This window comes from Streptomyces sp. NPDC101191, assembly GCF_044767915.1.
Lineage (GTDB): Bacteria > Actinomycetota > Actinomycetes > Streptomycetales > Streptomycetaceae > Streptomyces.
The window spans coordinates 474,128-583,253 of sequence record NZ_JBIWOU010000001.1 but is presented as its reverse complement, the minus strand read 5'-3'; the positions used below and the strand labels follow the sequence as shown (position 1 = coordinate 583,253).

The 109,126-nt window shown below is 73.8% G+C and carries 107 protein-coding genes and 1 pseudogene; 53 read left to right on the top strand and 55 right to left on the bottom strand.

Features of this window, described 5'->3' with window-relative positions; translation table 11 throughout:
- The first annotated feature begins 189 nt into the window (after window positions 1–189).
- From ACIRQF_RS02690 to ACIRQF_RS02680, 3 genes are all read left to right on the top strand, one after another.
- Complete coding sequence (locus ACIRQF_RS02690; protein ID WP_376628069.1) at window positions 190–996, top strand: polysaccharide deacetylase family protein; 807 nt, start codon at window positions 190–192, stop codon at window positions 994–996.
- Window positions 997–1,410: 414 nt separating this feature from the next.
- Window positions 1,411–2,124: a hypothetical protein gene (locus ACIRQF_RS02685; RefSeq protein ID WP_404088216.1), complete on the top strand. Its 714-nt coding sequence runs from the start codon at window positions 1,411–1,413 to the stop codon at window positions 2,122–2,124.
- On the top strand, window positions 2,121–2,492 hold the full coding sequence (locus ACIRQF_RS02680; RefSeq protein WP_404088215.1) for a peptidase inhibitor family I36 protein: 372 nt from the start codon (window positions 2,121–2,123) through the stop codon (window positions 2,490–2,492). Before ACIRQF_RS02685 ends, ACIRQF_RS02680 begins: the two co-directional genes overlap by 4 nt.
- Before the next feature lie 242 nt (window positions 2,493–2,734).
- On the opposite strand, the gene ACIRQF_RS02675 is transcribed toward ACIRQF_RS02680, so the two are convergent.
- The 8 genes from ACIRQF_RS02675 to ACIRQF_RS02640 all read right to left on the bottom strand — a co-directional run bounded on the left by ACIRQF_RS02675 (window position 2,735) and on the right by ACIRQF_RS02640 (window position 9,737).
- Window positions 2,735–3,490, bottom strand: coding sequence for a rod shape-determining protein MreC (locus ACIRQF_RS02675; protein WP_404088213.1), 756 nt, complete (start codon window positions 3,488–3,490; stop codon window positions 2,735–2,737).
- A 219-nt stretch (window positions 3,491–3,709) separates the two neighbouring features.
- Window positions 3,710–4,897 (bottom strand): globin domain-containing protein, encoded by a 1,188-nt coding sequence (locus ACIRQF_RS02670; RefSeq protein ID WP_404088211.1) that lies wholly within the window; start codon window positions 4,895–4,897, stop codon window positions 3,710–3,712.
- 95 nt (window positions 4,898–4,992) lie between these two features.
- Complete coding sequence (locus ACIRQF_RS02665) at window positions 4,993–5,439, bottom strand: RrF2 family transcriptional regulator (protein WP_404088209.1); 447 nt, start codon at window positions 5,437–5,439, stop codon at window positions 4,993–4,995.
- A gap of 240 nt (window positions 5,440–5,679) precedes the next feature.
- The gene (locus ACIRQF_RS02660) at window positions 5,680–6,081 is read right to left on the bottom strand and encodes an SHOCT domain-containing protein (protein WP_382479597.1); all 402 of its coding nucleotides are present in this window, start codon (window positions 6,079–6,081) and stop codon (window positions 5,680–5,682) included.
- A 335-nt stretch (window positions 6,082–6,416) separates the two neighbouring features.
- Complete coding sequence (locus tag ACIRQF_RS02655; protein WP_404088207.1) at window positions 6,417–6,872, bottom strand: peroxiredoxin; 456 nt, start codon at window positions 6,870–6,872, stop codon at window positions 6,417–6,419.
- Between the two features lie 45 nt (window positions 6,873–6,917).
- Window positions 6,918–7,910 carry a LysR family transcriptional regulator gene (locus ACIRQF_RS02650; protein WP_404088205.1) on the bottom strand — a complete coding sequence of 331 codons (993 nt, stop codon included), beginning with the start codon at window positions 7,908–7,910 and terminating at the stop codon, window positions 6,918–6,920.
- A gap of 32 nt (window positions 7,911–7,942) precedes the next feature.
- Window positions 7,943–8,518 (bottom strand): PadR family transcriptional regulator, encoded by a 576-nt coding sequence (locus tag ACIRQF_RS02645; RefSeq protein ID WP_404088203.1) that lies wholly within the window; start codon window positions 8,516–8,518, stop codon window positions 7,943–7,945.
- Between the two features lie 40 nt (window positions 8,519–8,558).
- Entirely contained in the window at window positions 8,559–9,737 is a 1,179-nt protein-coding gene (locus ACIRQF_RS02640; RefSeq protein ID WP_404088201.1) for an FAD-dependent monooxygenase, read from the bottom strand.
- A 158-nt stretch (window positions 9,738–9,895) separates the two neighbouring features.
- On the opposite strand from ACIRQF_RS02640, the gene ACIRQF_RS02635 reads away from it, so the two are divergent.
- The 5 genes from ACIRQF_RS02635 (at window position 9,896) to ACIRQF_RS02615 (ending at window position 13,881) form a co-directional block, all read left to right on the top strand.
- The gene (locus tag ACIRQF_RS02635) at window positions 9,896–10,402 is read left to right on the top strand and encodes a TetR/AcrR family transcriptional regulator (protein WP_404089492.1); all 507 of its coding nucleotides are present in this window, start codon (window positions 9,896–9,898) and stop codon (window positions 10,400–10,402) included.
- A gap of 55 nt (window positions 10,403–10,457) precedes the next feature.
- Entirely contained in the window at window positions 10,458–10,961 is a 504-nt protein-coding gene (locus ACIRQF_RS02630; RefSeq protein WP_376628050.1) for an SRPBCC family protein, read from the top strand.
- Between the two features lie 127 nt (window positions 10,962–11,088).
- Window positions 11,089–11,652, top strand: coding sequence for an MBL fold metallo-hydrolase (locus ACIRQF_RS02625; protein WP_404088199.1), 564 nt, complete (start codon window positions 11,089–11,091; stop codon window positions 11,650–11,652).
- Between the two features lie 262 nt (window positions 11,653–11,914).
- Window positions 11,915–13,237 (top strand): Ig-like domain-containing protein, encoded by a 1,323-nt coding sequence (locus ACIRQF_RS02620; RefSeq protein ID WP_404088197.1) that lies wholly within the window; start codon window positions 11,915–11,917, stop codon window positions 13,235–13,237.
- A gap of 320 nt (window positions 13,238–13,557) precedes the next feature.
- Complete coding sequence (locus ACIRQF_RS02615) at window positions 13,558–13,881, top strand: CU044_2847 family protein (RefSeq protein ID WP_404088195.1); 324 nt, start codon at window positions 13,558–13,560, stop codon at window positions 13,879–13,881.
- Window positions 13,882–13,887: 6 nt separating this feature from the next.
- Here ACIRQF_RS02615 and ACIRQF_RS02610 read toward each other — a convergent pair whose 3' ends face one another.
- The 4 genes from ACIRQF_RS02610 to ACIRQF_RS02595 form a co-directional block, all read right to left on the bottom strand.
- The gene (locus ACIRQF_RS02610; RefSeq protein WP_404088193.1) at window positions 13,888–14,703 is read right to left on the bottom strand and encodes an ABC transporter permease; all 816 of its coding nucleotides are present in this window, start codon (window positions 14,701–14,703) and stop codon (window positions 13,888–13,890) included.
- A gap of 42 nt (window positions 14,704–14,745) precedes the next feature.
- Window positions 14,746–15,657 (bottom strand): ABC transporter permease, encoded by a 912-nt coding sequence (locus ACIRQF_RS02605; RefSeq protein WP_382479585.1) that lies wholly within the window; start codon window positions 15,655–15,657, stop codon window positions 14,746–14,748.
- A gap of 7 nt (window positions 15,658–15,664) precedes the next feature.
- Window positions 15,665–16,864, bottom strand: coding sequence for an ABC transporter substrate-binding protein (locus ACIRQF_RS02600; protein ID WP_404088191.1), 1,200 nt, complete (start codon window positions 16,862–16,864; stop codon window positions 15,665–15,667).
- A gap of 221 nt (window positions 16,865–17,085) precedes the next feature.
- Complete coding sequence (locus ACIRQF_RS02595) at window positions 17,086–18,123, bottom strand: ABC transporter ATP-binding protein (RefSeq protein ID WP_404088189.1); 1,038 nt, start codon at window positions 18,121–18,123, stop codon at window positions 17,086–17,088.
- Window positions 18,124–18,301: 178 nt separating this feature from the next.
- Between ACIRQF_RS02595 and ACIRQF_RS02590 the strand changes: the two genes are divergently transcribed.
- Window positions 18,302–19,087 (top strand): FadR/GntR family transcriptional regulator, encoded by a 786-nt coding sequence (locus tag ACIRQF_RS02590; RefSeq protein WP_404088187.1) that lies wholly within the window; start codon window positions 18,302–18,304, stop codon window positions 19,085–19,087.
- Window positions 19,041–19,823 carry a cache domain-containing protein gene (locus ACIRQF_RS02585; RefSeq protein ID WP_404088185.1) on the top strand — a complete coding sequence of 261 codons (783 nt, stop codon included), beginning with the start codon at window positions 19,041–19,043 and terminating at the stop codon, window positions 19,821–19,823. The genes ACIRQF_RS02590 and ACIRQF_RS02585 overlap by 47 nt, the downstream gene beginning before the upstream one ends.
- A 103-nt stretch (window positions 19,824–19,926) precedes the next feature.
- Here ACIRQF_RS02585 and ACIRQF_RS02580 read toward each other — a convergent pair whose 3' ends face one another.
- Entirely contained in the window at window positions 19,927–21,540 is a 1,614-nt protein-coding gene (locus tag ACIRQF_RS02580; protein WP_404088183.1) for a poly(3-hydroxybutyrate) depolymerase, read from the bottom strand.
- 190 nt (window positions 21,541–21,730) lie between these two features.
- Between ACIRQF_RS02580 and ACIRQF_RS02575 the strand changes: the two genes are divergently transcribed.
- Window positions 21,731–22,243: a tetratricopeptide repeat protein gene (locus ACIRQF_RS02575; protein WP_404089490.1), complete on the top strand. Its 513-nt coding sequence runs from the start codon at window positions 21,731–21,733 to the stop codon at window positions 22,241–22,243.
- Between the two features lie 6 nt (window positions 22,244–22,249).
- Here ACIRQF_RS02575 and ACIRQF_RS02570 read toward each other — a convergent pair whose 3' ends face one another.
- Window positions 22,250–22,582, bottom strand: a complete 333-nt coding sequence (locus tag ACIRQF_RS02570; RefSeq protein ID WP_376628029.1) for a cupin — start codon at window positions 22,580–22,582, stop codon at window positions 22,250–22,252.
- A 55-nt stretch (window positions 22,583–22,637) separates the two neighbouring features.
- Window positions 22,638–23,846 carry an MFS transporter gene (locus ACIRQF_RS02565; protein WP_404088181.1) on the bottom strand — a complete coding sequence of 403 codons (1,209 nt, stop codon included), beginning with the start codon at window positions 23,844–23,846 and terminating at the stop codon, window positions 22,638–22,640.
- A gap of 122 nt (window positions 23,847–23,968) precedes the next feature.
- Between ACIRQF_RS02565 and ACIRQF_RS02560 the strand changes: the two genes are divergently transcribed.
- A complete protein-coding gene (locus tag ACIRQF_RS02560; RefSeq protein WP_404088179.1) occupies window positions 23,969–24,856 on the top strand; it encodes a LysR family transcriptional regulator in 888 nt (295 codons plus the stop codon).
- A 117-nt stretch (window positions 24,857–24,973) separates the two neighbouring features.
- Window positions 24,974–25,744, top strand: coding sequence for a hypothetical protein (locus ACIRQF_RS02555; RefSeq protein ID WP_404088177.1), 771 nt, complete (start codon window positions 24,974–24,976; stop codon window positions 25,742–25,744).
- 91 nt (window positions 25,745–25,835) lie between these two features.
- Here the strand turns inward: ACIRQF_RS02555 and ACIRQF_RS02550 are convergent, their stop codons facing one another.
- From ACIRQF_RS02550 to ACIRQF_RS02515, 8 genes are all read right to left on the bottom strand, one after another.
- Window positions 25,836–26,996: an oxygenase MpaB family protein gene (locus tag ACIRQF_RS02550; RefSeq protein WP_404088175.1), complete on the bottom strand. Its 1,161-nt coding sequence runs from the start codon at window positions 26,994–26,996 to the stop codon at window positions 25,836–25,838.
- Between the two features lie 44 nt (window positions 26,997–27,040).
- The gene (locus tag ACIRQF_RS02545; protein WP_404088173.1) at window positions 27,041–28,096 is read right to left on the bottom strand and encodes a polyprenyl synthetase family protein; all 1,056 of its coding nucleotides are present in this window, start codon (window positions 28,094–28,096) and stop codon (window positions 27,041–27,043) included.
- Window positions 28,089–28,376: a polyprenyl synthetase gene (locus ACIRQF_RS02540; protein ID WP_376628017.1), complete on the bottom strand. Its 288-nt coding sequence runs from the start codon at window positions 28,374–28,376 to the stop codon at window positions 28,089–28,091. The genes ACIRQF_RS02545 and ACIRQF_RS02540 overlap by 8 nt, the downstream gene beginning before the upstream one ends.
- Before the next feature lie 91 nt (window positions 28,377–28,467).
- Window positions 28,468–29,775: a M20 family metallopeptidase gene (locus ACIRQF_RS02535; protein WP_404088170.1), complete on the bottom strand. Its 1,308-nt coding sequence runs from the start codon at window positions 29,773–29,775 to the stop codon at window positions 28,468–28,470.
- A 163-nt stretch (window positions 29,776–29,938) separates the two neighbouring features.
- On the bottom strand, window positions 29,939–31,591 hold the full coding sequence (locus tag ACIRQF_RS02530) for an acyl-CoA dehydrogenase family protein (protein ID WP_404088168.1): 1,653 nt from the start codon (window positions 31,589–31,591) through the stop codon (window positions 29,939–29,941).
- Window positions 31,575–32,192, bottom strand: a complete 618-nt coding sequence (locus tag ACIRQF_RS02525; protein WP_404088166.1) for a TetR/AcrR family transcriptional regulator — start codon at window positions 32,190–32,192, stop codon at window positions 31,575–31,577. Before ACIRQF_RS02525 ends, ACIRQF_RS02530 begins: the two co-directional genes overlap by 17 nt.
- A gap of 55 nt (window positions 32,193–32,247) precedes the next feature.
- Window positions 32,248–32,760 carry a hemerythrin domain-containing protein gene (locus tag ACIRQF_RS02520; RefSeq protein WP_404088164.1) on the bottom strand — a complete coding sequence of 171 codons (513 nt, stop codon included), beginning with the start codon at window positions 32,758–32,760 and terminating at the stop codon, window positions 32,248–32,250.
- Between the two features lie 61 nt (window positions 32,761–32,821).
- Window positions 32,822–33,406 carry a TMEM165/GDT1 family protein gene (locus ACIRQF_RS02515; protein WP_376628007.1) on the bottom strand — a complete coding sequence of 195 codons (585 nt, stop codon included), beginning with the start codon at window positions 33,404–33,406 and terminating at the stop codon, window positions 32,822–32,824.
- Between the two features lie 319 nt (window positions 33,407–33,725).
- On the opposite strand from ACIRQF_RS02515, the gene ACIRQF_RS02510 reads away from it, so the two are divergent.
- The 3 genes from ACIRQF_RS02510 to ACIRQF_RS02500 are packed head-to-tail and all read left to right on the top strand — an operon-like array spanning window position 33,726 to window position 36,892.
- Window positions 33,726–34,328: a TetR/AcrR family transcriptional regulator gene (locus tag ACIRQF_RS02510; RefSeq protein WP_389754049.1), complete on the top strand. Its 603-nt coding sequence runs from the start codon at window positions 33,726–33,728 to the stop codon at window positions 34,326–34,328.
- On the top strand, window positions 34,325–35,710 hold the full coding sequence (locus tag ACIRQF_RS02505) for an MFS transporter (protein WP_404088161.1): 1,386 nt from the start codon (window positions 34,325–34,327) through the stop codon (window positions 35,708–35,710). The genes ACIRQF_RS02510 and ACIRQF_RS02505 overlap by 4 nt, the downstream gene beginning before the upstream one ends.
- A gap of 39 nt (window positions 35,711–35,749) precedes the next feature.
- On the top strand, window positions 35,750–36,892 hold the full coding sequence (locus ACIRQF_RS02500) for a PP2C family protein-serine/threonine phosphatase (protein ID WP_404088159.1): 1,143 nt from the start codon (window positions 35,750–35,752) through the stop codon (window positions 36,890–36,892).
- Between the two features lie 371 nt (window positions 36,893–37,263).
- On the opposite strand, the gene ACIRQF_RS02495 is transcribed toward ACIRQF_RS02500, so the two are convergent.
- The 6 genes from ACIRQF_RS02495 to ACIRQF_RS02470 form a co-directional block, all read right to left on the bottom strand.
- On the bottom strand, window positions 37,264–38,628 hold the full coding sequence (locus ACIRQF_RS02495) for an NtaA/DmoA family FMN-dependent monooxygenase (protein WP_404088157.1): 1,365 nt from the start codon (window positions 38,626–38,628) through the stop codon (window positions 37,264–37,266).
- Entirely contained in the window at window positions 38,625–39,755 is a 1,131-nt protein-coding gene (locus ACIRQF_RS02490; protein WP_404088155.1) for an LLM class flavin-dependent oxidoreductase, read from the bottom strand. The genes ACIRQF_RS02495 and ACIRQF_RS02490 overlap by 4 nt, the downstream gene beginning before the upstream one ends.
- A 541-nt stretch (window positions 39,756–40,296) precedes the next feature.
- A complete protein-coding gene (locus tag ACIRQF_RS02485; protein ID WP_376627995.1) occupies window positions 40,297–40,881 on the bottom strand; it encodes a nucleosidase in 585 nt (194 codons plus the stop codon).
- A gap of 72 nt (window positions 40,882–40,953) precedes the next feature.
- Window positions 40,954–42,387 carry a VWA domain-containing protein gene (locus ACIRQF_RS02480; protein WP_404088153.1) on the bottom strand — a complete coding sequence of 478 codons (1,434 nt, stop codon included), beginning with the start codon at window positions 42,385–42,387 and terminating at the stop codon, window positions 40,954–40,956.
- Window positions 42,384–43,253: an AAA family ATPase gene (locus tag ACIRQF_RS02475; protein WP_404088151.1), complete on the bottom strand. Its 870-nt coding sequence runs from the start codon at window positions 43,251–43,253 to the stop codon at window positions 42,384–42,386. The genes ACIRQF_RS02480 and ACIRQF_RS02475 overlap by 4 nt, the downstream gene beginning before the upstream one ends.
- A gap of 78 nt (window positions 43,254–43,331) precedes the next feature.
- Entirely contained in the window at window positions 43,332–43,556 is a 225-nt protein-coding gene (locus ACIRQF_RS02470; RefSeq protein WP_404088149.1) for a hypothetical protein, read from the bottom strand.
- 91 nt (window positions 43,557–43,647) lie between these two features.
- Here ACIRQF_RS02470 and ACIRQF_RS02465 point away from each other — a divergent pair, with 91 nt between their 5' ends.
- Together ACIRQF_RS02465 and ACIRQF_RS02460 are read left to right on the top strand one after the other, a co-directional pair.
- The gene (locus ACIRQF_RS02465) at window positions 43,648–44,811 is read left to right on the top strand and encodes a PP2C family protein-serine/threonine phosphatase (protein WP_404088147.1); all 1,164 of its coding nucleotides are present in this window, start codon (window positions 43,648–43,650) and stop codon (window positions 44,809–44,811) included.
- 83 nt (window positions 44,812–44,894) lie between these two features.
- Window positions 44,895–45,272, top strand: a complete 378-nt coding sequence (locus ACIRQF_RS02460) for a luciferase family protein (RefSeq protein WP_376627988.1) — start codon at window positions 44,895–44,897, stop codon at window positions 45,270–45,272.
- Between the two features lie 96 nt (window positions 45,273–45,368).
- On the opposite strand, the gene ACIRQF_RS02455 is transcribed toward ACIRQF_RS02460, so the two are convergent.
- Complete coding sequence (locus ACIRQF_RS02455) at window positions 45,369–45,857, bottom strand: PaaI family thioesterase (protein ID WP_404088145.1); 489 nt, start codon at window positions 45,855–45,857, stop codon at window positions 45,369–45,371.
- Window positions 45,858–45,967: 110 nt separating this feature from the next.
- On the opposite strand from ACIRQF_RS02455, the gene ACIRQF_RS02450 reads away from it, so the two are divergent.
- Together ACIRQF_RS02450 and ACIRQF_RS02445 are read left to right on the top strand one after the other, a co-directional pair.
- The gene (locus ACIRQF_RS02450; RefSeq protein ID WP_376627984.1) at window positions 45,968–46,441 is read left to right on the top strand and encodes a winged helix-turn-helix transcriptional regulator; all 474 of its coding nucleotides are present in this window, start codon (window positions 45,968–45,970) and stop codon (window positions 46,439–46,441) included.
- Between the two features lie 249 nt (window positions 46,442–46,690).
- Window positions 46,691–47,569, top strand: coding sequence for a YhjD/YihY/BrkB family envelope integrity protein (locus ACIRQF_RS02445; protein ID WP_376627982.1), 879 nt, complete (start codon window positions 46,691–46,693; stop codon window positions 47,567–47,569).
- 283 nt (window positions 47,570–47,852) lie between these two features.
- Here the strand turns inward: ACIRQF_RS02445 and ACIRQF_RS02440 are convergent, their stop codons facing one another.
- Window positions 47,853–48,374 carry a hypothetical protein gene (locus ACIRQF_RS02440; protein ID WP_376627980.1) on the bottom strand — a complete coding sequence of 174 codons (522 nt, stop codon included), beginning with the start codon at window positions 48,372–48,374 and terminating at the stop codon, window positions 47,853–47,855.
- Between the two features lie 181 nt (window positions 48,375–48,555).
- Between ACIRQF_RS02440 and ACIRQF_RS02435 the strand changes: the two genes are divergently transcribed.
- On the top strand, window positions 48,556–48,774 hold the full coding sequence (locus tag ACIRQF_RS02435; RefSeq protein WP_404088142.1) for a hypothetical protein: 219 nt from the start codon (window positions 48,556–48,558) through the stop codon (window positions 48,772–48,774).
- A 134-nt stretch (window positions 48,775–48,908) separates the two neighbouring features.
- Complete coding sequence (locus tag ACIRQF_RS02430) at window positions 48,909–49,406, top strand: peptidylprolyl isomerase (RefSeq protein ID WP_376627977.1); 498 nt, start codon at window positions 48,909–48,911, stop codon at window positions 49,404–49,406.
- Window positions 49,407–49,505: 99 nt separating this feature from the next.
- On the opposite strand, the gene ACIRQF_RS02425 is transcribed toward ACIRQF_RS02430, so the two are convergent.
- The 3 genes from ACIRQF_RS02425 to ACIRQF_RS02415 form a co-directional block, all read right to left on the bottom strand.
- Window positions 49,506–50,267, bottom strand: coding sequence for an alpha/beta fold hydrolase (locus ACIRQF_RS02425; protein WP_382479530.1), 762 nt, complete (start codon window positions 50,265–50,267; stop codon window positions 49,506–49,508).
- Window positions 50,268–50,401: 134 nt separating this feature from the next.
- A complete protein-coding gene (locus ACIRQF_RS02420; RefSeq protein ID WP_404088140.1) occupies window positions 50,402–51,241 on the bottom strand; it encodes an SDR family oxidoreductase in 840 nt (279 codons plus the stop codon).
- 129 nt (window positions 51,242–51,370) lie between these two features.
- Window positions 51,371–51,622, bottom strand: a complete 252-nt coding sequence (locus ACIRQF_RS02415) for a type B 50S ribosomal protein L31 (protein WP_376627971.1) — start codon at window positions 51,620–51,622, stop codon at window positions 51,371–51,373.
- 184 nt (window positions 51,623–51,806) lie between these two features.
- Here ACIRQF_RS02415 and ACIRQF_RS02410 point away from each other — a divergent pair, with 184 nt between their 5' ends.
- Window positions 51,807–52,025, top strand: coding sequence for a hypothetical protein (locus ACIRQF_RS02410; RefSeq protein ID WP_404088138.1), 219 nt, complete (start codon window positions 51,807–51,809; stop codon window positions 52,023–52,025).
- A gap of 20 nt (window positions 52,026–52,045) precedes the next feature.
- Here the strand turns inward: ACIRQF_RS02410 and ACIRQF_RS02405 are convergent, their stop codons facing one another.
- Window positions 52,046–54,601: a SpoIIE family protein phosphatase gene (locus ACIRQF_RS02405; protein ID WP_404088136.1), complete on the bottom strand. Its 2,556-nt coding sequence runs from the start codon at window positions 54,599–54,601 to the stop codon at window positions 52,046–52,048.
- A gap of 124 nt (window positions 54,602–54,725) precedes the next feature.
- Here ACIRQF_RS02405 and ACIRQF_RS02400 point away from each other — a divergent pair, with 124 nt between their 5' ends.
- Together ACIRQF_RS02400 and ACIRQF_RS02395 are read left to right on the top strand one after the other, a co-directional pair.
- Window positions 54,726–55,490: an alpha/beta fold hydrolase gene (locus ACIRQF_RS02400; RefSeq protein ID WP_382479524.1), complete on the top strand. Its 765-nt coding sequence runs from the start codon at window positions 54,726–54,728 to the stop codon at window positions 55,488–55,490.
- Between the two features lie 92 nt (window positions 55,491–55,582).
- The gene (locus ACIRQF_RS02395; protein WP_404088134.1) at window positions 55,583–55,912 is read left to right on the top strand and encodes a hypothetical protein; all 330 of its coding nucleotides are present in this window, start codon (window positions 55,583–55,585) and stop codon (window positions 55,910–55,912) included.
- On the opposite strand, the gene ACIRQF_RS02390 is transcribed toward ACIRQF_RS02395, so the two are convergent.
- Entirely contained in the window at window positions 55,903–58,926 is a 3,024-nt protein-coding gene (locus ACIRQF_RS02390; RefSeq protein WP_404088132.1) for a protease pro-enzyme activation domain-containing protein, read from the bottom strand. The two genes, ACIRQF_RS02395 and ACIRQF_RS02390, sit on opposite strands and share 10 nt — an antisense overlap.
- A 350-nt stretch (window positions 58,927–59,276) precedes the next feature.
- Between ACIRQF_RS02390 and ACIRQF_RS02385 the strand changes: the two genes are divergently transcribed.
- Window positions 59,277–60,932, top strand: a complete 1,656-nt coding sequence (locus tag ACIRQF_RS02385; protein ID WP_404088130.1) for a GMC oxidoreductase — start codon at window positions 59,277–59,279, stop codon at window positions 60,930–60,932.
- A gap of 62 nt (window positions 60,933–60,994) precedes the next feature.
- Here ACIRQF_RS02385 and ACIRQF_RS02380 read toward each other — a convergent pair whose 3' ends face one another.
- The 4 genes from ACIRQF_RS02380 to ACIRQF_RS02365 all read right to left on the bottom strand — a co-directional run bounded on the left by ACIRQF_RS02380 (window position 60,995) and on the right by ACIRQF_RS02365 (window position 63,721).
- On the bottom strand, window positions 60,995–61,474 hold the full coding sequence (locus ACIRQF_RS02380; protein ID WP_376627958.1) for a carboxymuconolactone decarboxylase family protein: 480 nt from the start codon (window positions 61,472–61,474) through the stop codon (window positions 60,995–60,997).
- Window positions 61,471–62,550, bottom strand: coding sequence for a dihydrodipicolinate reductase (locus ACIRQF_RS02375; RefSeq protein WP_404088128.1), 1,080 nt, complete (start codon window positions 62,548–62,550; stop codon window positions 61,471–61,473). Before ACIRQF_RS02375 ends, ACIRQF_RS02380 begins: the two co-directional genes overlap by 4 nt.
- A gap of 65 nt (window positions 62,551–62,615) precedes the next feature.
- On the bottom strand, window positions 62,616–63,050 hold the full coding sequence (locus ACIRQF_RS02370) for a hypothetical protein (protein WP_404088126.1): 435 nt from the start codon (window positions 63,048–63,050) through the stop codon (window positions 62,616–62,618).
- 221 nt (window positions 63,051–63,271) lie between these two features.
- Entirely contained in the window at window positions 63,272–63,721 is a 450-nt protein-coding gene (locus ACIRQF_RS02365) for a GNAT family N-acetyltransferase (RefSeq protein ID WP_404089488.1), read from the bottom strand.
- 185 nt (window positions 63,722–63,906) lie between these two features.
- On the opposite strand from ACIRQF_RS02365, the gene ACIRQF_RS02360 reads away from it, so the two are divergent.
- A complete protein-coding gene (locus tag ACIRQF_RS02360) occupies window positions 63,907–64,677 on the top strand; it encodes a hypothetical protein (protein ID WP_404088124.1) in 771 nt (256 codons plus the stop codon).
- 237 nt (window positions 64,678–64,914) lie between these two features.
- A complete protein-coding gene (locus tag ACIRQF_RS02355; protein WP_382479508.1) occupies window positions 64,915–65,385 on the top strand; it encodes a hypothetical protein in 471 nt (156 codons plus the stop codon).
- A gap of 168 nt (window positions 65,386–65,553) precedes the next feature.
- On the opposite strand, the gene ACIRQF_RS02350 is transcribed toward ACIRQF_RS02355, so the two are convergent.
- Both ACIRQF_RS02350 and ACIRQF_RS02345 read right to left on the bottom strand, forming a co-directional pair.
- Window positions 65,554–66,921 (bottom strand): NAD(P)/FAD-dependent oxidoreductase, encoded by a 1,368-nt coding sequence (locus ACIRQF_RS02350; protein WP_376627948.1) that lies wholly within the window; start codon window positions 66,919–66,921, stop codon window positions 65,554–65,556.
- A gap of 213 nt (window positions 66,922–67,134) precedes the next feature.
- Window positions 67,135–69,168 (bottom strand): phosphocholine-specific phospholipase C, encoded by a 2,034-nt coding sequence (locus tag ACIRQF_RS02345; protein WP_404088121.1) that lies wholly within the window; start codon window positions 69,166–69,168, stop codon window positions 67,135–67,137.
- A 225-nt stretch (window positions 69,169–69,393) separates the two neighbouring features.
- On the opposite strand from ACIRQF_RS02345, the gene ACIRQF_RS02340 reads away from it, so the two are divergent.
- Together ACIRQF_RS02340 and ACIRQF_RS02335 are read left to right on the top strand one after the other, a co-directional pair.
- On the top strand, window positions 69,394–69,819 hold the full coding sequence (locus ACIRQF_RS02340) for an ester cyclase (RefSeq protein ID WP_404088119.1): 426 nt from the start codon (window positions 69,394–69,396) through the stop codon (window positions 69,817–69,819).
- 87 nt (window positions 69,820–69,906) lie between these two features.
- Window positions 69,907–71,931 carry a prolyl oligopeptidase family protein gene (locus tag ACIRQF_RS02335; RefSeq protein ID WP_404088117.1) on the top strand — a complete coding sequence of 675 codons (2,025 nt, stop codon included), beginning with the start codon at window positions 69,907–69,909 and terminating at the stop codon, window positions 71,929–71,931.
- Between the two features lie 198 nt (window positions 71,932–72,129).
- Here the strand turns inward: ACIRQF_RS02335 and ACIRQF_RS02330 are convergent, their stop codons facing one another.
- The 3 genes from ACIRQF_RS02330 to ACIRQF_RS02320 form a co-directional block, all read right to left on the bottom strand.
- Window positions 72,130–72,798 carry a class I SAM-dependent methyltransferase gene (locus ACIRQF_RS02330; protein WP_389753990.1) on the bottom strand — a complete coding sequence of 223 codons (669 nt, stop codon included), beginning with the start codon at window positions 72,796–72,798 and terminating at the stop codon, window positions 72,130–72,132.
- A gap of 39 nt (window positions 72,799–72,837) precedes the next feature.
- Window positions 72,838–73,050, bottom strand: coding sequence for a hypothetical protein (locus ACIRQF_RS02325; protein WP_382479497.1), 213 nt, complete (start codon window positions 73,048–73,050; stop codon window positions 72,838–72,840).
- A 113-nt stretch (window positions 73,051–73,163) separates the two neighbouring features.
- Window positions 73,164–73,340, bottom strand: coding sequence for a hypothetical protein (locus ACIRQF_RS02320; RefSeq protein WP_404088114.1), 177 nt, complete (start codon window positions 73,338–73,340; stop codon window positions 73,164–73,166).
- A 128-nt stretch (window positions 73,341–73,468) separates the two neighbouring features.
- Between ACIRQF_RS02320 and ACIRQF_RS02315 the strand changes: the two genes are divergently transcribed.
- The 4 genes from ACIRQF_RS02315 (at window position 73,469) to ACIRQF_RS02300 (ending at window position 77,818) form a co-directional block, all read left to right on the top strand.
- Entirely contained in the window at window positions 73,469–74,686 is a 1,218-nt protein-coding gene (locus ACIRQF_RS02315) for an RNA ligase (protein WP_404088112.1), read from the top strand.
- 2 nt (window positions 74,687–74,688) lie between these two features.
- Window positions 74,689–75,603: an AAA family ATPase gene (locus tag ACIRQF_RS02310; protein ID WP_404088110.1), complete on the top strand. Its 915-nt coding sequence runs from the start codon at window positions 74,689–74,691 to the stop codon at window positions 75,601–75,603.
- A gap of 58 nt (window positions 75,604–75,661) precedes the next feature.
- Window positions 75,662–76,369 (top strand): DUF2993 domain-containing protein, encoded by a 708-nt coding sequence (locus ACIRQF_RS02305; protein WP_404088108.1) that lies wholly within the window; start codon window positions 75,662–75,664, stop codon window positions 76,367–76,369.
- 129 nt (window positions 76,370–76,498) lie between these two features.
- The gene (locus ACIRQF_RS02300; protein ID WP_376627930.1) at window positions 76,499–77,818 is read left to right on the top strand and encodes a radical SAM protein; all 1,320 of its coding nucleotides are present in this window, start codon (window positions 76,499–76,501) and stop codon (window positions 77,816–77,818) included.
- A gap of 85 nt (window positions 77,819–77,903) precedes the next feature.
- Here ACIRQF_RS02300 and ACIRQF_RS02295 read toward each other — a convergent pair whose 3' ends face one another.
- A complete protein-coding gene (locus ACIRQF_RS02295) occupies window positions 77,904–79,598 on the bottom strand; it encodes an FAD-dependent oxidoreductase (RefSeq protein WP_404088106.1) in 1,695 nt (564 codons plus the stop codon).
- Between the two features lie 230 nt (window positions 79,599–79,828).
- Here ACIRQF_RS02295 and ACIRQF_RS02290 point away from each other — a divergent pair, with 230 nt between their 5' ends.
- From ACIRQF_RS02290 to ACIRQF_RS02260, 7 genes are all read left to right on the top strand, one after another.
- Window positions 79,829–80,953 (top strand): SchA/CurD-like domain-containing protein, encoded by a 1,125-nt coding sequence (locus tag ACIRQF_RS02290; protein WP_376627926.1) that lies wholly within the window; start codon window positions 79,829–79,831, stop codon window positions 80,951–80,953.
- Between the two features lie 65 nt (window positions 80,954–81,018).
- On the top strand, window positions 81,019–81,489 hold the full coding sequence (locus ACIRQF_RS02285; protein ID WP_376627924.1) for a cupin domain-containing protein: 471 nt from the start codon (window positions 81,019–81,021) through the stop codon (window positions 81,487–81,489).
- On the top strand, window positions 81,486–82,754 hold the full coding sequence (locus ACIRQF_RS02280) for a beta-ketoacyl-[acyl-carrier-protein] synthase family protein (RefSeq protein WP_404088104.1): 1,269 nt from the start codon (window positions 81,486–81,488) through the stop codon (window positions 82,752–82,754). Before ACIRQF_RS02285 ends, ACIRQF_RS02280 begins: the two co-directional genes overlap by 4 nt.
- A complete protein-coding gene (locus ACIRQF_RS02275; RefSeq protein ID WP_382479479.1) occupies window positions 82,751–83,998 on the top strand; it encodes a ketosynthase chain-length factor in 1,248 nt (415 codons plus the stop codon). Before ACIRQF_RS02280 ends, ACIRQF_RS02275 begins: the two co-directional genes overlap by 4 nt.
- A 25-nt stretch (window positions 83,999–84,023) precedes the next feature.
- The gene (locus ACIRQF_RS02270; protein ID WP_376627919.1) at window positions 84,024–84,284 is read left to right on the top strand and encodes an acyl carrier protein; all 261 of its coding nucleotides are present in this window, start codon (window positions 84,024–84,026) and stop codon (window positions 84,282–84,284) included.
- A gap of 1 nt (window position 84,285) precedes the next feature.
- Window positions 84,286–84,765: an SRPBCC family protein gene (locus ACIRQF_RS02265; RefSeq protein WP_376627917.1), complete on the top strand. Its 480-nt coding sequence runs from the start codon at window positions 84,286–84,288 to the stop codon at window positions 84,763–84,765.
- 22 nt (window positions 84,766–84,787) lie between these two features.
- Window positions 84,788–85,120 carry a TcmI family type II polyketide cyclase gene (locus ACIRQF_RS02260; RefSeq protein ID WP_404088101.1) on the top strand — a complete coding sequence of 111 codons (333 nt, stop codon included), beginning with the start codon at window positions 84,788–84,790 and terminating at the stop codon, window positions 85,118–85,120.
- Window positions 85,121–85,425: 305 nt separating this feature from the next.
- Here ACIRQF_RS02260 and ACIRQF_RS02255 read toward each other — a convergent pair whose 3' ends face one another.
- Window positions 85,426–86,454, bottom strand: a complete 1,029-nt coding sequence (locus ACIRQF_RS02255) for a methyltransferase (protein ID WP_376627913.1) — start codon at window positions 86,452–86,454, stop codon at window positions 85,426–85,428.
- A 78-nt stretch (window positions 86,455–86,532) separates the two neighbouring features.
- Window positions 86,533–87,594: a nitrous oxide reductase family maturation protein NosD gene (locus ACIRQF_RS02250; protein WP_404088099.1), complete on the bottom strand. Its 1,062-nt coding sequence runs from the start codon at window positions 87,592–87,594 to the stop codon at window positions 86,533–86,535.
- A 369-nt stretch (window positions 87,595–87,963) separates the two neighbouring features.
- Between ACIRQF_RS02250 and ACIRQF_RS02245 the strand changes: the two genes are divergently transcribed.
- From ACIRQF_RS02245 to ACIRQF_RS02230, 4 genes are all read left to right on the top strand, one after another.
- On the top strand, window positions 87,964–88,491 hold the full coding sequence (locus ACIRQF_RS02245; RefSeq protein WP_404088098.1) for a sortase: 528 nt from the start codon (window positions 87,964–87,966) through the stop codon (window positions 88,489–88,491).
- A gap of 81 nt (window positions 88,492–88,572) precedes the next feature.
- Window positions 88,573–89,244, top strand: coding sequence for a class F sortase (locus ACIRQF_RS02240; RefSeq protein ID WP_382479471.1), 672 nt, complete (start codon window positions 88,573–88,575; stop codon window positions 89,242–89,244).
- Between the two features lie 230 nt (window positions 89,245–89,474).
- Window positions 89,475–90,173, top strand: coding sequence for an RNase H family protein (locus ACIRQF_RS02235; RefSeq protein WP_382479469.1), 699 nt, complete (start codon window positions 89,475–89,477; stop codon window positions 90,171–90,173).
- Window positions 90,174–90,437: 264 nt separating this feature from the next.
- On the top strand, window positions 90,438–91,163 hold the full coding sequence (locus ACIRQF_RS02230) for a GNAT family N-acetyltransferase (protein WP_376627904.1): 726 nt from the start codon (window positions 90,438–90,440) through the stop codon (window positions 91,161–91,163).
- 30 nt (window positions 91,164–91,193) lie between these two features.
- Here the strand turns inward: ACIRQF_RS02230 and ACIRQF_RS02225 are convergent, their stop codons facing one another.
- The 4 genes from ACIRQF_RS02225 to ACIRQF_RS02210 form a co-directional block, all read right to left on the bottom strand.
- On the bottom strand, window positions 91,194–91,589 hold the full coding sequence (locus ACIRQF_RS02225) for an STAS domain-containing protein (protein ID WP_376627902.1): 396 nt from the start codon (window positions 91,587–91,589) through the stop codon (window positions 91,194–91,196).
- 170 nt (window positions 91,590–91,759) lie between these two features.
- On the bottom strand, window positions 91,760–92,689 hold the full coding sequence (locus ACIRQF_RS02220; RefSeq protein ID WP_404088095.1) for a universal stress protein: 930 nt from the start codon (window positions 92,687–92,689) through the stop codon (window positions 91,760–91,762).
- A gap of 245 nt (window positions 92,690–92,934) precedes the next feature.
- Window positions 92,935–94,575, bottom strand: a complete 1,641-nt coding sequence (locus ACIRQF_RS02215; protein ID WP_404088093.1) for an FAD-dependent oxidoreductase — start codon at window positions 94,573–94,575, stop codon at window positions 92,935–92,937.
- 62 nt (window positions 94,576–94,637) lie between these two features.
- The gene (locus ACIRQF_RS02210) at window positions 94,638–95,552 is read right to left on the bottom strand and encodes a diiron oxygenase (protein ID WP_382479460.1); all 915 of its coding nucleotides are present in this window, start codon (window positions 95,550–95,552) and stop codon (window positions 94,638–94,640) included.
- Window positions 95,553–95,713: 161 nt separating this feature from the next.
- Between ACIRQF_RS02210 and ACIRQF_RS02205 the strand changes: the two genes are divergently transcribed.
- Together ACIRQF_RS02205 and ACIRQF_RS02200 are read left to right on the top strand one after the other, a co-directional pair.
- A complete protein-coding gene (locus ACIRQF_RS02205; protein ID WP_404088091.1) occupies window positions 95,714–96,124 on the top strand; it encodes a DUF4440 domain-containing protein in 411 nt (136 codons plus the stop codon).
- Between the two features lie 65 nt (window positions 96,125–96,189).
- Window positions 96,190–97,068 (top strand): annotated as a pseudogene (locus tag ACIRQF_RS02200) (sigma-70 family RNA polymerase sigma factor); the annotation flags it as partial.
- A 315-nt stretch (window positions 97,069–97,383) separates the two neighbouring features.
- Here ACIRQF_RS02200 and ACIRQF_RS02195 read toward each other — a convergent pair.
- Window positions 97,384–98,964 carry a serine protease gene (locus ACIRQF_RS02195; protein WP_404088089.1) on the bottom strand — a complete coding sequence of 527 codons (1,581 nt, stop codon included), beginning with the start codon at window positions 98,962–98,964 and terminating at the stop codon, window positions 97,384–97,386.
- Window positions 98,965–99,096: 132 nt separating this feature from the next.
- Here ACIRQF_RS02195 and ACIRQF_RS02190 point away from each other — a divergent pair, with 132 nt between their 5' ends.
- The gene (locus ACIRQF_RS02190; RefSeq protein WP_404088087.1) at window positions 99,097–100,044 is read left to right on the top strand and encodes an RNA polymerase sigma factor; all 948 of its coding nucleotides are present in this window, start codon (window positions 99,097–99,099) and stop codon (window positions 100,042–100,044) included.
- On the top strand, window positions 100,041–101,087 hold the full coding sequence (locus ACIRQF_RS02185) for a CU044_5270 family protein (RefSeq protein WP_404088085.1): 1,047 nt from the start codon (window positions 100,041–100,043) through the stop codon (window positions 101,085–101,087). Before ACIRQF_RS02190 ends, ACIRQF_RS02185 begins: the two co-directional genes overlap by 4 nt.
- Here ACIRQF_RS02185 and ACIRQF_RS02180 read toward each other — a convergent pair.
- Complete coding sequence (locus ACIRQF_RS02180) at window positions 101,032–102,288, bottom strand: MFS transporter (RefSeq protein ID WP_404088083.1); 1,257 nt, start codon at window positions 102,286–102,288, stop codon at window positions 101,032–101,034. The two genes, ACIRQF_RS02185 and ACIRQF_RS02180, sit on opposite strands and share 56 nt — an antisense overlap.
- Window positions 102,289–102,735: 447 nt before the next feature.
- Here ACIRQF_RS02180 and rpmG point away from each other — a divergent pair, with 447 nt between their 5' ends.
- Window positions 102,736–102,900 carry a 50S ribosomal protein L33 gene (gene rpmG / locus ACIRQF_RS02175; RefSeq protein ID WP_376627882.1) on the top strand — a complete coding sequence of 55 codons (165 nt, stop codon included), beginning with the start codon at window positions 102,736–102,738 and terminating at the stop codon, window positions 102,898–102,900.
- A gap of 234 nt (window positions 102,901–103,134) precedes the next feature.
- Here the strand turns inward: rpmG and ACIRQF_RS02170 are convergent, their stop codons facing one another.
- Entirely contained in the window at window positions 103,135–104,040 is a 906-nt protein-coding gene (locus ACIRQF_RS02170) for an arginase family protein (RefSeq protein ID WP_404088081.1), read from the bottom strand.
- 188 nt (window positions 104,041–104,228) lie between these two features.
- Here ACIRQF_RS02170 and ACIRQF_RS02165 point away from each other — a divergent pair, with 188 nt between their 5' ends.
- From ACIRQF_RS02165 to ACIRQF_RS02155, 3 genes are all read left to right on the top strand, one after another.
- Window positions 104,229–105,161, top strand: coding sequence for a LysR family transcriptional regulator (locus ACIRQF_RS02165; protein ID WP_404088079.1), 933 nt, complete (start codon window positions 104,229–104,231; stop codon window positions 105,159–105,161).
- Between the two features lie 90 nt (window positions 105,162–105,251).
- A complete protein-coding gene (locus ACIRQF_RS02160; protein WP_404088077.1) occupies window positions 105,252–106,634 on the top strand; it encodes a carbohydrate-binding protein in 1,383 nt (460 codons plus the stop codon).
- 1,149 nt (window positions 106,635–107,783) lie between these two features.
- Entirely contained in the window at window positions 107,784–109,010 is a 1,227-nt protein-coding gene (locus tag ACIRQF_RS02155) for a chitosanase (RefSeq protein ID WP_404088075.1), read from the top strand.
- The last annotated feature ends 116 nt before the right edge of the window (window positions 109,011–109,126 follow it).

Below are 109,126 nucleotides of genomic sequence, written 5' to 3'. Positions count from 1 at the left end.
CCCGGGCGGAGCGGACGGGCGCCGCCCGGGGCAGTCATGCCCGCGGCGGCGCCCCAGCACTGTTCCGCCCCCCCTCGCCTCCCCGCGTATACACCGTGTGTATAGTCCTCGGCGAGCGGTCGGTCCCCGCCCTGACCAGGCGTGGGACCTGGCCGTCGACGATCCGAGTCCGGGGAAAGCGAGACCTACATGTTCCGAACCAAGCAGGGCCGGCGACGGGGACCGGCCCTCGCCCTCGTCGCCGCCGCGTCGCTGGTCCTCGCGCTCACCGGTTGCTCCGCCGAGCGGGTCACCCCCGGCCAGGCCCGCGCCGAGGCGGACGCGGACGGCAAGGGCGGCGGTGACGGGAAGGGCGGCCGTGCGGTTCCTGCCGTCGACTGCGGCACGGCGAAGTGCATAGCCCTGACCTTCGACGCCGGCCCGGGCAAGGACACCCCCCGCCTCCTCGACACGCTCAAGGAGAAGCGGGTGCCGGCCACCTTCTTCCTCCTCGGCAGCAAGCACGTGGACCGCTACCCCGAGGTCGTCAAGCGCATCGCGGCCGAGGGGCACGAGGTCGCCAACCACACCTGGAGCCACCGCATCCTCACGGACCTCGATGCCGCCGAGGTCCGCGACGAGCTCTCCCGGACCCAGGACGCGATACAGCGGCTCACCGGACGCAAGCCGACCCTGATGCGCCCGCCGCAGGGTCGCACGGACGACACCGTCGGCGACGTGAGCCGCGACCTCGGCCTCGCCCAGGTCCTGTGGAGCATCACCGCCAAGGACTACTCCACCGACGACTCCGCGCTGATACGGCAGCGGGTCCTCGAGCAGGCCCACCGCGACGGCATCATCCTGCTTCACGACATCTACGACGGGACCGTTCCGGCCGTGCCTGGGATCATCGACGAGCTCAAGCGGCAGGGCTACACCTTCGTGACCGTCCCGCAGCTGCTCGCCCCCGGGACGGCCGAGCCCGGTGTGGTCTACCGCCCCGAGAAGGACGACTGAGCCGAGCAAACGGGGTGAGGTGACTCACATCCGGCACAGGGGACACGGCGGAACAATGCGGCATGGTTTAGCGTTCATCTGTATGTGACGGTGAAGGGGCCCGGTCCCCAGGTCCCCCCCAGAGGCGACCGCCCTTCGTGACGTCACGGCAATCGGCCCCGGTTGGAATCCCCCGTCCAACCGGGGCTTTGTCGTATCCACGTTCCGCCGGTGCCCGCCGCTCCACGGTCCGCGCATCGCACCCGCAAGCCCCGCGGCCGACCTGTTGGCGGCGCGCGCTCCGGCGCGTTCGACCCCTTCGGGTGAGTCGCCCCGGCCCTCCGCATGGCCCGCGCGGCACCGGGCATTGATCGCCACGACACGGACGGTGATCACTTCACCGGCCTCCGGTCAGGCCCGCCACCAGGGGGAACCATGCGCCACGCCACCCGCCGCGCGATCACCACGGCCGCCGTCGCCCTCGCCCTCGCGGGCTGTACCACGGTCCGGCCCGGGCCCGCGGACCCAGCCGCCCCGGTGCCCCTCGGCCGGCAGGCGGAGGACAAGCTCCTGAAGGCCGCCGAACACCGCCTGGTGGTCGAGTGCCTCGGCAGCCGGGGGCTCACGCTGACGGCCGTCTCCCGGGCCCGCGCCCCTGCCGAGGACCGGCGCCTGCAGAGCGCCCTCTTCGGCACGGACCCCCGTGAACTCTCCCTCACCCTCGCCACCGGCCTCACCGTCACCGCCAACAGCGACGGCTGTGTCGCCGCCGCTCGCGCGCACCTCTACGGCGATCAGACCCGCTGGTTCCGCGCTCAGGTCACCGTCGACAACATGCGCGCCGAGGCCCACGCCCGGATGAAGGACGACCCCGCGCACCGCGCCGCGCTCGACCGCTGGACCCGGTGCGCCACGCCCGCCGGTGGTCCACGGGCCGGTCGGCCCGCCCCGGCCGTCGCGGACCGCTGCTCCCGTGAGAGCGGGCTCGCCGACGTGCGGGCCCGGCTCGAACCGGCCGAGCTGGCCACCGTGCGCGCCCTCCACCGCGACCAGGTCGCCACCTACGAGCAGCTGCGCGCCCGCGCACTGCGGCGGGCAGCCGAGCTGTCCGCGAACCCCACCGGAACGAAAGGCATCGACGCTTCATGAAGCGACTCCTCGGCCCCACCGCGGCCGCCCTCCTCGCCCTCGCCGGCGGACTGGCCCTGACCGCGCCCGCCACGGCGGCCGAATGCCCCTCCGGGGAGTTCTGCGCCTGGCAGGAAGCGAACTTCGGCGGCCAGCGCGCCAACTGGAGCGGCGACGACGGCTGGTGGGAGAGCTGGATCGCCGACACCGACTCGTCCTGGGCCAACCACGGGATCTCGGGCCCGGGGATCAAGGACTACGTCCAGGTCTACGAGTCCGCCTGGCAGGGCGGCGCGATGACGATCTGTCTCGCCCCCGGCCAGGAGGTCGGCTACAGCGGGGCCGCCAACGACCGCGGCGACTCCCACATCTGGTCCACCGGCTGCTGAACTCCGCCACCACGGCGGGCGCCCGCCCGTCTCCCGCACAGCCGCGAGGGGGACGGGCGGGTGGGCGCCAGGCCCTGTCGTCAAACTCCCGCCTGCCCCGCGACGCCATGTACGCGCTCTCGCCGCACCGGGCACAAGCCCGAGCACGTCCGGTACGAGGCCTCGCGCCCGGCACACCGAGAGCACGCACCTGACGCCGCGGGGCCGCCCTCCGGGCAACGACGGGAGTTTGACGACAGGACCTAGCGGTGGCCCAATCCCGGGTGCCGCAGGGCCGAGGAGAGCAGCAGGCCGGCGCCGCGGACCGTGCTGGTGGCCGGATCGTTGACGAGCCGCAGGCGGACGCCGAGGCGGAGGGCGAGGCGGCCGGTCAGGTCGAGGCGGAGGGCTCCGCCGCCGGTGACCAGGATGCCGCGCCGCAGGGCGCCACGGACGGCGCCCGTACCGTCGGACCGCCACAGGTCCATGACCATGTCCGCGGTCGTGTCGACGAGGGCGGCGGTCGAGCCGCCCGCCTCCGGCAGGTCGTCCAGGCCGACCTCGGCCAGGCGGGCGTCCTGCACCCCGCCGTCGACGAGGAGAGTGACCTCCGTGAGCTCCGCGCCGAGGTCGGCCACGAGCAACGGGCCGCCGCCGGCGGGACCCGCGTACGCGACGGTCGCCCGCGCGCTGTCCACCGAGACGACCCGTGCGGGACCGATCCCGGCGACCATCCGCCGTGCCGCCTCACGCTGCTCGGGATCGGCCAGTACCGGATGGCAGAGCATGACCACCGTGCCGTCCAGGGAGTCGCCCAAAGCGTCGGTCGCGACCCTGCGCAGGAAGTGCTGGTGCGGCGTGGCGTCGGTGACGCGCCCCCGCCGGACCGGACCGCTAGGTACGTCCGCCAGAACGCCCGCGCCCGGTGCCCACACCCGGGTGCGGGAGCTGCCGATGTCGAGGGCGAGCCCACGGACGGTGCCCGCCGGTCCCCGCAGCACCTTCTGCGCCGTACCCATTCGCCCACTCCTGCCACAGATCATGAGGTGAACTCGCGGCATCACTATGCAATATCCGGGCCGAGAAAGCCATGGGGCATTGGATCGTAGGCAGCCACCCGGCCACCCGGCCACCCGGCCACCCGGGCAGCCGGCCAGGAAGGCGGGCGGGCAGGCTGTCGGGCGGGCAGGCGGGTAGGGCGGGCGTTCGAGTCGGTGGTCCGGGTGGGTGCCGGGCCGTCAGGCCGTGGTGCCCAGCCAGAGGTCGGGGCCGAAGACCTCGTAGTGCACGTCGGACGCCGCGACTCCGTGGGCGAGCAGGTCGCCGCGGACCGTCCGCATGAAGGGCAGCGGGCCGCAGAGGTAGGCCGTCACACCCTCGGGCAGGTCGAGCGCCGAGACGTCCGCCCGGCCCTGGGCGGCATCCGTCGCGCCCGGCTCCTCGTACCAGAGGTGCAGGGTCCCGTGGGGCAGTGCGTCGACCAGTCGCAGCAGCTCCTCCCGGTGGGCGTGGCCGGCGGGGGAGCGGTCGGCGTGGACGACGGTGACCGGACGGCTCGTGCCGGTCGTGACGAGGTGGTCCAGCATCGCGAGCATGGGGGTCGAACCGATGCCCGCCGAGGCGAGCAGCAGCGGACCGTCACCCTCGGGCAGGACAAGGTCGCCGAACGGGGCCGAGACCGTCACCTGCTCGCCGACGCGGCCGTGGGCGTGCAGCCAGGAGGAGACCTCGCCGGCGGGGTCCCCCTCGACGCGCTTGACGGTGATCCGCCACTCAGGGCGGCCGGGTGCGGCGGAGAGGCTGTACTGGCGGATCTGGCGGGCGCCGTCGGGCAGCGTCACCTGGACGCTCACGTACTGCCCGGGCCGGAACGCCGCCGCCGGCCGCCCGTCCAGGCGGCGCAGCGTGAAGGAGACCGTGTCGGCGGTCTCCTCGCGGCGTCCGGCGATCTCCATCGGCTGCCAGACCGCGCCCTCGGCGACCCCCCGCTCCTGGTAGAGGCGGGCCTCCAGGGCGATCAGGGCGTTGGCCATCAGCCAGTACACCTCGTCCCAGGCGCGGGCGACCTCGGGCGTCACGGCCTCGCCGAGGACGGCGACGATCGCGGCGAAGAGGTGCTCGTGGACCACCTTGTACTGCTCCGAGGTGACTCCCAGCGAGGCGTGCTTGTGCGCGATCCGCGCCAGCATGACGTCGGGCCGGGTGTCGGGGCTCGCCAGGAGGGCTCCGGCGAAGGCGGCTATGGAGCCGGCGAGCGCCTTCCGCTGGTCGCCGGTGGCCTGGTTCCCGCGGTTGAAGAGGTCACGCAGCAGTTCGGGACGGGCTGCGAACAGCCCCGCGTAGAAGCGCTCGGTGATCTCGTCGAGCGCTCCGCCGACGGCGGGGAGGGTGGCGCGGACGACCGGGGCGGCCTGCTCGGACAGCATGACGACTCCAAAACTGGTAGATGATCTACGTATTTAATCGGGCGCGGAGCCGCGCGCGGAGCGCGGAGCGCAGGCTGAGGGCGAGTGGGGGTGATTCAGTCGGCGGGGCGTCCGGCGGACAGGGCGACCAGCACCGGTCCGGTGGGGGACTCGATGAGATCCGCGATGGTCAGCGGATCGAGGGTGCGGTAGAAGGCCTCCTGCGCCTCGCGCAGGGCGCTGCGCAGGCGGCAGGCCGTCCGCAGCGGGCATGGAGGGTCGCCGTCGCAGGCCACGACTTCGTCGTCGCCCTCCAGGGTGCGAGCCAGCCAGCCTACCGAGGACCGTCGGCCGAGCTCGGTGAGGGCGAGGCCGCCGCCCCGGCCGCGTCGCGCCTCCACGACTCCCAGGTGCTGCAGTCGCGTGACCACTTTCGCCATGTGGGCGTGAGGCACGGCCATGGACTCCGCCACCTCGCGCGTGGTGGGGTAGGCGTCCTGCTCGGAGACCGCCAGGCGCATCACGGCACGGAGCGCCAGGTCGGTGAATTTCGTCAACCGCACGGCATGACCGTATCAAAGGCGCATCTGGAATACGTATTTAGGGTGGTTCCAGGGCCGAGAGTCAGAAACAGGGAGGAGTGCAGGCTCGGTCGCGGCGCTGCCGCTGGTGCGACGCGCCACCCTCCTCGTGCGGCCGACCCGGCTCCGTGGTCGCCTCCCGCGGCAGCCGCCTCGACAGCGGCACCAGCAGCAGGGGGCGGACGGGCCGGGCCGGCATCCTCTCGCCGTCGGGGTGCCGGGTCAGGACAGGACCTTGGCCTTCGCCCTCTGGAACTCCTCGTCCGTGATGGCTCCCTTGTTCTTCAGCTCCGCGAGCCGTGCCAGTTCGTCCGCACTGCCGCCCTTGCCGCCCGCCGACGTGCCCGTCGTCCTGCGGATGTAGTCCTGGAACGCCGCCTCGGACTCCTTGGCCTGCTTGACGTCGCGCTGGGACATGCCCTTGCCGCGGGCGATGACGTAGACGAGCACGCCGAGGAAGGGCAGCAGGATGCAGAAGATCAGCCAGCCCGCCTTGCCCCAGCCGCTCATCTCGTCGTCGCGGAAGATGTCCGTCACGATCTTGAAGAGCAGGAAGAGCCACATGATCCAGAGGAAGAACCAGAGCATGGTCCAGAAGAGGTCGAGCAGGGGATAGTCGTCCATGCCTGTACTCCGTTTCCCGCAGGGGCCTGTGCTTGCCTCGCGTACCAGCGAGTGTCGCCGACCCTCCGCGGGCCCGCATGTCGTGATCGGGCCGGGGGCGCGGCTCGGCACGGGCCGACTTCGGGCAGGCGATGCCGGGTGCGGTCGCGACCGGATCGAGGCGCCGGGGCGGCGAGTGGCCGCCCGCGCCGACTGCACCGGGCGGCGCGGGAACTGCCGAACGGCTCACCGGTCGTCACGAAGCCGGCCGGCGGGGAACCGGGTGCTGTGAACGGGTGGAGGTACGAGGAGTGCGGGGAGGCCGTCGTCGGCCTCCTCCCCGCGGCAGCCTTCGGTCAGTGTCCGTGCGACCGCAGCGCCGCGAGGGCCCGGTCCGCGTGGGCGCTCATCCGCAGTTCGCTGCGGACGACCTCCAGGACCCGGCGGTCCTCGTCGATGACGAAGGTGACGCGCTTCGTGGGGGCCAGCGAGAAGCCGCGCTTGAGCCCGAAGCGGTCGCGGATCTCGCCCGAAGGGTCGGAGAGCAGCGGATAGCCCAGCGAGTGCCGGTCGGCGAACTCCTGCTGGCGCGCCACCTCGTCCGTGCTGATGCCGACGGGCCGGGCGCCGACGGCCCGGAACTCCTCCGCGAGGTCGCGGAAGTGGCAGGCTTCCGCCGTGCAGCCCGGGGTGAGCGCGGCCGGATAGAAGAACAGGACGACGGGGCCCTCGGCCAGCAGCCCGGAGAGCGAGCGGGGTTCGCCCGTCTCGTCCGGAAGGGTGAAGTCCTCGACGATGTCACCGACGTTCATGCGGACGGAGGCTACCCCACGGGGCTACCCGGCGGTAGGCGGGGGTCACCAGTCGCGCATGGCCCCGAGCAGCCGGTCGTGGACGAGCGTCACATGCGGGTTGTCCGGGGTCCCCGGACGCCGGACCAGATAGGCGGTGTTGATGGGCGGGTCCTCGGGTTCGAGGAGGGCCACGAGCGCGCCCGACGCGAGTTCCGCCCGGCACAGATAGGCCGGCAGCACACCCAGGCCCGCGCCCGCGGTGACGGCCGCGAGCACGCCCCTCAGGTCGGGTACGGTCACCGCGGCCTCACCGGTGAGCCGGCGCCCGAAGACGTGCCGCCAATAGCGCCGGGCGATCGGCAGGTCCTCGGCGTACATCACCATGGGAACGCCGCGCAGTGCGCCGGGTCCGTCCGTGGCCAGCGCCTCGCGGTCGATCCGCCGTGCCCAGTCCGGTGAGGCGACCAGGACGAACTCCTCGTCGGAGAGCGGCACCGAGAGGAGTGCCCGGCCACGCGGTCGGTAGGTCGCCACGACCAGATCGTGATGCCCGGCCCGCAGACCGTCGAGCAGTTCGTCGGTGAGCCCCAGCGTGATCTGCAGCCGGACTCCCTCACCGATCAGCGGCGCGAGGGCGGGCAACGCGCTCACGGAGAGGAACTCGGCGGGCCCGGCCAGGTGGACGGGCTGCGGTGCCGGCCGGGCGCCGCCCAGGCCCTGGTCCGCGACGGCGGCCAGTTCGTCGATCGGCCCCGCGACCTGCGCGGCGAGCTCGTCGGCATACGGTGTCGGCGCCGTGCCGCGCGGCCCGCGCGCGAACAGCTCCCGGTGGAGGCGCCGTTCGAGTGTCCGGATCTGCGAGGTCACCGTGGGCTGCGACAGGCTCAGGAGCCGCGCCGCGGCCGTGAACGAGCCGGTGCGGTGCACGGCCAGGAAGGTCCGCAGGAGCGACAGGTCGAGCGGACCGCGTCCGGGCGCCGCCGCCGGGCGGAGCTCCGCGTCCTCCGGCGGAGTGTCTCCGGGCCGCTCCGTCCCATTCCGCTCCCTATGGCTCATGCCGCTCAGCATAGGCAGACCGATGGGTGCCCCTACCCGTGGCCGACCTCCTGCCGGGTCTCCCGCTCGGCGAGGATCCCGAGCACCCGCTCGCCCCAGAGGACGTTTTCCTGCTCGAAGGCCATGCCGCGCATCAGCGTCAGATACGGCCCCACGCGCGGGGTCTCGCGCAGGAAGGAGGTCTCGTCCCGCCCGTCGAGGAGTCGCTCCCGCAGGCGTTCGTAGCGCGCGAGCTTCGCCCGGGCCGCCTCCATCCGCTCCCGTACGTGGGCCCGCACCGCCGCCATGTCGCCCTCGTCGCACGCCTGGACCTGGACCATCAGCTCGTCGCGGACGGCCGTCGGCTTCGGCTGGTGCGCCGTGTACGCCACGAGGTCCGCCATGCCCGACTCGGTGAGGGTGAACATGCGCTTGTTCGGGCGGCGTTCCTGCTGCACCACCCGCGCCGCGATCAGACCGGCCTCGGAGAGCTTGTCGAGCTCCCGGTAGAGCTGCTGCGGCGTGGCCGCCCAGAAGTTGGCCACGGACACGTCGAAGAGCTTGGCCAGGTCGTACCCCGACGCCTCCCCCTCCAGGAGAGCCGCCAGGACCGCGTGCTTGAGAGACATCCGGACAAACTAGCACCCAGTTGAATAGTTTCCTCCACACCTATTCATCCGCGAAAGGCCTGGTGAGGGGCGGCGTCCAGGCCGCGTGCCGCACGATCGCCCGGACCGCGACGCCCGACGGCGCCAGCCGGAGGAGCGAGTTGCGCAGGGCGACCGCGACCGGGTGGCTCACCTGCTGGCCCATCCGCCCGGCCCGCCGCGCCGCCGTGGCGACCGCCGTCGTCCGGGGCCGCCGTTCGGCGTCGTACCGGGCGAGCGCGGCGTCGACGTCCGCCGCCCCGTCGAGCCGCGCCGCCAGGACGACCGCGTCCTCCAGTGCCTGGCAGGCGCCCTGGCCGAGGTTGGGGGTCATCGCGTGCGCGGCGTCGCCGAGGAGGACCACCCGACCGGCGACGAAGGACGGCAGGGGAGTGGCCAGTTCGGCGACGTCATGATGGAGGACGTCCTCCGGGCGGGTCGCGGCGAGCAGCTCGGGGATCGGGTCGTGCCAGTCGCCGAAGCGGCGGCGCAGCACGTCCAGCGGGTCGGAGTGGCGCACCCCGGCGGGTGCGTTGAGCACCGCGTGCCACTCGGCCCGCCCGTCCGGGAACGCGATGTGCCCGAACTCGGCCCCGCGACCCCAGGTGAGCTCGAAGTCGGTGCGCAGGTCCACCGGGCGGGCCGTGACGGCCCGCAGCACGGTCGACCCGCTGTGCACCGGACCCGGGTGGGAGGGGTGGAGGGCCGTACGCAGACGGCTGCCGATCCCGTCGGCGGCGACGACCAGATCCGCCGCCAGCGGCTCGCCCTCCGGCCCGGTGTCCACCCGCACCCGGCCGCGGCGGAGCGGGGTCGCGGCCGTGACCGTCACGCCCGGGCGCAGGGCCTCCGGCGGAAGCGCGGCGCGGAGCAGCCGGTGGAGCGCGGAGCGCGGGATGCCCAGCAGGGGGGAGCCGACGGCGCGTTCGAGCGCGGCGCCGTCCATCCGGGTCAGCCAGGAGCCGCCCGGGGTGCGGGTGCCGCCGGTGTACTGGCCGCGTCCGGCGGCTCGTACGGCCGCCCCGACGCCGAGCGCGTCGAGGGAGCGGAGGCCGTTGGCGGCGAGGGAGATCCCGGCTCCCGCGTCGGCGTGGACGGGCGAGCGGTCGACGACCGTCACCTCCCAGCCGACGCGCCGTAGTCCGACGGCGGCGGCGAGTCCGCCGATCCCGGCGCCGACGACGACAGCGGTGTGCCCCATGGTCCCGTACCCCTCTCCCGCACGCTTCTACACCTGTAGAAGTGTAGCTCCGGCCTCTACAGGTGTAGAAAGAGGGGGTGACGCCTCCTGATCCCCACGCCTCGACCCGCCGGACCCTGCTCGCCGACGCCGCGCTCGGCGTCCTCGCCGACGCCGGCATGCGCGGGCTCACCCACCGCGCCGTCGACGCCGCCGCCGGTCTGCCGACCGGGACCACCTCCGCGTACTTCCGGACGCGTTCGGCGCTGCTCACCGCGCTGGTCCGGCGACTGGTGGAGCTGGACCAGGCGGAGCTCGGGAGGGCCGCCGCGCAGGCGTCGGCCCTCCGGACGCCCGCCGACCTCGTCGACGGCCTCGCCGCGCTCGTCGCCGCCCGGACCGGCGGAGCGGGGCGGCGCCGTTCGCTCGCCCGCTACGCCTGCGTCCTGGAGAGCGTGCGAGACCCCGAACTGCGGGACATCCTGGTGCCGAGGGAGAACCCGGGGCGCGACGCGGTCCGGGCCTTCCTGGCCGGCCGTGGCGTCGCGGATCCCGAGGCCCGCACGCTCACCCTGCTCGCCTGCGTGGACGGACTGGTCCTGGACCGGGTGGTCGCCGGAGAGGAGGCGGTGGTCCGGGGGACCGAGCAGATCGAGGGTCTCGTGGCCGCGGCCCTCCGGCCGTGACCGCGCGGACGCGTGCCTGTCCGCCGGCCCGATGGCAGCAAGGGAGCGAGCTCCGATGGACGGCAAGGGAAGCATGGACCACGACGCGTTCGTCTACACGACGTACATCCGCACCACCCCCGACGAGCTGTGGAAGGCGCTGACCGACCCCGGTCTCACCCGCCGCTACTGGGGCGTGACCTTCGAGACCGACTGGGCCGTCGGCTCGCCCATGGTGTGGGAGGAGGGCGGGCGGACCACCGCGGACCCCGCTCAGGTCGTCCTCGCCGCCGAACCCGGCAGGCTCCTGTCGTACACCTGGCACACCTTCACCACCGAGTGGGCCGAGGCCGTCGGCATCGGTGAAGAGGTCTTCGCCCGTCTCGTCGGGGAGGGGCGCTCCAAGGTCAGCTTCGTCATCGAGCCGGCCGGTGACATGGTGAAACTCACCGTCGTCCACGACGACCTGGTGCCCGGCGGCACCATCCGTGGCCTGGTCGGCGAGGGCTGGCCGGCGCTCGTGTCCAGTCTGAAGTCGCTCCTGGAGACCGGTGAGGAGCTGCCCGAGGTCCCGCGCTGACCGCCGCCGCCCCCGCCGGTACCGTTGCGGACGCTGCCCCGGAGGTCCGCACTTCGGCGGGAAATCGCCCCGCCTGTTTGGCTGAAAATCACCCGAAGAGGTGAACGTCGGCCGCTAGCGTGCGCGCATGACCGCCACCGTGACCGTACTGACCGCCGGCTACGTCGGACCGCGCACCGCCTCCACCGTCACCCTGCTCCGCGACGGGGGCACGGTGGTGGTCGTCGACCCCGGCACGGTCGCCGACCGTGCCCTCATCCTCGGGCCGCTCGCCGCCACGTCCGTGACGCCCGAACAGGTCACCGACGTGGTCTTCAGTCATCACCACCCGGACCACACGCTGAACGCGGCGCTCTTCCCGAACGCCCGCTACCACGACCACTGGGCGATCTACCAGGACGACCTGTGGACCGACCGCCCGGCCGACGGCTTCGCGCTCTCCCCGTCGATCCGGCTCGCCGCCACACCGGGGCACACGCCCGAGGACATCAGCACCCTCGTGGACACCGCCGACGGCCTGGTCGTGCTCACCCACCTCTGGTGGTCCGCCGACGGTCCCGCCGAGGACCCGTACGCCACCGATCCCGAGGCCCTGCACGCCTCGCGCCGGGCGGTCCTCGCCCTCGGCCCCGCCCTCGTCGTACCCGGTCACGGAGCGCCCTTCGCCCCCACGCCGGAAACGCCCCGCTGAGCGCCACCGCCTCGCCCGCCTCTGCCGCCCCCGCGCCTCGCCCGCTCTGTCGCCCCCCCCCGCACGTCCCCGTTCCCCGCGCCCGTCCGATTTCCCTCTCCGGTGCGTCCGCCTTCCCCCCCCGGACCCCTCGCGTTGGTGCTTTCGAGTCTTCTCGCGAGCCTCTCGCCCGCCACGCCCGGTCGGTTGATCATCTTTCCTGCTCGTCGTCCCTTTTGATGGCAAGGGTCAGCCCAGGGTCAGCACCGGCGAGAAGGGGTGGGTGTCCGAAGTGTCGTCACGCAGGAACATCATGGGGTGGAGCGCCCTGTCCGTCGCCGCGGGAGCGGCGCTCGCCCTCAACGCGGCCCAGCCGTCGGCCGTCCACGCGCGCACCACCCCGGTCCCGACCATGCTCGTCTCCGTCGACGCCTGTCCGGTCGAAGACGCGCTCTGCACCGCGCGCCGCCGCAACCTCGTCCTCGACGGCCGGACGCTCGACCTCGACACCCGGACCGCGACGGGCCCCCTCGACCTCGTCCTGCGCACCTCGGGCCGGCTCACCGACGTCACCGTCACCGACCACAAGGGGCACCGGGCCGCCGGCACCGTGAGCGCCGACGGCAACCGCTGGACCAGTGTCGCGCCGCTCGCCGCCGACGCCCGGTACACGGTCCTGATGTCCGTCGAGCGCACCGACGGCCGGGGGCCGGCGCACCGGCGCGCCCGGCTCGACGTGCGTACCCAGGCCGGGCCCGCGAGTGAGCGGCTCACCGCCGCATTCGGCCCCGGCGGCGGCACGTACGGTGTCGGCCAGCCGCTCACCGCCGAGCTCAGTCACCCCGTGGCCGCCACCGACCGGGCTGGACGCCGCGCCGTCGAACGCGCCCTCCCCGTCAGCTCCGAACCCCATGTCGACGGCTCCTGGCACTGGGTCGGGCCCACCACCCTGCACTACCGCCCGCGCCACTACTGGCCCGCGCACGCCACCATCCGCGTCCGCAGCGCCCTCGACCGCGTCCGCGTCACCGACCGGCTCTACGGCGGTCCCTCCGCACCGCTGACCCTCACCACCGGCGACCGGATCGAGGCCGTCACCGACGTCGGGGCGCACACCATGACCGTGCTCCGCGACGGGCAGGTCGTGCGCACCATCCCGGTGACCACCGGCAAGGAGGGCTACCGCACGCGCGGGGGCATCAAGGTCGTCCTGGGCAAGGAGGCCACCGTCCGGATGCGCGGCGACTCCATCGGCATCGCGCGGGGCAACGAGGACTTCTTCGACCTGAAGGTCCAGTGGGCCACCCGGGTGACCTGGAGCGGGGAGTACCTGCACGCCGCCCCCTGGTCGCTCGACGCGCAGGGCAGCGAGGACGTCAGCCACGGCTGCACCGGCATGAGCACCGAGGACGCCGCGTGGCTCTTCCGCACGCTCCGCGAGGGCGACGTCGTCCGCGTGGTCAACGGATCCGGCCGGCAGATGACGCCCTTCGACAACGGCTACGGCGACTGGAACCTCAGCTGGTCCGAGTGGCGCCGCGGCAGCGCGTTCGGCCCCGCCGCCGCCGGGATCGCCGCCGCCGGAGCCCTGCTGCCCGCCCTCTGACCGCACGAGGAGCCGCGGGGCAGCCGGTCGGCCAGCGGCCCCACGGCCCGAGACACCCTCGACCCTCGACCCTCGACCCTCGCCCGACGCCCGACGCCCGACGCCCGACGCCCGACGCCCGACGCCCGACGCCCGACGCCCGACGCCCGACGCCCGACGCCCGACGCCCGACGCCCGACGGCCAACGCCCAACGCCCAACGCTCGACGCCCGCCGGCCCGGCCGGCCGGCAGGCGACCCGACGACCCGACGACCCGATCGTCCGACGCCGCCCGACCCGACCGCCCGACACCGCCCCGCCCGACGACACCCCGAGGAGTCATGATGACGGAGATCACCAAGGTCGAACTCGCCGGAGGCGTGATCTACGTGGAGGCGCAGCCGCTCGGCCCCGTCGGGCAGGAACCGACGGAACTGGAGGGGCGCGGCGGCCGGCTGCCCGATCTGTCGGAGGTCACCGGCGCCCTGTCCTCCTTCGCCGCGCAGCTGGGCGAAGCGCTGCACCGGGCCGCTCCCGAGCGCGTGACGGTGGAGTTCGGGTGCCAGCTCGGCATCGACAGCGGCGCGCTCACCGCGCTGATCGTCCAGGGCAGTACGAGCGCCAACTTCAGGGTCACCCTGGAGTGGGTCAACAAGCGCGTCTGAGGTGTCTCAGACCCGTCCGCCGCCCGCCGTGTCCGAGGACAGCCGCTGGGCCGCGTAGATCGGGAGCACGGACAGCAGCACGAGCAGGGCGGCCACCACGTTGACGACCGGCGCCTGCTGAGGCCGGGTCATGTTGTCGAAGATCCACAACGGCAGGGTCTGCACCCCGGGTCCGGCGGTGAACGTCGTCACCACGACCTCGTCGAAGGAGAGCGCGAAGGCGAGCAGCCCGCCCGCCAGCAAGGCCGAGCGCAGCAGCGGGAAGGTGACGTCCCAGAAGGTACGGAAGGTGTGCGCGCCCAGGTCCATCGCCGCCTCCTCGTACGAGCCGGGCAGCCGGCGCAGCCGTGCGACCACGTTGTTGAAGACGACCACGATGCAGAAGGTCGCATGGCCCACGATCACCGTGAAGAGGCCGAGACCCACCCCGAGCGGTTCGAGGACCGTGCCGAAGGCCGAGTTGAGCGCGATCCCGGTGACGATGCCGGGCAGGGCGATCGGCAGCACCACCGCGAACGACACGGCCTCGCGCCCGAAGAAGGTGTGCCGCTGCACCGCGAAGGCGATGAGCGTGCCGAGCACGAGGGCGACGGCCGTGGCCGCGAGGCCCGCGCGCACCGAGGTCCACAGGGCCTCGCGCGCGCCCTCGTTGTCCCAGGCGGCGGCCCACCACCTCAGGGTGAGTCCGGGCGGCGGCCAGCTCGCCGAGCGGTCCGGGTTGAGCGAGCCGATCAGGACGAGCAGCAGCGGCAGATAGATCACCGCGAAGCCGAGCCCGGCCGCGGTGCGCAGCGCGATCCGGGCGGGGCGGGAGAGGTTCATCGGGGGCGGTCCTTCCGGCCTTGGTGGAGGGGTGACTCCCGGTCACAGGCTGCGCAGCGCCCCGGTGCGGCGCACCGCGAGCAGATAGAGCACGATGACGGCCACCGGCACGGTGCCGAGCGCGGCGGCGAGCGGCAGGTTGAGGGTGACGTTGGAGTAGACGAGGTTGCCGATCAGCTGGGTCTTGCCGCCGACGATCTGCACGGTGATGTAGTCGCCGAGGCTGAGCGAGAAGGTGAACACCGACCCGGCGGCGACCGCCGGACGGACCAGCGGCAGCACCACCGAGACGAAGGTCCGCCCGGCACGTGCCCCGAGGTCGGCCGAGGCGTGCAGCAGGTTGTCGGGGAGCTGTTCGAGCGCCGTGTGGATCGGCAGGATCATGTAGGGCAGCCAGAGGTACGTCAGGACCATGACGGTGGCGGTCAGTCCGTACCCCGGGCCGCCGAGGCCCAGCGGCTTCAGCGCCCAGTCGAGCGGGCCGTCCTCGGAGAGGATCAGCCGCCAGGCGTAGACCTTGACGAGGTAGCTCGCCCAGAGCGGGGTGAGGATCGCGACCACGAGCAGCGGGCGGCGGCGCGGGCTCGCGACCCGGGCGGTGTAGAAGGCGAGCGGGAAGGCGATGACGGCGCACAGGACGGTGACGGTGAGGGCGACGCCGACCGTGCGCAGGGCGACCGTGCGGTAGACCGGGGAGCTGACGAGCTCCTGGAAGTTCTGTCCCGACCAGACCCGCACCACCTCGGAGGTGAAGGAGTCGGTCGTCCAGAAGGAGGACAGGAACAGGGCGGCCAGCGAGCCCAGGTAGGCGAGCACCAGCCACAGCAGCGGGGCGGTGAGCAGCGCGGCGAGGCGGATCCGCGGGCGCCGGTGCAGGGCCCCGGCGAGCCGCCGGAGCGGACCGGTGACCCGGTCGGCGCCGACGGCCCGCGTGACGGGGGTGAGCGAGGTCATGCGCCGGTCAGCCCTTGATCTCGTTCCAGGCCTGCACCCACTTGGCGTACGGGACGCAGCGGGCGTCCGTGCGGCCGTCGAGGCACTGCTCGATGGGCGTGGTCCAGAAGTGGACGTTCTTCCAGTAGGCCTCGTCGGTGGCGTGGAAGGTGGTGCAGTGGGTCTTGTCGGAGGTCTCGGCGCAGGACTTGGCGTTGGCCGGGGCCTCGCCGAAGTACTCGGCGACCTGGGCGTTGGCCTTCGGGGACACGATCCAGTCGAGCCACTTGTAGGCGCAGGTCGGGTGCTTGGCCCTGGCGGAGACCATCCAGGTGTCGGACCAGCCGGTGGAGCCCTCCTTCGGGAGCACCGCCTCGACCTGGGCGCCCTCGGACTTGGCCAGGTTGGCGATGACCTGCCAACTGGTGCCGACGACGGAGTCGCCGCTCTTGAAGGCGGAGATCTCCTTGAGGTAGTCGCTCCAGTACTCGCCGACGTGCTTGTTCTGCGCCTTCAGGAGCTCGACGGAGGCGTCGAACTGCTTCTGGTCGAGGGCGTAGGGGTTCTTGATGCCGAGCTCCGGCCGGGTCGCCTTGAGATAGAGAGCGGCGTCGGCGAGGTAGATGGGGGAGTCGTACGCGGTGACCTTGCCGCTGTGCGCGGAGGCCTTGTCGAAGACCGCGGACCACGAGTCGGGGGCGGGGGTGACCTTCGTCGTGTCGTACATGAGGAGGTTGGCGCCGCGGCCGTGCGGGATGCCGTAGGGGACGCCCTTGACGGAGTTCCAGTCCTTGTTCTTCAGCCCGGCGAAGACGTCGGCGTAGTGGGGGACGAGCGCGGTGTTGACCGGGGCGGCGTCGCCCGAGGCGATCAGGCGCAGCGAGGCGTCGCCCGAGGCGGAGACGGCGTCGTACTCGCCGGTCTTCATCAGGGCGACCATCTCGTCGGACGTGGCGGCGGTCTTGGCGTTGACCTGGCAGCCGGTCTGCTTCTCGAAGCCGGTCACCCAGTCGACCTTCGGGTCGTTGGAGCCGTCCTCGACGTAGCCGGCCCAGGCGATGAGGTTGACCTGTCCCTCGGCGGGGCCGAGGGAGGTGGGCGCCTTGAGGTCCGGCGGGTTGAGGCCGCCGGACTTGCCGGTCCCGGCCGGGTCGGCCGAGCCGCAGGCGGTGACGAGCAGCAGACCGGAGACGGCGGCGGCCGTCAGGAGCGAGCGGTGCAGGCGCACGGGGGTTCTCCGTTGCGTGAGGGTGCGGTACGGGGAGTGGTGCGGGGGCGGTGCAGGGGGCGGGGAGCGGTACGGAGCGGCGGTGCCCTCTGGTGGGGCTCAGGGGCTCTGCCCACGGGCGTGGTGGAGGGGCCGTGCTCGCGGGGCCGGCACGAGGGCCGTTCGCGCGGCGTGCGGTGCGGGGGCTCACGGGGGCGCCGCACAGGCGGCGGGCCGCCCGGTCAGGGCGCCTCCGGGACCGGCACCGCGTGCCGCGGGTGCCACCGGAGTCCCACGCGGGCGCCGCGGTAGGCGGCGAGGTCGGCGGAGGAGGTCTCCAGGTTCTGCTGGACGGCGGTGAGCCGGCCGCCGCCGTCCAGGTCGACGAGGAAGCGGGTCGCGTCGCCGAGGTAGACGACCTCGGCGACGGTCCCCGTGGCGTGCGCGACGCCCGCCTCGACCGGGGCGCCGGGGTCCTTGACGACGCGGATCTTCTCCGGCCGGATGCTGTACGTGCCGGGGGCGCCGACCAGGGAGCGTGCGGTATCGCCCCCGAGGAGGTTCGAGGTGCCGACGAATCCGGCGACGAACGGGGTGGCGGGGCGCTCGTAGATCTCGTCGGGCGGGCCGACCTGTTCGATGCGGCCCTCGTGGAAGACGGCGATGCGGTCGCTCATCGTCAGCGCCTCCTCCTGGTCGTGCGTGACGAACACGAAGGTGATGCCGACCTGCCGCTGGATCTCCTTGAGCTCGACCTGCATCTGCTCGCGCAGCTTGAGGTCGAGCGCGCCGAGCGGTTCGTCGAGCAGCAGCACCCGGGGGCGGCCGACCAGGGCGCGGGCCAGGGCGACCCGCTGACGCTGGCCGCCGGACAACTCGCCGGGGCGGCGCCGGCCGAGGCCTTCCAGGCGTACCTGGGCGAGGGCGGCGCGGGACCGGACCAGACGCTCGGCCCGGGGGACGCCGCGGACCTTGAGGCCGTAGGCGACGTTCTGCTCGATCGTCATGTGCGGGAAGAGCGCGTAGTCCTGGAAGACGGTGTGCACGTCGCGCTCGAAGGGGGCGAGGCGGGTGACGTCCGTCCCGGCCAGCTCGACGGTGCCCGCACTCGGGGTCTCGAAGCCCGCGATCATCCGCAGCACGGTGGTCTTGCCGGAACCGGAGGGGCCGAGCATGGAGAAGAACTCCCCGTCGGCTATCTCCAGGTCCACCCCGGCCACCGCCTCGGTCCGGCCGTAGCTCTTGCGGAGTCCTGAGAGCCGGATCGCCATTCCCTCCATGATCGGGAACCTTTCTGGTGCGGGGGTGCGTTTCTGACGAGTGGGCGTAAACATATGAAGTCATAGTTCAAATCTCAAGACCCCCTTAAGGTAAAGCCTGAGTCAACGCACGAGGTGGTGGGACGTGAGACCGGACGGCAGACAGGGCGGCGGCGTACGGGACAGTGCGCGCGGGGCCGTGTTCACCCCTGTGGACACCCGGGCCAGGGTCGACACCGTCGTGCGCCGCATCGGCGACGCCATCGAACTCGGACTCCTCGCCGACGGCGAGCAGTTGCCCGGTGAGACCGAACTCGCGGGCCGGCTCGGCGTCTCCACCGTGACCCTGCGCGAGGCCCTCATGGCGCTGCGCCAGCAGGGTCTCGTCACCACCCGCCGCGGCCGCGGCGGCGGCAGCTTCGTCACCCTCCCCGAGGGGCCCCCGGAGGAGCGCCTGCGTGCCCGGCTCGCCGACTGGTCCACCGAGGAACTCCGCGACCTCGGCGACCACTGGGCCGCCGTCTCCGGAGCCGCCGCCCTGCTCGCCGCCCAGCGCACCCAGCCCGGCGACCTGCGCCCGCTCACCCGGACGGTCGACGAGCTCACGCACGCCGACGACCCCGCCGCGCGCAGCCGGCTCTACGGCCGCTTCCACGTCGAACTCGCCGCCGCAGCCCAGTCCGCCCGCCTCACCCGCGAGGAGATCGCCCTCCAGGCCGAGTTGGGCGCCCTCCTCGTCCTCGTCCTCGACGACACCGCGTATCTCGACTGCGTGGCGGATCGTCACCGCTCCGTGATCTCCGCCGTGCAGGATGAGGCCGACGAGCGCGCCAGAATGCTGGCCGAGCAGTGCGTACGCGAGTCCGTGGGCCGGCTGGTCGCCCTGCGGCTCGCGCCCCCCGCGCGTGCACCCGAGTCGCGTCCCGAGGAGGACACCGATGGCCAGGACGACCGGGCTCGCCCGCCCCACCGGAGCCGCCGCTGACTCGGCCGACGGGCTCGCCGACGCCGTCTCGGAGCGCGTCCGCGACACCCTCGAAGGCGTCTTCGCCGCCGTCGCCGCCACCGGAGCCGGCACCGAGGCCCTGCTCTGCGCGGCCGGCGGGTCCCCGGTCACCGCCGACCTCGCCGCCCTCCGGCCCGCGCTGCACCGGCGTCTCGCCGACCACCCGCTCGTCTCCGGCATCGGATTCGTCGCCCGGCCGGGCCTCCTCGCCGACGTTCCCGCCTGGCTGGAGTGGTGGCAGCGGGCGCCCGGCGGGGGCGTCCGCCCGCTGCTGCTCGACCTCGACCCGGAGCACTCGGCGTACTCCGACTACACCCACTGGGACTGGTACGAGCTCCCCCGCGAGACCGGCCGCCGGGCGGTCGCCGGTCCCTACGTCGACTACCTGTGCTCCGACGAGTACGGGCTCACCCTCTCCGCCCCCGTCCACGTCGCCGGCGCCTTCGCCGGGGTCGCCGCCGCCGACGTCTACCTGCGCCACTTCGAGGCGGCCGTGCTTCCCGTGCTCCAGGAACTGCCCCTCCCGGCCCGCCTGGTGAACGCGCGCGGCCGGGTCGCCGCCTCCACCGACCCGGCCCATCTGGCCGGCTCCCTCACCAAGGGACCCGACTTCCGCACGGTGCTCGCGGCACCGCCGGCCGTCCACCGCCACGGCGCCCTGCGCCTGACGCCCTGCACGGGCACCCCGCTGGTGCTCGTGACGCCGGAGCGGTGAACGGCCCTCCGCGCCAGGGTGCCCTGCCGATCAGGCCGGCCTGATCCGACGCGAAGGGTCGGGCACCCCTGGGCGGGCAACGGCGGGAGCCCGACGACAGGATCTAGCGGTACTCGACCGTCAGCGTCACCGGCGCCGTCTGGTTGACGAAGAGGTACGCCGTCGTGGCCGGGGCCGCCGCGAAGCCGAGCCGCAGCTGTGTCGTCCCGCTCCGGTCCAGGGCCGCGAGCGCGGCCGGGGACAGGTCCGTGGACACGGCGCTCCCCGAGGAGAAGGTCCCGATCTGCGCCGCGCCGGCGACCGTCGCCGGCGCGGACCAGTCACCGGCCTCCACCGCGCAACCGCCGAAGCAGCCCGTACGCACGTCCACGAGGAGCCGGTTGCCGGCCGGCGAGGCCCAGGGATCGCCCGAGCCGCTCGTCCGGGACACCGTCAGATACGCCCGGGTCACCTCCTTGCCCGCCGGGATCCTCGACGTGTCGAAGGACAGCAGCGTCCGGTTCACCTTCCCGTCCGTGCCGCGGCCGAGCGCGAAGCCGGACAGGTCCTCCAGGGTCCCGACCGCCGCACCCGAGCCGTCGGCCGACGCCTTCACGTACCCGTCCTGCGCGTCGACGCTCGACAGCGTCACCGAGCCGCCGCCGGAGGGCGGCGGGGGAGTGCCGCCGCGCAGGGCACGGACCATGCCCATCACGGCCTCGATCTGCTTCCCGCCGTGCCGCGCGTACGCCGCGTCACCGAGATACCCCCACCAGTTCCAGCAGCCGTTGGGGTTCTCCAGCGTGCCGGTGGGCGCCGCCTGCGGGTACAGCACGACCATCGCGTTCGTGTCCGCGTACTCGTTGAGATAGCCGTCCTCGACGAACCGGGTGCCGAAGCCCTGGTACGCGTACCCCTGCTTGCAGCCGTGCAGCGCCACCATCAGCGAGCAGGCCGCGCCGCCCGCGCACGACGCCGGGACGTAGGCGAAGCCCTCGTCGCCCATCGACACGGCGGCGGCCGAGCCGCCGGGCGCGTAGGCGTTCTGGTCGAAGCGGATCAGGCTTCCCGAGGGCGTGGTGGCGGGCGCCGCCACGGAGCCGAGGAGGTGCCCGAGCAGCTCGCGCTCGGCGTCGAAGCCGCAGTCGTTCAGGAACGGAGTCTGGGTCACCCCACAGGCGTTGGGGCCGAGGGGGCTGATCCAGGCGTGGCCGGCCGGGGTGCTGCGGTTGTAGAGCACCCGGGCGCCGAAGTGCGCGTAGTAGTCGGAGAGCGCCGACGCGACCGGCTGCTTCACCGTGGAGTCGTTCGTCCCGCTGAAGACGTACACCGGGTCGCCCGTCAGATGGGACACCGGATCCACCAGCCCCTGCGCGGACCGGTCGCGGGTGAGCTGCTCCAGCTGCGCGAGCTGGAGGTCCTGCGTGGTGTTCATGCACGCGTTGAGCGCGGTGGGCAGGCTGGCGCGCGCGCAGTCGTACGGCCCGGAGGCGAAGGCCGCCGAACCGGAGACCGTCCCGGAGTAGGCCACGTGCAGTTGGGTCGCCATGTAGCCGCCCGAGGACACTCCGGCGGTGTACACGGCGCCGATGTTGTACGGCGTGAGGGTGCCCGGCACCGGAGCCGGCGCCGCGGCGGAGGACGCGGGCGCGGCGAGGAACAGGGCGGAGAGGGCGGACAGCAGCAGCGCCGCCAGGCGCCGTGGGGGTGAGGTTCGGGGTGTGCGTGTGGGTCGCATCAGGACTCCCGTGCGGCTCGAACGGGTGGGGATGCGCCGGAGAGTAGAGCCGTCGCGAACCCGCCCCCTATGGGCCCGGGAGCCACAAACGTCGGGGCGGAGTATGGCGTGCCACGACCTGGCAGCCCCGGTGCCACCGCGCGGGGCCACCTGCGAGGATGCCCCCATGAGCACTGACCGGGACGCCCCCTTGGGCGCCGAGGAGAGAGACGCGCTGCTGTCCGGGGCCGTGGCGCTGCGCGAGGCCGGCCGCCGCGACGAGGCCCGCGACCGGCTCGTCGCGCTCGCCGCGCGCCTCCCCGACGACGCCGAGGTGGCCTACCAGACCGCCTGGGCGCACGACGTCCTCGGCCTGGAGGCCGAGGCCGTCCCCTACTACGAGCGGGCCCTCGCCGCGGGCCCGGCGCCCGGCGGCCTGTCGGCCGAGGACCGCAGGGGCGCCCTCCTCGGCCTGGGCAGCACCTACCGCACCCTCGGGCGCTACGCGGAGGCCGTCACCACCCTGCGCCTCGGCACCGACGAGTTCCCCGAGGACGGCGCTCTGCGCGCCTTCCTCGCCATGGCGCTGTACAACACCGGCGAGCACCACGACGCCGTGCGGCTGCTGATCCGCCTCCTCGTCGAGACCAGCGACGACCGGTACGTCAGGCAGTACCGCGAGGCCCTCTCCTTCTACGCCGAGGACCTGAACCGGCTCGGGTGACCGTGGTCAGTCGTTGACGGCCGTCAGCAGCACCACCGCGTCCTCCAGGGCGGTGAGCCCGTGGCGCTCCTTCGGGATCATCTGGAGCTGTCCCGCAGCCAGCTCCTCCGACCGCCCCGACGCCGTCAGCTCGACTCGGCCCCGCAGCACCTGGATGCTCGCCGCCGGGGGCGCGTTGTGCTCGTCCAGCGACATGCCCCCGATCAGGGCGATCACGCTCTGCCGCAGGACCCCGTCGTGCACCACCAGATGCGCGCTGCGGCCGTGGGCGTCGGCACGTGCCTTCGCCAGGTGCTCGTCGACGAGGGCTCCGAGGTCGAGGGGGGCGGGCTGCTGCATCGTGTCTCCCTGCGGGTGCGCGGACCGGTATCCCCAGCCTTGCGCGTACCGGGCGTCACGCAACTCGGGGCCGCCCGGCCCCGGCCAGGAGGCCCAGCGCCGTGAACCCCGCGGCCGCGAGCACCACCGCCGTCCAGCCGTACGCCCCGTACAGCCAGGCCGCCGTCAGGGATCCCAGCGCACCGCCGGCGAACGTGGCCAGCATGAACACCGTGTTCACGCGCGCGGCCACCTCCCGGCCGAGCCCGAGCACCCGGGACTGGTTCGCCACCTGGCAGGAACTCGTCCCGAGCACCACCAGCCCGGCTCCCACCACCAGCGCCACGGGAGAGACGGGCGCCAGCCCCGCGACCGCCAGTCCGAACCCCACGCAGGCCAGCGCCCAGCGCCCGACCGGACCCGCGCCGTACCGGTCCGTGAGCGGCCCCGCATACGCCGAGGCCAGCGCCGCCGGCACGGTCAGCAGCCCGAACAGACCCGCCGCCCCCGGCCCGTACCCCAGCGGAGGAGCGGCCAGATGGAAGACCAGCGCCGCCCAGAACACGCTGTACGCGGCGAACACGCACGCGCCCCGCAGAGCGGCCGCCCGCAACACGCGGTACGAGCCGAGCAGCCGGGGCAGCCCCGCGAGCATCCGCCCGTACGGGACCCGGGGCCGGCCCGCCGAGGCCGGCCGCTCCGGCAGCGCGCGCGGGAGGACCCACAGCAGCGCCGCCGTCGCCGCCGCGGCCACCACGTAGGCGGTCCGCCAGCTGCCGCTCGCGTCGGCGACCGCGCCCGAGACGGTACGGGAGAGCGTGGAGCCCAGCGTCAGGCCCAGGCCGATGACGCCCACCACCCGGCCGCGACGCTCGGGACCCGCGAGGCCGGCCGCGACCGGCGTGAGGATCTGCGGCAGCACCGTCGTGGTCGAGAGGGCGAGCGTCGCGAGGACCAGCGTCACGATGTTCGGCGCCGCGGCGGCGACCAGCAGGGCCGCGCTGGTGGCGAGGAGCAGGGCCCGGGTGAGCGGTCGCAGCCGCGCGGTGTCGGCCAGCGGCACCAGCAGCAGGAGGCCCAGCGCGTAGCCGATCTGCGCCGCCGACGCGACCAGGCCCGCCGTGCGCTCGGAGACGGCCAGCCCGCGGGCGACGGCGGCGAGCAGCGGCTGCGGGAAGTAGATGTTCGCCACCGTCACGGATCCGGCCACGGTGAGGGCCAGGACGTTCACGGGGGCCGGGGCGGGCCGCTGCGCGGTGCGCGGGTCTGAGGGGTGGAGGGTCACGGGCCCAGGCTCCCGCCCCGCGGGCGGACCGATCAAGGTGAAAGAATGCAAGCGGCGTTGAGCGAGACTTAACGATCGACGGCGGACCGGGACGGACCCTGGAGACGGAAGGGAGGCGGAGGGTGCTCGAACGGCACGAACTGGAGGCCTTCCTCACCCTCGGCGACGAGCTGCACTTCGGCCGCACCGCCGAGCGCCTCGGCGTCTCCCCGGCCCGGATCAGCCAGACCGTCAAGAAGCTGGAGCGGCGCATCGGCACCCTCCTCTTCGCCCGCACCAGCCGCAGCGTCGCCCTCACCCCCGTCGGCCGCCGCCTCCACGAGGAGCTCCGGCCCGCCCACGCGCAGATCCTGGCCGCCCTCGAACGCGCCACCGCCGCCGGCCGTGGTCTCCTCGGCACCCTCCGCGTCGGCTTCGGCTCCCCCTGGGGCGGCGAGCTGCTCACCGCCGCCGCGGACGCCTTCCTGGCCAGGCACCCCGGCTGCGAGCTCACCCTCCGCGAGGTTCCCGTGGACGCGGGGACCCGTCCGGTGGAGGACGGCGAACTCGACGTCCAGTACGCGGCCTTCCCCATCGGCGTCCCCGGGCTCACCGCGGGGCCGGTGCTCGCCCGAGAGGACCGGGTGCTGCTCGTCCCGGCCGCCCACCCGCTGGCCCGCCGCACCTCGGTGAGCCTGGAGGACCTCGCCGGCCTGGCCCTGGTCACCACCGGCCGCACCCGGTCCCGCACCTGGCGCGAGGCCCACTACCCGGCCCGCACCCCGTCCGGCGCCGCCATCCACCGCGGCCCCGGGGCCGCCACCTGGGAGGAGGTGCTGTCCCTCGTCGGCGCCGGCCGCGGCGTCGCTCCCGGCGCGGCACGCGGCGCCCGCTACCACCCGCGCCCCGGCATCGCCTACGTGCCCTTCGACGATGCCCCGCCCCTCGAATACGGCCTGGTCTGGGCGGCGGCGAACGAGAACGCCCTGGTCAGGGCGTTCGTCGAGACGGCGGTGTTCCGGTCGGTGTGACCCGTGATCCCCGGCCGGGCACGAGCAGGAACCGCCCACCCCGTCCGCCCGTCCTCTCCACGGGGGTTGCGACAGGCTCGCCCCTTCGCTCTTCACCACCGAGGTCCGAGGAGATCCATGGCCGACACCGTCCACTCACTTGCCGACCGTCTCCACGACGTGCTGGTGGATCTCCTGACCAGGGGAGCCGCCACAGCGGGCACCAGGGGCCTCCACGACGTCGTCGCGCGGGCCACGGCGCTCGGCCCCGAGGGCGCGTGGATCGCCGCCGCCGGCCGTGCCAACCTCGGTGGGCTTGCATGCCTCCAGGGGGAGTGGGAACTGGCCGTCCTCCACCTGGAGGCGGCCGTGGCAGACGGCTACAACGACTGCGTGGCGCTCCATGTCCCTCCCGTGCGACCGCTGCACGACGATCCCCGCTTCCGCGCCCTCTACGAGCGGATGCGCGTCACCGCGGCCGACCTGGACGAGTTGTTCTGGCTGCACCAGGAGATGCAGACCATGGCGAGCGACGCCCAGCGCGCGAGCGTCGACAACATCGGCCGCCTCGACACCGGGGTGTCGTTGCTCCCCCAAGCCCCCATGCCGACCCGCGCGCCGCACACCCCGGGCGTCCTGATCACCCGCCTCGATCTCGCCGCGGCCGGGACCGCACTCCAGCAGGCCGCCCTGAAGGCGGAGTTCCAGCGCAGCTCCGGCAACACGAGTCTGAGTCTCATCGACGACTCGTGGGACTACGGCCGCGCCAGACGCGACGCCTGGGACGCCGACGCGCTGGAGACCCGGCGCCTGCGGGCCGCCGAGGCCAGGGCCTTCGTCGAACGCCCCGGCGCCGGCAGCGCGCTCGTCCCGTGCCCGCCGCTGGGCTCGATCACCTATCCCGGCTGAGCAGGGGCCACATCGGCGCGTCGGCCGACGGACGCCCGGGCGCCCGGGGCGCCGGTCGGGATGCCGGCGAGGAAGGTGCTGTCCGGCAGGATCAGGACAGCACCGCCGGTGGCGGGCTCCACCTGCGGGACCGGGAGACCGTCGAGGACATGCCGTAGTCCTTCTTCAGGTGCTCGGGGATGGCGTAGTGCATCACCCGGCCGCGCGTGAGCGAGGACAGCTCGAACTGCGTGGTGAGGTGCCCGAGCCGGTCCAGGAGCCAGGCGCCGAGCGGCGAACGGTCCTCGACCGTCTCCAGGACGCCCAGGAGGTGCGGCACCGCCTTGACGACCGTGTCCCAGGAGGTGCGGGGGACCTCCAGCCAGTCCGCACAGGTGTCGCCCACGAGGTGACGGACGAGCGCGGAGACGACGGGGTCGAAGAAGGTGCCCGGCACGACCTCCTCGTACAGCTCGATCAGCTGCCTGGTCAGCAGCGCCCCCTCCGGCGACGGCCCCATGTGCCGGAGCATGTACAGATCCAGGAAGCGGCGCGCCTCGCCGAGGTCCTTCGGCACGGCCTCCTGGTCGACGCCCAGCATGGCGCCGACCACCCGCCACGCGTACGCGTAGGCCTCCGCGCCCTCCGTCGACATGTGGATGCCCAGCCGGTGCAGGCTGTCGAGCACGAGCATCGAGAAGAACATCTGCCCGCCGATCATGTCCTCCTGGCAGATCGGCAGCCCCAGACCGGCGACGTCCCACCGGTCCTCGCGCCGCAGATGGTGCCGGATCGAGGCGTGCAGCAGCCGGACCTTCTGCGCGGCGGGAACGAAGCGGCCGCCCGCCTCGAAGGCGTCCGGCCGCATCAGGTACACCGTGAACTGGCCGGTCTCCGCCATGCGCTTGGCCGGGTACTCCAGCCCGTGCGTCGTCGCGAGCAGCCGCGCCACGTGCGGGACGAGATAGCAGGCGGGCATCGCGGCGAACGACAGCGCGGTCGTGATGTGCACGTCGTTGTCGGTGAAGAAGAGCCGGGCCCTCTCCATCTCGCCCCAGTCCACCCAGCTCGGTGGCGCGGCCGTGACGTGCAGGTACTCCCGGGCGACCTCCGGAAGGCCGTCCGGCAGCGGCGCGCCGGCCGTGGAGACGTAGCGCATCAGGGTGTTGAAGGTGCCGACCTCCCCGCGTTCGAAGAGGGTGGCGACCGTGGCGTCGGCGAGCTCGTCGCCGGCCTGGCGCAGGGCGTCCATCGACGCCTCGGTGTGGATCATGCGGGCTCCTTCGGGGCTCCGGTGCGAGGGGCTCCGGTACGGGGTCAGGACAGCCGGGTCGAGGCGGAGTGCGCCAGGGAGGTCAGCGCGGCGACCGCCACCGGCGGCGCGTCGAGCTCGTCGAGGGCGCGGAGGGACTCCTCGACCCGGGCGGCGATGAGGCCCTCCACGCGCTCCGGGGCCTTCAGGCTCCGCATCAGCGCGCGCACCTCGTCCGGGGCGGCGTCCCCCTCCGGGCCGTCCGCCGCGAGCAGGGTGCGCAGCCGCTCGCGCTGGTCGGTGTCCGCGACCCGCCAGGTCTCCGCCAGGAGGGCCGTGGGGCGGGGACCGCGCAGGTCGTCGGCGGTCGCCTTGCCCGTGTGCGCCGGGTCGCCGAACAGACCGAGCAGGTCGTCGCGCAGCTGGAAGGCCTCACCGAGCGGCAGCCCGTACGCGGAGTAGCCCTCGCCCAGCCGCGGGGCGGCCCCGGCCAGGGCGGCGCCGATCAACAGCGGCTGCTCGACGGTGTACTTGGCGGTCTTGTAGCGGATCACCTTGAGCGAGGCCGCCATGTCCGGCGCCGTGCCCGTGTGCAGGATCTCCAGGCACTCACCGGCGATCAGGTCCCGGGCGAGTGCCGCCCACAGTGGCCGCGCCCTGCCCAGGAAGGCGGCCGGCAGCCCGCTGGTGACGAACAGCTGCCCGGCGAGGGACATCAGCAGGTCCCCGACCAGCATCGCGAGCGACCGCGCGGCGCCGGCCGCCTCGGGGTGGCGGGGCACGGCGGCGCGCAGCGCCTCGTGCGCGGTGGGCCGCCCGTGCCGCAGGGGACTGGCGTCGATCAGGTCGTCGTGCACCACCGCCGCCGCGTGCACCAGCTCCATGGACGCCGCCGCGCGCACCAGTGCGTCGCTGTCCGGCTGCCCGCCGCCCCGCCAGCCCCAGTAACAGAACGCGGCCCGCAGACGCTTGCCGCGCGCGACCGCCGTCTCCATCTGCTGGGCCACCGGCGCCAGGGCCGGGTCGACGTCGACCAGGTGGTCCGCCTCCCGGGCCGCGAACTGCCGCAGCACGTCGTCGACGCGGGCCTTGAACAGGGCCGGGTCCCAGGCCTCAGCCATCGTCGCGGGACCGCCGGTCCAGCACGTGCCGGGCGAGCACCTCCAGATGGGCCGGCGGAGTCGCCGCGTACCGGTCGAGGGCCAGCCGCCCGCGCGCCACCAGGTCCCGTTCGGCATCCTCCACCAACTGCACGGTGTCGGAGCGCCGTAACAGCCCCCGCACCGTTCCCAGGGCCGAACCCAGCGTGCTCACCGCCAGGTCCGCGAGCCCCGCCACGAGCAGGACCGCCTGCTCGTCCCTGCTCTCGCCGCCACCGCCGCCGTCCGTCCCCAAGGTCATGGATCAAGCGTGGCGAGGCCCCGGCACGGTACGCGCGGGAAACTCACGAACGAGTGAACGCGCCGGTCGGTCCCGGTCCGGCGCAGGCGTGCTACCCGGCCGTCAGGTCGCCCGTCAGGTGGTCGTACGCCACATGCGCGTGCAGCCGGACCCCGGTCACCAAGGTGTCGTCGTCCGCGTAGAAGCGCGGATGGTGGTTGGTGACGATGCCGCGCCCGCCGGGCGCGGGGACGGGACGCCCGGCGGCGTCCAGCGTCGCGTCCTGGACGCCGAGCATCACGTAGAGGCCGCCGAAGCGCTTCACGAGCTCGGACACGTCGTCGTAGCCGAGGGTCGCCCCGGTCTCGACGACCCGCTCCGGGCCCACGACCCGGCGCAGGGTCGGCAGTCCCGCGGCCACCCACTCCGCGCTGTTGTGCACCGGCGGCACCGCCTGGAGACAGTCGACCGTGGCCGTGGCGTGGTACGCGGCGGCCGAGTGCTCGGCGAGCGTGGTGAGCCGTCGCCGGACCTCCGCCATGTCGGACTCCTCCGCACAGCGGATCGTGCCCCACAGGGTCACGGTCTGGCCGATGATGTTGAAGCGGCCGACGTCCTCGACGTGCCCGATGGTGACGGTGACCGGGGCGTAGGCGGAGACCTGACGGTAGATCTGGCCGATCCCGGTGAGGATCGCGCCGGCCGCGGGCATCGCGTCGACGCCCTGCCAGGGCGTGGAGCCGTGCACCTGCTCGCCGGTGACGACGATCCTCACGAGGGTGGAGGCGGCGTACTGGTTGCCCACGTGGTAGCCCACGTACCCCCGGGGATACGGGGTGACGTGCATCCCGAACACCATGGTCGGCACCGGGTCGGCGAACGCGCCCGCGTCCACCATGGCCCGTGCGCCGCCGTCCTCCGTGACCGGCGGCCCCTCCTCGGCCGGCTGGAAGACGAACAGGACGGTGCCCGAGAGGCGTTCGCGCGCGCCGGCGAGCACGCTCGCCGCGCCCATCAGCATCGCGGTGTGGCAGTCGTGACCGCAGGCGTGCGAGACGGGGAACGGCCCGCCCGGGTAGTCGGCGTCCACCGTCTCCGACGCGAAGTCGGCCCCGCACAGGTCCCTGACCGGCAGCGCGTCGGTGTCCGCGCGCAGCGCGACCGTGCGCGGCCCGGGGCGGCCGCCCCGGAGCACGCCGACGACGCCGTGGCCCGCGATGCCGGTGCGGACCTCGTCCAGGCCGAGGGAGCGCAGATGGTCCGCGACCAGCGCGGCCGTCCCCTCCTCGCGGTTGGACAGCTCGGGGTGCCGGTGCAGGTGCCGCCGCCAGGCGATCACCTGCCGCGCGACCTTCTCCGCCGCCCGGTCGAGCTCCGCGCGGACCGCGCCTGCTCCGGCGTGTGCGGGTTCCGTGCTCACCAGGTCCTCCGTCTCGCCCGAGGAACGGACGTCCCGCACCAGCCTCGCACGCGAGAGTCCCCCGCACCCGCCTGTTGCCGTGACGGGAGGGACGCAGAGGTCCGCACGACGCGCACGGGCACCGCCGGGGCATCCACGGCGCCCGCCGGGGCACCGGCCCTGGTCAGGCCCCGGCGGGGACCGGCGAGCCGCGCTCGATGAGCGCCGCCGTGTCCACACCCGGCGGGAGCGTCCCGAAGGCGATGCCCCGGTCGGAGTCGAGACGCGAGGCGCAGAAGGCGTCGGCGACGGCCGGGTGCCCGTGCCGGACCAGCAGCGAGCCCTGGAGGACGAGGGCCAGGTCCTCGACCAGACGGCGGGCCCGGTACTGCAGGGCCGCGGGGTCGCCGAGGCCGGCGAGGTCCTTGCGCAGGCGGGCCACCGTCGCGTCCAGGCGCCGGTCGGCGCCGGCCGCCCGGTCCACCTCGGCGAAGAAGGCCTCGACGGCCGCGGGCTGCTTGCCCATCGCGCGCAGCACGTCGAGCGCCGCCACGTTGCCCGATCCCTCCCAGATGGACGGCAGCGGGGACTCGCGGTAGAGCCGGGGCAGGCCCGAGTCCTCGACGTAGCCGTTGCCGCCGAGGCACTCCAGGGCCTCGGCCGCGTGGGCCGGGGCGCGCTTGCAGACCCAGTACTTGGTGACCGCGAGGCCGAGGCGCCGCAGCTGCTCCTCCTCCTCGTCGCCCGCCGTCGCCCGGTCCACGGCGCCCGCGAGACGCATCGAGGCGACCGTCGCGGCCTCGGCCTCGACGGCCAGGTCGGCCAGCACGTTGGTCATCAGCGGCTGGTCGCGCAGGCGGGCGCCGAACGCGCTGCGGTGGGTGGCGTGGTGGACGGCCTGGACCAGGCCGAGCCGCATCCCGGAGGCCGAGCTGAGGGCGCAGTCGAGCCGGGTCATGTTCACCATGCGGATGATGGTGGCGACGCCGCGACCCTCCTCGCCGACGAGCCGGCCGAGTGCGCCCTCGTACTCGATCTCGCTGGAGGCGTTGGAGCGGTTGCCCAGCTTGTCCTTCAGGCGCTGGAAACGGATCGTGTTGAGCGAGCCGTCCGGGAGCACGCGGGGCACCAGGAAGCAGGACAGACCGTCCGGCGCCTGGGCGAGGGTCAGGAAGACGTCCGACATCGGGGCCGAGGTGAACCACTTGTGCCCGGTCAGGGCGTACAGGCCGGCCTCGCCCGTCGGCACCGCGCGGGTGGTGTTGGCGCGGACGTCGGAGCCGCCCTGCTTCTCCGTCATCGACATGCCGGCGATGATCCCGCGCTTGGCCGTCGGGACGCGCAGGCCGAAGTCGTAGTACGGGGAGGACAGCAGCGGCTCGTACACGGCGGCGAGCTCCGGCTCGGCGCGCAGCGCGGGCACCGCCGCGTAGGTCATCGAGATCGGGCACAGGTGCCCCGGGTCGGCCTGGCCCCACACGAACACCTTGGCGGCGCGCGCCACGTGGGCTCCCGCGCGCCCGTCGGACCAGGGAGCGCCGTGCAGTCCGTGCCGCACGGCCACGTTCATCAGCTCGTGCCAGTACGGGTGGAACTCGACCTCGTCGACCCGGTGCCCGTACCGGTCGTGCGTGTGCAGGACGGGGGAGTGGCGCTCGGCGAGGCGACCCCACTCCTGGGCCTCCTGTCCGCCGGCCAGCACGCCCAGCTCGCGGACGTCGCCCTCGGCCCAGCCCGCGCCCTCTCGGCGCAGCGACTCGAGGAGGGCCGGGTCGGCGGAGACGTCGTAACCGGTGAGCGGCGGAACTTGGTTCGTGACCTCATGCGTGGTCGGCATCGGGTACTCCCAGGGCTCGCAGGGTGAAGGTGACCAGGGCGGGAACGGTGCCGGGCCCGGGGGCCCCTTCCGTCAGCGGGCCGATCAGCGCCTCCGCGCCCGCGCCGACGAGCGCGGAGGCGGTGAGCCGGGCGTCCTGCGGCGGCAGCTCGCCGTCGCGTACGCCGGCGGCGATCCGCTCGGCGAAGACGTCGCGGAAGGCGCGCCGGAAGACCAGCCGCTCGGCGTCGACGGCCGGGTCGACGGGCTCGGCGAGCAGCGCGTAGGCGAGCCGCGGTGCCTTCAGGGCGCGGCTCGCGAAGGTCTCTATGACCGCGACCACGCGGTCCGCCGCCGTCCGGTGCGCGGCGAGGGCGGCCGCTTCGGAGACCGCGGCGACCTCCCGTCCCACGACGGTCCGGAAGAGCTCGACGGAGAGCTCGGCCTTGCTGGGGAAGTGCCGGTACACGCTCCCGGTGGCGATTCCCGCCCGCGCGGCGACGGCGGCCACCGTGCAGCCGGCGTAGCCGTGCTCGGAGAGCAGACCGAGGCCCGCCTCGACGACCGCGGTGCGCTGTGCGTCGAGACGGGCCTGGACCGCGGGCGTGCGTCGGTAGGGCATGGAAGGAGTGAAGCAGTGATTCATACCTTCAGCAAGAGATCCGGCGCCGCCCTGCTCAGCGTTCCGTCAGGTCCCGCAGGGCGAAGTCCTCGGGCAGCGGCTCCTCGAGCGCGTTGAGCGCGGTCACGAGCTTGCGCTCCTCGAAGGTGAAGTGCGACTCGACCAGGGCGACGAGCCCGTCGAGCTCCCCACGGATCCGCCGCACCTCGGCGGGGTCGGGCTCGGGTCCGGTGCCGAGGCCGTCGACGAGCTTCCGGACGGCCGTGAGCAGCTCCGTCACCTGCTCGTGGTCCCGGGAGAGCTCGTCGAGCACGGGGTGCAGCTCGGGGTGGCGCCGGGCCAGGGCGGGGAAGACCCCGTCGTCCTCGGCGGTGTGGTGGCGGGTCAGGGCGGTGCAGAACGCGAGGCAGTGGGCGCGCAGTTCGCGGGGGCGCTCACCGCCGGCGGCGAGGTGCGCGGCCACGTCCGCACGGAGGCGGGCCAGCTCCTCGCGGAGGTAGAGGTGGACGTCGACGAGTTGGTTGCCGAAGGCCCGGACGCGGTCGGTGGGTTCGGGAAGGGCGGACATGCCCGCATCGTAGGGGGCGGGCATGTCCTGTCCCGTTCCCGGCGAACCGGGGGAGCGGGCGTCAGCCGGTGAAGATCTCCGCGATCGACCAGACGGCGAGCGCCGCCATGCAGATGCCGCCGATGCGCTGGACCGTCTTCAGCGGGACGCGCTTGGCGATGAAGCGGCCGGCGACGAGCGCGAGGGCCGAGACGCTCATGAGGGCGGCGGCGGAGCCGATCGCGGTGGACCAGGTGCCGTTGGTGGCGGCGAGGTTGGCGGTGGTGATCTGGGTCAGGTCGCCCCACTCGCTGATGAACACGGCCATGAACGCCGTGGAGTAGACGGGCCAGAAGCCGGTCACGGTCTTGCCGCCGGCGTCCTCCTCGCCCTCGTCGTCCCCGCCGCGCAGCAGCATGAAGGCGCCGAAGCCGAACATGAGGGCCGAGACGAGCTTGACGGACCAGCCGGGGAGGAGGCCGAGGAGGCTGCCGGCGCCGACGGCGATGGCCACGTGGACGATGAACGCGGTCGAGGTGCCGAACCACACGTACAGCGGACGCATGCGCGTGCCCATGGCGAGGGACGCGAACATCGTCTTGTCCGGAAGCTCGGCGAGGAAGATCAGCCCGAAGGCGGTGATGATCGCCAAGGGGTCGAGGTGCATACCGGGGCTCTCTGATAGGACCGGGCCCGGGCCCGGCACGGCGCCTCGACAGGCGACGGGAGGACCACTCGGCCCGGCGTGACGGATCACGCCCACAAGGATGCGGACGTGACGTACTGCCTGGCCGAAGGTCTCGCCCGCCCGCGTTTCCGCAAGGCCCGGTCACCGGGAACCCGGGGGTTCCAGTGTGTCGACGACCGGTTCGCAGGGCTACTCCCCTTCGCTGTGGACCAGTGTAACGGACCGTGCGAGCGATCTTCGAAGACACTGTCTACGTGAGGTGTAGACAGTGTCTACTGAGATCGGCTAGACAGGTTCCATGACCGCAGACCCTCACCCTCCCGAGCCCGGACTCCGCGACCGGCTCGTCCGCACGGGCGTCGAGCTCGTCGACGCCGAAGGCGTCCAGGCCCTCTCGCTGCGCGAGATCGCCCGCCGCGCCGGCGTCTCCCACGGCGCGCCCCGGCGGTACTTCCCGACCCACCTCGACCTGCTCTCCGCCATCGCCCACGAGGGCTTCCGCGAACTCGGCACCCGGGTGGCGTCGGTGACCGCGGACGAGCCGCGCGCCCGGATCGCGGCCCTCGCCGGGGTCTACCTCGACTTCGCCCACCGCCGCGGCGGGATGTACGAGCTGATGTTCCGCCACGACCTGCTGGAGAGCGGCCGACTCGGGCTACGGGACACCAGCCTCCCGCTCTTCGCCCACCTCGCCGAACTCGTCGCCCGCGCCCGCCCGGACGCCCCCGACCCCGCGGTCGTCGCCGGCGCCCTGTGGGCCAACCTCCACGGTCTCGCCCAGCTCCGGCGCTGGGGCAGCCTCCGCCTCGCGACCGGCACGGACGACATGGCACCGCTGCTCGCCGCGTCACTCGACGCGCACCTCGGGCCGGCCGCCGGGGCCGTGGGCGGCGGGCGATGAGCGAGCGCCCCGTCCGTCCCTCCGCGCTCCACCGTCCCCTCGCCCTGACCTGCAGCGTCGTCGGCGCCGCCGTGGTCGCGCTCGACGGGACCGTGCTGACCATCGCCCAGCCCGCGCTCCAGGCGGACCTCGGCGCGGACACCGGGCAAGTGCAGTGGACCAGCACCGGCTACCTCGTCGCCGTCGCGAGCCTGCTCGTCTTCGCCGGGCGGCTCGGGGACCGCTACGGACACCGCAGGGTCTTCGCCCTCGGCTGCCTCGGCTTCGCCGGTGCCTCCGCAGGGATCGCCGCCGCGCCCGGCATCGGCTGGGTCATCGCCCTCCGGGTCCTCCAGGGCGTCGCCGGAGCGCTGCTCCAGCCCGCCACCCTGGGAATGCTCCGCGCCGCCTTCCCGCCCGAACGGCTCGGGATGCCCGTCGCCCTGCGCACCAGCGCCATCGGCCTCGCGGCCGCCGGCGGCCCGCTGGTCGGCGGGCTCCTCGTCGACGCGTACGGCTGGCGGGCGGTGTTCCTCATCGGCGTGGCACCGACGCTCGCGATCGCCCTGCTGTGCCTCGCCGTGCCCGAACCGCGCCGGGCGGCCGCGCCGGGCGGAGCGGGCGCGCTCGACCTGCCGGGCGCCTGCCTGCTCGGCCTCGCCCTCGCCTGCCTCGTGCACGGGCTCGTCCAGGGGCCCGTGGCCGGCGCCGCGCCCGTCCTCCTCCTCGCGGTGCTCGCCGCCGTCGCCTTCACCGGACACGAACGGCGCGCCCCGCAGCCGCTGCTGCCACCGGACCTGTTGCGGTCCGGACCGGTGGTCGCCGGCCTCGGTGCCCTGCTCGCCGTGTCGGCCGCCCTCTCCGGCACCCTGTTCACGGCCACGTACCTCCTCCAGGACACCCTCGGCCTCGGCCCGCTGCCCACCGCGCTGCGGATGGTGCCGCTCGCCCTGCTCATGATCGTCGGCGCGCCCCTGAGCGCCCTGCTCAAGAAGCGGGTGGGCGCGCGGGCCACCGCCACCGGCGGGGCCGTCCTGCTGGCCGCGGGCGTGCTGCTGCTCGGCCGGCCCGCGGTGACCTCCTCCGGGCTCGCCACCGGCGCGTGCGCCGCGCTGATCGGCGCCGGGTTCGGGGCCGTCATGGTGACGGCCACCTCCGTCGTCGTGCACCACGCCGCCGAGGAGCACGCCGGGGTCGCCGGCGGGCTCCAGCAGACCGCCATGAACACCGGCCCGGTCGTCGGCGTCGCCCTGGCCACCCTGCTCCTCGCCTCCGGCGCCGTGCTGCCGGTCCTGGCGGCCGTCGGCGCGCTCGCCGTCCCGGCCGCGCTGGGCCTGCCCGGCATGCCGCGGCGTGAGGAGGGCGCCCGGCGGCGGGTCGCGGACACGCCAGCGGGGCCGTAACGCCCGTACATGACCCGGATTCCTACGTACGATCACGGAATGCCCAATGGTGGTCGCCTCCCCGCCGTGACGAAGACGAGCACCGAGTTCAATCTCGGCCTCGCGCTGCCCCTCCTGGCCCTCGCCCTGGTGGCGGCCGCCGACCTCATCACCTCGGAGGGGCAGCACTTCGACCGGCTGCTCGTCATCGGTCCCGCGCTCGCCGCCATCACCTGGAGCGTGCGCGGCACCCTCGTGATCGGGCTGGTCGCCATGGTGCTCAGGGTGGTCCTCGGGGTGGCCCAGGACGATTCCGTGACGGACGTCGTCGCCGCCGAGCTGGTCCTGGCCGCCGTCACCGTCGCGGCCCTGTGGGTCAGCGGGGTCCGCACCCGCTACGAGCGCGACCTGAGCGAGGTCACCGCCGTCGCCGAGGTGGTCCAGCGGGTACTGCTGCGCCCGCTGGCACCTCGTCTCGGCACGGTCGAACTGCACCTCCTGTACGTCTCGGCCGCGGCCAAGGCCCGGATCGGCGGGGACTTCTACGAGGCCGTACGGGTTCCGGGCGGCGTCCGCGTGATGCTGGGCGACGTCCAGGGCAAGGGCCTCGGCGCCGTCGAGACCGCCTCGGTCCTGCTCGGCGCCTACCGCGCCGCCGTCACCGAGGCGCCCGACCTCGGCGCCCTCGCCGACCGCCTCGAAGAGGGACTGCAGCGCTACGGGGCCTGGGACCCGGACTCCGACGCCGCCGAGCGCTTCGCCACCGTCCTGCTGATCGAGCTGCGTGACGACCTGGACGTCGTACGTCTCCTCAGCTGCGGTCACCCGGCCCCCCTGCTCCAGCACGAGGGCCGGGTGCGCGCCCTCCCCTTCGCCGACCCCTCCCTGCCCGTCAACCTCGCGGGCCTGTACGCCTCCCGGCACCACATCGAGGAGGTGCCCTTCGGACCGGGGGACCGGCTGCTGCTGTTCACCGACGGGGTGAGCGAGACCCGCGACCGCGACGGCGACTTCTACCCCCTGGAGGAGCGGCTGGGCCACTGGGCGGACGAGCCCGCGGACCGGGTCCTGACGCTGCTCCACGAGGACCTCACCGTCTACGGGGCGAGCGGCCTCGACGACGACGTGGCCGCGATGCTCGTCGTGCGCCCCCCGGAGACGGCCCTCCCGCGAGCGGCGGACGCCCCCGCCGCCCTGCCGTAGCGGCCCCGCCCCGCTTCGGCTGTGCGGGACCGGGCGGCCGGTGTCCGCACGGGCTCCGGCGCGCGGTCGGCTGGTCGACGGGACCCGCGGTCCAGACGCCGCCCGGCTCCGGCAGACGCTCGCCGCCGTTATGGAGGGCGCCGGACGGACCGGAAGCCGGGCGCACTCGCGGACCCGGGCGGGGGTCGGACGGCGCCGGACGGTGTGGGCGGACCTGGACGGGGCCGGACGACGCCGAACGGTGTGAGCGGGGCGGACGGTGTGGGCCGGGCGGACGGTCTGGGTCGGGCTCGGCGCCCGAGCGCGGCGAACGGTGTGGGCGGGGCGGGGCGGTGGGCCCGGCCCCGCCCACGGCGGAGACCAGGGGGCGGTCAGGCGAGCGGGGCGAGCCCCAGGTGCTCCCGCAGCGTGCTCCCCGTGTACGACGTCCGGTACGCTCCGCGCTCCTGGAGCTCCGGGACCAGCAGGTCCACGATGTCGTCGAGACCGTCCGGGATCAGGTACGGCGAGACGTTGAAGCCGTCGATCGCGCCGTGCCGGGCGAAGCGTGTGAACCTGTCGGCGAGTTCCGACGGCGTCCCCACGTGCCCGCGCTGCGGACCCAGTTCGATGACGGTCTCCCGCAGGGACCAGCCGTTCGCCTCCGCCTTCGCCCGCCACTCGGCGACCACCGTCCGCGGATCGGCGATCCTGGCCGAGCCGAAGGCCCCGGTGTTCTCCAGGACCACCGGGTCCTCCGCGGGCAGCGGCCCGTCCGCGTCCCGGCCGGAGAGGTCGAGGTTCCACAGGCGGCCGGCGACGGCCAGGGCCGTCGCCGGGGTGACCTGCTCCTGCCGCACCCAGCGCGCCTTCTCCTCGGCTTCCTTCTCCGTCGCCCCGATGATGATCTCGGTGCCCGGCAGGATCCGCAGCGCGTCCTCCGGGCGCCCCGCCGCGCGCAGCCGGCGCCGGATGTCCTCGGCGAACGCCAGTGCGTCGTCGAAGTCCTGGCCGTGCGCCGAGAAGATGACGTCGGCGTTGCGCGCCGCGAAGTCCCGGCCGTCCGGGGAGTCGCCCGCCTGGAAGATCACCGGGTGCCCCTGCGCGCTGCGCGGCAGCGTCGGCGCGAGGTCCACGTCGAACTGCGGCCCGGCGGCCCGTACCCGGCCGATGGTGCCCGGCACCGACCAGCTGCGGGCGTCGGCCGAATCGGCCACCGCGCCGTCCGCCCAGCCGTCCCAGACCGCGCGGGCGACGCTCAGGAACTCCTCGGCGCGCCGGTAGCGGTCGGCGTGGTCGAGGAAGCCGCCGCGCCGGAAGTTGGCGCCGGTCCAGGCGTTGTCGGTGGTGACGACGTTCCAGCCGGCCCGGCCCTCGGAGAGCAGGTCGAGGCTCGCGAGCCGGCGGGCGAGGTCGACCGGCTCGTTGAAGGTCGTGTTGGAGGTGGAGACCAGACCGATCCGGTGGGTGACGGCGGCGAGCGCGGACAGCTGGGCGAGCGAGTCGGGACGGCCCGCCACGTCCAGCTCGTGGATCTCACCGCCCGTCTCGCGCAGCCGCAGCCCGTCGCCGAGGAAGAAGGCGTCGAAGAGCCCGCGTTCGGCGGTCTGCGCGACCCGGCGGAACGAGGCCGGGTCGATCTGCGAGCCGCTGTCCGGGTGGGACCAGATGGTCCAGTGGTTGACGCCCTGGAAGAAGACGCCGAAATGCAGCTGGGCGTCGGGGCGGGGGACGTCGTTCGGGTCGGTGGCGGTCATCGGTTCCCCTCCCGGGCGGGCGTGGCGGCGGCGGTGGCGAAGCGGCTCTCGGGCCGGGGGAGTCCGAGCGAGGTCCGCAGCGTCGAACCCGGCAGCGGGCGCGCGGCAACCCGCCGGACGAACAGCTCGGGAAGGACCAGGCGGGAGAGCACCGCCAGGTCCTCGTCGAGCACCAGCGGGTGCAGCCGCACCCCGTCGACCAGGGCGCTCAGCTCGTCGAGGAGGTCGACGAGTCCCTGGGCGGATCCGGTGTAGCGCAGCCGGCCGGGCGGGCGGCCCGGTGCGGAGTCCCAGGACGCGAAGCGCTCCAGGTCGGCGATCCGCTCGGCGGCCGACTCGACCGGGGTGTCCAGGGCGACCTCGATCTCGGCGAACGCGAGCGGCGCGCCGGAGGCGGCGGCCGCCCGACCGAGGAGCGCGGGGGAAGGTCCCTCGACCAGGGCGACGTCGACGAGTTCCGGGGGGACGAGCCCGGCGGGGGCGAGCACCACGGGCCGCCCCTGCGGCGGGCGGGGCACGATCGCCGGGCCCTTCACGCTGTACGTCTCGCCCGTGAAGTCGACGTAGTGCAGGCGCCCGCCGTCCAGGTAGCGGCTCGTGGCGACCGAGCGGATGACGGCGTCGTCCTCCCAGGAGTCCCACAGGTCGCGCACCACGCGCAGCCCGTCCACGGCCTCGCGGCGCAGCGCCGCCTCGCCCTCGACGAGCGGCCTGCCCCAGGCGCGGGCGGCCTCCGGGGCCTCCTCCACCCCGACGACCCAGCCGGCCCGGCCCACCGAGAGGTGGTCGAGCGAGGCGAGGCGGGTGGAGACGTGGAACGGCTCGGCGTAAGTGGTCGCGACGACCGGGGCCACCCCGATCACGCTCGTGACCGCGGCCGTGAAGGCCGCCCGCTCCACGGCACCGAGGCGGCCCGCGGGACCGCCCGAGGCCGCGGAGCCGGGCGGCAGGATGCCGTCGTCCAGGGTGACCAGGGTGAAGCCGGAGTTCTCGGCCACGGCGGCGACCCGGCCGACCCGGCGGGGGCTCAGCAGCGCTCCCGGCGCGTGCGCGGCCCGGCGCCAGGCGGCCGGGTGGGCACCGTCGCCGTCGATCTCGACGGCGAGGTGCAGGGCGGGGTGAGGCATGGAGGTCCTTCCGAACGTGAGGCGGCACGGCGGACCGTCGGCATGCCGACGACGGAGCGGACAGGACCACGGCGAGCGACGTGCCGGTGCGGCGCTGCGGCGACAGAGCGGGGCAGCGGTACGGCGACGTCAGGCGGCCATGGCGCTTCGGGGCCACGGCGCACTGCGGTGTGCCAGCGGATGCGCGGCGTGCGACGGCCCGTCACCGCGGCGCGGGTGCGCGGCGGCGGGGCGGGGTCAGCGGTGCGCGGGAGGACAGATGGCGGAGGCGGTACGGCAGAAGTCGACATGCCGCCGGCAGCTCAGCAGCGCCCCGGCGGGCACGGCACGACGGCCACGGCGCTGCGCGGCGATCGGTGCGTGCACGGGGGCCTCCACGGTCCGGAAGGGAACGCCCCACCTTAGGCAGGGGCGGTTCCGGAATGTCAAGGGACACCGGCTGCCGTGCGGCACGGAACTCCCGGTGGGTGAGGGCGCGTTCGGCGGGAAGGTCCGCCCCGGGCCCGGCGGGCCGGGCCCCGCGGCAACGGCCCGGCGTGGCTCAGCCGCGGTACGGGGTGTTCGCCTCGGCCCAGTCCGCCAGGGCGCGGGCGCACTCGGCGACCGACTCGCGCCAGCTGCGGGCCGCCCCCTCGCCGGCCTCGTCGCTCACGTGCTTGACGATCCGCAGCGGGATCCCGGCGAAGGCGGCGGCGGTCGCGAGGGCGTAGCCCTCCATGTCCACCAGGGCCGCCCGCAGTGCCAGCCGCTCCCGGGCCGCCTCGTCCGCGATGAACGCGTCGCCGGTCGCGAGGACCACCTCGCCGCCGGCCGGCAGGGCGATCGGCGCCCCGTACGTCTCGCCGGTGAGGCTGGCGAGCAGTTCGCCGTCGAGGTCGTGCTGGATCACGGTGCCGACGACGTGGGTGCCGGTCCAGCCGGGCCGCAGCGCGCCCGCCGTACCCAGGTTGACGACCTCGGAGGGGAGCGGCCCGCGGGCGAGGGCCGTGGCGAGCGCCGTCGCCGCGTTGACCTTGCCCATGCCGGTCAGCAGCACCGGCAGATCGGTGTCGAGGTGCTGCGCCTCCTCCTTGACCGCGAGGACGAGCAGGGGACGGCCGGCCGTGATCTCACCCAAGAGTTCCATGCGGGCCACGCTACCCGGTGCGGGATGATCCGCCCTGCTCAGGCCGCTGCCCCCAGCTCCGGCACGGCCGGCTCAGACCGGCAGCAGCCGTCCGACGAGCTCCGCGAGCTGAGCCGCGTTGCGGCAGGTCCGCATGTCGACCAGCTCGCCGTAGGCGTGGGCGACCGAATCGCCGGTGGACCACAGCGCGGGCTGTTCCGGATTGAGCCAGTACACGCGCCGGGCCCGGTCCGCGACGAACTTCAGGGCCGGGAGGTTCGGGTCGCTGCGGTTGGTGCGGGCGTCGCCGAGCACGAAGACGACGGTCCGGGGGCCCAGCGCGTCGGCGTAGCGCTCGGTGAACTCGCCGAGGGCCGTCCCGTAGTCGCTCTGTCCGTGCCAGCCGGTCAGCGTCGCCTCGGCAAGGATCCGCTCGCCGAGCCCCGCCGGGTCGCTCCGGCCGCGGGCCACCAGGTCGGTCACCTCGTCGACCCGGTTGACGAAGGCGAACACCCGCACCCGGCTGAACTGGTCGTGCAGCGCCTGCACGAGCAGCATCGTGAAGTGCGCGAAGCCCGCCACCGAGCCCGACACGTCGCAGAGCAGGACGAGGTCGGGCCGCCCCGGTCGGCGCTGCCGCAGCACCGGCCGCACGGGCACGCCGCCGGTCGAGAGCGAGCGCCGCAGGGTGCGCCTCAGGTCGATCTCGCCGCGCGCGGCACGCCGGCGGCGCGCGGCGAGCCGGGTGGCCAGACTGCGGGCCAGGGGCCGTACCGTCCGGCGCAGCTCCTCCAGCTGTTCCCGTCCGGCCAGCAGGAAGTCGACCCGGTCCGGTGTCGGGGCGACGGCCCGCCGGGCCACCTGCTCGCGGCCCTGCCGCAGGGCCACCCGGCGGCGGGCCTCGGTCCGCACCCGCTCCCGGAAGTCCTCGATGCGGCGGCGGATCTCGTCGTCCGTGAGCCGGTCGCCGAACTCCGGGTCCCGGCCGCCGCCGCCCTCCCGCAGCGCCGCGCGGATCCGGGCGAGCAGGGTCTCGGGCCGCAGCCGGGACAGGGTCTGGTGGGAGGACCAGCCGTCCGAGCCGGGCGTCGAGCCGTATCCGCCGAGCGCGCCCACGGCCTCGCCGGCGAGCATCGTCAGCGCGGTCGCGTCGGCCGCGGCGAGGGCGGCGACCAGACGCTCGCGCAGCCCGGCGAGGGCGGTCGCGGGATCGTCGCCGGGCGGTTGCGGCTCGTGCTCCGGCGCCCGCCCCTCGACGAGCGGGAAATACAGGTCGAAGACCCGGTCGAACACCCGCCGTTGCCCCTCCCCGTGGAGCAGGGTCGCGGCGAGTGCGTCCCGCATCCGTTGCCGGTCGTGGAAGCCCACGGCCTCCAGGGCGAGGCCGGCGTCGACGGTCTCGCCCGTGCCGATGCGCAGGCCGTGCGCCCGCAGGGCCCGGACCAGGCCGGTGACCCGGTCGGCCGCCCCGGTCCGCTCGGGCTGCGCGGCCCCGGGCCCCACGGGCTGCGCGGGGAGGCCGTTCACACCGTGTCCAGGTCGAGCTTGGCCGCCGCCTTGTGGATGTCCTCCTGGTGCTTGAGGATCACGCCCAGGCTGTCCCGTACGACCTCCTCGGAGAGGGTGTCCGCGCCGAGCGCGAGGAGCGTACGGGCCCAGTCGACGGTCTCGGCCACCGAGGGCGCCTTCCGCAGGTCCATCGCGCGCAGCGCGCCGACCACCCGGACGACGGAGGCGGTCAGTGCCTCGTCGATGCCCGGCACCTTGCCCCGGACGATCCGGCGCTCCAGCTCCTCCTCGGGAAAGCCGATGTGGAGGAACAGGCAACGGCGGCGCAGCGCCTCGGAGAGCTCGCGGCTCGCGTTGGAGGTGAGCACGACGAAGGGGCGGCGGGTGGCGGTGATGGTGCCGAGTTCGGGCACGGTCACCTGGAAGTCGCTCAGGACCTCCAGGAGCAGTCCCTCCACCTCGACGTCGGCCTTGTCGGTCTCGTCGACGAGCAGCACGGTCGGCTCGTCGGAGCGGATCGCGGTGAGCAGCGGGCGGGAGAGCAGGAACTCCTCGCCGAAGATGTCGGTTCGGGTCTCGTCCCAGCTCTCGTCGCGTCCCGCGGTGATCCGCAGCAGCTGCTTGGCGTGGTTCCACTCGTAGAGGGCCCGGGCCTCGTCGACGCCCTCGTAGCACTGCAGCCGGACCAGCCGGGCCCCGGCGACCGCGGCGACCGCCTTGGCGAGCTCCGTCTTGCCCACCCCCGCGGGCCCTTCGACGAGCAGGGGCTTGCCCAGCCGGTCGGCGAGGAACACGCTGGTGGCGACGGCGGGCGAGGCCAGATAGCCGGTGGCGGCGAGTCGCTCGGCGACGTCGTCGACGGAGCTGAAGTATCCGGTCGTCATGAGAAGTTCCCCCCGGAGTGCGCTTGGGTTACCCGCCAGTAGTCGCAGCGTACCGTCAGGCGCCGACCCGGGCACGGGTCAGCGGCACAACGGGAGGACATCGTCCTCGAAGCCGGGGAACGCGGCCGCCGAGGCCGGGACCGCCGCCGCGGGCCGCCGCGACCCGGCGCCCCCGTGGCGCTCGGCGACCGCCGCGAGCGCGGGACCGGGCCGCGGGGCGCGCTCCTCGTTCCCGGCCACGTCGACCACGCCGGTGCCGTCGGCGAGCAGCCCCAGGAGCGGATCCCCTCCCGGGGGCTTCACGGAGGGTGACCCGTGGCTGGTCCGGGGGGTGCCGCGCGCGGGCCCGGCGGGCCGCTGATGGAATGGGAGTGAGTCGAACGGTGGAGGTGCGGTGTCGGAACGAACGGGGGAGCGGTCCTGGCCCGAGGGGGAGTACGAGGCCGTCCTCGCCAGGGTCGACGCCCTGGAGCACGCCGCCGCCGAGATAGGCACCCGGCTCGACGAACGGACCGTCTGCGCGGAACTGGCCGGGTTCCTGGTGCGCAGGGTGGCCGAGGCCGCGGCCGTCGACCTCGTCCCGCAGGACGGCACCGGGCCCGGTCCCGGAACCTCCCTCGCGATCGGGCCGGCCGCGCTCCTGGACGGGGCCGGCGACGACGGCGCGTCGCACGGCGCCCGGGTGCTGGCCCGCCCGCTCGTGACGGGTGACGGCGAGGAGCTGGGGAGCGTGCGGGTGGCCCGGGCGTCCGGTGGATTCTCCGCGCACGAGTCGGCCGTGGTCGCCCACGCCGCGCGGCTCGCCGGCCTCCACCTCGGCCACGCGCGCCGGCTTGCCGCCACCGAGGCCACCGCCCTGCATCTGCAGCGCGCCCTGGTCGCGGAGCCGGGCCGCCCGCACCCCAATCTGGAGATCGCCGGCCGCTACCTCCCCGCCGGTCCCCGCACCCTGGTCGGCGGCGACTGGTTCGAGACCGTACGGCTGCACTTCGGGCGGAGCCTGCTGGTGGTGGGGGACGTCATGGGGCACGGCCTGGACGCCGCCGTCGACATGAACGCCTACCGGACCGCGCTGCGCGAGGTGGCCGCGACCGACCTTCCGCCGCACCGGGTGCTGCGTCAACTCGACGCCGTCGTGGCCGAGGACGAGGGACGGCGCCCCGCGACCTGCCTGCTGATCCAGATCGATCCGGCGCGCTCCACCGCCACCTTCGCCAGCGCCGGGCATCTCCCCCCGGTCGTCTTCGCCGCGGACGGCTCGGCCGAACTCGTCGGCCTGCCCGTGGGCCCGCCGCTCGGCACCGGGCTCGGCGGCTACGAGCCGGAGGTCCGCACCCTCGGCCCGGGCGACACCCTGCTGCTCTTCACCGACGGGCTCGTCGAGCGGCGTGGTGAGGACATCGACGTCTCGCTGGCCCGGCTCGCCGCGCTGCGCCTGCCGCCGGGCTCCGGGCCCGACGCCGTCGTCGACGAGGTGCTGCGGAGGCTCGACGCGCGCACCGCCGAGGACGACGTCGCGGTGCTCGCGGCACGGGTCCGCGAACGCCCCGTGGCGTGAAGCGAGTCGGCGATTTCAAGCCGAGGCGGGATTGTTTCGGCAGGACGCTTGTGCAGGCCCTTCCGGCGCGGCACGCTCCTCGTATGAACACAGCCAGGCACGCCAGTGAACGCCTGATGAGCTGGCCCTCGCTGAGCGCCGGACGCGCACTGTGCGGCGCCGAGCTCGGACTGCGCACCGCGACGCAGGAGATCGTGCACTTCCACGGTGAGCACGAGGCCGAGGTCCATCTGACCCGTGCCATGATCGCCCGGCTCCGGCCGGCCCTCCTGAGGTCGAGCGCGGTGCGTCTGCGCGCCGGCTCCGGGTGGGTGACGGTCCGTCTGGACATGGGCTCGGACATCGACCTGCTCGCCACCCTGGTGAGCGCCGCTCTCCAGGCCACCGGAGCCCCCTATCCCGCCGACGACCTCGCGCCCGACCACTGCACCCGCACCGGGCGTCCCTTCGTGTGCTCCTGAACCACCGTTGAACCGGCGCCGAACCGGTCCTGATCCGGGCCGGCCACGGCGCCGGTACGTCCTCGAGCGGTCCGGCCGGGGCCTCGGCCGGACCGTTCAGCCCACCGGGAACAGCATGCAGGTGCTCGTCGCGTGCCCGAGCAGGCGGTCCTGGTCGTCGTAGAGGCCCGCCTCGGCCAGCGCCGTGCGCTTGCCCGCGCTCAGCACCGTGCCGATCGCGCGCACCTTGCCCGTCTGCATCGTGATCGGGCGCAGGAAGCGCGTCGAGAGGTCGAGCGAGGTGTACGCCATGCCCTGGGGCAGCGTCGTGTGCACCGCGCAGCCGGCCGCCGAGTCGAGCAGGGTCGCGTAGACCCCGCCGTGCACGCTGCCGATCGGGTTGTAGTGCTCCTCGCCGGGCTCGAACGAGAACACCGCGCGGCCGTGCTCGACCTCGTCCAGGCCGAAGCCGAGCAGCGCGCCGATCGGGGGGCCCGGAAGGCGCCCCGCGATCAGCTCGCGGAGGAAGTCGAGACCGGCCATGCGGGCGGCGGCCTCGGCGGTGGCCGTCGCGTCGTTCCAGTGGACCGTCCGTGTCCGCTCCATCACCGGTTCCCTCCGTTCGGGGCGTCCGCCCTCGTCTGACTTCGAAGATCGAAGCTAGATGTCCGTCCGGCTGACTGTCAATGCCGTAGCCAGCTGTCTACAGTGTGACGATGGACTACCTCGACATGGACACCGAGAACTGCCCGGTCCGCCGCGCGCTCGACCTGGTGGGCGAGAAGTGGTCCCTGCTGATCCTGCGGGACGCCTTCAACGGGGTGCGCCGCTACGACGACTTCCGCCGCCACATCGGACTCTCCGAGGCCGTCCTCGCGGACCGGCTGCGCAAGCTCGTCGCGGCGGGCGTCCTGCGGGTGGAGCCCTACCGCGAGCCCGGGGCCCGTACCCGCTCCCAGTACCGCCTTACCCCCAAGGGTCGCGACCTGTGGCCCGTCCTGCTCGCCCTGAAGCAGTGGGGCGACCTCCACGCCGGGGATCCCGACGGCACCCCCCTCGACATCCGGCACGCCGACTGCGGAGCCCCGGTCCGCGTCGAGGTCGTCTGCGCGGGCGAGGAGCACGCGACCCTCAGCCCCTACGAGGTGACCGTCCGGTCCGGCCCCGCGGCGCGCCCCCGACGCGATTGACGGCGCGTCCCTCACGCCGATCGGCGGCTCGCCCCCGACGCGATTGACTGCGCGTCCCCCACGCCCACCGACGGCGCGCCCCCGGCGCGATTGACTGCGCGTCCCCAGGCCGACCGACGGCGCGCCCCCGACAGCGCCCCCCACGCCGATCGGCGGCGCGCCCCCGGCGCCGACCGACGGCGCGGTCCCTGCACCCGTTCGGCGGCATGCCGGACGGGTTCGGCCGGTCGGCGGGGTACTCGACGAGGCATGCCCCCCTCTTCCGGTGCGCCGCACGACGATGGCCCCTCCGAGCACGGCCACTGGTTCCACCGGTTCCACGAGCGGGTCCTCACCTCCCCGGTCGGACTCGCCTGGAACCGGGGCCGCGAGATGGAACTCATGCACCGCGCCATGGGTTTCGCCGCGCTCAGCCTGCTCACCCTGGTCCCCCTCCTCATCGTGATCGCCGCCGCCGACCTCGCCAGCGGCCAGGGCTTCGCCCGCTGGCTCGTCCAGGGCCTCGGGGTCTCCGACGTCTCCGAGGAGGAGGTCGAACGGCTCTTCGGGCAGCCGGGGGCGGCCCTCCAGCGCACCACCGCCTTCGGTCTCGCCGCGCTCGCCGCGTTCGGTGTGACCTTCGGATCGGCCGTCCAGACCGGCTACGAACGGGTCTGGGACCTCCCCACCGCCCGCTGGCACACCATGTGGCGCCACGTCGTCTGGCTCGGCGTCCTCGTCGTCGCGCTCCTGCTCTTCGTGGCGACCCCCGCCCCCGAACGCTCCTCGGCCGTCGTCACCACCCTCGTCGCCCTCGGCGACGTCCTCGGCACCTTCCTGTTCTTCTGGTGGTCCCAGCGCTTCCTCCTCTGCGGCCGCATCCGCTGGCGCGCCCTGCTGCCCGGAGCCGTCCTCACCTCCCTCGGCCTGCTGGGGCTCCGGATCTTCTCCGCGCTCGTCTTCTCGCCCCTGATCGCCTCGAACGCCGTCACCTACGGCCAGTTCGGCACGGTCCTCGTCCTGCAGTCCTGGCTCGTCGGGGTCGGCTTCGTCGTCTACGGGGGCGCCCTGGTCGGCCGTCTCGTCCACGAACAGCTCGTCCTGCGCCGCCTGGACCGCGACGCCCGCGAACCGGACCGGCCGACCTGACCGTCACTGGTTCCGGTGCCCCACCGGGAGCACCGCGCCCCCGGGCGCGACCAGCGCCCCCGTCGCGTACACCGGCCACGCCCCGCCGGCCGTCCACGGGAACGGCACCTCCCGGTTCCCCGCTGCCCCGTCAGACCTTCTCCGGCTGGAGGTGTGCAGCACGGCCGACAGTGCCGCAGCCCGACGATCATCCGCGGCGTGGTGTCTTCCCCGCGCCGTTGGCTCTCAGGAGGACGGGGCGGTGACCGTCGTCGAACGGTCACCGCCCCGTAGGAGGGCGGGATCACCCACGGCAGACGCGTGCGGGGTGCGCGATGTCGAGCACGAAGCGCTCGGGGGAGTGCAGTACGAAGGTCTTGTAGACGGGCTTGGCGGTGAAGGCGGCTCCGACGGTGACCACGCCCTCGAAGTCGCCGGTGAGGGCGACGCCCTTGAGCGCGGGGAGATGGATCCTGATCAGCCGGGGTCCCTTGTAGACGGACTGCCCGGACTCGTTGTGGGCGGCGGCGGGCGAGAGCCTGATCTCCAGGAAGTACTTCCCGGGGAGCGGCACCTTGTTGCCCGAGCCGTCGTAGCGCAGCTCCTTCACCGGCTTGACGCTCACCGGGGGCATGGTTCCCCGGACGTCGATCACGAGCCGGTCGAAGGTGGGGTGTCCGCCCCAGCGGACGTTGACGACCTGGGCCGTGGCCGGCGGGGTCGTACGGGACGGGGCGGACGCGGCGCCCGCGGGGATCGTGGCGCCGATCCCGCCGGCGAGAAGGATGCCCGCGGCCGCGGTCGCGAGGGTCTGACGGTGATACATGGCGTCCCCCGGACTTCCTGAGATGGGGACAGTGGTGTCACTGGGAAAGACATATGTGCCGGATGAGTGGTTCCGTCCTTATCATGCATTTTTTCGTCGCCACTCGGTATGCGCGCACCGGCGCGCGGAAACGAGGCGGGCGCCGCCGTAACCTCAGCCGTCCTCGGTAGTTGACCAGGGCATGAAAAAGCGCAGCATGCTCGCCATCGCCTCCCTCGCGGCCGGTGTCGTCACCGCCCTCGTCACCCCGCCCCCGAACGCCTCCGCCGTGGAGCCCGGCACCGCGGGGCCCGGTGTCACCGGCCTCCTCCAGGAGGACCAGGACGTCAGCACCCTCGTGGGCGACACCGCCGAGGGCGCGGGCGGCCTCCCGATCTCGGAGGTCGGCGGCCTGCTCTGACCCCGGCCGTCCCGGATCCGCCCGTGCCCCGCACCGCCCCCCAGGGGCGTGCGGGGCACGTGGTTTCCGCCACCGCCACCCGTGAGGCGGCGGCCCGTGCGCGCGCAGTGCCCGGGGAATGACAGGATGTCCCCATGAGCAACAACGTTTACTTCGACATCACCATCGACAAGCAGCCGGCGGGCCGCATCGTCTTCAAGCTCTACGACGAGGACGTCCCGAAGACCGCCCGCAACTTCCGCGAGCTCGCCACCGGCCAGCACGGCTTCGGCTACGCCGGCTCCCCGTTCCACCGGGTCATCCCCCAGTTCATGCTCCAGGGCGGTGACTTCACCAACGAGAACGGCACCGGCGGCAAGAGCATCTACGGCGAGAAGTTCGAGGACGAGAACTTCACGCGCAAGCACGACCGCCCGTACCTGCTGTCGATGGCGAACGCGGGCCGCAACACCAACGGCTCCCAGTTCTTCATCACCACGATCGTCACCGACTGGCTCGACGGCAAGCACGTCGTCTTCGGCGAGGTCGTCGAGGGCCAGGACATCGTGGACAAGATCGAGTCCCTGGGCTCCCGCTCCGGCGCCACGAACGCCGACATCCGCGTCGCGGCGTCCGGCGTCATCGAGGCCTGATCCGACCGCACGGCCACGCCTAGGCGTCGGCCACCGCCCCCGTGCCGCACCGGCCGGGGGCGGTCGCACGTCGTGCCCCGCCGCTTCCTGCGGCGCCCCTCAGGCGAGGGCGCGGGCCAGGGCCCGGGCGAAACCGTCCGGGTTGTCCAGTGTCATGTTGTGCCCGGCCGCCGGCACCTCGAGCACCGGTACGCCCATCGCCGCGACCTTCCCGGCATCCGCGTACGGCCGACTGAACTCGCCCACCAGGAAGGCCCGCGGCCGCTGGAGCCCGGCGAACAGCTCGCCCGCCGCCGGCACCGTACCCTCCACCAGCGCCACCGCGCTGCGGTGCACCGCCCGCGGGTCGGCGAGCCGCAGCCGCGCCGCGTAGTCCGCCCGGGAGGCCCCGGCGATCATCGCCGCGCACCCCACCCGGACGAAGAGGTCCTCCTCCATCGCCGCGACGGGGGAGGAGAACGCCCCACCGCCCGCGTACAGATTGGGCTCGGCCACCACCAGCCGGTCCACCAGATCCGGCCGGGCCGCGGCCAGATGGATCGCGACGGCCCCGCCCATCGAGTGCCCGACCAGCTCGACCCCGGTCACGCCCTCGTGGTCGAGGATCCTGGCGACGGCGGCCGCCTGCGACTCCATGCGGTAGTCGAAGTCGCGCGGCCGGTCGCTCAGTCCGAAGCCCAGCAGGTCGACGAGGAGGGAGCGCCGCCCCGCGAGCGCCGGGTGGACCGCGATGTGCGCGAAGTCCGAGGCGGCGGTGCACCCCAGACCGTGCACGTACACCCGCGCGGGCCCCTCGTCGGAACCGGGCAGGTCGATCCACCGCACGAACCCCCGCGACTCCTCCAGAAACAGCTCCCGCATGGCCCCTCGCTCCCGTGACACCCCGTCGGACCGGCTTGCCACCGGCGCCCGTCACCCTATGTGGCCGCACTGACAACGCCCTCGCGGCAGGCAGGCGGGCACGAAGGCCGGCAGACCGGGGCGCCGCACCGCCCTCACACGAAGGCGAAGGCGTTGCGCTCCGCCCAGGCCGAGAACGGCCGCCCGGGGCGTCCGAGCACCCGTTCCACGTCCGGGCTCACCCGCTGCTCCTCGGCGTACGGCTCGCCCAGCACCGTCAGCATCCCCTCCACGGCAGCCTCCGGCAGGAACCGCACCAGCTGCTCCCTGGCCTCGTCCCGGGTCTGCCCCACGAACCGCACCGGCGCGTCCACCGCCCGCGCGAGGGCCGCCACCTGCTCGCGCGGGGTGACCGGCGCCGGACCGGTCAGGACGTACGTGCGTCCGGCGTGCCCGTCCTCGCGCAGCGCGGCCGCCGCGACCTCGGCGATGTCGGCCGGGTCGACGACCGGCAGGGCCACGTCGGCGAAGGGCGCCGCCACGGTCCGCGCCGTCCGCACCGCGTCGGCCCACAGGAACGCGTTCGACGCGAAGCCGGAAGGGCGCAGCACCGTCCACTCCAGACCCGACTCGCGCACCGCGGCCTCGAATTCCCGCAGCGGGCGGTGGGACACGGAATCCGGCCGGGTGCCGAGCAGCTGCGAGGACTGCAGGACCACCCTGCGCACCCCGGCCGCCACGGCGGCGGCCACGATCTCCCGCGGCCGCAGTTCGTCGCCGACCCCGGCGACCAGCAGGAACACCGCGTCGGCGCCCGCGAAGGCGGCCTTCGGCCCCTCCGGCCGGGCGAGGTCGGCGGACCGGTGCCGCACGCCCTCGGGCAGCGGCGCGGCGCCCGGCCGCCGGCTCACCGCCGTCACCTCCTCGCCGGCCGCGGCCAGCGCCTCCACGAGCAGTCGTCCGACGTTACCGGTCACTCCGGTGACCACGATCATGAACGTTCCTTCCAGGAAGACATGGCGAGACAGGCGCGTGACCGGGCGGAGCGCGGGGGCCCGCCGCGGTCACGTCACTCATCCTGGAAGGTGAAGTGGCCATCCTCCGGCCTGTTATGGCGGGAAGGTTCAGCCCTTCTCCTCGCCGTACCGGCGCTCGAACCTCGCGATCCTGCCCTCGCTGTCCACGGTCCGCGCCTTGCCCGTGTAGAAGGGGTGGCTCTCGGACGAGATCTCGACGTCGACCACCGGATAGGTGTTGCCGTCGTCCCACTCGATGGTCCGGTCGCTGGTCGCGGTGGACCGCGTCAGAAAGGCGAACCCGGCGGAACGGTCGCGGAACACCACGGGGCGGTACTCCGGCTGCTTGTCCTGCTGCACATGTCCTCCTCGGACGGCCTGCCAGTCATCCCCCGGTGCGCCCAGCCTCCCCGGGCAGCGCCCCCGGGACCAGCGCCGCACACCCGACCGGGTGACGGCGGCGAGGACGTTCCCTCGTGATCGACCCCCGGGTACGGTGAGCCCGAACGGCGCCGGTGACGGGCCGTCCGGAACAAGGGGCGTCATGACCGCACTGCTCGTACTGATCGGCACCCTCGCGGCCCTTGCCGTGGTGCTCGTCGTCGTCCTGCTGCGCCGGGGAAGCGGAGTCACCGAGAACGCCGACGGACTGGTCACGGAGCAGGCCCGCAGGGAGCGTGCCCACCTGGACCGCTCGAACTTCTCCTCGGCCGCCGTGCACTCCAGCCTGCCGACCATGACCGACCGGCACCACCGCCCCTGAGGCGCCCGGCCCGCCGGTCTTCAGGGCCCGGCGCCGTGCGGGCCCCAGCGGGCCGCGAGCAGCAGGGCGATGTCGTCCGGGCGGTCGGGGGCCTGGCGCGCCTCGCGGATCAGGCGGTCGGCGGTCTCCGTGAGCGGCCCCGCCCCGGTCGCGGCGAACGTGCGGCGCAGCCGCTCGATGCCCTCGTCGATGTCCGTGCCCGGCCGCTCCACCAGGCCGTCGGTGAACAGGGCGAGGACCTCGCCCGGTTCGAGCCGCATCCGGGTCTCCGGATAGGTGGCCGTGTCGTCCACGCCGAGGACCACACCGCCCGCCAGGTCCACCACCTCGGTGCGGCCGTCCGCCCGGCGCAGCAGCGGCTGCGGATGCCCGGCCCGGGCGGCCTGTACCACGCCGGTCCGCGGGTCGAGGGCGACGTAGCAGCAGCTCGCGAACTGGCCCGGGTCCAGGTCGATCAGCAGCCGGTTCGTGCCCCGCACCACGTCCTCCGGCGGGAGACCGCCCAGCGCGAACGCCCGCACCGCGCTGCGCAGCTGGCCCATCGTCGCCGCCGCGGCCACACCGTGGCCCTGTACGTCGCCGATGACCAGGGCCAGATGGCCGGGGATCGTCTCGATCACGTCGTACCAGTCACCGCCCACGTCCATGCCCTGCGTGCCCGGCAGATAGCGGCCCACCGTCTCCACGCCCTCGTACACCGGCAGCCGGTGGGGGAGCAGGGCGTCCTGCAGCCCGCGGGCGAGCGCCGACTCCGAGTCGTAGCGCTGCGCCCGCTCCAGGGCCTGGGCGATCAGACCGGCGAGCGCGGTGAGCACCGTGCGCTCCTCGGCGTCGAAGCCGCGCGGTTTGTCGAAGCCCAGGATGCACGAGCCCACCGGGCGGCCCGAGGCGATGAGCGGCAGGAACGCCCGGGCCCCCGAGTGGGCGTCGAGCGGCAGCCCCGGGTAGGCCGCGTTCAGCTGGTCCATGGACTCGAAGAAGAGCGGCCGGCCCGTCGTCAGCGTCTCCACGCCGGGCACGTGCGCGCCCAGGCCGACCCCGTCGAAGGGCTCCAGGAAACCCGGCGGGAAGCCGGTCTCCCACGCCAGGTACAGATGCCGCTCGCTCAGCAGGTAGATCGCCAGCTGTCGGCCGCCGAAGGCCGGCAGCAGCTCCTCGGTGACCACGGCGGACACCTGGCGCGCCGTCACCGCCTCCGACAGCGCGATGGCGAGGGCCACCGGACGGTACAGAGCGGCGGCCCTGCCCTCCGGCGAGGACAGGCCGTCGTCGTCGGGGCCGGTGAGGCCCCCGCTCGGTCCCTCCGCCGGATCGCCCTCCGGGACCAGGACCAGCGTCACCCCGTCCTGGCCCGGATACAGCGAGACCGACAGCCACTCGCCGCGCCCCGGATGGGCCAGGAAGTGGATCGGCTGGTCGGACAGCAGCGCGCCGCGCAGCTGCTCCTCGTGGTAGGGGTGCGCGAACCAGGGGAGCGCCTCCCACAGCGAGCGTCCGGCCAGGGTGCCGCGCGGCCGGCCGAGCAGCGTCTCGGTGCGCTCGTTCACGTAGGTGATCCGCCCGAGCCGGTCGATCGCCAGGATCGCCCGCGGCAGCCGGTCGGTGGCGTCCGAGCCGACGAGCCCGGTGCCGAGGTCCACGAGCGAGCCGGTCAGCAGGTGGCCGCCCCGGTCCCTGTCGAGCGGCCGGGCGGTCACCTCCAGGAGGTGCAGCCCGCCGTCCGGGCCCTTCAGCCGGATCCGGCGCGCGGCGGGCCCGCCGGAGCCCGCCGCCTGCCGGGCGAGTGCCCACAGGGCGTACGTGTCCTCGGGCATCAGCCGGGCGGTCAGCGCCTCGACGGTCCAGGGGAGCGGGGTCGTCTCGCCCAGGATGTCCCGCAGCCCCTGGTCCGCGGTGACCGTGCCGGTGTCCAGGTTCCAGTCGAAGTAGCCGATCCGCACCGGAGGCCCGGTCCGGCTGGGCAGCTGCACCGACACCGGCTCGCCCGGCCACTCGATCCGGGTGCCGTGCGCCGCGAGCTCCGCGAGCGTCACGCCCAGGCGGCGTGCCTCGTGGACCATGTGACCGCGGTCCTGGGTGTCCACCGGGACCCCAGGGGTGGGGTCGCGCAGCACCACCAGGACACCGAACCGGTCCCGGCCGCCGACCACCGGGGTGTAGAGGGAGGCGAAGGGGAACGGGAGGCTCGCCACGAGCTGTGGGAAGAGCCGCATGGCCTCCTCGACGTCCCCCAGGTGGACCGGCTGGCCCGACCGGTGCGCCTCCGCCACCGGGAACGGGCGGTTCACGTGCATCCGCCACCAGGGCCGGAACAGCGAGCCCGGAAGGCCCGCGAGCACGGCGAGCCGTAGCAGCCCGGGCGTCCCCGACTGCAGGTAGACCCCGCCCGCGTATCCGCCCGCGGCCTCCACGGCCCGCAGGACCGACTCCGCGAGGACCACCCCCAGGGCGTCCGCCGGCAGTCCGTCGACGGCGGTGTTCCGGGGCGGCGGCCCGGTCGCGGCCGACGGGGCGGAGCCTGCCGCGCCGTACGAGGTCACACAGCCAGCATGCTCCCGCCCCGAAGGGCCACGCATCCGGAGTAACGGCGCGTGAACCACTCTCCGGGGGCATTGACCGGGCCCCCGCCCGCTCGCGAGACTCGGTTCCCGGCCGCCGCGGCGGGCGTGCGGCTCCACCACCTCGTGACCAGGGGGTCTGATGACGGGCCGGGTTCTTCCGTACGACGTACAGGGCAGCGGGCCGCACCGGGCGCTGGTGCTGCACAACTGGTTCGGCGACCGCACCAGCTTCGCTCCGCTGCGGGACCACCTCGACGACTCGGCCGGGTCGTACGCCTTCCTCGACTGCCGGGGCTACGGCGAGGCGATCGACGCGGAGGGCGCCTACACGATGGAGGAGGTCGCGGCCGACGCCCTCGCCGTCGCCGACGACCTGGGCTGGGACACCTTCTCCGTGGTCGGCCACTCCATGGGCGGCAAGGCGGCCCAGCTGATGCTGCTGGACGCGCCGGAGCGGGTGCGCTCCATCATCGGGATCTCCCCGGTCTCCGCGGCCGGCTTCCCGCTCGACGCCGACACCTGGGACCTCTTCGCCGGGGCCGCCGAGAACCCCGGGAACCGCCGGGCCATCATCGACAACACCACCGGCGGCCGGTACGACGAGGCATGGCTGTCCGGCCTCGTGGAGCGGTCGCTGCGGCGCTCGTCGGCCACCGCCTTCCGCGCCTACCTCGACTCCTGGTCCCGCACCGACTTCCACGAGCGGGTCCGGGACAACCAGGCCCCCGTCCTCCTCGTCGTCGGCGCCCACGACCCGGCGCTCGGTGCGGAGGCCATGGAGTCCACCTGGCTGCGCTGGTATCCCAACGCCCGGCTGGAGGTCCTCCCCGAGGCCGGCCACTACGCCCCCGAGGAGACCCCGAAGGCCCTCGCCGACGCCATCGAGGCGTTCCTGGCCGCCTGACGCGCGCCGACGGCCGCGGCCGGGGACACTGTCCGCAGGCGGACGGACCCCGGCCCGGCACACGGGCCCCGGCCGGGCCGCGGGGAGAGGCGGTGCACGGGATGACCCTGGCCCTGACCGCGGCGGTGGCCGCGGCCCTGCTCGTCTGCCGGCTCGCCCTGCGCGAGCGGCGCAGCCCCGGATCCGCCCGGCGCACCCTCGCCTTCGTCCACGACCGGCGCGCCCTCACCGCCGGGCTCTGCGCGGGTCTGCTCCTGGCGGCCTTCGGCTGGCGCGTGTCCGGTCCCGGCGCCCTGGCCTGGGCGGCGCTCGCGGGGCTCCTGGTGGCGGGGCTGGGTTCCGGGGCCGGAAACGGCGGGGGCCCCGCCCCCGGCGCTCGCGCGCGGGGGACGGGGCCCGAGGGCTCCCGGAATCAGGAGTAGTAGCCGAAGAGGTCGGCGATCACGTGCACCGTTCCGGAGTTCGCCCGGAAGTCGATCTTTCCGTTGACGACGGGGACGGTGACGAGGTTGGCGGTGGTCTGCCCCGCGGTCCAGTTGAGGTTGGACGCGTTGGGCAGCGTGGTGCCGTCCGGCCACACGGTCAGGAAGCCACCGGAGGTCGGGGCCGTGGCCGTGACGTTCAGGACGACCGCCTTGGCCTTGGCCAGCGTGTGGCCGTCGTTCAGGTTCAGCACCAGGTTGGTGCCGCCCTTCAGCGGGGCCGTCGACGAGGTGCCGAGCGCGTAGCGGGTGTCGAGCAGCCGGGCCGGGCCCGCCGAGTGGAAGGACGAGCCCTCGCCGCCCGCGGTGAAGTAGCCGAACACGTCGGCGATGAAGTGCACGGTGCCGGTGCCGGCGTTGTACAGGTTCACCTTGCCGTCGGCGCCGATCGGCAGCACGACCATGTTCGGGCGGGTCTGACCGGTCTGCCAGTTGATGTTCGACGCGGTCGGCTGCGGGGTGCCGCTCGGGTACGCGATGAGGTGACCGCCCGACTGCGGCGCGGTCGCCGTGACGTTGAGGACCACGGCGGTGGCCCCGGTGGCCGGGACGCCGCCGGCGCCCGCGACGGTCAGCGAGACGGTGCCCTTGCCCGCGACCGGGGAGGTGCCGGCGCGGCCGACGCCGTAGCGGGTGTCGAGGATGCGCGCCGGGCCCTTGGGCACGTAGGTGCCACCGCCGGCCTCGGTCGAGTAGTAGCCCGAGATGTCGGCGATGAAGTGGGTGGTGCCGCTGCCGGCGTTGAAGAGGTCGACCGAGCCGTCCTTGCCGACCGGGACGGTCACCAGGTTCGGGACGATCTGGCCCTTCAGCCAGTTCATGTTGGACGAGTTCGGCCGGGTGGTGCCCGTCGGGTACGCGATGAGGAAGCCCGCCGCGGTCGGCGAGGCGGCCGTCACGTTCATGACCACCGAGGTCACGCCGGTCTCCGGGACACCGCCCACGCCGGTGACCTTCAGCTTGACGGTGGCGTTGCCGGCGACCGGGGAGGTGCCGGCGCGGCCGATGCCGTAGCGGGTGTCGAGGATGCGGGCCGGCGGCAGCGCGTTGAACGTGGCGGCCGGGGACGGGGCGACGGCCTTGCACAGGCCGGTGACTATCTCACGCCCGTTGGGGGAGCCGAGGCCGGTGGCGAGGTCGTAACCCGCGCCCGCCTTGTAGAGGCCGCTGTAGTTGCCGGACGCCGTCAGGTTGTTGTCGCCCGTGGTGACGTCGCGGAAGGCGGTCGCCGGCAGCTTGTAGAGGGCCGGGTGGACGTAGCCGACGGCGCCGTTGGCCTGGCAGGCCAGGTCCTGGTCGGCCTGCGCGAGGAGCGCGGACCAGACCGGCGCGGCGCCGCTCGTGCCGCCGATGATCCACCAGTACTGGCCGCCCTCGCCGAAGGCCACGGGGTAGCCGGTGGCCTGGTCGCCGACCGCTGAGACGTCCGGGACCTGGCGGCAGGCCGTGCCGGCCGCCGGGCTGCAGAAGGTGTCGCTGTAGCCGGCGCCGGTGCGGCCGGCCTGGAAACCGGTGGAGGAGTCCACGGCGAAGTGCCGGGAGACGCCGCCGCCGGAGCCCTTCCAGGTGGTCTGGTTGGCGACGGAGCCGCGCATGGTGGTCCCGCCGACGCCCAGGACGAAGGGCGAGGCGGCCGGGAAGTCGGCCACGAGCTGGTCGGCGTTGGGCTGGTCCGGGACGCCGTTGCCGTCGTAGTCGGAGTAGCAGCCGGTGGAGCCGCTGTCGCCGGAGGCGACGACCACGCTCTGGCCCTGGGCGGTGGCCTGCTGGAAGGCCAGGTTCTCCGCGTCGATGACCTCGGTCGGGGTGTTCATCTCACAGCTGCCCCAGCTGACGGAGACGACCTTGGCCCGGTTGTCCGAGACGATCCGGCGGAAGAGGGCCGTGCCGTCGTTCCAGGTGTTGGGGGCCTGGTAGACGAGGATCTTGGACTGCGGGACGAGACCGGCGATGGTCTCGACGTCGAGCGCGGTCTCGAGACCCACACCCGATTCGTAGCTCGCCGGCTCCGTGGGGCCGCCGTTGACGCGGACCGAGCTGACCGGGACCTTCGTCTTGTGGCAGGCCTGGTAGGAGTTGATGTCCCGGATGTCGTAGTTCTCCAGCGAGTAGACCGCGATGGTGGTGCCGGTCTGCACGTTCGGCTGGTTCGCCATGTTGTACTGCGCCGCGAGCGACTTGGCGCTCCAGTAGTCCTGCCCGTCGTACGCGGCGGGCATGCCGGGCGTGGCGGTCGCGTACAGGTCCCGGATCTCGGTGCACATCGTCGGCGTCGTGCCGGTCAGGCGGGGCTGGCGCGCGACCGTGTCGGTCCCGGCCGACGCCTTGCGCGGCTTGCCCTTCGTGCCGGTGTTGCGCGGCTCGTACGAGGACAGCGTGCTCAGGCCGACGACTCCGCGGACGTCCTCGGCGGTGCGGCCGCCGAACTGGGGGGCCACCGTGTTGACGAGGCCGGCCCGGCCGTTCCGCAGCCGGTAGCCGTCGAACTCGGTGCCGAACGCCTTGGCGGCCTTGGCGACGGTCGTCGTCACCGGCAGCGTGAGGCCGTCCGACTCCAGCGCGCCGACCGTGAGGCCCTTCGCGCTCAGCTCGGCGCGCACGCGCTCCACGGCCTGCGGCTCGGCGCCGAAGACCTGCGCGAACTCGCCCGTGCCGAGGTACTGGCGGTAGCGCGGCGAGCCGGGGGTGGAGACCTCGCTGACGAACCGGCGCAGGGCGGCCGGGTCCCGCGGCTCCAGGACCACGCTCAGCTCGAGCGCCTCATTGGGGGCCGGGTCGGCGGTACGGACCGCGCCCCGCGGCACCTTGGGCGCCGATCCGACCCGCTTCGGGCCGGGGTCGCCGGCCGGCGCGGCCGTCGCGGCCGAAGCCGGGACGGCGGCCGTGGTGACGGCCAGTGCGGCGACGGTGGCCGCACCCCATCTGAATGCCTTCTCACGGGCGGTTCGGCCCATGCACACGCTCCCTTTCACGTTCCGCGTCGCGGCGCGCCCGGGCAGGGAGCGGCCCGGGAAGGAGAAATGGCGCAGCAGAACCGAGGGCGCGGCGCCGCGGCGCGCGAACCCGTCTCGCGTGAACCCCCCCCCGGTGCCGTTCGCGCACACCCACGGGCTGCGGAGCGACGACCAGACGTGAAGATTTATCAGGTGCGGCGGCGCGCTCGACACGCGGGGGCCGGTTGCGCACGGTGCGGTGATCGCAAACGGCACTTTTCAGCCGTAAGTTACCCGGCGGTTTCGCGTGACTTCCCACGAACGCGCCAGTAGAACATGTTCCCATTCACTCCTGAAGTGAGGAACATCACGTGAGTGACAGATCCCCTTCGACCTCGGAATCCAGAGGTCTGACCCGCCGTCGCTTCGTCACTGGAACCGGTTCTCTTCTCGGGGGCCTTGCGCTCGCCGGGCACGCCGGTACCGCGAACGCCGCCACCCCCGCAGAGGTCGCCGCCGTCCTCGCCCCCATCCCCCCGGGCGCCCGCGTCCCCGCCCTCGTCGTCGGCACCGGATATGGCGGCTCGGTCGCCGCCCTCCGACTCGCCGAGGCCGGCGTCGACGTCCACATGGTCGAGATGGGCATGGCCTGGGACACCCCGGGACCCGACGGGAAGATCTTCGCCAACACCACCAAACCCGACTACCGGTCCTTCTGGCTGCGCACCCGGACCAAGCAACCGCTGAGCAACTTCCTCGGCTTCCCGCTCGACAAGGACGTCCCCCGCTACACCGGCATCCTCGACGCCGAAGACTTCGCCGGCATCACCGTCTACCAGGGCCGCGGCGTCGGCGGCGGCTCGCTCGTCAACGGCGGCATGGCCGTCACCCCGCGTCGCGAGGTCTTCCCGTCGCTCCTCCCGACCGTGGACCCCGCCGAGATGTACGCCACCTACTATCCGCGCGCCAACGCCGGGCTCGGCGTCACCAGCGTGGACCAGGCCTGGTGGGAGAGTGCCGACTGCTACCAGTACGCCCGTGTCGGCCGTAAGCACGCGCAGCGCTCCGGCTTCCCCTTCGTCTTCGTGCCCAACGTCTACGACTGGGACTACATGAAGCAGGAGGCCGCCGGCTCCGTGCCCAGGTCGGCCCTGGAGGGCGAGGTCATCTACGGCAACAACCACGGCAAGAAGAGCCTCCAGAAGACCTACCTCGCCCGCGCCGCCGAGACCGGCCGTGTCGCTGTCTCGCCGCTCCACAAGGTCACCGGCGTCACCCCCGCGTCCGGTGGCGGCTACACCGTCACCATCGACCGGCTCGACACCACCGGCGCCACCGTCGAGACCAAGACCGTCACCGCCGACCGGGTGTTCTTCGCCGCCGGCAGCGTCGGCACCAGCAAGCTCCTCACCCGCCTCAGGGCCACCGGCGCCCTGCCGGCCCTCAGCGACCGGGTCGGCAAGGGCTGGGGCGACAACGGCAACGTCATGTGCGGCCGGGCCAACCACATGTGGGACCCCACCGGCAAGCTCCAGTCCGCCATGCCCACCGCCGGCATCGACAACTGGGACGCGGGCGGTGCCTTCGCCGAGGTCGCGCCGCTGCCCACCGGCATCGAGACCTACGCGTCCTTCTACCTGTCCATCACGAAGACGCCCCACCGCGGCGAGTTCAGCTGGAACGCCGCCACCGGCGGCGTCGACCTGAACTGGGACCGCGCCTGGAAGCAGACCTCCATCGACGCGGCCAAGACCATCTTTGACAAGATCAACGCCAAGGAGGGGACGATCTACCGCACCGACCTCTTCGGCACGTACAAGATCTGGGGCGACCATCTCACGTACCACCCGCTCGGCGGCGCCGTGCTCGGCAGCGCGACCGACAACTACGGCCGTCTCCGCGGCTACGACGGCCTGTACGTCATCGACGGCGCGCTCATCCCGGGCAGTACGAGCGTCAACCCGTTCGTCACGATCACGGCCCTGGCCGAACGCAACATCGAGAAGATCATCGCGACCGACCTGTAGGGCGGACCGCTGCGCACGAAGGGGGCCGGCCGGGCAACAGCCCCACCGGCCCCCTCCGTCGCTCAGTGCGTCGGCAGCACGCACACCGTGTCGAGCCCGAGCACCCGGTTCAGGCGCCCGAAGGCCAGCCACGAACCCAGGCTCATCGTCAGTTCCACGATCTCCACCTGGCTGTACGCCGCCGTCATCCGCGCCCAGAACTCCTCGTCCAGGTGGTGATGGTCCAGCGCGTACCGCTCCGCGTACTCCGCGGCCAGCCGCGTCCGCTCGTCGAACGCCTCCGTCGTCCGCCACTCCGCGACGGCATCGGCGAACTCCTCCTCGACCTTCTCCCCGTCGCGGTCGGTGCGCCAGTCCAGGCAGAACTTGCAGCCGTTGATCTGCGCGATCCGCAGCCGTGCCGCCTCGAACTCACGGAGCCCCAGGGTCGTGTGGGAGTACACGGACAGCGAGAAGTTCGCCGCCGCCATCCCGATCCCGGGCACCATGTCGCCCCATACGTACCCGATCGGCTCCTGCCCCTCGGGAATGTCGATGATCACCGCGTTCTCCTTCCCAGCTTCCCCACCGCCGGGCGCAACGGCACGTCCAGCGCGTCGTACAGTCCCGGCTCCGCCTCCACGAGCCAGTCCACGGCTCCCACGAGCCGCCCCACGGCGGTCGCGTTCCCGCCCGCCGACCGGTTCTCGCCCTCGTCCGAAGCCTCCACGGTCACCTCGATCCGCGGCCGGCCCTCCACGATCACCCGGTGCGCCCCCGACCCGTCCGGCGGCACCGGCCAGTCCGGGGCGCAGTCCGGATGAATCCGGGTCACGTGCTCGATCACCAGGCGCGGCTCGCCGTCGACGATCCCCTGCACCTCGAAGCGGACGGCGCCCTGGGTGCCGGCCGTGAACTCGCCCATCGTGCGGGTGTGCACCGTGGCCTCCAGCGGGCGCCGCTCCAGCGTCTCGCGGATCTCGTCGAGCTCGGCCCCGAGCGCCCGGGCCATCAGCCGCAGCTGACCGCCCCACACCATCGTCGGCACCGACGGCAGGAGCATCGGCGGCTCGTACTCCATGGGCTGCCCCATGCCGACGAGATACCGGACCGACTCCTCCTGCTCGTACGTCGAGTAGTCGAAGATCTCCTGGCAGCGGATCGCCTCCACCCTGCTGCCCAGACCGCTCACGAGCAGCGGCAGCACGTCGTTGCCCCAGCCCGGGTCCACGCCCGAGGCGAACAGCGAGCCGCCTCCCTCCTTGACCGCCGCCAGGACCGGATCGCGGAACTCCGCGGGGGCGCCCCGCTGGTCGTAGAGCGGATACAGCGAGGGCGTCACGACGACCGCCCCGGCCCGGACGGCCCGGACCACGTCGGCGAGCGCGTCGTCCGGACGCATGTCCCCGGACGCCGCGTACACGACGGCGCGAGGCCCCTCGGCCAGGACGCCCTCGACGTCGTCGCGGGCCGCGACCCCGAGATCGCGCCCGAGCCCGGCGAGCTCGCCCGCGTCGCGGCCGACCTTGGCAGGGTTCGCGACGAGGACGGCCGAGAGTTCGAGCGCCGGATGGGCGTCGACGGCTCGGATCGCCGCACGCCCGACATTTCCGGTTCCCCACACCACGGTCGGAATCATGCGCGGAGGGTAGCGCCGGGGCCGTGAGGTTCCCAGAGGTGCGACCCAGTTGATCTGACGGATCGTCAGAGCGGCTCGGGTGTGTTCAACGTCGTCCCCGGAGGCAATCCGCGACCGCCCTCGGGTCCTCCCGTGCGAGCGACGCCAGGGCGGCGGCGACGGCCGATCGCGCGGGCCGTGGCGTGGTGGTCGAGCGGCAGGGACAGGACGGCGCTGGCCATCGCGCCGGTGCCGACGGGGAGTTCGGCCAGCCGGAGGGTGAGCGCCTCGGTCGAGACCGGGGTGTCCGGCTCACGCAGGAGCGGACCGAGGGCCGTGTGGACGGCGGAGGTCGCCTTCCTGCCGCGCAGGCGGGGACCGTCCGGTGGGGCGTCCGCCGCGTGTGCCGGGTAGGCGTCCCGGGGGCGGCGGCCGTCCGGTTCGGCGTCGAGCCGGCTCAGCGCGTAGGCGTACAGGGAGGGCCGTGGGGTGAGCGCCGCGCGCTCTTCCGGGGCGCTCACCGGGCGGAGGTGTACGCGATTCCGTCGATCATGCGGCGATGACGTCGCACGCGCGAGCGAACGTCCAGCGGGGAACAACGGGTCGCGCAGCCCGGCGGCGCCCGGGGTGCCCCGCACCCCGCCCCCGCTGCCCGAGCCGGTGCAGGGGGCGGCGAGCAGGGCCAAGGCGACGGCCGCGGCTTCTCCGCCCGGGAGCGCAGGCGGCGGCGCCCCTCCCGCGACTACGCCGACGTGCCCTCCGCCAGTCGCAGGGTCACGAACGGCACCGTGTCGCCCGGCAGGACGTAGCGCTCGGTCTCCACGAAGCCGCGGGCCAGGGCGAAGCGCAGCCCCTCCTCGTTGCTCGCGAGCACCACCGTCTCCACGCCCTCGTCGCTCAGCGTCCGGGCGTGCGCCAGGCCCCGCTCGTACAGCGCCGTGCCGTAGCCCCGGCCGCGGTGCTCGGGCAGGATCCGGGAGATGACCGTCGCGGCGGGCGTCTCCTCGTCCGGCGGGCGGACGGTGGAGCAGCCGACCGGGGTGCCGTCGGCGTACGCGACGTCGAGCCGGTTGCGGCCCGCGCGTTCGCGCACCTCGTCGGCGGAGAGCGGGGCGGTCGGGATGACGGTGTTGTGGATCAGCCGCCAGTCCGCCAGGAGGGCGGGCGAGCCGACCGGGTCGTCCGGGTCGATGCCGGTGATGCGAAGGGCGTTCGCGGGCGAGTCGTTCACGGCTGCAGCCAACCGCCGGGCCGGACGCCCCGTCAACTGCTTTCCCCCTGGCCCGGACGGGTGAGGAGACACGGCCGGGGCGACAGGCCCGGAACGGACCGGGTACGGATGGGCGCATTGCCCCGACCCTCGGAGGTGGCCGGCTCATGCCCGTCCGCAAGGGCACCCCCACGGTGCTCGCCTGTGCCCTGTCCGCGGCCCTGATGCTGACCGGCTGCGGCGCGCTGCGGCCGCCCGCCGCGGCCCCGGCGCCGGCCCCCGCCCCGGCGTCCGCGGCGCCCAGGACCCCGCTGCCCGACGGTCGCGACGCCGCGAACCGCGCCCCCGCGCGCATCCCCGGAGTCGGTCCGCGGACCCACGCCCGCATTCCCGACGGCACCACGCAGGCCCTCGTGGTGAGCGGCGACGCGGTCGACGGCAACGTCGCCTCCGTCGCGCTGTACGAACGGGACCCGGCCGGCCGCTGGCGCCGCACGGCCGGGCCCTGGACCGCGCACAACGCCCTGCGCGGCTGGACCGAGGACCACGAGGCCGGCGATCTGCGTTCCCCCATCGGCGTGTTCCGGCTCGGTGACGCCGGGGGCCGGCTGCCCGACCCCGGGGCGCGCCTGCCCTACGACCACGACGAGGAGTTCGCCGTGTCGGGCACCGGCTTCCTCGGCGAACCCCTCGAAGGCTCCTTCGACTACGTCGTCGCCATCGACTACAACCGTGTCCCCGGCAGGAGCCCGCTCGACAAGGAGCGACCGCTCGGCGAGGAGAAGGGCGGCGGGGTCTGGATCCACGTCGACCACGGAGGCCCCACCCAGGCCTGTGTCGCGCTGCCCCGCGAGGACATGGGCGCGCTGCTGCGCGCCCTCGACCCGGCCCGCGAGCCCGTCGTCGTCATGGGGCCGGCCGTGGTGCTGGCCGGCTGACCGGCGGGAGGGCGGGCTCCGGCGGTGGGCCCGGTGCGGGGCGCGCGAAGCCGGGTGGCGGTGCGGTGCCGGTGCCGTCGTACGTGATGTTCCGCCCAGCGGAACGCGCGTAGAACGGGAGCGGATGGGCCGGGCACAGTAGAGGACGTGCCGGGGGGAACGGCACGAAACGGCTCGCCGCGAGGCGGGACGCACCGCAGACCGTCACCTGACGTGACGTCACCAAGGGGGATTTCCATGAACAAGAACCGCACCGTCCGGATGGCCGCCGCCGCCCTTCTCGGGCTCGGCAGCCTGGGGGTCTTCGCCGGCACCGCGCAGGCCGAGCCGATCGACTACGTGAAGATCGAGCTCGTCCAGCTCACCTGTCACCAGCAGAGCGAGGGCGACCACGACGAGGCGTACCTCAACATCACCGACGCCAACGGCAACCAGGTCAAGGTCTGGCCCGGCAACGGGATCACCTACCAGACCATGGGCACCAACTACGTGCGCTCCATGACCGACGGCAACGGCAACGCGGCCCTGATCCTCGGCCGTGAGCAGGCCCGCACGCTCACGCTCTGGGACAAGGACACCTTCGGCGGAGACGACAAGCTGGGCGCGACCCTGGTCACCGGCAGCGAGGTCGGCTCCGAGATCCAGTACCGCTCCCTGGAGGGCTCCGGCGGCGTCTACACGATCGCCTACCGCGTCATCGACATCTGACGCGGCCGGCCGCCCTCCGCGGCCGACCTGCCCCGCCGGTGCGCCGCGACCCGCTCGCGGGTGGCGCACCGGCGCGAGCAGGAGCCGCGCTCCCGGCCGGGGCCGGTCTGCTCGCGGCCGCGGCCGTGCGGCTGCTCGCCGCCGTGGCCGCGGCCGGCGGCGCCGCCCTCAGGACGAGGCGGCGCGCAGGGAGGCCGTCTTCGCGCGGACCTGTTCGGGGGTGAGGTAGGCGTCCGTGTACTCGAAGTCCCGCAGCGTGCCGGACTTGGAGGCCAGAAAGCCCGTGCGCACGAAGTCGTCCCCGGCCACGGCGTTGAGCAGCCAGTTCGTCATCACCCGGGTCTTCGCCACGTTGGTCCGCAGGGCGCCCCAGTGGTACGCGCGGGCCACCGCCTGGGCGGGCAGGCCGTGGAGTTCCACGCCGAGCGGCTTCGAGACCCCGTCCAGCCCGCCCAGGTCCACGACCAGGCCCAGGTCCTTGTGCTCGTACGGGTGGGTCCGCTCGCCCCGCAGCGTCGCCACGAGGTTGTCGGCGACCACCTTGCCCTGGCGCATCGCGTGCTGCGCGGTCGGCGGGCAGATCGCCCCTTTCTCGCCCTTGGCCAGGTCGGGCACCGCGGCCGCGTCGCCCAGCGCGTACACCCCGGGGAGGCCCGGCACCGTCATGTCCGCCTCGACCGCGAGCCGGCCCCGTACGGTCTCGGCGCCGAGCGTCCCGATGAGCGGGCTCGCGGCGACGCCGGCCGTCCAGATGAGCGTCCGGCAGGGCAGCACCCGTCCGTCGGTGAGCGTCACGTTCTCGTCGTCCACCGAGGCCACGGACACGCCGAGGGAGATCTCGATCCCGCGCTTGCGCAGGATGGCCAGGGCCGCCGCGCCCAGCTTGGGCCCGAGTTCGGGCATCAGCGCGGGCGCGATGTCGACCAGGTGCCACTTGATGAGCCGCGGGTCGAGCCGGGGGTAGCGCTTGACCGCGGTGGCGGTGAGCTGCTGCAGACAGGCCACGGTCTCGGTTCCCGCGTATCCGCCGCCGACCACCACGAACTGCAGCCGCGCGGCCCGCTCGGCCTCGTCCTGGCTCGCGTCGGCGAGGTCGAGCTGGGCGATGACGTGGTCCCGGATGTAGACCGCCTCGGCCAGCGTCTTCATCCCGCGGGCGTGCTCGGCGAGCCCCGGGATGTCGAACGTGCGGGTGACGCTGCCGGGGGCGAGGACCAGGTAGTCGTACGGCTCGGTCTCGAACTCGCCCGCGATGGTGCGCACCACGCAGGCCTTGGCGTCGGTGTCGATGCCGACCGCGCCGCCGGGGATGATCCGGGTCCGGTGCCGCTCGCTGCGCCGCAGGGACAGGGCGACCGACTGCGGGGTGAGGACGCCGGAGGCGACCTGCGGGAGCAGGGGGAGGTAGAGCTGGTAGGAGAAGGGTGAGAGCAGTGAGATCGCGGCCTCCCGCGCGACCAGCCGCCGTTCGAGGCGCCGTACGCACGCGACCCCGGCGAATCCGGCGCCCACCACGAGGATTCTCGGTCGAGACACGATGTCAGCCCGCCCTTCCACGTCCTTGACCGCCGATCGACGGTCCTTGAGGACTGACTAACCGGGTGAATCGTCCGGAAACCATTTTTATCTGCCGAGCGGGTGACCGGCTTGTCGCCGGCGGAAGGGTCCGGGTGCCTGCGGACGCCCCGGGCGGGCGCCGGTGGGAACGCCCCGGGCCGGCGTCGGCGGGCCGGCCCGGGGCGGGCGGGGTCAGCCCGTGATGCTCGGCGTGCCCGTCTCGATGTGGCCGGTGTAGCGGCGCGACCAGGTCCCGTCGATGTCGGCGAGGATCGTGAAGTCGTACCAGCCGTTGCTGTAGGCGACCGCGTTGAAGTAGTCCTCGCGCGAGGACTTCGCCGGGACCGGATACGTCCAGGGGCCGTCGTTGCGGTAGGCGTTGGAACGGATGGTGAAGGTGACGTCCGAGGAGGAGTTGTTGGTCATCCTGAACCAGACGGCGGTCTTCCCGGTGCCCGGCTCGGTCGCGTACCGCGCCGCGACCTCGATGTCCTTGCCCGCCTTGGAGGCGTCGCCGATGAAGCGGCGCAGGAAGCGGTTCGGGCCCATCATCGAGATGTCGTACTTGCCGGAGCCGGAGCCGAGCCCGATGTTGAAGTAGTCGGTGGCCGTGGTGCCCGGGTCGACCGTGTACTGCCAGGCGGCCGTGTCGCGGTACTGGTGCGGATGGATCGAGAAGTGGGCCGGGCGGCGTGCCTCGGTGCCCTCGTTGGTCATGGAGAACCAGGCCAGGATCTTGCCCGCGGCGCCGAACTCGAAGCGGTCGAGGTTGCCGTTGGCCTGGTACGGCACGGCGCGCGCCGGGCGGGTGCCCGACTCCTGGACGGGCAGGGCGTTGTCCTGCGGGGCCGGGTTGGGCAGCGGACCGCAGGTGGACTGCCCGATGACCTTCGCGGTGCCGGGCAGGTTCGCCGGGACTCCGTACACCGGGTGCGCGAAGTCGAAGACGCCGGTCAGGTCGCCGACCACCTTCCGGCGCCAGGCGCTGATGTTCGGACAGGAGGCGGGGGTGCCGAGGGCCGCCGTCCAGACCTCCATGAAGCGCAGGACGGAGGTGTGGTCGAAGACCTCGGAGCTGACCCAGCCGCCCCGGGTCCACGGGGACATGACGATCATCGGGACCCGGAAGCCGAGTCCGATCGGCACCCCGTCGATGTACTCGCCCGCGGTGCCGGGCGGCGCGACCGGCGGGGGCACGTGGTCGAAGAACCCGTCGTTCTCGTCGTAGTTGAGGAAGAGCACGGTCGAGTCGAAGACCTCGGGGTTCGCGGCCAGCGCCCGGTAGACCAGGTCCACGAAGTGCGCGCCGTCGCCCGGCGGGGCGTACGGGTGCTCGGAGAACGCCTCGCTCGCCACCACCCAGGAGACCTGCGGCAGCGTGCCGGCGACGACGTCCGCGCGGATCGCGGCCGCGATGTCGTCCGGGGTCGAGCCGGTCACCTTCGGCACCGAACCCATGCCGCGGTCCCGGAGCGGATCGCCCGGCTTGGCGTCGGTGAACTTCTTGAAGTACGCGAGGCCGTTGTCGCCGTAGTTGTCCTGGGCGTTCTGGTAGACCTTCCAGGTCATCCCGGCCCGCTGCAGCGCCTCGGCGTACGTCTCCCAGGTCAGCCCGGACTCCTCGCCGCCGTCCTTGCTGCCGGCGTCGACCTTGCCGCTCCACAGGAACGTGCGGTTCGGGCCCGTCGCGCTGAGCGTCGAGCAGAAGTACGCATCGCAGATCGTGTAGTTGTCGGCGAGCGCGTAGTGGAACGGGATGTCCCCGCGGTCCAGGTAGCCGAGCGTGCGGGTGTTCCCGACGCCCGTCACCCAGTTGTCCATCCGCCCCTTGTTCCAGGCGGCGTGCTGCGAGGTCCAGCTGTGCGGCAGGTCGCCGTTGCACTGCGCGAGGGTCTCGCCGTCGACGCCGCCCGCCGGGGGAGTCGCGCTCAGCTTCCACGGGTACTGCCGACCGCCCCAGTTGGGCTGGTTGAAGGTGCCCCAGCCGCCGGGTATGTTCCCCGCGGCCCGGTCGCCGAAGCCACGTACACCGCGCAGCCGGCCGAAGTAGTGGTCGAAGCTGCGGTTCTCCTGCATGAGGATCACGACGTGCTTCACGTCGTTGATGGTCCCGGTCGCGGCCGCCGCGGCGGCCGAGGTCGCCTCGGTCGCCCCGGCGGGCAGCGTGGCCCCCGCGACGAGCCCCGCCCCGATCCCTACGAACCCTCTGCGGCTGATGGGAAGCATGCCCCGCCCCTCGTCTCCCGCGTACCCCGGTGGCACGCCGAGGACAGGATGAGGGAACCGGCCGCAAAGGTATACGGCCGTGCAGTAATCGATTGGTTAACTTCCGGAGGACGCTTCGGGCATGGGGGAAGAGGCCTGATGATTGGTCCGTATTCGAACCAATGCGGTCCGGTGGAAGAATGGGAGCACGGGACGCACCCGGGATCCAGATCACGGAGGTGGATCATGGGCGAGGCACGCGACGTCATGGACCGTCTCACCGAGGCGGTGACCCATGGGGATCTCAAGGCGATCGCCGACCTCTACGCCGAGGACGCCGTCGCGCTCACACCCGACGAGGGCGAGATACGGGGACGCGACGCGATCGTCGAGTACTGGCGGACGATGACCACGTCGATACCGGACGCGACGTTCACCTACCGGAACCGCTTCGAGACCGGCGACACCGCGATCGACGAGGGCATCTTCACCGGCAAGAACACCGGACCGATCCCCCTCCCCGACGGGGAGACGCTGCCGGCGACGGGCCGGACCGTCAACATCCGCGGGATCGACCTGGCACAGGTGAAGGACGGCCGGATCACCAGCTACCGGCTGTACTTCGACCAGACGGAGTTCCTCGACCAGCTGGGCCTGCTGCCGGAGGAGTGAGGGTCCACACCGGTCCGGTCCGGGCCCGCCCCGCACCGGCCCGGGGCGGACGGCGCCGTGCCGGTGGCGTGGTCCACAATCGTCGGCATGACCGAGACGAGCACGGACACCGGCTCCGCCGACCCCTACCTCTGGCTGGAGGAGGTCGAGGGCGAGCGCGCGCTCGCCTGGGTGCGGGAGCGCAACGCCGAGACGAAGGCCGAGCTCGCCGACGGCGAGGGCTTCGGCGCGCTCGTCGCCGAGCTGCGCGAGGTGCTCGACGCGCCCGACCGCATCCCGTACACGCGGCGGCGCGGGGAGCACCTCTACAACTTCTGGCAGGGCGCCGGGCACACCCGGGGCGTCTGGCGGCGCACCACCCTCGACGAGTACCGCACCGACGAGCCCGCCTGGGACGTCCTGCTCGACCTCGACGCCCTCGCCGCCGCCGAGGGCGAGGACTGGACCTGGGCCGGCGCGCAGGTGCTGCGGCCCGCGTTCCGGCGGGTCCTCGTCAGCCTCGCCCGGGGCGGCGGCGACGCCGTGGTGGTGCGGGAGTACGACCTGGAGCGGCGGGCCTTCGTCGAGGACGGCTTCCGCCTGCCCGAGGTCAAGACCGACATCGGCTGGATCGACGAGGACCACGTCTTCGTCGGCACCGACCAGGGCCCCGGCTCCATGACCGCCTCCGGATACCCCCGCACCGTACGCCGCTGGCGTCGCGGAACCCCCCTCGAAGCCGCCGAACTCGTCCACGAGGGCGCCGAGACGGACCTCGCCGTCTCCGCCTGGCACGATCCCACCGAGGGCTTCGAGCGCGACTTCGTCACCCGCTACCGGGACTTCTGGCACCACGAGACCCACCTGCTGACCGAGGCCGGCGAGCTGCGCCGGATCGACGTCCCCGACGACGCCGACAGCTCCGTGCACCGCGCATGGCTGCTGGTCACCCCCAAGACGCCCTGGCTCGGGCAGCCCGCCGGCGCCCTGCTCGCCTTCCGTCTCGACGCCTTCCTCGCCGGCGACCGCGAGCCCGAGGTCCTCTTCCTCCCGGACGAGCGGACCGCTCTCGCCGGCCACGCCTGGACCCGCAACCACCTCGTCGTCGAGACCCTCCAGGACGTCGCCAGCCGCATGCACGTCCTCACCCCGGGGCCCGAGGGCTGGCAGCGGCGCGAGCTCGCCGAGATCCCGCCACTCGCCTCCGCCGCCCTCACCGACACCGACCCGGACACCGGCGACGAGTACTTCCTCTCGATCACCGGGCACCTCACCCCGACCACCCTGCACCGCGGCGAGATCGGCCTGCCCGGCGAGACCGTCAAGCAGGCGCCCGAGCGCTTCGACGCCACGGGCCTCGACGCCCGCCAGTACTTCGCGACCTCCGCCGACGGCACCCGCGTCCCCTACACGGTCGTCGGCGCCCGCGAGCACGTCCCCGGCCCCACCCTCCTCACCGGATACGGCGGCTTCGAGGTCTCCCTCACCCCGTCCTACGACAGCGTGCGCGGCCGGGCCTGGCTCGCCCGCGGCGGCACCTACGTGGTGGCCGGCATCCGAGGCGGTGGGGAGTACGGCCCGCGCTGGCACCGCAGCGCCCTCAAGGCCGAGCGGCACCGCGCCTACGAGGACTTCGAGGCCGTCGCCCGTGACCTCGTCGCCCGGGGCGTCACCACCCCCGAGCGGCTCGGCATCACCGGCGCCAGCAACGGCGGCCTCCTCATGGGCGCCATGCTCGTGCGCAGCCCCGAGCTCTTCGGCGCGATCGTCGCCCACGTCCCGCTGCTCGACATGCTGCGCTTCCACACGCTGCTCGCCGGGGCCAGCTGGACCGCCGAGTACGGGGACCCCGACGATCCGGCCGACCGCCCTCACCTCGCCGCGCTCTCGCCGTACCACCGGCTGGCCGCCGGGCAGCCCTACCCGCCCGTGCTGCTCACCACCTCGACCCGCGACGACCGGGTCCACCCCGGGCACGCCCGCAAGACAGCCGCCCGGCTGCGCGAGCTCGGCCACCGGGTGCTGCTCCACGAGACCCTGTCCGGCGGCCACGCCGGAGCGAGCGACCACGAGCAGACCGCCTACAACAGCGCCCTGGAGCACACCTTCCTCTGGCGCACCCTGGGAGCCTGACGCACAAGGGGGCGCCGGCACGGGCGCCCCCCGGCCGTCGGCAGTGTGCGAGCGAGCTCCGCCCCCCGGCCACGTCTTTCGGATGCCCGGGACGCGCGACGGCTCCGCCAGGACTCGCCCCACCCGGTCTCGTCCGGGCGGGTGTGGGCGCCGACCGCGCCGCCAGGGCCCGACACAGTTGTCCGAAGTTCCCGGCGCTCAGTCCTCCCGGCGGGCCAGCAGATAGGCGCGCCGTGTCTCCGCCTCGTGGGCGTAGGGAGCGCGGTCCAGCTCGGCCTCGATCCGGAAACCGGCCTCCCGCAGCGCGGCCGCGACGGCCGCGGGATCCAGGAAGTGGAAGTCGACGTCGACGTCGTGCCCCCACCACTCGGTGAGGTTCTTCACCTCGTCGCCGATGTGGAAGGAAACGAGCAACGGGGCGCCCGGGCGCAGCACCCGGCGGATCTCGGCAAGGGCCGGAGCCAGCTCGTCCGGGGCGAGATGGATGAGCGAGTACAGCGCGACGGCCGCGTCGAACTCGCCGTCCCGCGCCGGCAGTCCGAGCAGGTCGCCCTCGCGGAACTCCGCCCGCGGATACTCCTTGCGGCCGATCGCCACCATCGCGGGGGAGAGATCGACCCCGACCACGGCCCGGCCGCCTTCCGCGAGCCACCCGGCGACGTGCCCGGGGCCGCAACCGAGATCGGCGATCACCGCTCCGTCGCCCGCCTGCTCGGCCAGGGCGGCGAGCAGCGCCCTGTCCAGGGGCTTTCCGTCGAGTTCGCCCCCGATGCGGGTCCGGTATTCCTCGGCCACCACGTCATAGCTGCGTCGTACCCGCTCGTGGACCTCGTCGCCGGTCCCGTCGGCGTCTTCCGTACCCATCATGTCCTGGCCCCCCCTGTCAGCCGCCGAGGCGGCTCCTGCTCACTGCATCGGATGTGTGGGCTGCATCGCCTGCATCGGCTGCATCGGCTGCATCTGCGCGCCGGTCGGGGCGAGCCCGGACGGCGGCATCTGGATCACACGGCTGAGGTCGCGCAGCACCTCCTCGGCGGTCCGGCGCACCTCGCCGGGAACGTCCCCCTGCTCGCGTATGAGCTCGGCGTAGATGGGGGCGGTGGTGTCCGCGTAGTTCATTGCGCTCGCTTCCTCGGCCTTCTGCGACGTACGTCCTCGGGCGGCGAGTCTACGGGGCCCGGCACACCGGCCCGGCCCGGGCCCGGATCGCGGATGCCTCGCCGGCGGCCCGCTCAGGCCTCCTCCGCCGGCGGTCCGGCCCGCTCGTACGTGCGCAGGAGCAGGGCCGTCCCCGGGGCCGTCACCCCTTCCAGGGCGCCGAGCACACGGACGGCGAAGTCGTGCAGATCACGCTTGTCGCGGGGGACGGCGTACCCGACGAGCAGGCGCGTGGTGCCCGAGGTCACCACGCGCCGGCGCACCCCCGGCGCGGTCGGACGCGGCGCCCCGGCCGATCGCCGGCACGGCCCGCTAATTCGCTGGTCAGAGGACGCGGGCACACAGAAGAATGGGCCTCCTTGAACAGGGGAGGGAACCCATGAGCCAGGCGTACCTGACTCTCGACGCGCTGCTGCCGCCGCACGAGCTGGCGGCAGCCGTCGAAGCCGGGCATGTGACCCGCAAGTCGCACCCCGAGCTGCCGCTGTCGATCTACACGTACACGCGGGTCTGCCAGTACGAAGGCGTCTGGAACGAGGTCACCACCCGCTGCCGCGGTCTCGTCGCCGACGACCGCACGGGACGGATCGTCGCCCTGCCGCTGCCCAAGTTCTTCAACGTCTCCGAGCACGAGTCCGATCGCCCCTACGCACCCGCGCTCCCCGACGAGCCGTTCGAGGTGTACGAGAAGGTCGACGGCAGCCTCGGCGTCGTCTTCCACTACGACGGCCGGTGGCGGGTGGCCTCCAAGGGGTCCTTCGCCAGCACCCAGGCCACGTGGGCCCAGCGCCGTCTCGACACCACGGACACCACCGCCCTCGTGCCCGGCGTGACGTACCTGATGGAGATCGTCTACCCGGAGAACCGGATCGTCGTCGACTACGGCACCCGCCGGGACCTCGTGCTGCTCGCCGCCCACCGCCCCGACGGCACCGAGATCCCGCTCGCCGAGGCGGCGACGGCCTGGCACGGCATCGGGTCGGTCGTCACCGTCCACCCGCGCATGCCGCTCGACGAGCTCCTGAAGCTGACCGAGACGAACACGCTGCCCGACGGCAGCCCCGCCAGCGGCATGGACGCCGAAGGCTTCGTGCTGCGCTTCGCCTCCGGTGTCCGCGCCAAGGCCAAGATCGCCGAGTACGTACGCCTCCACAAGGTCCTCACCGGCGTGACGGAGCGCGACATCTGGCGCGGCCACGGCATCCAGCGGTTCGCGGGCACCTCCGCCAAGATCCTGGCCCAGGGCCTCGGCCTGTCCATGGCCGAACTCGGCGGGGTCCGCTCGGCGGGCGGGCGCCCCCTCGACGCCCTCCTGGAGCAGGTGCCCGACGAGTTCGACGCCTGGGTGCGGTCCGTGATCGCACGCCTGGAGAAGGAGTTCGCCGCACGCGAGCAGGCCGTCGAGGAGGCGTACGCTTCCCTGGCCCACCTCGCCGACGACCGGGGCGCCTTCGCCCGGGCCGTCCGGGAGCTGCCCGACCGGCAGCTGCGCTCCGCCCTCTTCCTGCGCCTCGACGGGCGCCGCACCGACCTGCTGCTCTGGCGTGCCCTCCGCCCCGAGGCCGCCGACCCCTTCACCACCGACGAGGAGAACTGACCGTGCCCGTGGTCCACGTCATGACCGGACTGCCGGCCTCCGGCAAGACGACCGCCGCCCGCGCCCTGCAGGAGCGGTCCGAGGGCCGGATGCGCCGTGTGAATCTCGACGACCTGCGCACCATGCTCGACCTGCCGGTCGGCGACCGCCGCTCGCACGCCCACGAGCAGACCGTCCTCGGCATCCAGGACGCGGCGGTGCGCGCGGCCGTCGACGACGGCTTCGACGTCGTCGTCGACAACACGCACCTCACCCCGCACATCCCGAAGCGCCTCAAGGCCGCCGTCGCCGGCCGTGAGGCCACCTTCGTGGTGCACGACTTCACCGACGTGCCCGTCGACGAGTGCGTCCGCCGGGACGCCGCCCGCGAGCGGCCGGTCGGCGAGGAGATCATCCGCATCCTCGCCGACAAGCACGCCAAGGCCACCCGTGGCGGCTGGCGGCTCACCGAAGCCTGGCTCAACGACCGCCCCGCCGCCACCCCGTACGTCGCCGACCCCGCGCTGCCCTCCGCCGTCCTCTGCGACATCGACGGCACCCTCGCGCTGCGCGGCGACCGCGGGCCGTACGACTTCACCCGCTGCGACGTCGATCTGCTCAACGTCCCGGTCCGCGAGGCCCTGCGGGCCTTCCGCGCCGCGCACCAGGACCGGATCGTGCTGCTCTCCGGCCGCAGCGAGGACCACCGGGAGCTCACCGAGGCCTGGCTGAAGCGCTACGAGGTGCCGTACGACGAGCTCTGGATGCGGCCCTCCGACGACGGCCGCTCCGACGACCTCGTCAAGGCGGAGCTCTTCGACTCCCACGTCCGGCACCGCTACGCCGTCCGGGTGTCCCTCGACGACCGGGACCGGGTCGTCGCCGTCTGGCGCCGCATGGGCCTGCCCACGTGGCAGGTCAATTACGGCAACTTCTAGGATCGGGTGGGCCGGTGCCCGCACGGAGCGGGCACGGCACACACGGGGGGAGTACGCAATGAAGCGGCGCTGGGTCAAGGTGCTGGTGATCGTGGTCGTCATACTCGCGGGTCTGTTCGTCGCGGTGGACCGGATCGCGGTGCACTACGCGGAGAAGGAGGCGGTCGCGCTCGCCGAGGAGAGGTACGGCTACGGGGCGGGGTCGACCAACGGCTTCACCGAGGTGTCGATCCACGGCTTCCCCTTCCTCACCCAGGCCGCGGACCTCAGCCTCGACCACGTGACCCTGAGTGCCGGGAACTTCTCCGTCAACACCACGGTCAACGCGCAGGGCGACCACCTCAACGTCCGGAGGCTCGATCTCGACCTGCAGGACCTGACCGCCTCCTCGCTCAGCGCCCGCAGCGCCGGTGCCAACCTGGTCACCGGCCGCGTCACGATCGGCTACGAGGACCTGTCCGGCGTCGTCTCGCGGCTGCTCGGCAAGGGCGGCGCCCTCACGGTCGCGCCGGCCCCCGGCGGCACCGCGGGTGGTCAGGAGGCGGCGCTGCGCATCACCGGGACCTGGGACGGCAGGCCGCTGGACACGGCGGCGAGCGTGGCCGTCGCGGCCGACGAGTTCCAGCTGCGGGTCCCCGAGCTCGGCGGCACCACGTACACCTGGCGGGTGCCCCTGCCCCGGAACATCGACTTCACGGCGGCCCGTTCCCAGCCGGACGGGCTGGAGCTGGACGTGACCGGACACCAGGTCGTCCTGGGCCGCTGACCCGGGCCTTCCGCCCAGCGACGGAGACCGACCGGGACCGGGGGCGGATGCCGGGCCCGCCGTCGCCGTCCTAGGGTGGACACCGGCCCACCCAGCCGCGACCGCACGACCGAGGAGATGTATTCGCGCATGATCCGCCGCACCGACGAGGTCGAAGACCTCATGCACCGCTTCCCGCACGTCCCCAAGGAGGCGGTGATCAAGGAGGACCTGCTGCGCGGCGGCATCGCGTTCGACGACTCGGCCCTCACCGACTCCGGCGACGAGGCCTCGGGCGAGGTCAAGCCCAAGTCGTACTTCATCTTCTCCTTCGACCACCGCACGCTGCCCGAGCTCGGCCAGGCCGCGCTGCGCCGCCCGCCGGAGGAGATCGTCCTCACCGGCGGCCCGTACGAGCTCCGCCGCACCGTCGTCTCCGTCCGGGTGAACCCCGCCTCGCCGTACCGGGTCGCCGCGGGCGAGGACGGCATGCTCGGCCTCTATCTCGACGGAAACCGCATCGCCGACGTCGGCCTCCCGCCGATGCCCGAGTACTACCGCCACACCCTCGCCAACGGGAAGTCGGTGATGGAGGTCGCCCCCACCATCCAGTGGGGCTACCTGATCTACCTGACGGTCTTCCGGGTCTGCCAGTACTTCGGCGCCAAGGAGGAGTGCCAGTACTGCGACATCAACCACAACTGGCGCCAGCACAAGGCAGCCGGACGCCCGTACACGGGTGTGAAGGACGTCGAGGAGGTCCTCGAGGCCCTGGCGATCATCGACAAGTACGACACCACGGGCGCCTCCACCGCCTACACCCTCACCGGCGGGGCCGTCACCTCCCGGGTCGGCGGCAAGGACGAGGCGGACTTCTACGGCCAGTACGCCCAGGCCATCGAGGAGCGCTTCCCCGGGCGCTGGATCGGCAAGGTCGTCGCCCAGGCACTGCCCAAGGCCGACGTCCAGCGCTTCAAGGACTACGGCATCCAGATCTACCACCCCAACTACGAGGTGTGGGACAAGCGCCTGTTCGAGCTGTACTGCCCGGGCAAGGAGCGCTACGTCGGCCGCGACGAGTGGCACCGCCGGATCCTCGACTCCGCCGAGGTCTTCGGCCCGCGCAACGTCATCCCCAACTTCGTGGCGGGCGTGGAGATGGCCGAGCCCTTCGGCTTCACCACCGTCGACGAGGCCATCGCCTCCACCACGGAGGGCCTGGAGTACTTCATGTCCCGCGGCATCACGCCCCGGTTCACGACCTGGTGCCCCGAGCCCACCACTCCGCTCGGCAAGGCCAACCCCTCGGGCGCGCCGCTGGAGTACCACATCCGGCTCCTCGAGGCCTACCGGGCGACGATGGAGTCCCACGGCCTCAGCTCGCCCCCCGGCTACGGCCCGGCCGGCCCCGGCAACGCGGTCTTCTCGGTGAGCTCCTTCATGGACAGCCTCCCGGCCGCCACGGACTGACCGCCGGCACGGCGACGACGCTCCTCCGCCGCATCCGTGCGGCGGAGGAGCGTCGTCGTTCCGGGGCCGGTGGGCCCGCCGGGAGTCAGCGCCTGCCTGCGGCGCCCTGACCCGACCGGGAGTCCAGCGCCAGGACCGCCGTGAGAGCCGCCCTCAGGGCCGCTTCGGGTTCCTCCGACGCGCCGTCGGACCGCCAGGCCACGAACCCGTCCGGGCGGACGAGCACCGCGCCGTTCGCGGTGACGCCGTACGCGGCGGCCCAGTCCACGCCGTCGACGGGGGCGAGCTCCGCGTTGGCGCCCGTGCCGATCCGGTACGAGTCGATCGGCACCGCGAGGCGCTCGGCCACCCGCGCCGCCGCGGCGTGCCATCCGCCGGCCGCGTCCGCGGAACTCAGCAGGACGAGGGACCGCTCGTACAGGTCGAGCGTCGAGATCCGGGCGCCCGCGCGGTCCAGCCACAGGTGGGGAGCACGGCTGCCCGGCTCGCCCGAGAGCCGCAGGCCGTCGGGGACGACCGGCACCGTGACGTCCGCACCCTGGACCGCCCCGTGCGGATAGCGGTAGCCCAGGGCCACGTTGAGGATCCCGCCGGTCCTTCCGCCGGGTCCGCCCGCTCCCGGGCCGGGGGCGTATCCGGGGTGGCTGTGCTCGACCGAACGCGACGACGCGCGGGCGCTCGTCGCCTCGGCGACCGGCCGGCGCTCCGTGTCGTACGAGGTGAGCAGGTCGCGACCGGCCCAGCCACCGAGCACCGCGGACAGCTTCCAGGCCAGGTTGTGCGCGTCCTGGATGCCGGTGTTGGAACCGAAGGCCCCCGTGGGCGGCATCTCGTGGGCCGCGTCGCCCGCGAGGAACACCCGGTCGGAGGAATAGCGTTCGGCGATCCGCTCGGCGGCGTGCCACGGGGCCCGGCCGGTGATCTCCACGTCGAGGTCCGGCACGCCCACGGCCCGTCGGATGTGCTCCCTGCACCGCTCGTCGGTGAACTCCTCCAGCGTCTCGCCGCGCTCGGGATGCCACGGGGCGTGGAACACCCAGCGCTCGCCGTTGTCCACGGGCAGCAGCGCCCCGTCGGCCTCCGGGTTCGTCAGGTAGCAGATGATGAACCGGCGGTCGCCCACATAGGACGCGAGGCCGCGCGAGACGAACGTGATGCTCACGTTGTGGAACAGGTCGCCCGGGCCCGTCTGGCCGATGCCGAGCCGCTCGCGCACGGGGCTGCGCGGGCCGTCCGCCGCGACGAGGAAGTCCGCCCGAATGGTGGTGTGCTCGCCCGTCTCACGGCTCTTGACCTGCGCCGTCACTCCGTCGGCGTCCTGCTCGAACGACATCAGCTCGGTCGAGTAGCGCAGATCCGCGCCCAGCTCCCTGGCGCTTGCCAGCAGGACCGGCTCCAGGTCGTTCTGACTGCACAGACACCACTCGGCGGGGCTGAACCGGCCGAGACTGCCGTCGGAGTCGATCTTCTTGAACAGCCATTCGCCCGCATCGCCCACGAGGGTCGGCGTCTGCAGGATGCCGTTGTTGGCGCCCAGGACGGACGCGGCCTCCTTGATCCGCTGCTGCACCCCGGCGCCCCGGAAGAGCTCCATGGTGCGCACGTTGTTCCCCCGCCCCCGCGGGTGGATCGACGTGCCCGAGTGGCGCTCGACCAGGGTGTGCGGCACGCCGAGGCGCCCCAGGAAGAGCGAGGTGGACAGACCCACGAGGGAGCCGCCGACGATGAGCACGGGCGTACGGTGCCCGATCTCATCGCCGGCCGGTGCACTTCGGTTCATTGGTCCTCCCGCGTCACCTGCGACGCGCGTCGGGGATGGGTTGCAGATGCATGCCCTCCCGGGGCCGCGTCGTCCGCGAGGGGCACCCGAATGACGCGTTCTTCACTCATCCGCGCCGTGGGACTCGCTGGGATCGCCGGACCGCTCAACCATCGGAACATGACGGCGACCCCGGCCGCACGAGCCAGGCCGCCCCTCCCCGCTCTCGAGGAAGAGAAGAGGCGCGTCGTATGACCCCCACCACCGCACGCACATCGCAATCGGCGTTCGACGGATCCCGGCTGCGGGTGATCCTGCTGCTCGACCTGTACGAAGGTGCCCAGCAGCAGTTTCTCGAGGCGTACGAGGTGATGCGCCGGCAGGTCGCCGGTGTCCCCGGACACATCAGCGACCAGCTGTGCCAGTCCATCGAGAACCCCTCCCAGTGGCTCATCACCAGCGAGTGGGAGAGCGCTCCGCCGTTCCTGGCCTGGGTCAGCAGCGAGGAGCACGTCGAGACGGTCAAGCCGATGCACAGCTGCGTCCGGGACACCCGGTCGATGCGCTACAGCATCCTCCGCGAGACCGGAGCCCAGCGGCCGGCCACCCCGGAGGCCCCCGCGGCGTCGCGGACGGCGGCCCGCGTGGGCGACGGAGTGACCCGCCACGCCCTCACCTTCACCGTCAAGCCCGGCTCCGAGTCGAAGGTCGCCGAGCTCCTCGCCGGCTACGAGTCGCCCGAGGCACAGGTCGACGAGAACACCCGGCTGCGCCGCACCTCGCTGTTCATGCACGGCAACCGGGTCGTCCGGGCCGTGGAGGTGGAGGGCGACCTGCTGGTCGCGCTGCGCCACGTCGCCCGGCAGCCCGAGGTCCAGGCGGTCGAGGAGGCCATCAACCCCTACCTGGAGCAGGACCGGGACCTCAGCGACCCCGAGTCGGCCCGCGTCTTCTTCACCCGGGCGGCGCTCCCGGCCGTGCACCACGTGGTCTCCGGCGGCCCGAAGCCCGCCGGCCTGCGCCGGCACGCCCTGTACTACCCGGCCAAGCCGGGCCTGGGCATGGAGCTGGCCCGTCTGCTCGCCGAACAGGACGAGGCGGCCGCGGAGGACCCGAAGAGCCCCGTGTACGGCAGCACCCTCTTCTCGCGCGACGACATCGTGGTGCGGCTCATCGACATCACGGCCGACCTCGACGCGGACCCCGTCGCCTCCCTCGGCGTCAAGGGCGCCGGGAAGGCCTCGGAACTCGAGCGTCTGCTCGACGGACCCGCCATCGGCGTCGAGGGTGCGCTGGACACCGAGCGCAACATCAACCGGCTGCTGTCGCACGCCGACATGCTGCCCGTCACCGACCGCACCTCGGGCGACTCCTGAGCGGGCGACCGCGGCCCTCCGCCCGGCCGTCCCGACCCGTCACCGCACACTCGGAGGTATCAACCATGCTCAAGCAGCTCCCGCACATCGTGAACCTCAGCGACACGGAGCCCAACCGCAGACGCGGAGGTGACATCCGGGCCATGCTCACGCCGGCCACGGTGGGATCCACCAGCGGCTTCATGGGCCTGGCCATCGTGCAGCCGGGCGAGCGGATCGGCGAGCACTACCACCCGTACTCCGAGGAGTTCGTGTACGTGGTCCAGGGGCACTTCGAGGTGGACCTGGACGGCGACACGCACACCCTGCTGCCCGACCAGGGGCTGCTGATCCCGATCGGTGTGCGGCACCGCTTCCGCAACGTCGGCAACGTGGAGGCCCGCATGGTCTTCCACCTCGGGCCGCTCGCGCCGCGCCCCAGCCTGGGGCACGTCGACACCGAGGCCACCGAGGACGCGGAGCCGGCCGTGGCCGGCTCGCACGCGTGCGAGGGCGACCACGGACACGCGGCCGCGCGGACGGGGGCGCTCGAGTGACCCGGCGCGTGGCGGTCACCGGCATCGGGGTGATAGCCCCGGGCGGGGACGGCGCGGCGGCCTTCTGGGACCTGCTCTCCGAAGGCCGGACGGCGACCCGGGGCATCACCCTGTTCGACCCGGCCGGCCTGCGCTCCCGCATAGCCGCCGAGTGCGACTTCGATCCGCTCGCCCACGGCCTGGACCCGGAACTGACCGAGAACACCGACCGGTACGTCCAGTTCGCCGTCGCCGCCGCCGCCGAGGCCGTACGCGACTCAGGCCTCGACACCGAGGCCGAGGACCCCTGGCGCGTCGCCGTCTCCCTGGGAAGTGCCGTCGGCGGCACGACCCGCCTGGAACACGACTACGTCCTGGTCAGCGGAAGCGGACAGCGGTGGGACGTGGACCACCGGGCCGCCGGGCCGAAACTGCACCTGGCGTTCTCGCCGAGCACGCTCGCCTCGGTCGTGGCGGAGCGCTTCGGCGCCCGCGGCCCGGTGCAGACCGTCTCCACCGGCTGCACCTCCGGTCTCGACGCCGTCGGCTACGCCTTCCACACCATCGAGGAGGGCCGGGCGGACGTGTGCATCGCGGGGGCGTCGGACTCGCCGATCTCCCCGATCACGATGGCCTGCTTCGACGCCATCAAGGCGACCTCCCCCGACAACGACGACCCCGAGCACGCCTCCAAGCCCTTCGACAACCGCCGCAACGGCTTCGTCATGGGAGAGGGCGCGGCGGTCCTCGTCCTGGAGGAGTACGAACACGCCCGGGCTCGCGGAGCGCACGTCTACTGCGAGATCAGCGGCTACGCCACGTACGGCAACGCGTATCACATGACCGGTCTGACCAGCGAGGGGCTGGAGATGTCCCGGGCGATCGACACCGCGCTCGCCCAGGCCAGGATCGACCCCACGGCGATCGACTACGTCAACGCGCACGGCTCCGGCACCCGGCAGAACGACCGGCACGAGACGGCCGCCGTGAAGCTGTCCCTGGGCTCCCACGCGTACGAGACGCCCATGAGCTCCATCAAGTCCATGGTGGGGCACTCGCTCGGGGCGATCGGCGCGATAGAGGTCGCCGCCTGCGTGCTCGCCCTGAAGCACCAGGTGGTGCCCCCGACGGCCAACTACGAGACCCCCGACCCCGAGTGCGACCTGGACTACGTGCCGCGCACCGCCCGCCCCCGGAAGCTGAGGAACGTGCTCTCCGTAGGCAGCGGATTCGGCGGTTTCCAGTCCGCCGTGCTCCTGACCGGGCCGGGTGGGAGGACACGATGAGCAGTCAACGGCCACGGCGCACGGCCGTCACCGGGATCGGCGTGATCGCCCCCAACGGACTGCGCGCCGACGCGTACTGGAAGTCGGTCCGTGAGGGCCTCGGCGCCCTGGACCGGATCACCCGGGAGGGGTGCGAGCACCTCCCCCTGAAGGTCGCGGGGCAGGTGGAGGGCTTCGACGCCTCCGCACTGATCGACGAGCGCTTCCTCGTCCAGACCGACCGCTTCACCCACTACGCGATGGCGGCGGCGGCACTGGCCCTGAACGACGCCGGCCTCGGCGGCGAGCACGCCTCGAAGGAGCCCTACTCCATCGGAGTGGTCACCGCCGCCGGATCGGGCGGCGGCGAGTTCGGCCAGCGCGAGCTGCAGAAACTCTGGGGCCAGGGGTCCAAGTTCGTCGGCCCGTACCAGTCCATCGCCTGGTTCTACGCCGCGAGCACCGGTCAGATCTCCATCCGGCACGGCCTCAAGGGACCGTGCGGCGTCGTCGCCAGCGACGAGGCCGGCGGCCTGGACTCCCTCGCCCACGCGGCCCGCGCCGTCCGGCGGGGGACCGGCGCCGTGGTCGTCGGGGCCGCGGAGGCACCGCTCGCCCCGTACTCGATGGCGTGCCAGCTCGGATACCCCGAACTCAGCACCGTCGAGGACCCGGCCCGCGCCTACCGCCCGTTCACGAAGAGCGCCTGCGGGTTCGTCCCCGCCGAGGGCGGCGCCATGTTCGTCGTCGAGGACGAGCGGCGTGCCCTCGACCGGGGAGCGACCGTCCGCGCCTTCGTGGCCGGCCACGGCGCCACCTTCACCGGCGCCTCGCGCTGGGCGGAGTCCCGCGAAGGGCTCGCCCAGGCGATCCGGGTCGCTCTCGACGAGGCCGACTGCCCGCCCGAGGAGGTCGACGTCGTGTTCGCCGACGCCCTGGGCGTTCCGGAGGCCGACCGGGCCGAGGCCCTGGCCATCGCCGACACCCTGGGCGCGCACGCCCGCCGGGTACCGGTGACGGCACCCAAGACCGGCATCGGGCGCGCCTACTGCGGGGCGTCCGTGCTGGACACGGCGGCGGCCGTGCTCGCGATGGAGCACGGCCTGGTACCCCCCACCCCCAATGTGCTCGACATCTGCCACGACCTCGACCTGGTGATGACCCGAGCCCGCCCCGCCGAGCTGCGCACGGCCCTCGTGCTCAGCCGGGGACTCATGGGATCCAACGCGGCGCTGGTCGTGCGCCGCGGCGAAGCCGCCCGGTAGGACCGGGCGGAGAAGGAGAGACACAGTGATCACCAAGGAACTGACCTTCGACGAACTGGCCGCGCTGATGAAGCAGTCGGCCGGCGTGACCGTCGACCCGCAGCAGCTCGCCCAGTCCCCTGAGAGCCTCTTCGGCAGCCTCGGCGTCGACTCGCTCGGCCTGCTGGGCATCGTGGGCGAGCTGGAGAACCGCTACAGCGTGTCGCTCCCGAACGACGCCGAGCGCTGCAAGACGCCGGCGGAGTTCGTCGTGCTGGTCAACGACGTGCTGAAGGCGGGGCGCTGACGTGACCGGACGCACCGACAACAGCATCACCATCGACGCTCCCCTCGACCTCGTCTGGGACATCACGAACGACATCGAGCAGTGGCCGGACCTCTTCAGCGAGTACGCCTCCGTCGAGGTGCTCTCGCGGGACGGCGACACGACCACCTTCCGGCTGACCATGCACCCGGACGACAACGGGAAGGTCTGGAGCTGGGTGTCGGAGCGCACCACGGACCGTGAGAAGCGGATCGTGCGGGCTCACCGCGTCGAGACCGGACCGTTCGCGCACATGAACATCCGGTGGGAGTACGCCGAGATGCCCGGCGGCGTCCAGATGCGCTGGATCCAGGACTTCGCGATGAAGCCCGACGCCCCGGTCGACGACGCGTGGATGACGGACAACATCAACCGCAACTCCCGCATCCAGATGGCCCGCATCAGGGACCGCATCGTGCTGGCCGCGCGCGAGCGCGGCCACGCTCCGGTCGCGCCCGCCTGACGGGCACCCAGGAAGGACGTCCATGCACCACGCACTGATCGTCGCCCGCATGGCGCCGGGCTCGGCGCCCTCGATCGCGGACGTGTTCGCCGAGTCCGACCGCGGTGAGCTGCCGCACCTGGTCGGGGTCAACCGACGCAGCCTGTTCCAGTTCGGCGACGTGTACCTGCACCTCATCGAGTCCGAGCAGGATCCGGCGCCGGCCATCGCCAGGACCGCCGGGCACCGCGAGTTCCGCACCATCAGCGAGCAGCTCTCGGCGTTCGTCAGCCCGTACGACCCGGAGACCTGGCGCAGCCCGAAGGACGCCATGGCGCACTGCTTCTACCGCTGGGAGCGGGCCGCCGGCTCCTGAGGCCCCACCCGGCAGCGACCCCGAGGCCGCCGGCTCCGTCCCACGGAGCCGGCGGCCTCGAAAGCGTCCGGGATCCTTCTCGCCCCTGTCCGGGACCTCGTGCGGGTCGGGGTCCCTCCCTTCTCGTGCGGGTTCCGGTTCCTTCTCGCCCGTGTCCGGGACCCTTCTCGTGCGGGTCCCGGTTCCTTCGCGCGGGGGTCCGGGCCTCACGTCCGTCTCCGGTCCTGACCGGCCCCCCGGCCGGCCCGTGGCACGAGAGTGCGCACCGGCCGGGGGCCGGTGCGCACGGGGGAGGGGACCGTCCGTCAGGCGGGCACGGTGCACTCGAAGGCGTGGAGGTAGGCGTTGACGGGACGGACCTCGCCGAGGACGAGTCCGGCGCCGGTCAGCCGTTCCACCATGCTCGCCCGGGTGTGCTTGGCCCCTCCGACGTTGAGGAGCAGCAGGAGGTCCATCGCCGTCGTGAACCGCATCGACGGGGTGTCGTCCACCAGGTTCTCGATGACGACGACGCGGGCGCCGGGGTCCGCCGCCTTGCGGATGTTGAGCAGCGTCCTGCGGGTGCTCTCGTCGTCCCACTCCAGGATGTTCTTGATGATGTACACGTCCGCCCGGACGGGGATGTCCTCGCGGCAGTCGCCGGGCACGATCCGGACCCGGGAGGCCAGGGAGCCGCCCTTCCGCAGCCGCGCGTCGGCGTTGCCCACCACCGCCGGGAGGTCGAGCAGCGTGCCGTGCATCTCGGGGTGCTTCTCCAGCAGACTCGCCAGGACGTGCCCCTGGCCGCCGCCGATGTCCACGACCGACGTCGCGTCGCCCAGGTCGAGCAGTGCCGCGACGTCGCGTGCCGACTGCTCGCTCGACGTGGTCATGGCGCGGTTGAACACATGCGCCGACTCGGGCGCGTCCTCGTTGAGATAGGCGAAGAACTCCCTTCCGTACACGTCCTCGAAGACGTTCCGGCCGGAGCGCACCGCCTCGTCGAGCCGGGGCCACACGTCCCACGTCCAGGGCTCCGTGCACCACAGGGCGATGTAGCGGAGGCTGTGCGGATCGTCCTCGCGCAGCAGGCGGGACATCTCGGTGTGGGCGAAGGTGCCGTCCGGCAGCTCCGCGAAGACCCCCTGGCTGGACAGCGCGCGCAGCAGCCGCCGCAGGGTGGCCGGCTCGGTCGTCACCGCGGCCGCGAGGTCCTCCACCCGCAGGGGCGTGTCGCCCAGGGCGTCGGCCACTCCGAGACGTGCGGCCGCGCGCACGGCGGCGGCCGCGGCCGCCCCGAAGACGAGCTCCCTCAGCCGCATGGGCGGCGGGGGAGCCGGATCAAGAGTCGTCATGTCTCGCTTTGCCTTTGCTGTCGTGCCGTGCGATGCCGGCGGGCGTGGGGGTGAGGGGCGGGAAGGGCGGTGGCACGGTCAGCACAGGCCGGCGGGCTCGGAGACGCCGCACGTGTTGCGGCGGAAGGTGTTGCCCGTCCCGGCGGTGTCCCGATTCGCCAGGTCGGCGCTGCCGTTGCGCAGCACCACGTTGTCGCGGATCTCGTTCCGCTCGCTGACCACGCCCACGAAGCTCTTGAAGAGCACGATCCCGCCGGACAGCGGTGAGGTGCCCACGTTGTCCACGACCCTGTTGTGGGCGACGACGGTCTCCTCGGCGCCGGTCAGGACGATGCCCGAGCCCTGCAGGGCCGGCAGCCGGGGGGTCTTCGGGCACAGCTTGTTGTTGTCGTGGATGTTGTTGCGGCGCACGCTCATCGCGCCCGCCCGGGGCGAGGACTCGTCGCCCACGACGAACACGGCGGCACAGTTGCCGCTCGCCTCGTTGCGCTCGACGGCCAGGTTGCGCAGGCGCCGGACCGTGATGCCGATCCGGTTGCCGGACACCCGGTTCTCGCTGACGCGGGTGCCCATCGTGTCCGTGGCGCCCTGCTCCTGGTCGAGGGTGTTGCCCAGGAACAGGCCGGCGTCGCCGTTCTCGCGGGCGATGTTGCGGCGCAGCGTGCTGCGTACGGACCTCTCCTGGGCGATGCCCCAGGTGCCGTTCTTCTCGGCGGTCACCTGCTGGACCTTCAGCCGGTCGGTCCACGAGGCCCACAGCCCGTTCCTGGCGAAGCCCCTGAGGGTCAGCGAGCGCACGGTGACGCCCTCGACGGGATGTCCGTCGGTGCCCGTCACGCAGATGCCGTTGCCCGCCTTCGCGCAGGTGTCGGTCCCGGCGCCGGGCTCCAGGACGGTCGGCAGGCCGCCCGCGCCACGCAGCGTCAGCCGCGAGGTGGTGATCCGGACGCTCTCGCGGTAGGTGCCGGGGGACAGGACGATCGTGTCGCCGGGCTTGGCGGCGTCCACGGCCTTCTGGATCGACCCACCGGGCATCACCCGGTGGATCGAACGGCTCTCGAGTGACGGTGCGGCGGCACCCAGCCCTGTGGCGGCGAGAGCCGTGCTGCACGCCAGGAGGGCGATCTGTCGTCTGGTCATATCGCGAAGCTATGAGCGCGGGTTCCGCCCCGCCACCGGTGATCGCCCGGGTGGGCCGGGGCCGATCGGGGCGTTCGGCGCCCGGCCCGCCCGGACCCGGTGACCCGGACGCCGGAAGCCGCCGCTCCTTCGGGCGTACGGCGAAGTGCGCCTCGCCCGTTCGCACCTGAGGCGGCGTCATATGTGACGATCCGTGTTCATGGCTGTGACCTGCGGTGACAGGGCGAACGGGGGCGAGCGGCACCCGTCCGGCGGACAACCGGGGGCGGTTCTCGCCTTGCGATGATCACCGGCCGGCCTTTGCCTCGTGCATGGAGCACAGCACAGCGTCGGCAGACGAGCCGGCGGGCTCCGCCGAAGGAGAGACGCATGAGTCCCGCACGTACCGCTCTGCAGGCCGCCCTGATCGTGGGAACCCTCGCCCTGTCCGGCTCCGCGGCCCTCGCCGCGGAGCCCGGGGTCGGGGGTTCCGCGAGTGACGTCCGGATCTACCCGGCCAAGGCGTCGCCCGGCACCACCGTCACCGTCGTCACGACCGCGTGCGGCAAGGAGACCTACGGCAAGGGGGAGTCGGAGACGGCCGGCCAGTTCCACCTCTTCCAGGGCGACCGGCCGGGCGTTCTGGTGGGCACGTTCCAGGTGCCCGAGGGCGCCGCGTCGGGCACGGACACGGTGACCCTCAAGTGCCCGCCGCGCATCAAGCAGACGGTGACCTACCAGGTCTCCGGCAGGCCGAACGGTGCCGTCGACGCCGGATACGGCTGGGCCGCGGCGGCCGAGGAGACGGACTCCTCGAACGGTCAGCTCGTCCTCGGCGCGCTGCTGCTCGGCGGTGCCGTCGCGGGCGGAGCGGTCCGCATGCGCCGGCACGCCACGAACACCAGGCCCTCGGCCTGACCGTGCCGCCCTCCCCGGGCCCGCCTCCGCACGGAGGGCGGGCCCGGGGAAGGCGCCGGTTCGAGCGAAAGCATCCTCGACATGACGCAAGGCACCGCGCGGCGGGTCCGTGACACGACGCCGCGGCGGATCCCCTCGTTCGGCGCGATCGGCTGGACGGCCCTCGTCGGCCTGATCCTCCTCGTCCGGGCGCTGGGCGACACCCCGGTCACGCCGTCCACGGCCGCGCACGCGCGACCACCCGTCACGCGCCCCGTCCCGGAGGCCCGGGTGCCCCGCCCCGCGGCCCGGCCCCTGCCGCCGTCGGTCCCGGTGAGCATCAGGATCCCGGACATCGGGGTCGCCGCCGAACTGGCACGGCTCGGGCTCGACCCCCGGGGCAGGCTCCGGCCGCCCCCCGTCTCGGCCCCGGCCCTCGCCGGCTGGTACGCCGACGGCACCGCTCCCGGAGCGCGGGGTGCGGCGGTCGTGACCGGCCATGTGGACAGCCCCTCCGGACCCGCCGTCTTCTACCGGCTCGGGACGCTCACCCGGGGCGCCGAGATCGCCGTCGACCGCGAGGACGGACGTACGGCGGTGTTCACGGTCGACGCGGTGGAGGTCCACGCGAAGGACGCGTTCCCCGACGACAAGGTGTACGGCGCGTCCGACCGCCCCGTGCTGCGGCTGATCACCTGCGGCGGGTCCTGGCGCAGCGGCTCCGGGTACGACGCCAACGTCGTCGTGTACGCGACCCTCACCGCGGCGGAGTAGTCGGCCGACCGCCGCGCCCCCCGCCCGTTGCGCCGCCACCCGCCCCGCCACCCGCCCCGCCACCCGCCCGCCGCCGCGCCACCCGCCCGTAGCCCCGCCCGGGGCGGGACGTGCCCGGCGGGCGCCCGGCCCCGGGCGTCAGCCGGGCACGTCCGGCCGACGCGTCCGGCGGGCGGTCCGTCCTCCGCCCGTGGTCGTCGGCGGGTGCGCGGGCATGTCAGGATCGGGGGATGACAGAGAAGATCATCGCGGCGTGCGACGGCGCCTCGAAGGGCAACCCCGGGCCCGCCGCCTGGGCCTGGGTCATCGGGACCGAGAGCGGTGAGGTCGCCCACTGGGAGGCCGGGCCGCTCGGCACGGCGACCAACAACGTGGCTGAACTGACCGCGCTCCTGAGGCTCTTGGAGCGCCTCGACCCCGCCGTGCCCGCCGAGGTGCGGATGGACTCGCAGTACGCGATGAAGGCCGTCACCACCTGGCTCCCGGGCTGGCGCCGCAAGGGCTGGAAGACCTCGGCCGGCACCCCGGTCGCCAATAAGGAACTCGTCGTGGCCATCGACGAGCTCCTCTCCGACCGGCGCGTGGAGTTCGTCTACACGCCCGCCCACCAGGTCGACGGCGACCCGCTGAACGATGCGGCCGACCGTGCCGCCAGCCACTCCGCCCGCAGCCAGGAGCCCGCCGGGTCCGCCGCCGGCTCCCCGCTGCCCCCGCCCGAGCCGGCCTCCGCGCGCCCCGCGGCCAAGCGTTCCGCGAAGACCGCCGGGGCCGCCCGCCCGCGGCGCTCCGCCGGCGGCTCCTCCGCGCCCTCGCTGAAGGCCCGGTTCCCCGGACGGTGCCGCTGTGGACAGACGTACGGGAAGGGCGAGACGATCATGAAGAACTCCGACGGCTGGGGCCATCCGACCTGCGCGGATGCCGTTTCCTGAGGGTTCGCGCAGGGGGTCGCTGCGCTGAACGGGGGATCGGGGTAAACCGGACATTCACCTGGCTGTGTGCACGGGTTCGTGTGGGGTTCTGTTCTCGGAGCCCTCGGGGCTGCATACTGTTCCTCCCGCCACCGATGGCGAACCGTTTCACTTGCCCTTTTCCCCTTGGGCGAAGCGGTCGGCACCGGGCCGGGAACCCCTCCCTTTCATCCTCGCCGCGATCCGGCGTGCGATGACCCCTGCCCGTGAAAGACCCGAGGTCCCGTGCCAGTACCTGTAGTCCTTACCGGGCGCACCGTGCGCCTGGAGCCGCTGGCCATGCGCCACGCCGAGGGCATTGCCTGGGCGGGTGCTATGGATCGTGCGGCGTATGCCTACACCTCCGTGCCCCACGGCTTTGACGCCTCCTGCGACTACATCGCCCGTGCCCTTGCCGAACAGGCGCAGGGCAGGGTGCTCCCCTTCGCCCTGGTCGATCCCCATACCGGCCGGGTGCTCGGGTCCACCCGCTTCCTGGAACTCGACTACTGGCGCGGGCCCGTCGTCTGGCCGCCGGTCACCGGCGTGCCCTACGGCGATCCGCTGACCTCGGTGCCGGACGCCGCGGAGATCGGGAACACCTGGATCTCCGGCGAGGCGCGCGGGACCGGCGTCAACACCGAGGCCAAGTACCTCATGCTGCGGCACGCGTTCGAGAGCTGGGGCGTCCGACGGATCACGATGCGCGCCGACGCGCGCAACACCCGCTCCCGGGTCGCGATCGAGCGTCTCGGCGCCACCTGCGAAGGGGTCCGCAGGGCCCACTCGCGGGGCCTCGACGGCATCGTCCGCGACACCGCGTTCTACTCGGTCCTCGACGAGGAGTGGTCCGCGGTCCGCGGCATCATCGAGCTCAGGCTGCCGGGCATGCGCCCGCCGTCCGTGCACCCGGGTGCCTTCCCCGGAGGGACCCTCGAGCACGGCGGGGCGGGCGAGCTGCTGCCCGCCTGAGCCCGGGGAACGGCCCCGGCGGCTGTCCGGTCACACCGGCAGCCGCCCCGGCCGGGCCGTGCGCGGTGCCGGCGGGCCGCCGCCCCCGTGCGGCGGGGCGGGCGGAGAGGGCCGCAGTACGTCCTCGAGCGCGGTGAGCCGTACCAGCCGCAGGATCATCGGCTGGTCGCACACCAGGCCCCACTCCGCCCCCCGGTCCCGCACGCGCTGCGCGCAGCGCACCAGCAGCCCGAGCCCCGAGGCGTCGCAGAACGTGACGTGGCGCAGGTCGACGGTGAGCGCGGCCGCCTCGCGGGCCAGCACGTCGAGTTCGGGCCGGACGCGCTGCACCGTCACCAGGTCGAGCTCTCCGTACAGCTCGACCGTGGTGATGCCGTCGCTCGACCGGACGGCGAGATGCGGATCGCCGCGTCGGATCAGATGCATGGACACGCTCCACTGGATCGGTCCCCGTGTGTCGAGGTTGGCGCCCTTTACCGAGGCAGACACGTTTCTCCACATCCGCCATCACCCGAAGAGGTGAATAAGGCGCATTTCCGTCCGCCCCGGCCACGGCGTACCCCTGATGTGCCCGTGCGGAGGCGGACGGACGTCGGTCAGGGCTTCCCCGGTCGCTGGGCCGGCGGTACGACGGCCACCGGGCACGCCGCGTGGTGCAGTACGGCGTGGGCGACCGAGCCGACCAGGAGCGTCTCGACCCGGTGCCTGCGATGGCGGCCCACGACCACCAGCCCCGCGTCACCGGAGTCCTCCACCAGACGGCCCGCCGCGTCGGCGGGGGTGACGGCCTGGACGACCTCGACCTCCGGGTGGCGCTCGGCGAAGGGGCGCAACCGCTCCTCCTGGCGGCGGATCGTCGTGTCGACCAGCTCCGGCGTCTCGTCCGGCAGGGGCGGCGGCACCTGGAGCGCGGGGGCGGGCGCACCGATCAGCAGGGCGGGGGAGGGCGGCACCGGATAGGCGGTCACCACCTCCAGCGCGACCCCCCGCCTCCGGGCCGCCTCGAAGGCGAACTCGACGACCTCGTCGGCCGTCTCGTCGATGTGCAGACCGAGCAGCACCCGGCCCGCCGCCGCGCCGCTCTCCAGCGAGGCGGCCCGTGCCTCGTGCGGGACGACGACCACCGGGCAGGGCGCCGAGGAGGCCAGGGCGCGGCTGGTGGACCCCAGGAGCAGGCTCGCGAAGCCGCCCCGTCCCCGTGAGCCGACCACGAGCAGCCGGGCGCCCCGCGCGGCCCCGGTGAGGGCGTCGACCACGGAGCCGTCCAGCGATGCGTAGCGCACGTCGAGCCCCTCGGCGCGCGGCCCCACCTGCGCGGCGAGCGCGTCCACGACGGTGTCCGGGATCTCGGGCGTCCCCCCGAGCGAGGCGATCCGCGCGCTGCCGAGCTGCAGGGCGTCGGACCGGACGTGGGCGACGGTGAGCGGCGCCTCCAGGCTCCGCGCGACCCGCAGAGCCCAGTCCAGGGCCCGCACGCTGTGCTCGGAACCGTCGAACCCGACCACAACAGCAGAAGTGTCACTCATGCCTGGCACTCAATCGGGATCGTTCGCCCGCATCCCGGTGCCACGCCGGGGCGTCCTCGATCGTCGCGGGCGAGGCCCTGCGGCGGCGGGCGCGGGGCCGACCCCCGCGCCCCCGGTGCTCCCGTCCGGGCGCTTCGTGGACTTTCCGGGGGGCTCCCCGCCCAAGCCGGGGCCGCCCTCCCGCGGCCGGCGGCCCCGCCCCGGGGCCCCCGCCCGGACCGCCCTGCCGCGGCCGCCGGTTCGGTTCAGCGGAGCAGACGGCGGCGGCCTCGTGCTGCGGCCACCAGCTCCGGCAGGGTGCCCAGCTTCACCCGGGGGCGGCCCGACTCCTCGCCCCGGGCGCGTTCGGCGCGCTCGATCGCGGCGAGGCCGCGGGCGTCCACCACGGTGCCGGCCCGGCCGCGGGCGAGGCGGTCGAAGGCCCGCGCGCTGCCGGCCGGCACCGGGAGGACGCCGTCGACGGCGTCGGCCAGCAGAGTGCCCACGGTCTCGGCGGCGCAGGTGCGGTTGGCGCCGATGCCGCCGGAGGGGCCGCGCTTGATCCAGCCGACGACGTACGTGCCAGGGCGGCCTTCGACCCGCCCGTTCTCGTGCGGGACCGTGCCCGTCGCCTCGTCGAACGGCAGCCCCGCGACGGGGAGTCCGCGGTAGCCGACCGCCCGCAGGACCAGGCCGGCCGGGATCTCGGCCGGCTCGCCCTCGCCCGTCACGCGCACCGCCCCGTCGAGGATCTCCTCGGGAGCGGAGTGGAAGCGGAAGACGATGCGCCGCTCGGCGCCCGGCCGCTCCGACCAGTCCACGCGCTCACGCACCGCCCCGCCGAGCAGGGCCGCCTTCTCGTGCGGCGCGGCGGCCTCCACGGCCGCCCATGCGCGCGGATCGTGGTCGTCGACGACCACGCGCACCCCCGGAAGCCGTCCCAGCGCGAGGAGCTCGGGCGCCGTGCAGGAGACGTCCTCCGGCCCGCGCCGTGCCAGCAGCACCACCTCGCGCACGGCGGAGGCCCGCAGCGCGGCGAGCGCGTGGTCCGCGATGTCGGTCGCCGCCAGCGTCCCGGGGTCCGACACCAGGATGCGGGCGACGTCCAGCGCCACGTTGCCGGTGCCGACGACCACGACCCGCTCGGCGCCCGACAGGTCGATCGCGTCCGGCGCGACCTCGGGGTGCGCGTTGTACCAGGCGACGAAGGCCGTCGCCGAGACGCTGGCCGTCCGGTCCTCGCCCGGGATGCCCAGACGCCGGTCGGTCGCCGCGCCCACCGCGTACACGACGGCGTCGTGGTGCGCGGCCAGTTCCTCCGCCGTGACGTCCGTTCCGACGTCGACGCCGAGGTACATCCGTACCCGGGGGTGGGTGTGGAAACGGGCGAAGGCGTCGCCGATCCGCTTGGTCGCGGGGTGGTCGGGCGCCACGCCGTACCGGACGAGCCCGCCCGCCACCGGCAGCCGGTCGACCAGCGTCACCTCGGCGGTGGTGTGCAGCAGCAGGTCCTCGGCGGCGTACATGCCCGCCGGGCCCGTGCCGACCACCGCGACCCGGATCGGCCCGAAGTCCGAGGGGAGGGAGCGGGCGAAGGACGGTGCGCCCCACGCGTGGAAGGTCGGCCCGTCCTCCGGCGCGGGCCGGGGTCCGCGCTGCTCGTAGTAGGCCGCGTTGAGTGCGGCGTACGGCTCCTGCCCGACGGCGAGGGAGTCCGCCGGGAAGATCGCGTCGACCGGGCAGGCGTCGGCGCAGGCGCCGCAGTCGATGCAGGACTTCGGGTCGATGTAGAGCATCTCGGTGCGGCCGAAGTCCGGCTCGTCGGGCGTCGGGTGGATGCAGTTGACCGGGCAGACGGCCACGCAGGTGGCGTCGTTGCAGCAGGTCTGGGTGATGGCGTAGGTCATGGCGTCGTCAGCTCGCGGGGCTCCGGTGAGGGGCGGAAGGGGGCGCTGGGGCGGGACCGGCGTCAGATGAGATGGGCGCGCCGGTAGACGGCGACGGCCGGGCGCGTCAGCAGCCCGGCCGAGGCCAGGAACTCCATCAGGCCCGAACAGCTCGACCGCATCAGGGACTTGTGGTGCTCGTTGGCCCGCGCCTCGGCCAGCGCCCGCTCGGTGTCGAGTCCGGCGTTCGCGTACACCTCGCGGTTCACCATGCTGGTCACGATGAAGTACGAGGCGATCGAGACGACGAGCGCCTGCACCTGGCGGCGCAGCGGACCGGCCTTGCGCAACCGGGCGCGGGTCTCCTCGCGGGCGAACTTCATGTGCCGCGACTCCTCGACGACATGGATGTTGTTGATCGTCCGGACGAAGGGCACCACCCGCTCGTCGCGCATCCAGTCGCGCTGCATCACGTCGAGCACCTCCTCGGCCACGAGGATCGAGGCGTACGCGGCCTCGCCGACGGCGACCGTCTTGAAGACCCGGCCGAGTTCGATGACGAAGCGCCCCGGGCGGTAGGCGGGGGCACCGAGCTTGGCCGCGCCGCGGCCGAACATGATCGAGTGCCGGCACTCGTCGGCGATCTCCGTCAGGGCCCACTGGAAGCGCGGGTCGGTGGGGTCCTTGGCGTACATGTCTCGCAGCACCATCTGCTGCAGGATCATCTCGAACCAGATGCCCGTGCTGGCCACCGAAGCGGACTCCTGCCGCGTCAGCTCCTTGCGCTGGGCCTCCGTCAGCTCCTGCCAGTAGCGGGTGCCGTAGAGGGTGCTCCACTCGGGGCTCATCCCGTGGAAGTCCTCGTCGAGCGGGGTGTCCCAGTCCACCTCGGTGGCGGGGTCGTAGGAGAGCTTGGCGGACGACTCGAGCAGCCGGCGGGCCGCGTCGCGCTCGGGCTGCCGGGCCTGGTCCGCCGGCCGGACGGTGCTGCTTGCCATGGTGCGGCTCCTTCGAGGACCTTCGAGGGCGGGGAACGGGCGCTTGTTAGACGCGGTGTCTAGCAAGCTGTTGGACGGAAGGTATAGCAAGACGGCCCGCGCGCCTACCCGTCGGTACGGAATTCCTTGCCGGAGCACCGCGACCGGGAGAGGATGCGTCCATGATCGACAGCACCGGGAACGCCGGGGAACACGACCCGATCGCCGCCGCCATGGACGGCGAACTCCGCCTCATGGACCCCGCCGTCCGCGTCTCGGCGGCCGAGGCCCGCGACCTCCTCGACCCCGAGTTCGTCGAGGTCGGCGCCTCGGGGCGGCGCTGGACGTACGAGGAGATGCTCGCCGCCCTGCCCGGGATGGACGGCGGCGCCGAGGACGGCCCGCGCTACGAGCCCTCCGGCATGCGCGGCGTCCTCCTCGCCCCCGGCCTCGTCCACCTCACCTACGAGACCGTCCTCGACGGGCGCCGGGCGCGCCGCAGCTCGATCTGGCGCGCTGCCGGGGCCGGGAACGAGCCCGGCGCCGGGGCCCGCTGGCGGCTCTACCACCACCAGGCCACCCCCGTCCCGTAGGGCTGAACAGGCGTGCTTTCATGAGGCGTTCACGCAGGTGGGACAACCGGGGGAGTGGCCAGGACATGATCACGACGGGTGACGGCGGCGTGCTGACCGAGCTGTTCGAGCGGGACCGGGGGCAGCTGCGGGCCGTGGCCTACCGCATGCTCGGCTCGCTAGCCGAGGCCGACGACGCCCTCCAGGAGGCGTGGCTGCGCGCGAACAGCGCCGGGATCGCCGGCGTGGAGAACCCCGGCGGCTGGCTCACCACCGTCGTGTCCCGCGTCTGCCTGAACATGCTGAGGTCGCGCGACCGGCGCCGGGAGGACTCACTGGAGGACCGGCTGCGCGAGCCCGACGCCGATCTGCCCGGGCGTGACCCCGAGGAGGAGGCCATGATGGCCGACTCCGTCGGCGTCGCCCTGCTCGTCGTGCTCGACACCCTGGGGCCCGCCGAACGCCTCGCCTTCGTCCTCCACGACATGTTCTCCGTCCCCTTCGAGGACATCGCGCCCATGCTGGAGCGCACGCCGGCCGCCGTACGACAGCTGGCGAGCCGCGCCCGCCGCCGGGTCAGGGGCGGCACCCCGGTCCCCGCCGAGGTCGACGCGGTCCGCCGCCGGAGCGTGGTCGAGGCCTTCCTCGCCGCGACCCGGGGCGGCGACTTCGAGGCCCTGGTGGCCCTGCTCCACCCGGACGTCGTCCTCCACGCCGACCGGATGGTCGTCCCGACGCCCGAACCGATCGTCGTCTCCGGCGGCCGCGCCGTGGCGCAGGGGGCCATGGCGGCCGTGGGCCGAGCCCGCTTCACCGGCGTGGCGCTCGTCGACGGCACGTTCGGCCTGGCGATGGCGGCGCAGGGCCGCCTCCGCGTGGTGCTCGGCTTCGCCGTGACCGACGGACTGATCACCGCGATCGACGTCGTCGCGGAGCCGGACCGGCTCCGTGCGATGGAGATCGCGGCGCCGGAGCCGGACCCGGACGGCCGGGTCGAGCCGGACCCAAAGCGCCTGGTCGACCCGGACCCCGACGCGGAGTACGGCGAAGCCGAGCCCGACGCGAACGACGGCGCATCGGAGCCCGACGCGGAGGACGGCGCACCCGGGCCCGGCCCGAACGGCGGTGCAGCGGACCCCGACGTGCAGCACGGCGAAGCCGAGCCCGACGCGAACGACGGCGCACCGGAGCGCGACACGGAGGACGGCGCACCGGACCCGACCCGGTGAGACGCGGGTGGAGCAGGTCCGCGACCTGCTCCACCCGCGTCACGGGAAGGGTCAGCGGACCCCGGGCGTTCCGGCCCCCGTGCCGAACGCGTCGACATGGGTCTGCGTCAGGGTGTTGCCGAACACGTCGGTGAGCTCGGCGCGCAGGGACACCGTCCGCCCCGGGCCCGGGGCCGTGAGCGCGAAGGCCCCGTCCGTCACCCGGGCCGGGACCCAGGTGGCGCCCCGGTCCGTGGACACGGACACCGCGAGCGACCTGACTCCCGACCGCTCCGCGGCGCCCTGCACCGACACCCCCACCCGTGTCGTGCGCAGCGGCGGGACGGTGCCGTCCGGGCCGAGCTCGGGGGCGAACCGGACGATGCCGAGAGGGAGTTCCGTCGGGGACCTGGTCGCGGCCGAGACGAAGGTCCAGGTGGCCGTGACCTGCCCGACGGGCCGGATCGCCGTGGTCGACAGCCGGTAGGAGGCGCGCCCGGCGGGCACCGTGAACGAGGCGTGCCCCGGCGTGCCGCGCCGGGTGCCGACGAGCACGCCGTCGCGGTGCAGCGTGGTCGTGGCGCCGAGGTGGAGCGGCGCGGACGGCACATGCCCGTCGCCGTCGGCGAGCAGCGGCAGGGCGAGGTCGAGCGAGTTGCCGTCGCGCAGGCCCGGCGGCGGGGCGCTGGGGGACGGGTCCAGGGCCGGCCCGAAGACCGGGCCGTCGAAGGTGTGGACGGCGGTGGTGCCCGCCCGGAGCGCGATGCCCAGGGCCAGGTAGCGGTTGGCCGCGACCGTCTCCGGCTCCGACGGCGCGCTGTACGTGACGTCCCAGGTGCCGCGCTCGGGCGTGACGAAGAAGGTCACGGCACCCGGCACGGGCACCGCCAGGGCGAGCGCGGGGGTCGGGCCGGGAGACGGGGCCAGGTCGACGAACCCGTACCCCGGGCCGGAGGCGGGCGCGGCGGCGCGCACGACGAGCGTGGCGAGGTCCCCCGGTGCGGGACGCCGTACGAGACCGGTCGGTGCGCGGTCGGACGAGAAGGTGTACCCGAGGACGTACCGGCCCCGTGCCCCCTCCCAGTAGGTGTCGACCCAGGACCGGACGGACCCCGGCTCCGCGGCGGGACCGAGGTGCGCGACCCTGAGCTCCGGCGTGGAGCGCACCAGGTTCGCCAGGGCCGTGGCCCCTTGGTAGGTGACCTCGACGAAGGAACCCCCGTGCGAGAACGTGGCGTTCGCGTCCGGCGGCCGCACGTCGACCGGAGCGGTGGTGCGCGCGTCGAGCACGACGGTCGTGTCACTGTCCACGTCCAGGCGCGGCTGGACGATCCAGTCCTTGCCGTCGATGGCGCTGTCCAGCAGGTAACGGCCCCTGGGCACCCGGACGGTGACGGTGCCGGACGGATCCTCCGGCGTCAGCGTGGTCCCGGCGAGCGCGCCCGAGAGGCCGGTGAGATGAGTGACGTGTGCGGCGGTCGGCGCGCCGTCGCGCCCGAGGTGGACGAGCCTCAGTGCGTACGTCTCCGCGCCCCGCGCGGCGGCGGTCGTGGCGGTGGCGGTGGCGGTGGCGGTCGTGGACAGGCAGGCGCCGGCGGCGGCGACGGCGAACCCGCGCAGTACGGTCCGCCGCTTGGTCGGGTGATCGTTCATGACCTGCACTGGTCGGTCCGGCCGGCCCCGTTCCCGTGACCTGCGCCACAGCGGCCGCGCCGGTCGGTGAGTGTGGCGGGCGTCACGGGAACCCGCTCGAACCGGCGGCCAGTACCCAGTGTGGAACCAGCTATGAGAGATCGTTTCCGTGCGGGGGACCCCGCGGCGCTCGGCGAGGCGTACGACGAGCACGCGCAGGTCCTCCACCGGTATGCGCTGCGGGTGTGCGGCGACCGGGCCGCCGCCGAGGACGTGGTGTCGGCCGCGTTCCTGGAGGCCTGGCGCTGCCGCGGCCGCCTGCTCCCCGACGGCGGCAGCCTGCGGCCCTGGCTGCTCGGCATCACGACCAACATCCTGCGTGGCCAGGCGCGTGAGACCCGCCGCCGCGACACGGCCTTCGCCCGGCTGGCCGACCGCGGTGTGCTCCCCGACTTCACCGACGACGTGGTCACCCGGCTGTCCGACGCCGAACGGCTCCACGCGGCCCGCGCCGCCCTCACGCGCCTGCGCCGCCGCGACCGCGAGGTCTTCGCCCTGGTGGTCTGGGCCGGTCTCGACTACGCGGCGGCCGCGGAGGCCCTCGACATCCCCGTCGGCACGGTCCGCTCCCGACTGTCCCGGGCGAGGGACCGGCTGCGGACCTTGGCGGAGGCGGAGCTCCGCGCGAGGCACCGCACGGGCACGCGGGGAGCCCCCGGACTTCCTCGGGGAGGCGGCTCCGACTCCACGGGCGCCTCGCACTCCAGCACGGTCGGCCACTCGAAGAACCCGGAAGGCCGCGCTTTGCCCGCGCGCGCCGCGCCCGGGGCCGCCGCAGCGGGCCCCGAGGGTCGCGCGTCCGCGCCCGCCACGGCTGCGGCGGCCCACGCGCCCGCCGCCGAACCCGCCGGGGGCCGCGCGTCCGTCCCCGTCGGCCCCGCCGCCGTCGTGGGCAGCCGCCCCGCGCCGGTCCCCGCGAACGCGCCCCCCAGCCCCACCCCCGTCCCGGCAGTCACCCCCACCCTCACCCCCCGTCCGGTCAGTCGCCCCCACCCCACCCCCGCCTCTGCCCGCCGACCCGCCACGGAGAGCCCACTGTGAAGTCCCCCGCCGATGACGCCCGCCTCCGCGCCGAACTCGCCGACCTGTTGCCGCCCCCCGAGGTTCCTGACCTGAGTCCGGAGCGGCGTCTGGCGCTGCGCCGCGAGGTGTTGAGCACCGCTGGGGCCCGGCCGCGTCGGCGCGTCCCGCGGTTCGCGGTGCCCGCCGTGGGCGGTGCCGTCGCCGCCGGCCTCGTACTCGTCGTGCTCGCCGGCGGGTCCCCGGCGCCGCCCGCTCCGCGGGCGGACGTCGTCGCCGCGCCGGACGCCGGTCACGTGCTGGGCCGCGCGGCGCTCGCGGCGGCCGCCACGCCGCGGACGGCGGTGCGACCCGAGCAGTTCGTCTACATCGAGAGCCTGGTGGCGTACGCCGGACGCAGGGCGGACGGCGGCCCCGCGAGCCCGCCCGCGGCGGCGCAGCGCCGGCAGGTGTGGCTGTCCGCCGACGGCACCCGGCAAGGGCTCCTGCGCGAGACCGGGGCGCCGGACACGCCGCTCGACGTCAGCGGTCCCGTGGAGCGGCTGGCGCACCGCGGGGCCACGCCCGAGCCCGGTGTCCTCGGCCCCGGGGCACCGTCGATCGCGCGACCGACGCACGCGTACGTCTCCGCGCTGCCCACCGACCCCGAGGCCCTGCTGCGGCTCGTCTACGCCCAGACGCGGCCCCCGGCCGGCGGGGACCCGCACCAGAGGGCGTTCACCGCCATCGGCACGCTCCTCGCGGAGACGTGGGCGCCGCCGAGCGTGACCGCCGCGCTCTACGAGGCCGCGGCGCGGATCCCCGGGACCACGGTCCTGGAGTCCGCGAAGGACGAGGCGGGGCGCGAGGGCGTGGCCGTGGCCCGGGCGGCGGGCGGTGAGCAGACCCAGTGGGTCTTCGACCGGTCCACCTCGGCGTTCCTCGGCGAGCGCACCGTGCTGACGCGCGCCACGGCCGCGGGTCCGGCCGGTACGGTCCTGGGCAGTTCGGCCGTGCTCGCGAGAGCGGTCACGAACCGGCCCGGGGAACACCCGCCGGCGGTCTCGACGACGCCGCGACCGTGAGCGTGCCGGACGCCGGGTGCGCCCGCCGCGCCCGGCGGACGGCGAGCGGGGCGGCGAGCCCGGTGAGGGCGAACAGCGCCCCGGTGACGTACCAGCCGGGGCGGCCCCAGCCGATGCAGAGCGCGATGAGCAGGGCCGGGCCGAAGCCCTCGGCGAGTCCCGCGCCGAGGCCGAACACGCCGAGGTACTGCCCCGTCGCGTGCTCCGGCGCGAGCGCGAAGGAGAGTTCGAAACCGGCGGCGGCGTGCCACAGTTCACCGATCGTGTGCACCACCACCGCCGTGAGGAGGAGCGTCACGGCCGCCCAGGCGGGCGTTCCGGCCGCGAGCGGGACGAGCGCACAGGACACCAGGAAGGCCAGGCCCGCCCACCGGTACGCCCGTGCCCCGGCGGCGGGGGAGTCGATGCCGCGGCCGACCCGCACCTGCAGCACGATCACCAGGGCGGTGTTGACCAGCATGGTGCCCGCGATGAGCCCGCGCGGCGCGCTCGTCGCCTGCACCAGCCACAGCGGGATCGCCACGGTCAGCACCTTGAACTGGATCGACATGACGCCGTCGACCGCGGTGAGCAGCAGATAGGGGCGGTCCCGGAGCGCGATCCAGCGTGGCCCGCCGACGTCGGGCACGGGGGGCACGGGTGGCAGCAGGACGAGGAGGGCCGCCGAGGCGGCGAAGGCGACCGTGTTGCCGACGACCAGCAGCTGGTACGCCGTGAGGGTGCCGGCCTGCACCGTCCAGCCCGCACCCAGCGCGCCCAGCGAGATGCCGACGTTGGTGACGGCGCGGAGGTACGCCCGGAACTCCTGAGGGCGCTCACCGCCGTGGCGCCGGATGATCGGGCTGCGCGCGGCGAGACCGGCGGCCTGCGCGGCCGTGGCCGCGCAGACCGTCAGGAGGAACACCCACAGCCGGTCCGCCAGCAGGAACCCTCCGGTCGCCGCCGCGCGCACCACGAGCGTGACCGCGTACACGCCGCGCGCCTCGTGCCGGTCCGCGAGATGTCCGGCGGTGATCCCCACGACGAGGGACACGAGCCCGGCGGCGCCGAGCCCGAGTCCCACCTGCGCCGCCGGGAGGTGCATCGCCTGGGTGAAGTACAGGACCCCGGCGGTCAGATAGAGCCCGCTGCCCATCGTGTTCACCAGATTGGAGGCGGCGATGACGCGCTGCGGTCCGGTGTCCGGCACTAGTGAGGGCATGAGGGGTCTCCGCATCCTGGGCGCACGTAAGGACCCCTCAAGCTTGTTGCATATTACTCGCAACAGCAAGAGGTTTGCGGAGAGCCCTTGATGAGTGCCCGTCAGCCACCTGGACCCGACGGCGAGGCGTTGCGCCACACGGTCATGTCCAGGGTCATGTAGGTGCTGGGCGAGCCCTCCGGAAAGAAGCCCCTGACGGTGACCGGCCCGTACGACGTCGTCCCCGAAGGTCAGGTGGTAGCCGGCCGTGAGGTGTTGCTCGCCCGGCACCCTGTCGGCTGGTCGGGGCCGGTGGTGCGGGGGTGCGAGCGGGCCGGGCACCTGCTGGGGGAGTGGTCCCGGAAGGGCCGGAACGGGAGGGAATGTGACGGCGAGGTCCACTGTTACACGCAGCGAGGCTGACATGGCCGAGACAAACGATCTCGGACCGAGGCCGGAAGGAGCACCATGTCCCGTACCACCCAGCGCCCCGTGGTCACCCTGAGGTCCACCGCCGGCACCGGCGTCACCTACGTGACCCGCAAGAACCGCCAGAACGACCCCGACCGCATGGTCCTGCGCAAGTACGACCCCGTCGTCGGCGCCCACGTCGAGTTCCGCGAGGAACGCTGACCCGTGGGGTCGGCCCGCCAGGTCCGCCCGCGACCCCGGCCGCCCCGCCTCACGGCGCGGGTGGCCGGGGTCGCGGGCGCGTGGGGGAGCGCAGCTCCCGCACTCCCCGCCACGCCCTCCCGCACTCCCCGCCACGCCCTCCCGCACTGCCCACCACGCCCTCCCGCTCCCGCCGGCGACGGCCACCGTCGGACGTCGGCGACGGCCGCCGTCAGACCTCGGCGAGGCCTGCCGTCAGACGTCGGCGAGGGCCGTGACGACGAGGTCGGTGAGCAGGGCCCCGGCCGTGCCCTCGGGGTCGAGGTCGGGATCGTAGATGGTGACGTTGAGCCCGACGCAGCGCGGCGAGCGGACGAGCGGCCGGAGCAGCGCGATCAGCTCGTCCGGCAGCAGTCCGTCCGGGTCGGGGCTGTCGACCGCCGGCATCACGGCGGGATCGAGCACATCGGCGTCCAGATGCACCCAGAAGCCGTCCAGGGCCGGGGTCTCCAGGCTCACGGCGGTGGCGCCGCCGAGCTCGCCCGGACCCCAGGCACGCAGCTCGGAGACGGTCACGACGGGGATCTTCAGCTCCCGCAGCTGGACGACCTCGGGGTCGTCCGCGTAGGCGTCACGGGTGCCGAAGGCGCGGACGTCCTCGTCCCGGAGATAGGGGCGAAGGCCTTCCAGGTCGGTGAGGTCGTTCTGGCCACGACCGGTCGCCAGGGCCAGCTCCTCGCCTCCGGCGGCACCGATCCGGTCGGAGTTGCCCGGGTTGCGGAAGTCGGGGGAGGCGTCGACGGACGCGAGGCCGTAGCGGCCGAGCCGGCGCAGGGCGAGCGCGGCGCCCAGCTGGATGGAGCAGTCGCCGCCGAGAACGAGCGCGAAGTCCCCTGCCGAGACGTGGCGTTCGATCCGGTCGGCGAGCCGGACGGTGTACGCCGCGAGGGCGGACGCGTGGAACACCCCGTCACCCTCCTGCCAGTCGCCGCGGTCGTACCGGGGCGGCACGACGACCCCGCCCTCCGATGCCCCCAGCCGTCGCACGATCCCGTTCTCGCGCAGCGCTCCGGCCAGCTTGTAGCAGCCGGGCACGGTGCCCGGGGCGGGTGGGCGCAGGCCGAGGTTGGAAGGGGCGTCGATGACCACGATGTTCCGCATGCCGGCCATCCTCGTGGTACGGATGGGCGACCGCAACGGACTTGGGGCCCGGCGCCGGCGTAGGTGAGGGCTGGAGCGCTGCCGCGCGGCGACGGTCCGTTCCGGCTGTGCCCGGTCTCCCGCGCGCACAGGGCGCACCGCGAACTTCTGGTCTGGACCTATGGGCGGGAGGGCGTCAAGCTCTCCTCATGGACTTGGAGTTGAGGCACCTCAAGACGATCCGGGCCATCGCGGACGCCGGCAGCCTCACCCGGGCCGCCACCTCGCTCGGCCTGGCCCAGCCCGCCCTCAGCGCCCAGCTCAAACGCATCGAACGGGCCCTGGGTGGCGCGCTGTTCGTGCGGGGGCGGGACGGTGTGCGGGCCACCCCGCTCGGCGACCTGGTCCTGGACCGGGCGCGAGTCGTACTGCCCGCCGTGTGCGAGCTCCAGGAGGAGGCGGTGCGCTTCGCCCGCGAGGGAGCCACGGGCCACCGGCTCGGCGGCACCCACGGGCCGCTGTTCGGCGGGCTCGTGGACCGGCTGGCCCGGGCCGGGCCGGGCACGCGGGTCACCACGTACACCTCCTGGTCGGAGCGGGAGCTCGCCGGTGGCGTCGTCGCCGGCCGGCTGGACTTCGCGCTGGTCGGTGTCTGCGGCGAGAGCAGCCCGCCCGAGGCGGGGCGGCTCGCCTGGACCGAGGTGGCCCGTGACCCCGTCCACGTGATGCTCGCCGTCGGCCATCCTCTCGCGTCCCGCGCCGAGGTCGCGCTCTCCGAGCTGGCCGGCGAGGCCTGGACCGACGTGCCCGGCGACGGCTGCTTCGGCGACTGCTTCGCCGCCGCCTGCGTCCGTGCCGGATTCACCCCCACCTGCGTGTACGAGACCGACACCGCCTCCTGCGTCCACCTCGTGCAGGTGGGCCGGGCCGTCGGACTGTGCCGGGCCACCTTCCCCGCGACTTCCGGTCTGGTCACCCGCCCCCTCGTCGGCACCCCGCTGATCTGGCGGCACCTCCTCGGCTGGCACCCGGAGGGCCGCGCGGCGGGCCGGGCCCCGTCCGTCCTCGCGCACGCCCGAGGCGCGCACGCCGACGCCCTGGACCGCAGTGCGGCCCGTACCGCCTGCCCCGGCGGGCCATAACACGATGCCAGGGGCCGACTGACAACTCCCTTTCGAGCCAAGGGATTCCTACGGTTTCGGCAGTTCCCCCACGAAACCGAGGAGACCCCCATGCTCCGACGATCCGCCCGTGCGGCCGGCACCGTGCTGGCCGCCGCCGGACTGGCGCTGGCCGGCCTGCAGGCCGTACCCGCCACCCCGGTTCAGGCCGCCGACGCCCGTGCGGGCACCACGGCCGCGACCGGAAGCGCCGCCGAAGCGCTCGGTGCCGCCGAGGCCCGCCCCGAGCTGCTCCGGGCCCTGGAGCGGGACCTGGGGCTCACCCGCCCCCAGGCCCTGCGTCGCCTCGCCAACGAGGCCGAGGCGGGCGCCACCGCCGCCCGCGTCCGCCAGGGCCTCGGCGACGCGTTCGCCGGCGCCTGGGTGGACGGCCCCGAGTCGGCGACGCTCACCGTGGCCACCACCCGTTCCGCCGACCTGCCCGTCATACGGGCTGCGGGCGCCCGCGGCCGCCTGGTCACCCACGGCCTGACCGCCCTGGAACGCGCCAAGGAGGCCCTCGACCAGGGCGCCACCGTCGACACGCCCGTCCGCTTCGTCGACGTCCGCGCCAACCGCCTCGTCGTCGAGGAGGCCCGCCCCGGCGCGGCCGCACGGCTGCTCGCCGCGGCGGGTGTGCCGCAGGGCCTGGTCGACGTCGTCCGCACCGCCGAGGCGCCCCGGCCCTTGTACGACATCCGCGGCGGCGACGCGTACTACATGGGCGGCGGCCGCTGTTCGGTCGGCTTCCCGGTGACCCGCGGCACCACCCAGGGCTTCGCCACCGCCGGCCACTGCGGCCGGGCGGGCACCACGACGACCGGCTTCAACCAGGTCGCCCAGGGCAGCTTCCAGGCCTCGGTCTTCCCCGGCAACGACATGGCCTGGGTGGCCGCCGGCGCGAACTGGACCGCCACTCCCTACGTCAAGGGCGCCGGTGGCGGGAACGTGCAGGTGACCGGCTCCGTCCTGCAGCCCGTCGGGGCGTCCGTGTGCCGCTCCGGCTCGACCACCGGCTGGCACTGCGGCACCATCCAGCAGCACGACACCAGCGTCACCTACCAGGAGGGCACCGTCTCCGGCGTGACCCGGACGACGGTCTGCGCCGAGCCGGGTGACTCGGGCGGCTCGTACATCTCCGGGAGCCAGGCCCAGGGCGTCACGTCGGGCGGCTCCGGCAACTGCTCCAGCGGCGGTACGACCTTCTTCCAGCCGCTCAACCCGATCCTCCGGAACTACGGGCTGACGCTGAAGACCACCGGCTCCGACCCGGGCCCGGGCCCTGGCCCCGGCCCCGGCGAGCCCGAGCCGGGCGGCACCTGGAAGGCGGGCACGGTCTACGCCGCCGGTGCCACCGTCACCTACGGCGGCGCGAGCTACCGCTGCCTCCAGGGTCACCAGGCGCAGGCGGGCTGGGAGCCGCCGAACGTCCCGGCGCTCTGGCAGCGCGTCTGATCGCACGGTCCCGGCGGGCCGCGCCACCCGGCGCGGCCCGCTCCGCCGCTCGCCCGCTCTGCCGCCCGCTGTGCCCGATCGCCTGCTCCTTCCGGTCGTCGGCACGGATCGCCGTTCAGCCCGCGTCTCGCGGCGACCACAGGTGCATCGGCCGCGGGCTCGTCGGGAAGTGCGCCGCGCGCGTGCGCTCGGCCCGGAAGACACGACCAGGGCCGCCCGGCAGGAGGCCCGGCAGGAGGCCCGGCAGGAGGCCTCGTCGCCCGGGGCGTGGACCAGTTCGAGCCCGCGGCTCCCGCAACCGGGCTCCGGCGCCACGGAGCCCCAGGCGGCGGCCGACGCGAGGGTGCGGGACGCGATCCGGCGGCCCCGGGCGGCCGGCGCCGTCCGGTAGCCGGCGCGCACGGCGTCCGCCCCGGCCGTGAACGCCCCGTGCCCGACGGACTCGCCCGGCCCCGCCGAGTCCTCCTCGGCCCCCGCGAACCCGCCGCGCGTGCCGTCCCGCCGGCCCCGGAGCCGCTCCGCCACCTCTCGGTACCGCCCGGACCGGTCGCCGGCCACGGCCGCATCAGTGGATCCCGGTGGTGCCGTACGAGTGGGTCGATGTCCTCGTACGCCCAGGGCCGCAGCAGCAGCGACGGTCCGTTCGGCATGCCCACGCGCGGGATCGCCGACGCGCTCACGGCCGGCTGCCACCGGAGGCGATCAGCGCCCGGGCTGCGCGCAGCAGCGCAGGGCGGGGCCGGTGAGGGGCGCGAGTGCTCGATCGGGCCGACGGTGTTCATGAGGACCGCTTCACCCGGCCCCCTCGGATCGCAGGACCGCCCTGGCGGCCCGCCCCGGGCTTACCTTCCCTCCGGCGGACCTGATCAGCAGTTTTCGGCCAGGGGTCCCTCATGGGCGGCGGTCGGAGAAGCCGCCAGCAGCCGTGCGACTCCCCGCCGCCGTTCGGGCGCGCGGCAGCCGTTCGGCCTCGGCGCGCGGCACCCGTTCGGCCTCGGCGCGCGAGCGCCGGTTCCCCGGGCTGTTCCGGACACGGGTCAACTCCCTTTGTTGTGCGCCCTCTTGCGCGCCTCCTGAGTGGCCCCTACTCTCGCCCCCAGCGAAAGTTAGGAAGCTTTCCTATTAGTCTCTTCCAGGAAGTGGAGTGACATGCCCCCCACCATCAACGCGCTTCGGCGTCACCGCACGGCGGCCCTCGTCGCCGCGGCCGCCACCGGTCTCCTCCTCCCGGCCCTGTCCGGCCTGACGCCCGCCGCCGCGGCAGCCGGCAACCTCGCCCAGGGCCGGCCCGTCACCACCTCCACGACGGAGACGAGCACCCTCACCGGCGCCAAGGCCGTCGACGGCTCGACCACCACCCGCTGGGCCAGCGCCGAAGGCGTCGACAACCAGTGGATACGGGTCGATCTCGGCGCGGGCACCGCCGTCAAGCGCGTCGTCCTCAAGTGGGAGGCCGCCTACGCGAAGTCCTACCGCGTCGAGGTCTCCGACGACGGTTCCACCTGGCGCCAGCTCTACGCCACCACCTCGGGCGACGGCGGCACCGACGACCTCACCGTCGACGGCACCGGCCGCTACCTGCGCGTCTTCGGCACCCAGCGCGGCACCCCGTACGGCTACTCGCTCTGGGAGGTCGAGGCGTACGGCAGCGGCTCGACCACCCCGCCGTCGACCGGAAAGAACCTCGACGACCCCGCCAAGAAGGAGGTCGCCATGAAACTGGTGTCCTCCTTCGAGAACTCCTCCCTCGACTGGCGCGCCCAGTTCGCCTACATCGAGGACATCGACGACGGCCGCGGCTACACCGCCGGCATCATCGGCTTCTGTTCCGGAACCGGCGACATGCTCGACCTCGTCGAGCGGTACACCGCCAAGAAGCCCGGAAACCCGCTCGCGTCCTACCTGCCCGCCCTGCGCAGGGTGAACGGAACCGACTCCCACCAGGGTCTCGACCCGGGCTTCACCAACGCCTGGCGCCAGGCCGCCCAGGACACGGTCTTCCAGCAGACCCAGGAGGAGGAGCGCGACCGGGTCTACTTCAACCCCGCGCTCTCCCAGGCCAAGGCCGACGGCCTGCGCGCGCTCGGCCAGTTCGCGTACTACGACTCCGCCGTGATGCACGGCGAGGACGGCTTCCGCTCCATCCGCCAGGTCGCCCTCTCCCGGGCCCTCCCGCCGTCCCGTGGCGGTGACGAGAAGGCGTACCTCAACGCCTTCCTCGACGCGCGCGAGGAGGAGATGCGCAAGGAGGAGGCCCACAGCGACACCACGCGCGTGAGCACCGCCCAGCGCCGCTTCCTCAACGAGAACAACTTCGACCTCAACACCCCGCTCTACTGGAGCGTCTACGGAGAGGCGTTCTCCATCACCGGCTGACACGGGCCACCGGCGGCGGGGGGGGGGCGGGGCGCCGGCGGCGGGGCGCCGGACGGGCCGCCGCCCCCGCCCCCAGCGAGCCCCGCCGGGCGCGCGCCCGCACCGCGCCGACGCCC

Excerpts from the sequence above, each read along its gene's own strand:
- ACIRQF_RS02690 (WP_376628069.1), top strand. The coding sequence starts at position 190 with ATGTTCCGAACCAAGCAGGGCCGGCGACGGGGACCGGCCCTCGCCCTC.
- ACIRQF_RS02685 (WP_404088216.1), top strand. The coding sequence starts at position 1,411 with ATGCGCCACGCCACCCGCCGCGCGATCACCACGGCCGCCGTCGCCCTC.
- ACIRQF_RS02680 (WP_404088215.1), top strand. The coding sequence starts at position 2,121 with ATGAAGCGACTCCTCGGCCCCACCGCGGCCGCCCTCCTCGCCCTCGCC.
- ACIRQF_RS02675 (WP_404088213.1), bottom strand. The coding sequence starts at position 3,490 with ATGGGTACGGCGCAGAAGGTGCTGCGGGGACCGGCGGGCACCGTCCGT.
- ACIRQF_RS02670 (WP_404088211.1), bottom strand. The coding sequence starts at position 4,897 with ATGCTGTCCGAGCAGGCCGCCCCGGTCGTCCGCGCCACCCTCCCCGCC.
- ACIRQF_RS02660 (WP_382479597.1), bottom strand. The coding sequence starts at position 6,081 with ATGGACGACTATCCCCTGCTCGACCTCTTCTGGACCATGCTCTGGTTC.
- ACIRQF_RS02655 (WP_404088207.1), bottom strand. The coding sequence starts at position 6,872 with ATGAACGTCGGTGACATCGTCGAGGACTTCACCCTTCCGGACGAGACG.
- ACIRQF_RS02650 (WP_404088205.1), bottom strand. The coding sequence starts at position 7,910 with ATGAGCCATAGGGAGCGGAATGGGACGGAGCGGCCCGGAGACACTCCG.
- ACIRQF_RS02645 (WP_404088203.1), bottom strand. The coding sequence starts at position 8,518 with ATGTCTCTCAAGCACGCGGTCCTGGCGGCTCTCCTGGAGGGGGAGGCG.
- ACIRQF_RS02640 (WP_404088201.1), bottom strand. The coding sequence starts at position 9,737 with ATGGGGCACACCGCTGTCGTCGTCGGCGCCGGGATCGGCGGACTCGCC.
- ACIRQF_RS02635 (WP_404089492.1), top strand. The coding sequence starts at position 9,896 with ATGCGCGGGCTCACCCACCGCGCCGTCGACGCCGCCGCCGGTCTGCCG.
- ACIRQF_RS02630 (WP_376628050.1), top strand. The coding sequence starts at position 10,458 with ATGGACGGCAAGGGAAGCATGGACCACGACGCGTTCGTCTACACGACG.
- ACIRQF_RS02625 (WP_404088199.1), top strand. The coding sequence starts at position 11,089 with ATGACCGCCACCGTGACCGTACTGACCGCCGGCTACGTCGGACCGCGC.
- ACIRQF_RS02615 (WP_404088195.1), top strand. The coding sequence starts at position 13,558 with ATGATGACGGAGATCACCAAGGTCGAACTCGCCGGAGGCGTGATCTAC.
- ACIRQF_RS02610 (WP_404088193.1), bottom strand. The coding sequence starts at position 14,703 with ATGAACCTCTCCCGCCCCGCCCGGATCGCGCTGCGCACCGCGGCCGGG.
- ACIRQF_RS02605 (WP_382479585.1), bottom strand. The coding sequence starts at position 15,657 with ATGACCTCGCTCACCCCCGTCACGCGGGCCGTCGGCGCCGACCGGGTC.
- ACIRQF_RS02595 (WP_404088189.1), bottom strand. The coding sequence starts at position 18,123 with ATGGAGGGAATGGCGATCCGGCTCTCAGGACTCCGCAAGAGCTACGGC.
- ACIRQF_RS02585 (WP_404088185.1), top strand. The coding sequence starts at position 19,041 with ATGGCCAGGACGACCGGGCTCGCCCGCCCCACCGGAGCCGCCGCTGAC.
- ACIRQF_RS02580 (WP_404088183.1), bottom strand. The coding sequence starts at position 21,540 with ATGCGACCCACACGCACACCCCGAACCTCACCCCCACGGCGCCTGGCG.
- ACIRQF_RS02570 (WP_376628029.1), bottom strand. The coding sequence starts at position 22,582 with ATGCAGCAGCCCGCCCCCCTCGACCTCGGAGCCCTCGTCGACGAGCAC.
- ACIRQF_RS02555 (WP_404088177.1), top strand. The coding sequence starts at position 24,974 with ATGGCCGACACCGTCCACTCACTTGCCGACCGTCTCCACGACGTGCTG.
- ACIRQF_RS02550 (WP_404088175.1), bottom strand. The coding sequence starts at position 26,996 with ATGATCCACACCGAGGCGTCGATGGACGCCCTGCGCCAGGCCGGCGAC.
- ACIRQF_RS02545 (WP_404088173.1), bottom strand. The coding sequence starts at position 28,096 with ATGGCTGAGGCCTGGGACCCGGCCCTGTTCAAGGCCCGCGTCGACGAC.
- ACIRQF_RS02540 (WP_376628017.1), bottom strand. The coding sequence starts at position 28,376 with ATGACCTTGGGGACGGACGGCGGCGGTGGCGGCGAGAGCAGGGACGAG.
- ACIRQF_RS02530 (WP_404088168.1), bottom strand. The coding sequence starts at position 31,591 with ATGCCGACCACGCATGAGGTCACGAACCAAGTTCCGCCGCTCACCGGT.
- ACIRQF_RS02525 (WP_404088166.1), bottom strand. The coding sequence starts at position 32,192 with ATGCCCTACCGACGCACGCCCGCGGTCCAGGCCCGTCTCGACGCACAG.
- ACIRQF_RS02520 (WP_404088164.1), bottom strand. The coding sequence starts at position 32,760 with ATGTCCGCCCTTCCCGAACCCACCGACCGCGTCCGGGCCTTCGGCAAC.
- ACIRQF_RS02515 (WP_376628007.1), bottom strand. The coding sequence starts at position 33,406 with ATGCACCTCGACCCCTTGGCGATCATCACCGCCTTCGGGCTGATCTTC.
- ACIRQF_RS02510 (WP_389754049.1), top strand. The coding sequence starts at position 33,726 with ATGACCGCAGACCCTCACCCTCCCGAGCCCGGACTCCGCGACCGGCTC.
- ACIRQF_RS02505 (WP_404088161.1), top strand. The coding sequence starts at position 34,325 with ATGAGCGAGCGCCCCGTCCGTCCCTCCGCGCTCCACCGTCCCCTCGCC.
- ACIRQF_RS02500 (WP_404088159.1), top strand. The coding sequence starts at position 35,750 with ATGCCCAATGGTGGTCGCCTCCCCGCCGTGACGAAGACGAGCACCGAG.
- ACIRQF_RS02495 (WP_404088157.1), bottom strand. The coding sequence starts at position 38,628 with ATGACCGCCACCGACCCGAACGACGTCCCCCGCCCCGACGCCCAGCTG.
- ACIRQF_RS02490 (WP_404088155.1), bottom strand. The coding sequence starts at position 39,755 with ATGCCTCACCCCGCCCTGCACCTCGCCGTCGAGATCGACGGCGACGGT.
- ACIRQF_RS02485 (WP_376627995.1), bottom strand. The coding sequence starts at position 40,881 with ATGGAACTCTTGGGTGAGATCACGGCCGGCCGTCCCCTGCTCGTCCTC.
- ACIRQF_RS02475 (WP_404088151.1), bottom strand. The coding sequence starts at position 43,253 with ATGACGACCGGATACTTCAGCTCCGTCGACGACGTCGCCGAGCGACTC.
- ACIRQF_RS02460 (WP_376627988.1), top strand. The coding sequence starts at position 44,895 with ATGAACACAGCCAGGCACGCCAGTGAACGCCTGATGAGCTGGCCCTCG.
- ACIRQF_RS02455 (WP_404088145.1), bottom strand. The coding sequence starts at position 45,857 with ATGGAGCGGACACGGACGGTCCACTGGAACGACGCGACGGCCACCGCC.
- ACIRQF_RS02450 (WP_376627984.1), top strand. The coding sequence starts at position 45,968 with ATGGACTACCTCGACATGGACACCGAGAACTGCCCGGTCCGCCGCGCG.
- ACIRQF_RS02445 (WP_376627982.1), top strand. The coding sequence starts at position 46,691 with ATGCCCCCCTCTTCCGGTGCGCCGCACGACGATGGCCCCTCCGAGCAC.
- ACIRQF_RS02440 (WP_376627980.1), bottom strand. The coding sequence starts at position 48,374 with ATGTATCACCGTCAGACCCTCGCGACCGCGGCCGCGGGCATCCTTCTC.
- ACIRQF_RS02435 (WP_404088142.1), top strand. The coding sequence starts at position 48,556 with ATGAAAAAGCGCAGCATGCTCGCCATCGCCTCCCTCGCGGCCGGTGTC.
- ACIRQF_RS02430 (WP_376627977.1), top strand. The coding sequence starts at position 48,909 with ATGAGCAACAACGTTTACTTCGACATCACCATCGACAAGCAGCCGGCG.
- ACIRQF_RS02425 (WP_382479530.1), bottom strand. The coding sequence starts at position 50,267 with ATGCGGGAGCTGTTTCTGGAGGAGTCGCGGGGGTTCGTGCGGTGGATC.
- ACIRQF_RS02420 (WP_404088140.1), bottom strand. The coding sequence starts at position 51,241 with ATGATCGTGGTCACCGGAGTGACCGGTAACGTCGGACGACTGCTCGTG.
- ACIRQF_RS02410 (WP_404088138.1), top strand. The coding sequence starts at position 51,807 with ATGACCGCACTGCTCGTACTGATCGGCACCCTCGCGGCCCTTGCCGTG.
- ACIRQF_RS02405 (WP_404088136.1), bottom strand. The coding sequence starts at position 54,601 with ATGCGTGGCCCTTCGGGGCGGGAGCATGCTGGCTGTGTGACCTCGTAC.
- ACIRQF_RS02400 (WP_382479524.1), top strand. The coding sequence starts at position 54,726 with ATGACGGGCCGGGTTCTTCCGTACGACGTACAGGGCAGCGGGCCGCAC.
- ACIRQF_RS02390 (WP_404088132.1), bottom strand. The coding sequence starts at position 58,926 with ATGGGCCGAACCGCCCGTGAGAAGGCATTCAGATGGGGTGCGGCCACC.
- ACIRQF_RS02375 (WP_404088128.1), bottom strand. The coding sequence starts at position 62,550 with ATGATTCCGACCGTGGTGTGGGGAACCGGAAATGTCGGGCGTGCGGCG.
- ACIRQF_RS02360 (WP_404088124.1), top strand. The coding sequence starts at position 63,907 with ATGCCCGTCCGCAAGGGCACCCCCACGGTGCTCGCCTGTGCCCTGTCC.
- ACIRQF_RS02355 (WP_382479508.1), top strand. The coding sequence starts at position 64,915 with ATGAACAAGAACCGCACCGTCCGGATGGCCGCCGCCGCCCTTCTCGGG.
- ACIRQF_RS02345 (WP_404088121.1), bottom strand. The coding sequence starts at position 69,168 with ATGCTTCCCATCAGCCGCAGAGGGTTCGTAGGGATCGGGGCGGGGCTC.
- ACIRQF_RS02340 (WP_404088119.1), top strand. The coding sequence starts at position 69,394 with ATGGGCGAGGCACGCGACGTCATGGACCGTCTCACCGAGGCGGTGACC.
- ACIRQF_RS02335 (WP_404088117.1), top strand. The coding sequence starts at position 69,907 with ATGACCGAGACGAGCACGGACACCGGCTCCGCCGACCCCTACCTCTGG.
- ACIRQF_RS02330 (WP_389753990.1), bottom strand. The coding sequence starts at position 72,798 with ATGATGGGTACGGAAGACGCCGACGGGACCGGCGACGAGGTCCACGAG.
- ACIRQF_RS02325 (WP_382479497.1), bottom strand. The coding sequence starts at position 73,050 with ATGAACTACGCGGACACCACCGCCCCCATCTACGCCGAGCTCATACGC.
- ACIRQF_RS02315 (WP_404088112.1), top strand. The coding sequence starts at position 73,469 with ATGAGCCAGGCGTACCTGACTCTCGACGCGCTGCTGCCGCCGCACGAG.
- ACIRQF_RS02305 (WP_404088108.1), top strand. The coding sequence starts at position 75,662 with ATGAAGCGGCGCTGGGTCAAGGTGCTGGTGATCGTGGTCGTCATACTC.
- ACIRQF_RS02300 (WP_376627930.1), top strand. The coding sequence starts at position 76,499 with ATGATCCGCCGCACCGACGAGGTCGAAGACCTCATGCACCGCTTCCCG.
- ACIRQF_RS02295 (WP_404088106.1), bottom strand. The coding sequence starts at position 79,598 with ATGAACCGAAGTGCACCGGCCGGCGATGAGATCGGGCACCGTACGCCC.
- ACIRQF_RS02290 (WP_376627926.1), top strand. The coding sequence starts at position 79,829 with ATGACCCCCACCACCGCACGCACATCGCAATCGGCGTTCGACGGATCC.
- ACIRQF_RS02285 (WP_376627924.1), top strand. The coding sequence starts at position 81,019 with ATGCTCAAGCAGCTCCCGCACATCGTGAACCTCAGCGACACGGAGCCC.
- ACIRQF_RS02275 (WP_382479479.1), top strand. The coding sequence starts at position 82,751 with ATGAGCAGTCAACGGCCACGGCGCACGGCCGTCACCGGGATCGGCGTG.
- ACIRQF_RS02260 (WP_404088101.1), top strand. The coding sequence starts at position 84,788 with ATGCACCACGCACTGATCGTCGCCCGCATGGCGCCGGGCTCGGCGCCC.
- ACIRQF_RS02255 (WP_376627913.1), bottom strand. The coding sequence starts at position 86,454 with ATGACGACTCTTGATCCGGCTCCCCCGCCGCCCATGCGGCTGAGGGAG.
- ACIRQF_RS02250 (WP_404088099.1), bottom strand. The coding sequence starts at position 87,594 with ATGACCAGACGACAGATCGCCCTCCTGGCGTGCAGCACGGCTCTCGCC.
- ACIRQF_RS02245 (WP_404088098.1), top strand. The coding sequence starts at position 87,964 with ATGAGTCCCGCACGTACCGCTCTGCAGGCCGCCCTGATCGTGGGAACC.
- ACIRQF_RS02240 (WP_382479471.1), top strand. The coding sequence starts at position 88,573 with ATGACGCAAGGCACCGCGCGGCGGGTCCGTGACACGACGCCGCGGCGG.
- ACIRQF_RS02235 (WP_382479469.1), top strand. The coding sequence starts at position 89,475 with ATGACAGAGAAGATCATCGCGGCGTGCGACGGCGCCTCGAAGGGCAAC.
- ACIRQF_RS02225 (WP_376627902.1), bottom strand. The coding sequence starts at position 91,589 with ATGCATCTGATCCGACGCGGCGATCCGCATCTCGCCGTCCGGTCGAGC.
- ACIRQF_RS02220 (WP_404088095.1), bottom strand. The coding sequence starts at position 92,689 with ATGAGTGACACTTCTGCTGTTGTGGTCGGGTTCGACGGTTCCGAGCAC.
- ACIRQF_RS02215 (WP_404088093.1), bottom strand. The coding sequence starts at position 94,575 with ATGACCTACGCCATCACCCAGACCTGCTGCAACGACGCCACCTGCGTG.
- ACIRQF_RS02210 (WP_382479460.1), bottom strand. The coding sequence starts at position 95,552 with ATGGCAAGCAGCACCGTCCGGCCGGCGGACCAGGCCCGGCAGCCCGAG.
- ACIRQF_RS02205 (WP_404088091.1), top strand. The coding sequence starts at position 95,714 with ATGATCGACAGCACCGGGAACGCCGGGGAACACGACCCGATCGCCGCC.
- ACIRQF_RS02195 (WP_404088089.1), bottom strand. The coding sequence starts at position 98,964 with ATGAACGATCACCCGACCAAGCGGCGGACCGTACTGCGCGGGTTCGCC.
- ACIRQF_RS02190 (WP_404088087.1), top strand. The coding sequence starts at position 99,097 with ATGAGAGATCGTTTCCGTGCGGGGGACCCCGCGGCGCTCGGCGAGGCG.
- ACIRQF_RS02180 (WP_404088083.1), bottom strand. The coding sequence starts at position 102,288 with ATGCCCTCACTAGTGCCGGACACCGGACCGCAGCGCGTCATCGCCGCC.
- rpmG (WP_376627882.1), top strand. The coding sequence starts at position 102,736 with ATGTCCCGTACCACCCAGCGCCCCGTGGTCACCCTGAGGTCCACCGCC.
- ACIRQF_RS02170 (WP_404088081.1), bottom strand. The coding sequence starts at position 104,040 with ATGCGGAACATCGTGGTCATCGACGCCCCTTCCAACCTCGGCCTGCGC.
- ACIRQF_RS02165 (WP_404088079.1), top strand. The coding sequence starts at position 104,229 with ATGGACTTGGAGTTGAGGCACCTCAAGACGATCCGGGCCATCGCGGAC.
- ACIRQF_RS02160 (WP_404088077.1), top strand. The coding sequence starts at position 105,252 with ATGCTCCGACGATCCGCCCGTGCGGCCGGCACCGTGCTGGCCGCCGCC.
- ACIRQF_RS02155 (WP_404088075.1), top strand. The coding sequence starts at position 107,784 with ATGCCCCCCACCATCAACGCGCTTCGGCGTCACCGCACGGCGGCCCTC.